Annotated in this window: 107 protein-coding genes, 2 tRNA genes, 2 other RNA genes and 1 pseudogene (2 of these 112 cut by a window edge); 76 read left to right on the forward strand and 36 right to left on the reverse strand. The window is 48.4% G+C overall.

Going from position 1 to position 115,343, the window contains the following annotated elements:
• Window positions 1–272, reverse strand: partial view of a FadR/GntR family transcriptional regulator gene (locus CAGA_RS00235; RefSeq protein ID WP_135656511.1) — the 5' portion only. It extends 415 nt beyond the left edge of the window; 272 of the gene's 687 nt are visible here — the first part of the coding sequence; it begins with the start codon at window positions 270–272; the stop codon falls past the left edge of the window.
• Window positions 273–558: 286 nt separating this feature from the next.
• Window positions 559–1,554 (reverse strand): asparaginase, encoded by a 996-nt coding sequence (locus CAGA_RS00240; protein ID WP_135656514.1) that lies wholly within the window; start codon window positions 1,552–1,554, stop codon window positions 559–561.
• Window positions 1,555–1,751: 197 nt separating this feature from the next.
• On the opposite strand from CAGA_RS00240, the gene CAGA_RS00245 reads away from it, so the two are divergent.
• From CAGA_RS00245 to CAGA_RS00300, 12 genes are all read left to right on the forward strand, one after another.
• Window positions 1,752–2,417, forward strand: a complete 666-nt coding sequence (locus CAGA_RS00245) for a response regulator transcription factor (protein ID WP_135656516.1) — start codon at window positions 1,752–1,754, stop codon at window positions 2,415–2,417.
• On the forward strand, window positions 2,414–3,418 hold the full coding sequence (locus CAGA_RS00250; RefSeq protein WP_135656518.1) for a sensor histidine kinase: 1,005 nt from the start codon (window positions 2,414–2,416) through the stop codon (window positions 3,416–3,418). The genes CAGA_RS00245 and CAGA_RS00250 overlap by 4 nt, the downstream gene beginning before the upstream one ends.
• 104 nt (window positions 3,419–3,522) lie before the next feature.
• On the forward strand, window positions 3,523–4,290 hold the full coding sequence (locus CAGA_RS00255) for an ABC transporter ATP-binding protein (RefSeq protein ID WP_135656520.1): 768 nt from the start codon (window positions 3,523–3,525) through the stop codon (window positions 4,288–4,290).
• A complete protein-coding gene (locus CAGA_RS00260) occupies window positions 4,280–6,283 on the forward strand; it encodes an ABC transporter permease (protein ID WP_135656522.1) in 2,004 nt (667 codons plus the stop codon). Before CAGA_RS00255 ends, CAGA_RS00260 begins: the two co-directional genes overlap by 11 nt.
• A gap of 90 nt (window positions 6,284–6,373) precedes the next feature.
• Window positions 6,374–7,081 carry a DNA alkylation repair protein gene (locus tag CAGA_RS00265; protein WP_135656524.1) on the forward strand — a complete coding sequence of 236 codons (708 nt, stop codon included), beginning with the start codon at window positions 6,374–6,376 and terminating at the stop codon, window positions 7,079–7,081.
• Between the two features lie 5 nt (window positions 7,082–7,086).
• Window positions 7,087–7,752: a M48 family metallopeptidase gene (locus CAGA_RS00270; RefSeq protein WP_135656527.1), complete on the forward strand. Its 666-nt coding sequence runs from the start codon at window positions 7,087–7,089 to the stop codon at window positions 7,750–7,752.
• 60 nt (window positions 7,753–7,812) lie between these two features.
• Window positions 7,813–9,051: an aminopeptidase gene (locus tag CAGA_RS00275; protein WP_135656529.1), complete on the forward strand. Its 1,239-nt coding sequence runs from the start codon at window positions 7,813–7,815 to the stop codon at window positions 9,049–9,051.
• A 36-nt stretch (window positions 9,052–9,087) separates the two neighbouring features.
• On the forward strand, window positions 9,088–10,032 hold the full coding sequence (locus CAGA_RS00280; RefSeq protein WP_135656531.1) for an L-lactate dehydrogenase: 945 nt from the start codon (window positions 9,088–9,090) through the stop codon (window positions 10,030–10,032).
• Window positions 10,033–10,283: 251 nt separating this feature from the next.
• Window positions 10,284–10,508, forward strand: a complete 225-nt coding sequence (locus CAGA_RS00285) for a FeoA family protein (protein WP_135656533.1) — start codon at window positions 10,284–10,286, stop codon at window positions 10,506–10,508.
• Window positions 10,509–10,512: 4 nt separating this feature from the next.
• Window positions 10,513–12,519 carry a ferrous iron transport protein B gene (feoB, locus tag CAGA_RS00290; protein ID WP_135656535.1) on the forward strand — a complete coding sequence of 669 codons (2,007 nt, stop codon included), beginning with the start codon at window positions 10,513–10,515 and terminating at the stop codon, window positions 12,517–12,519.
• Between the two features lie 251 nt (window positions 12,520–12,770).
• Window positions 12,771–14,117 (forward strand): APC family permease, encoded by a 1,347-nt coding sequence (locus CAGA_RS00295; RefSeq protein ID WP_243112886.1) that lies wholly within the window; start codon window positions 12,771–12,773, stop codon window positions 14,115–14,117.
• Window positions 14,118–14,367: 250 nt separating this feature from the next.
• Complete coding sequence (locus CAGA_RS00300; RefSeq protein ID WP_135656538.1) at window positions 14,368–14,709, forward strand: hypothetical protein; 342 nt, start codon at window positions 14,368–14,370, stop codon at window positions 14,707–14,709.
• 55 nt (window positions 14,710–14,764) lie between these two features.
• On the opposite strand, the gene CAGA_RS00305 is transcribed toward CAGA_RS00300, so the two are convergent.
• The 7 genes and pseudogenes from CAGA_RS00305 to CAGA_RS00335 form a co-directional block, all read right to left on the reverse strand.
• Window positions 14,765–15,058: a Dabb family protein gene (locus CAGA_RS00305; protein ID WP_135656540.1), complete on the reverse strand. Its 294-nt coding sequence runs from the start codon at window positions 15,056–15,058 to the stop codon at window positions 14,765–14,767.
• Between the two features lie 124 nt (window positions 15,059–15,182).
• The gene (locus CAGA_RS00310; protein ID WP_135656545.1) at window positions 15,183–15,602 is read right to left on the reverse strand and encodes a PPC domain-containing DNA-binding protein; all 420 of its coding nucleotides are present in this window, start codon (window positions 15,600–15,602) and stop codon (window positions 15,183–15,185) included.
• 20 nt (window positions 15,603–15,622) lie between these two features.
• Window positions 15,623–18,220, reverse strand: a complete 2,598-nt coding sequence (clpB, locus tag CAGA_RS00315) for an ATP-dependent chaperone ClpB (protein ID WP_135656550.1) — start codon at window positions 18,218–18,220, stop codon at window positions 15,623–15,625.
• A 28-nt stretch (window positions 18,221–18,248) separates the two neighbouring features.
• On the reverse strand, window positions 18,249–18,914 hold the full coding sequence (locus CAGA_RS00320; RefSeq protein ID WP_135656556.1) for a hypothetical protein: 666 nt from the start codon (window positions 18,912–18,914) through the stop codon (window positions 18,249–18,251).
• A gap of 206 nt (window positions 18,915–19,120) precedes the next feature.
• Window positions 19,121–19,384 (reverse strand): GIY-YIG nuclease family protein, encoded by a 264-nt coding sequence (locus tag CAGA_RS00325; RefSeq protein ID WP_135656561.1) that lies wholly within the window; start codon window positions 19,382–19,384, stop codon window positions 19,121–19,123.
• 1 nt (window position 19,385) lies between these two features.
• A pseudogene (locus CAGA_RS00330) lies at window positions 19,386–19,853 on the reverse strand (DUF6530 family protein); the annotation flags it as partial.
• A gap of 122 nt (window positions 19,854–19,975) precedes the next feature.
• Entirely contained in the window at window positions 19,976–20,821 is an 846-nt protein-coding gene (locus tag CAGA_RS00335; RefSeq protein ID WP_135656567.1) for a YitT family protein, read from the reverse strand.
• A 227-nt stretch (window positions 20,822–21,048) separates the two neighbouring features.
• On the opposite strand from CAGA_RS00335, the gene CAGA_RS00340 reads away from it, so the two are divergent.
• From CAGA_RS00340 to CAGA_RS00355, 4 genes are all read left to right on the forward strand, one after another.
• Window positions 21,049–21,387, forward strand: a complete 339-nt coding sequence (locus CAGA_RS00340; protein WP_243112914.1) for a Fur family transcriptional regulator — start codon at window positions 21,049–21,051, stop codon at window positions 21,385–21,387.
• Between the two features lie 31 nt (window positions 21,388–21,418).
• Window positions 21,419–21,961, forward strand: a complete 543-nt coding sequence (locus tag CAGA_RS00345) for an NADH peroxidase (protein ID WP_135656578.1) — start codon at window positions 21,419–21,421, stop codon at window positions 21,959–21,961.
• Between the two features lie 246 nt (window positions 21,962–22,207).
• The gene (locus tag CAGA_RS00350) at window positions 22,208–23,470 is read left to right on the forward strand and encodes a BaiN/RdsA family NAD(P)/FAD-dependent oxidoreductase (protein ID WP_135656580.1); all 1,263 of its coding nucleotides are present in this window, start codon (window positions 22,208–22,210) and stop codon (window positions 23,468–23,470) included.
• Entirely contained in the window at window positions 23,467–25,050 is a 1,584-nt protein-coding gene (locus CAGA_RS00355) for an NAD(P)/FAD-dependent oxidoreductase (RefSeq protein ID WP_135656582.1), read from the forward strand. Before CAGA_RS00350 ends, CAGA_RS00355 begins: the two co-directional genes overlap by 4 nt.
• Window positions 25,051–25,098: 48 nt before the next feature.
• Here CAGA_RS00355 and speE read toward each other — a convergent pair whose 3' ends face one another.
• The 5 genes from speE to CAGA_RS00380 form a co-directional block, all read right to left on the reverse strand.
• Window positions 25,099–25,953 (reverse strand): polyamine aminopropyltransferase, encoded by an 855-nt coding sequence (gene speE / locus CAGA_RS00360; protein WP_135656584.1) that lies wholly within the window; start codon window positions 25,951–25,953, stop codon window positions 25,099–25,101.
• A 4-nt stretch (window positions 25,954–25,957) separates the two neighbouring features.
• Entirely contained in the window at window positions 25,958–27,409 is a 1,452-nt protein-coding gene (locus tag CAGA_RS00365) for an aminotransferase class I/II-fold pyridoxal phosphate-dependent enzyme (RefSeq protein ID WP_135656586.1), read from the reverse strand.
• A gap of 14 nt (window positions 27,410–27,423) precedes the next feature.
• Window positions 27,424–28,242 carry an adenosylmethionine decarboxylase gene (gene speD, locus CAGA_RS00370; protein ID WP_207669524.1) on the reverse strand — a complete coding sequence of 273 codons (819 nt, stop codon included), beginning with the start codon at window positions 28,240–28,242 and terminating at the stop codon, window positions 27,424–27,426.
• Between the two features lie 250 nt (window positions 28,243–28,492).
• Window positions 28,493–29,488, reverse strand: a complete 996-nt coding sequence (locus CAGA_RS00375; RefSeq protein ID WP_243112887.1) for an ATP-binding protein — start codon at window positions 29,486–29,488, stop codon at window positions 28,493–28,495.
• Window positions 29,485–30,495, reverse strand: a complete 1,011-nt coding sequence (locus tag CAGA_RS00380; RefSeq protein WP_135656593.1) for a DnaD domain protein — start codon at window positions 30,493–30,495, stop codon at window positions 29,485–29,487. The genes CAGA_RS00375 and CAGA_RS00380 overlap by 4 nt, the downstream gene beginning before the upstream one ends.
• 151 nt (window positions 30,496–30,646) lie before the next feature.
• Between CAGA_RS00380 and CAGA_RS00385 the strand changes: the two genes are divergently transcribed.
• The 7 genes from CAGA_RS00385 (at window position 30,647) to CAGA_RS00415 (ending at window position 37,496) form a co-directional block, all read left to right on the forward strand.
• Window positions 30,647–30,722: transfer RNA gene (locus CAGA_RS00385), tRNA-Gly, on the forward strand.
• A gap of 377 nt (window positions 30,723–31,099) precedes the next feature.
• A complete protein-coding gene (gene typA, locus CAGA_RS00390) occupies window positions 31,100–32,920 on the forward strand; it encodes a translational GTPase TypA (protein ID WP_135656594.1) in 1,821 nt (606 codons plus the stop codon).
• Window position 32,921: 1 nt separating this feature from the next.
• Window positions 32,922–33,800 carry a 3'-5' exonuclease gene (locus tag CAGA_RS00395; protein ID WP_135656595.1) on the forward strand — a complete coding sequence of 293 codons (879 nt, stop codon included), beginning with the start codon at window positions 32,922–32,924 and terminating at the stop codon, window positions 33,798–33,800.
• A gap of 159 nt (window positions 33,801–33,959) precedes the next feature.
• Window positions 33,960–34,802, forward strand: a complete 843-nt coding sequence (gene pgeF / locus CAGA_RS00400) for a peptidoglycan editing factor PgeF (protein WP_135656596.1) — start codon at window positions 33,960–33,962, stop codon at window positions 34,800–34,802.
• Complete coding sequence (locus tag CAGA_RS00405) at window positions 34,799–35,692, forward strand: radical SAM protein (protein ID WP_135656597.1); 894 nt, start codon at window positions 34,799–34,801, stop codon at window positions 35,690–35,692. Before pgeF ends, CAGA_RS00405 begins: the two co-directional genes overlap by 4 nt.
• 77 nt (window positions 35,693–35,769) lie before the next feature.
• A complete protein-coding gene (gene trhA / locus CAGA_RS00410; protein WP_135656598.1) occupies window positions 35,770–36,465 on the forward strand; it encodes a PAQR family membrane homeostasis protein TrhA in 696 nt (231 codons plus the stop codon).
• An 86-nt stretch (window positions 36,466–36,551) separates the two neighbouring features.
• Window positions 36,552–37,496: an alpha/beta fold hydrolase gene (locus CAGA_RS00415; RefSeq protein WP_135656599.1), complete on the forward strand. Its 945-nt coding sequence runs from the start codon at window positions 36,552–36,554 to the stop codon at window positions 37,494–37,496.
• A gap of 115 nt (window positions 37,497–37,611) precedes the next feature.
• Here the strand turns inward: CAGA_RS00415 and CAGA_RS00420 are convergent, their stop codons facing one another.
• Window positions 37,612–39,948, reverse strand: a complete 2,337-nt coding sequence (locus CAGA_RS00420; RefSeq protein ID WP_135656600.1) for a cation-translocating P-type ATPase — start codon at window positions 39,946–39,948, stop codon at window positions 37,612–37,614.
• 276 nt (window positions 39,949–40,224) lie between these two features.
• On the opposite strand from CAGA_RS00420, the gene CAGA_RS00425 reads away from it, so the two are divergent.
• Together CAGA_RS00425 and mgtA are read left to right on the forward strand one after the other, a co-directional pair.
• Window positions 40,225–41,442, forward strand: a complete 1,218-nt coding sequence (locus tag CAGA_RS00425; RefSeq protein WP_167875113.1) for an O-antigen ligase family protein — start codon at window positions 40,225–40,227, stop codon at window positions 41,440–41,442.
• A 151-nt stretch (window positions 41,443–41,593) separates the two neighbouring features.
• Complete coding sequence (gene mgtA / locus CAGA_RS00430) at window positions 41,594–44,242, forward strand: magnesium-translocating P-type ATPase (protein ID WP_135656602.1); 2,649 nt, start codon at window positions 41,594–41,596, stop codon at window positions 44,240–44,242.
• A 39-nt stretch (window positions 44,243–44,281) separates the two neighbouring features.
• Here mgtA and CAGA_RS00435 read toward each other — a convergent pair whose 3' ends face one another.
• The 3 genes from CAGA_RS00435 to CAGA_RS00445 all read right to left on the reverse strand — a co-directional run bounded on the left by CAGA_RS00435 (window position 44,282) and on the right by CAGA_RS00445 (window position 46,365).
• On the reverse strand, window positions 44,282–45,562 hold the full coding sequence (locus tag CAGA_RS00435) for a LysM peptidoglycan-binding domain-containing protein (RefSeq protein ID WP_135656603.1): 1,281 nt from the start codon (window positions 45,560–45,562) through the stop codon (window positions 44,282–44,284).
• Window positions 45,563–45,708: 146 nt separating this feature from the next.
• The gene (locus CAGA_RS00440) at window positions 45,709–45,981 is read right to left on the reverse strand and encodes a DUF1294 domain-containing protein (RefSeq protein WP_135656604.1); all 273 of its coding nucleotides are present in this window, start codon (window positions 45,979–45,981) and stop codon (window positions 45,709–45,711) included.
• Between the two features lie 15 nt (window positions 45,982–45,996).
• Window positions 45,997–46,365 carry a zinc-ribbon domain-containing protein gene (locus tag CAGA_RS00445; protein ID WP_135656605.1) on the reverse strand — a complete coding sequence of 123 codons (369 nt, stop codon included), beginning with the start codon at window positions 46,363–46,365 and terminating at the stop codon, window positions 45,997–45,999.
• A gap of 123 nt (window positions 46,366–46,488) precedes the next feature.
• Between CAGA_RS00445 and CAGA_RS00450 the strand changes: the two genes are divergently transcribed.
• Window positions 46,489–47,817, forward strand: a complete 1,329-nt coding sequence (locus tag CAGA_RS00450; protein ID WP_243112888.1) for a glycoside hydrolase family 10 protein — start codon at window positions 46,489–46,491, stop codon at window positions 47,815–47,817.
• Here CAGA_RS00450 and mtaB read toward each other — a convergent pair.
• A complete protein-coding gene (gene mtaB / locus CAGA_RS00455; RefSeq protein WP_135656606.1) occupies window positions 47,814–49,100 on the reverse strand; it encodes a tRNA (N(6)-L-threonylcarbamoyladenosine(37)-C(2))-methylthiotransferase MtaB in 1,287 nt (428 codons plus the stop codon). The genes CAGA_RS00450 and mtaB overlap by 4 nt on opposite strands.
• 129 nt (window positions 49,101–49,229) lie before the next feature.
• On the opposite strand from mtaB, the gene CAGA_RS00460 reads away from it, so the two are divergent.
• Entirely contained in the window at window positions 49,230–49,469 is a 240-nt protein-coding gene (locus CAGA_RS00460) for an HPr family phosphocarrier protein (protein ID WP_135656608.1), read from the forward strand.
• Window positions 49,470–49,503: 34 nt separating this feature from the next.
• Here CAGA_RS00460 and CAGA_RS00465 read toward each other — a convergent pair whose 3' ends face one another.
• Both CAGA_RS00465 and CAGA_RS00470 read right to left on the reverse strand, forming a co-directional pair.
• The gene (locus CAGA_RS00465; protein WP_135656610.1) at window positions 49,504–51,402 is read right to left on the reverse strand and encodes an ABC-F family ATP-binding cassette domain-containing protein; all 1,899 of its coding nucleotides are present in this window, start codon (window positions 51,400–51,402) and stop codon (window positions 49,504–49,506) included.
• A 76-nt stretch (window positions 51,403–51,478) separates the two neighbouring features.
• Entirely contained in the window at window positions 51,479–51,934 is a 456-nt protein-coding gene (locus CAGA_RS00470) for a hypothetical protein (RefSeq protein WP_135656612.1), read from the reverse strand.
• Window positions 51,935–52,047: 113 nt separating this feature from the next.
• On the opposite strand from CAGA_RS00470, the gene CAGA_RS00475 reads away from it, so the two are divergent.
• Both CAGA_RS00475 and nrdR read left to right on the forward strand, forming a co-directional pair.
• On the forward strand, window positions 52,048–52,848 hold the full coding sequence (locus tag CAGA_RS00475; protein WP_243112889.1) for a sugar phosphate isomerase/epimerase family protein: 801 nt from the start codon (window positions 52,048–52,050) through the stop codon (window positions 52,846–52,848).
• Between the two features lie 132 nt (window positions 52,849–52,980).
• Complete coding sequence (gene nrdR, locus CAGA_RS00480) at window positions 52,981–53,439, forward strand: transcriptional regulator NrdR (protein WP_135656614.1); 459 nt, start codon at window positions 52,981–52,983, stop codon at window positions 53,437–53,439.
• Window positions 53,440–53,535: 96 nt separating this feature from the next.
• Here nrdR and asnB read toward each other — a convergent pair whose 3' ends face one another.
• The 3 genes from asnB to CAGA_RS00495 all read right to left on the reverse strand — a co-directional run bounded on the left by asnB (window position 53,536) and on the right by CAGA_RS00495 (window position 56,952).
• On the reverse strand, window positions 53,536–55,389 hold the full coding sequence (asnB, locus tag CAGA_RS00485; RefSeq protein WP_135656616.1) for an asparagine synthase (glutamine-hydrolyzing): 1,854 nt from the start codon (window positions 55,387–55,389) through the stop codon (window positions 53,536–53,538).
• Window positions 55,390–55,513: 124 nt separating this feature from the next.
• Window positions 55,514–56,098 (reverse strand): DUF1836 domain-containing protein, encoded by a 585-nt coding sequence (locus CAGA_RS00490; RefSeq protein WP_135656618.1) that lies wholly within the window; start codon window positions 56,096–56,098, stop codon window positions 55,514–55,516.
• Window positions 56,095–56,952: an AraC family transcriptional regulator gene (locus CAGA_RS00495; protein WP_135656620.1), complete on the reverse strand. Its 858-nt coding sequence runs from the start codon at window positions 56,950–56,952 to the stop codon at window positions 56,095–56,097. Before CAGA_RS00495 ends, CAGA_RS00490 begins: the two co-directional genes overlap by 4 nt.
• Before the next feature lie 164 nt (window positions 56,953–57,116).
• Here CAGA_RS00495 and CAGA_RS00500 point away from each other — a divergent pair, with 164 nt between their 5' ends.
• The 3 genes from CAGA_RS00500 to CAGA_RS00510 all read left to right on the forward strand — a co-directional run bounded on the left by CAGA_RS00500 (window position 57,117) and on the right by CAGA_RS00510 (window position 61,339).
• Window positions 57,117–57,482, forward strand: coding sequence for an OadG family protein (locus CAGA_RS00500; protein ID WP_135656622.1), 366 nt, complete (start codon window positions 57,117–57,119; stop codon window positions 57,480–57,482).
• Between the two features lie 45 nt (window positions 57,483–57,527).
• Window positions 57,528–58,769, forward strand: a complete 1,242-nt coding sequence (locus tag CAGA_RS00505) for a sodium ion-translocating decarboxylase subunit beta (RefSeq protein ID WP_135656624.1) — start codon at window positions 57,528–57,530, stop codon at window positions 58,767–58,769.
• 239 nt (window positions 58,770–59,008) lie between these two features.
• Complete coding sequence (locus tag CAGA_RS00510) at window positions 59,009–61,339, forward strand: ATP-dependent helicase (protein ID WP_135656626.1); 2,331 nt, start codon at window positions 59,009–59,011, stop codon at window positions 61,337–61,339.
• 63 nt (window positions 61,340–61,402) lie between these two features.
• Here CAGA_RS00510 and CAGA_RS00515 read toward each other — a convergent pair whose 3' ends face one another.
• The 3 genes from CAGA_RS00515 to CAGA_RS00525 all read right to left on the reverse strand — a co-directional run bounded on the left by CAGA_RS00515 (window position 61,403) and on the right by CAGA_RS00525 (window position 64,153).
• The gene (locus CAGA_RS00515; protein WP_243112890.1) at window positions 61,403–62,002 is read right to left on the reverse strand and encodes a hypothetical protein; all 600 of its coding nucleotides are present in this window, start codon (window positions 62,000–62,002) and stop codon (window positions 61,403–61,405) included.
• Between the two features lie 211 nt (window positions 62,003–62,213).
• Window positions 62,214–62,447 carry a hypothetical protein gene (locus CAGA_RS00520; protein ID WP_135656631.1) on the reverse strand — a complete coding sequence of 78 codons (234 nt, stop codon included), beginning with the start codon at window positions 62,445–62,447 and terminating at the stop codon, window positions 62,214–62,216.
• Between the two features lie 209 nt (window positions 62,448–62,656).
• Window positions 62,657–64,153 (reverse strand): recombinase family protein, encoded by a 1,497-nt coding sequence (locus CAGA_RS00525; protein WP_135656634.1) that lies wholly within the window; start codon window positions 64,151–64,153, stop codon window positions 62,657–62,659.
• A 113-nt stretch (window positions 64,154–64,266) separates the two neighbouring features.
• Between CAGA_RS00525 and CAGA_RS00530 the strand changes: the two genes are divergently transcribed.
• The 18 genes from CAGA_RS00530 to CAGA_RS00620 all read left to right on the forward strand — a co-directional run bounded on the left by CAGA_RS00530 (window position 64,267) and on the right by CAGA_RS00620 (window position 82,998).
• Window positions 64,267–64,512, forward strand: a complete 246-nt coding sequence (locus tag CAGA_RS00530) for a hypothetical protein (protein WP_135656637.1) — start codon at window positions 64,267–64,269, stop codon at window positions 64,510–64,512.
• Between the two features lie 779 nt (window positions 64,513–65,291).
• Window positions 65,292–66,293: an inorganic phosphate transporter gene (locus CAGA_RS00535; protein ID WP_135656639.1), complete on the forward strand. Its 1,002-nt coding sequence runs from the start codon at window positions 65,292–65,294 to the stop codon at window positions 66,291–66,293.
• Window positions 66,294–66,346: 53 nt separating this feature from the next.
• Window positions 66,347–66,979, forward strand: coding sequence for a DUF47 domain-containing protein (locus CAGA_RS00540; RefSeq protein ID WP_135656642.1), 633 nt, complete (start codon window positions 66,347–66,349; stop codon window positions 66,977–66,979).
• 141 nt (window positions 66,980–67,120) lie between these two features.
• A complete protein-coding gene (gene thyX, locus CAGA_RS00545) occupies window positions 67,121–67,891 on the forward strand; it encodes an FAD-dependent thymidylate synthase (RefSeq protein WP_135656645.1) in 771 nt (256 codons plus the stop codon).
• Window positions 67,891–68,559: a dTMP kinase gene (locus CAGA_RS00550; RefSeq protein WP_135656648.1), complete on the forward strand. Its 669-nt coding sequence runs from the start codon at window positions 67,891–67,893 to the stop codon at window positions 68,557–68,559. The genes thyX and CAGA_RS00550 overlap by 1 nt, the downstream gene beginning before the upstream one ends.
• Window positions 68,560–68,649: 90 nt before the next feature.
• Entirely contained in the window at window positions 68,650–69,531 is an 882-nt protein-coding gene (locus CAGA_RS00555) for a GNAT family N-acetyltransferase (protein ID WP_135656650.1), read from the forward strand.
• A 19-nt stretch (window positions 69,532–69,550) separates the two neighbouring features.
• Window positions 69,551–70,090, forward strand: a complete 540-nt coding sequence (locus CAGA_RS00560) for a DJ-1 family glyoxalase III (protein ID WP_135656652.1) — start codon at window positions 69,551–69,553, stop codon at window positions 70,088–70,090.
• Complete coding sequence (locus tag CAGA_RS00565; RefSeq protein ID WP_135656654.1) at window positions 70,081–70,683, forward strand: 5-formyltetrahydrofolate cyclo-ligase; 603 nt, start codon at window positions 70,081–70,083, stop codon at window positions 70,681–70,683. The genes CAGA_RS00560 and CAGA_RS00565 overlap by 10 nt, the downstream gene beginning before the upstream one ends.
• A gap of 25 nt (window positions 70,684–70,708) precedes the next feature.
• Window positions 70,709–72,022 carry an endolytic transglycosylase MltG gene (gene mltG / locus CAGA_RS00570; RefSeq protein WP_135656656.1) on the forward strand — a complete coding sequence of 438 codons (1,314 nt, stop codon included), beginning with the start codon at window positions 70,709–70,711 and terminating at the stop codon, window positions 72,020–72,022.
• 14 nt (window positions 72,023–72,036) lie between these two features.
• Window positions 72,037–73,260, forward strand: coding sequence for a peptidase U32 family protein (locus CAGA_RS00575; RefSeq protein ID WP_135656658.1), 1,224 nt, complete (start codon window positions 72,037–72,039; stop codon window positions 73,258–73,260).
• A gap of 52 nt (window positions 73,261–73,312) precedes the next feature.
• A complete protein-coding gene (locus CAGA_RS00580) occupies window positions 73,313–74,905 on the forward strand; it encodes a peptidoglycan D,D-transpeptidase FtsI family protein (RefSeq protein WP_135656661.1) in 1,593 nt (530 codons plus the stop codon).
• 384 nt (window positions 74,906–75,289) lie between these two features.
• The gene (alaS, locus tag CAGA_RS00590; RefSeq protein WP_135656665.1) at window positions 75,290–77,920 is read left to right on the forward strand and encodes an alanine--tRNA ligase; all 2,631 of its coding nucleotides are present in this window, start codon (window positions 75,290–75,292) and stop codon (window positions 77,918–77,920) included.
• A 44-nt stretch (window positions 77,921–77,964) separates the two neighbouring features.
• Entirely contained in the window at window positions 77,965–78,303 is a 339-nt protein-coding gene (locus CAGA_RS00595) for a histidine triad nucleotide-binding protein (RefSeq protein ID WP_135656667.1), read from the forward strand.
• Between the two features lie 37 nt (window positions 78,304–78,340).
• Window positions 78,341–78,889: a phosphoribosyltransferase family protein gene (locus tag CAGA_RS00600; RefSeq protein WP_135656669.1), complete on the forward strand. Its 549-nt coding sequence runs from the start codon at window positions 78,341–78,343 to the stop codon at window positions 78,887–78,889.
• A gap of 105 nt (window positions 78,890–78,994) precedes the next feature.
• Window positions 78,995–81,217: a ComEC/Rec2 family competence protein gene (locus tag CAGA_RS00605; protein WP_167875114.1), complete on the forward strand. Its 2,223-nt coding sequence runs from the start codon at window positions 78,995–78,997 to the stop codon at window positions 81,215–81,217.
• A 1-nt stretch (window position 81,218) separates the two neighbouring features.
• Window positions 81,219–82,268, forward strand: a complete 1,050-nt coding sequence (gene holA, locus CAGA_RS00610; protein ID WP_135656674.1) for a DNA polymerase III subunit delta — start codon at window positions 81,219–81,221, stop codon at window positions 82,266–82,268.
• Complete coding sequence (locus CAGA_RS00615; protein WP_135656676.1) at window positions 82,265–82,861, forward strand: toprim domain-containing protein; 597 nt, start codon at window positions 82,265–82,267, stop codon at window positions 82,859–82,861. Before holA ends, CAGA_RS00615 begins: the two co-directional genes overlap by 4 nt.
• A 52-nt stretch (window positions 82,862–82,913) precedes the next feature.
• Window positions 82,914–82,998 (forward strand) — tRNA-Leu (locus CAGA_RS00620).
• Between the two features lie 686 nt (window positions 82,999–83,684).
• On the opposite strand, the gene CAGA_RS00625 is transcribed toward CAGA_RS00620, so the two are convergent.
• Complete coding sequence (locus CAGA_RS00625) at window positions 83,685–84,065, reverse strand: putative ABC transporter permease (protein WP_135656678.1); 381 nt, start codon at window positions 84,063–84,065, stop codon at window positions 83,685–83,687.
• Window positions 84,066–84,240: 175 nt separating this feature from the next.
• Between CAGA_RS00625 and CAGA_RS00630 the strand changes: the two genes are divergently transcribed.
• From CAGA_RS00630 to CAGA_RS00640, 3 genes are all read left to right on the forward strand, one after another.
• Window positions 84,241–86,484 carry a bifunctional diguanylate cyclase/phosphodiesterase gene (locus CAGA_RS00630; RefSeq protein ID WP_135656680.1) on the forward strand — a complete coding sequence of 748 codons (2,244 nt, stop codon included), beginning with the start codon at window positions 84,241–84,243 and terminating at the stop codon, window positions 86,482–86,484.
• 139 nt (window positions 86,485–86,623) lie between these two features.
• Window positions 86,624–87,376: a glucosamine-6-phosphate deaminase gene (nagB, locus tag CAGA_RS00635; RefSeq protein WP_135656682.1), complete on the forward strand. Its 753-nt coding sequence runs from the start codon at window positions 86,624–86,626 to the stop codon at window positions 87,374–87,376.
• Between the two features lie 96 nt (window positions 87,377–87,472).
• The gene (locus CAGA_RS00640; protein ID WP_135656684.1) at window positions 87,473–88,849 is read left to right on the forward strand and encodes a Sapep family Mn(2+)-dependent dipeptidase; all 1,377 of its coding nucleotides are present in this window, start codon (window positions 87,473–87,475) and stop codon (window positions 88,847–88,849) included.
• 185 nt (window positions 88,850–89,034) lie between these two features.
• Here CAGA_RS00640 and CAGA_RS00645 read toward each other — a convergent pair whose 3' ends face one another.
• Window positions 89,035–89,454, reverse strand: coding sequence for an HD domain-containing protein (locus CAGA_RS00645; RefSeq protein ID WP_330566920.1), 420 nt, complete (start codon window positions 89,452–89,454; stop codon window positions 89,035–89,037).
• Between the two features lie 170 nt (window positions 89,455–89,624).
• The gene (locus CAGA_RS00650; RefSeq protein ID WP_135656686.1) at window positions 89,625–89,882 is read right to left on the reverse strand and encodes an AbrB/MazE/SpoVT family DNA-binding domain-containing protein; all 258 of its coding nucleotides are present in this window, start codon (window positions 89,880–89,882) and stop codon (window positions 89,625–89,627) included.
• Between the two features lie 156 nt (window positions 89,883–90,038).
• On the opposite strand from CAGA_RS00650, the gene CAGA_RS00655 reads away from it, so the two are divergent.
• The 4 genes from CAGA_RS00655 to CAGA_RS00670 all read left to right on the forward strand — a co-directional run bounded on the left by CAGA_RS00655 (window position 90,039) and on the right by CAGA_RS00670 (window position 93,936).
• Complete coding sequence (locus CAGA_RS00655; protein WP_243112891.1) at window positions 90,039–90,626, forward strand: nucleoside recognition domain-containing protein; 588 nt, start codon at window positions 90,039–90,041, stop codon at window positions 90,624–90,626.
• Entirely contained in the window at window positions 90,619–91,140 is a 522-nt protein-coding gene (locus tag CAGA_RS00660) for a spore maturation protein (protein ID WP_135656688.1), read from the forward strand. Before CAGA_RS00655 ends, CAGA_RS00660 begins: the two co-directional genes overlap by 8 nt.
• 12 nt (window positions 91,141–91,152) lie before the next feature.
• On the forward strand, window positions 91,153–92,997 hold the full coding sequence (feoB, locus tag CAGA_RS00665) for a ferrous iron transport protein B (protein WP_135656690.1): 1,845 nt from the start codon (window positions 91,153–91,155) through the stop codon (window positions 92,995–92,997).
• Between the two features lie 174 nt (window positions 92,998–93,171).
• A complete protein-coding gene (locus tag CAGA_RS00670) occupies window positions 93,172–93,936 on the forward strand; it encodes a type III pantothenate kinase (RefSeq protein WP_135656692.1) in 765 nt (254 codons plus the stop codon).
• Window positions 93,937–93,989: 53 nt separating this feature from the next.
• On the opposite strand, the gene CAGA_RS00675 is transcribed toward CAGA_RS00670, so the two are convergent.
• The gene (locus CAGA_RS00675; RefSeq protein WP_135656694.1) at window positions 93,990–95,168 is read right to left on the reverse strand and encodes a DegT/DnrJ/EryC1/StrS family aminotransferase; all 1,179 of its coding nucleotides are present in this window, start codon (window positions 95,166–95,168) and stop codon (window positions 93,990–93,992) included.
• Between the two features lie 317 nt (window positions 95,169–95,485).
• Here CAGA_RS00675 and CAGA_RS00680 point away from each other — a divergent pair, with 317 nt between their 5' ends.
• The 6 genes from CAGA_RS00680 to CAGA_RS00705 all read left to right on the forward strand — a co-directional run bounded on the left by CAGA_RS00680 (window position 95,486) and on the right by CAGA_RS00705 (window position 102,116).
• Entirely contained in the window at window positions 95,486–96,067 is a 582-nt protein-coding gene (locus CAGA_RS00680) for an acyltransferase (protein ID WP_135656696.1), read from the forward strand.
• Window positions 96,068–97,195 (forward strand): DegT/DnrJ/EryC1/StrS family aminotransferase, encoded by a 1,128-nt coding sequence (locus CAGA_RS00685; protein WP_135656698.1) that lies wholly within the window; start codon window positions 96,068–96,070, stop codon window positions 97,193–97,195. It begins immediately after the preceding gene.
• Between the two features lie 18 nt (window positions 97,196–97,213).
• Window positions 97,214–98,533, forward strand: coding sequence for a nucleotide sugar dehydrogenase (locus CAGA_RS00690; protein ID WP_135656700.1), 1,320 nt, complete (start codon window positions 97,214–97,216; stop codon window positions 98,531–98,533).
• A gap of 115 nt (window positions 98,534–98,648) precedes the next feature.
• On the forward strand, window positions 98,649–99,749 hold the full coding sequence (locus tag CAGA_RS00695; protein ID WP_135656702.1) for a Gfo/Idh/MocA family protein: 1,101 nt from the start codon (window positions 98,649–98,651) through the stop codon (window positions 99,747–99,749).
• 15 nt (window positions 99,750–99,764) lie between these two features.
• Window positions 99,765–100,841 carry a non-hydrolyzing UDP-N-acetylglucosamine 2-epimerase gene (gene wecB / locus CAGA_RS00700; RefSeq protein WP_135656704.1) on the forward strand — a complete coding sequence of 359 codons (1,077 nt, stop codon included), beginning with the start codon at window positions 99,765–99,767 and terminating at the stop codon, window positions 100,839–100,841.
• 36 nt (window positions 100,842–100,877) lie between these two features.
• Window positions 100,878–102,116: a glycosyltransferase family 4 protein gene (locus CAGA_RS00705; protein WP_135656706.1), complete on the forward strand. Its 1,239-nt coding sequence runs from the start codon at window positions 100,878–100,880 to the stop codon at window positions 102,114–102,116.
• A gap of 81 nt (window positions 102,117–102,197) precedes the next feature.
• Here the strand turns inward: CAGA_RS00705 and CAGA_RS00710 are convergent, their stop codons facing one another.
• Complete coding sequence (locus CAGA_RS00710; RefSeq protein WP_135656708.1) at window positions 102,198–102,761, reverse strand: uracil-DNA glycosylase; 564 nt, start codon at window positions 102,759–102,761, stop codon at window positions 102,198–102,200.
• 340 nt (window positions 102,762–103,101) lie between these two features.
• Here CAGA_RS00710 and ffs point away from each other — a divergent pair.
• The 6 genes from ffs to ssrA all read left to right on the forward strand — a co-directional run bounded on the left by ffs (window position 103,102) and on the right by ssrA (window position 106,826).
• Window positions 103,102–103,200: signal recognition particle sRNA small type (ffs, locus tag CAGA_RS00715), an RNA gene on the forward strand.
• Between the two features lie 74 nt (window positions 103,201–103,274).
• Entirely contained in the window at window positions 103,275–104,900 is a 1,626-nt protein-coding gene (dnaX, locus tag CAGA_RS00720) for a DNA polymerase III subunit gamma/tau (RefSeq protein WP_135656710.1), read from the forward strand.
• Window positions 104,901–104,926: 26 nt separating this feature from the next.
• Window positions 104,927–105,277, forward strand: a complete 351-nt coding sequence (locus tag CAGA_RS00725) for a YbaB/EbfC family nucleoid-associated protein (RefSeq protein ID WP_135656712.1) — start codon at window positions 104,927–104,929, stop codon at window positions 105,275–105,277.
• Window positions 105,278–105,282: 5 nt separating this feature from the next.
• Window positions 105,283–105,885, forward strand: a complete 603-nt coding sequence (recR, locus tag CAGA_RS00730; protein WP_135656714.1) for a recombination mediator RecR — start codon at window positions 105,283–105,285, stop codon at window positions 105,883–105,885.
• Between the two features lie 69 nt (window positions 105,886–105,954).
• Entirely contained in the window at window positions 105,955–106,422 is a 468-nt protein-coding gene (smpB, locus tag CAGA_RS00735; protein WP_135656716.1) for an SsrA-binding protein SmpB, read from the forward strand.
• 57 nt (window positions 106,423–106,479) lie between these two features.
• Window positions 106,480–106,826, forward strand: a transfer-messenger RNA (tmRNA) gene (gene ssrA / locus CAGA_RS00740).
• A 185-nt stretch (window positions 106,827–107,011) separates the two neighbouring features.
• Here the strand turns inward: ssrA and CAGA_RS12535 are convergent.
• Entirely contained in the window at window positions 107,012–107,167 is a 156-nt protein-coding gene (locus CAGA_RS12535; protein ID WP_167875115.1) for a hypothetical protein, read from the reverse strand.
• Window positions 107,168–107,331: 164 nt separating this feature from the next.
• On the opposite strand from CAGA_RS12535, the gene CAGA_RS12540 reads away from it, so the two are divergent.
• The 5 genes from CAGA_RS12540 to CAGA_RS00755 all read left to right on the forward strand — a co-directional run bounded on the left by CAGA_RS12540 (window position 107,332) and on the right by CAGA_RS00755 (window position 110,153).
• Window positions 107,332–107,472, forward strand: a complete 141-nt coding sequence (locus CAGA_RS12540; RefSeq protein ID WP_167875116.1) for a hypothetical protein — start codon at window positions 107,332–107,334, stop codon at window positions 107,470–107,472.
• Complete coding sequence (locus CAGA_RS12980; protein ID WP_135657387.1) at window positions 107,460–107,735, forward strand: Wadjet anti-phage system protein JetD domain-containing protein; 276 nt, start codon at window positions 107,460–107,462, stop codon at window positions 107,733–107,735. Before CAGA_RS12540 ends, CAGA_RS12980 begins: the two co-directional genes overlap by 13 nt.
• Before the next feature lie 671 nt (window positions 107,736–108,406).
• Window positions 108,407–108,541, forward strand: coding sequence for a hypothetical protein (locus CAGA_RS12985; protein WP_413814385.1), 135 nt, complete (start codon window positions 108,407–108,409; stop codon window positions 108,539–108,541).
• Between the two features lie 19 nt (window positions 108,542–108,560).
• Window positions 108,561–109,055 carry an ATP-binding cassette domain-containing protein gene (locus tag CAGA_RS00750; protein ID WP_413814387.1) on the forward strand — a complete coding sequence of 165 codons (495 nt, stop codon included), beginning with the start codon at window positions 108,561–108,563 and terminating at the stop codon, window positions 109,053–109,055.
• A 441-nt stretch (window positions 109,056–109,496) separates the two neighbouring features.
• Window positions 109,497–110,153, forward strand: a complete 657-nt coding sequence (locus CAGA_RS00755; RefSeq protein WP_135656717.1) for a VTT domain-containing protein — start codon at window positions 109,497–109,499, stop codon at window positions 110,151–110,153.
• Between the two features lie 263 nt (window positions 110,154–110,416).
• Here the strand turns inward: CAGA_RS00755 and CAGA_RS00760 are convergent, their stop codons facing one another.
• From CAGA_RS00760 to CAGA_RS00770, 3 genes are all read right to left on the reverse strand, one after another.
• A complete protein-coding gene (locus tag CAGA_RS00760) occupies window positions 110,417–110,770 on the reverse strand; it encodes a hypothetical protein (RefSeq protein WP_135656719.1) in 354 nt (117 codons plus the stop codon).
• A 23-nt stretch (window positions 110,771–110,793) separates the two neighbouring features.
• Window positions 110,794–112,212, reverse strand: a complete 1,419-nt coding sequence (locus CAGA_RS00765; RefSeq protein WP_135656721.1) for a 4Fe-4S dicluster domain-containing protein — start codon at window positions 112,210–112,212, stop codon at window positions 110,794–110,796.
• Window positions 112,213–112,274: 62 nt separating this feature from the next.
• The gene (locus CAGA_RS00770; RefSeq protein ID WP_135656723.1) at window positions 112,275–112,523 is read right to left on the reverse strand and encodes a hypothetical protein; all 249 of its coding nucleotides are present in this window, start codon (window positions 112,521–112,523) and stop codon (window positions 112,275–112,277) included.
• 579 nt (window positions 112,524–113,102) lie between these two features.
• Here CAGA_RS00770 and CAGA_RS00775 point away from each other — a divergent pair.
• Entirely contained in the window at window positions 113,103–114,830 is a 1,728-nt protein-coding gene (locus CAGA_RS00775) for a [Fe-Fe] hydrogenase large subunit C-terminal domain-containing protein (protein WP_135656724.1), read from the forward strand.
• Window positions 114,814–115,343, forward strand: the 5' portion of a protein-coding gene (locus tag CAGA_RS00780) for a hypothetical protein (RefSeq protein ID WP_135656726.1). 136 nt of this gene lie beyond the right edge of the window; the window shows 530 of its 666 coding nt (coding positions 1–530); the start codon lies at window positions 114,814–114,816; its stop codon lies off the right edge, out of view. Before CAGA_RS00775 ends, CAGA_RS00780 begins: the two co-directional genes overlap by 17 nt.

Consider the following 115,343-nt stretch of genomic DNA (forward strand, 5'->3'; position numbering starts at 1 on the left):
GGGAATCCGGAAAGTTCCTCCAGCTTCATCGAATCATTCAGGGACGGATTCCTTTTTACGAATGTTCCTTTTCCGCGCTGAATCTCCAACACATTGTGGGCAACCAAAATGCGGATGGCTTCCCTAAGCGTAGTGCGGCTCACCTTTAATTGGGAAGAAAGTACATTTTCATTTGGCAGCTTGTCGCCCAGAGAGAATTTTTTATCAATTGTGATCATTGCAAGAATATCATCGGCGATTTTTTCAGCAAGGCTTTCCCCTTTTTTCGTCATTGGTGAATCCCCTTAATTCTGTCTTTTGTTCATTATAAACGAAAAGACATCGTTTTTCAATATGGTTGTCCGATGTCTGATTTCATTTATCTATTCTTTTGCGCAAGCGGCATGTTACGAGGGCCGGCAGGAAGGTACGCAAAAGAGCGAAGGAAATGTCTCGCAAATGGATTGTCGGATTGAAAAACGCCCATCCCGCCGGTTGGAAGGATGAGCGCTTGCTATGTATCCGTAGTTCTAGATTGCTTTTATGTTTCCTGTTCAGAAAGTTTCTTCCGTCCGAAGCTTATGGAATGCTGATTTCCCCAACATAATTTGTTGTAAACATACGCTTGATTTCTTCCGGCTTGTCTGTTTTCCCAAGCGCCCACATCAGCTTTGTGACGGCGGCTTCGGTTGTCATGTCAAATCCCTGCACGACGCCGCTTCTTAAGGCTTTTTGCCCGGCCTGGTAAATCGTGAAGTCGCTGCGCTCATACAGGCATTGGCTGCAAACCACAACGGAGATGCCGCATTCCACGGCTTTTTGTAATTTCGTAATCAAATCGCGGCGGACAAAATTCAGGCCGCCCGCGCCGAAGGCTTCAATCACAATTCCCTTATAATTCATTTTTAACAGCATATCAAAAATTTCGGGGTTCAAACCCGGTGTGAGCTTAATCAGAAAGACGCGGTCGCTCAGGCGGTCATCCAGAGCGAAGTCCCCTTGGACCTGCGGCAGAACGGGATTGTTTAGCTGCAACCCGTTTGCGTCGATGGTTGCCGCGTACGGGCAATTGACGCTTTCAAATGCGTCGAATCCGGTGGTCCGCACTTTTACTGCCCGCGCGCCTAAAATCACCTTGCGATTGAAAGCAACGTACACGCCCGGCGCCCCTGTGCTGGCCATCGCAAAGGCACAGCGGAGATTTTCAACGCCATCCGTCAGCGGATGGAGGATGGGAAGCTGGGAACCGGTAATCACCACAGGAATAGGCAGATTTCGCAGCATAAACGACAGTACCGAAGCGGTGTAAGCCATTGTATCCGTACCATGTGTTAATACGACGCCGTCATACTTTGTGTATTCGCGGGCAATTGTGCGGGCAATGCACTGCCATTCCTCCGGCTGGATGTTCGAACTGTCTAGTTGGAACAGATCTTCTGTTGTTATGTCGTATTCGGTTGCCAGCCCGCCAAGAAATGCCGCCAATTTTCCGCTGGTAAGCGAAGGGGCAAGGCCCTCGTCCGTTGGTTCGGAGGCAATGGTGCCCCCGGTGGTGATAAACAGTATTTTTTTCATTTCTGTCCTCCTGATTTCACAGCGGTTTCGCCAAATTCCGCTTATAATCCTACCATGGCGGCGACGCAAAGTAAAGAAGTTCCTTTGGTTAGAAAGAAAACGGACGGGCGATTGATTGATTTGCAAGGATAAACTATAATATAGGACAAGATCTATCTGATTGGTGAAAAAGAAAAATAGAGAAGAGGCTGAGAAATATGCCTACTGTTTTTATTGTTGAAGATGATGTGAAAATCCGGAATGAATTGAAGCGCCTGCTTGAAAAATACGGATATACCTGTGTTTCGTCGGATGATTTTGCGCACATGCCGGAAATCATCATTCGCGAAAATCCGCAGCTTATTTTGCTGGATATTAATCTTCCAGTTTACGACGGCTACCATATTTGCCGGGAAATCCGCCGCCAAAGTGAAATTCCGATTATTATCGTAACCAGCCGGGACAGCGAAGTGGATGAACTGATGAGTATGAACCTTGGGGCGGATGATTTCATTACAAAGCCATACAATACCCAAATCCTGCTGGCGCGGATTTCTTCCGTTTTGAAGCGCGTTTATTATTCCGATCCGCCAAGCGTCCTTTCGCACCGGGGGGTAGAGCTTGATTTGTCCAAAGGCGTTGCCCGCTGCCAAAATAAAGAGGTGGAGCTTTCCAAAAATGAGCACCGTATTTTACTTCTGTTGATGCGGAATAAGGAGCATATCATTTCTCGGGAAGAACTGATGAATGACCTTTGGCAGTCGGAGGAATTTGTGGACGACAACACGCTTACGGTGAATATTAACCGCCTACGCCGGAAGCTTGAGGAAATCGGCGTGCACGATTACTTAATCACCAAACGGGGACAGGGGTACATGGTATGAATTTTGTGGACTTTTTAAAAGATAAGGCCTTTTCGGTCCTTTTCGTTGTGCTTTCATCCTTATTTGCGGTTGTCCTGATGAATATGCTCGGGGTTGGCGCTTACGCGGCCGGGTTTATCACCGGCCTTTTCCTGCTGGGGCAGGCCGCTGCGCTGGGAATGGAATATTTTCAGAAAAAAACCTTTTATAATGAACTGTTCCAGCATTTGGAGAAGCTGGATAAAAAGTACCTGCTGTCGGAGCTATTGGACGAGCCGTCCTTTTTGGAAGGAAAACTCCTATATGAGGTGGAAAAGACAACCAATAAGGCGATGAACGACGAAATCGCCCGCTACCGTCTTGCTTCCCGCGAATACCGGGAATACATCGAAACCTGGGTTCACGAAGTGAAAACGCCGATTTCCTCCAGCAAACTGATTATTGAAAACAACCGGAATAAAATAACGCTCAATTTAAATGAGGAACTGTCCAAAATCGAAAATTATGTGGAACAGGCGCTTTTCTATTCCCGCAGCAATTCGGTTGAGAAGGATTATGTCATCAAGCAGACGACGTTGAAAGAGCTGGTGAATTCTTCCTTGAAAAAATACTCTGCCCTTCTGATTGAGAGCAAAGTGCATGTGGAAACATCAGCGCTTGATAAAACGGTGTTTACCGACGTAAAATGGACGGACTTCATGATCGGGCAGATCCTGATGAATTCCATCAAATACCGGAAAGGGAATCCATTCCTGAAAATCTGCGGCTTGCAGAACGAAAACAGCGTGACGCTGATAATTGAAGACAACGGGATCGGTATTCCGAAAAAGGATTTGGGACGTGTTTTCGAAAAAGGGTTTACCGGCGAAAATGGGCGGAAGATAGCAAAGTCCACCGGGATCGGCCTGTACCTTTGCAAAAAGCTGTGCGATAAATTAAACCTCGGCATCTCAATTGCGTCCAATGAAGGCGCCGGCACAATGGTATCGCTGGTGTTCCCTAAAAGCAACATGTATCTGTAATGAAAAGCTTACAAATTTGTAAGGAAAACGTAAGGTGAATCGATGGTTCAAACCGCAAAATTGTATTATAATACTAATACAATCGAACAAAGGAGAGAGATGCAATGGAGAACGTTTTAACGGTTGAACATATCGAAAAATATTACGGGAACAAAGGAAACGTTACAAAAGCGGTTGACGATATCAGTTTTGGAGTAGCAAAAGGCGAATTCATCGGAATTATGGGCGCTTCCGGAAGCGGAAAAACTACCCTGCTGAACTGTATTTCCACCATTGATTCTGCAACAGCCGGCCATATCTTCATTAACGGAATGGATATTACAAGGCTGAATCAGAAAAAACTGTCCCGGTTCCGCCGCGAGCAGCTCGGTTTCATTTTCCAGGACTTTAACCTGCTGGATACGCTGACCGCCTATGAAAATATCGCGCTTGCGCTATCCATCATCAAAACCGCACCTGGTGAAATTGATGTCCGTGTCCGCCAGGTTGCAAAGCAGCTGGAAATTGAGGATGTTTTGCAAAAATACCCGTACCAGCTTTCCGGCGGGCAGAAACAGCGCGTTGCGTCCGCAAGGGCGATCGTAACAAATCCCTCTTTGATTCTGGCGGATGAACCGACCGGCGCGTTGGATTCCAAATCTTCGCGCATGCTGCTGGAAAGCTTTGAAACGCTGAACCGCAATCTGGACGCCACTATTTTAATGGTTACGCACGATGCGTTTACCGCAAGCTACTGCCACCGTATCCTGTTTATTAAGGATGGGAAAATTTTCAATGAGATCGTCCGCGGCGACAATACCCGCAAGCAGTTCTTTAATAGGATCATTGAGGTTGTAACTCTGCTCGGAGGTGACAATTCCAATGTTTTGTAAGCTTGCTTTAAAAAATGTAAGGAAGAGCATCCGCGACTATACGGTCTATTTCTTAACTATGGCCTTCGGCGTATGCCTGTTTTATATGTTTAATGCGATTGACTCCCAGACGGCCATGCTCCAACTTACCAAGTCGCAATATAACAGTATCAAAGCACTAGCGCAGGCAATCGCATACGTTTCTGTTTTTATTTCTGTGGTCCTTGGTTTTCTGATCGTCTATGCGAACCGGTTTTTAATCAAGCGGCGCAAAAAAGAGCTTGGGATTTATATGACGCTCGGAATGGAAAAGGGCAAAATTTCGAAGATGATCGTTTTTGAAACGCTTTTAATCGGTCTTTTTGCCCTTGTAACCGGACTGATCGTCGGTGTTTTTGCCTCGCAAGGGTTGAGCGTTGTTACCGCGAAACTGTTTGAGGCGAACCTGAAGGCGTTTGCATTTACTTTTTCGATTAATGCGTTCTATAAAACTTTGCTTTACTTCGGTATCATATTTTTGATTGTCATGATTTTTAATACGGTTTCGATTTCAAAGCTGAAATTGATCGACCTGCTTTTGGCAGGAAAAAAGAATGAGACTTTGAAGATCAAGAAACTGTCCGTTTCTGTGTTCGTGTTTTTCCTTTCCGTTATTTGTTTGGGAATTGCCTATTATCTGATTATTAAAAACGGCATGATGCAGTTTGACAGCATGTTTGCCGCTTCGATCATATTGGGCAGCCTCGGTACGCTTCTTTTTTTCTTCTCCCTTTCCGGTTTTTTACTCCGTGTGGTGCAGATGAATAAGGGCCTGTATTTTAAAAACTTAAATATGTTCATCCTGCGGCAGATCAATTCAAAGATCAACACCACCTTTCTTTCGATGTCGGTCATCTGCATCATGCTTTTAATCACAATCGGAACGCTTTCGACCGGCATGGGCCTCGCCAATGTCCTGACCAGAAACCTGAAAGACACAACCCCTTATGATATTTCTTTAATGTGCTTTTTGAATGAAGACAGGCCGGAATTCGTAAGCATTGCCGAAAATCTGAAGAAAGAAAAGGTTGACCTTAATCAATTTTTCAGGGGATATACGCAGGTAAACGAATATGTCTCCGATATCCAATACAAAGAAATCTATGACATGGATAAGATTCCGGAGTATTATAGGGATTCCCTGAGGTTTCGAGAGGTTCCGGTGACCATTCTATCGATTTCCGATTACAACAACGCGGCTGTTCTACAGGGAAAACCCGTTATCACCTTAAAGCCCGGCGAATTCGCGGTGAATTGTAATATAAGCCAGCTTGTTCCAGCGATTGAATCCTTTCTCAATAAAACAGGGAAAGTTAAGCTGAACGGTACGGAGCTGGCCTACGCGAAAAATGGGGTTCAGACGCTCTGTGTTTTCACGACCTCTTCGCCCCAGGATCCCGGTACGCTGATTGTTCCTGACAATCTGGTGAAAGGGCTGAAGGTGCAAAGGTTGGAGCTGAACGCGCAATATAAGAAAGGGATTAACGAGCAGGAATTCACACAGCTTCTAAAATCAAAATGTGAATCAGATACGGAATGGCCTTTTGACGAGATGTTTACGAAAACCGACATGTATGAAAATGCATCCGGGCTGAGGACAATCGTTTCCTATCTGGCTATTTATATCGGGCTGGTATTCCTGATTACCAGCGCGGCAGTTCTCGCCCTTCAGCAACTTTCCGAAGCGTCGGACAATACGGAGCGCTACGGGCTGCTTCGGAAATTAGGCGCGGAGGAGAAAATGATCAACCGTGCACTGCTGGGGCAAATCGGTATCTATTTCTTCATCCCGCTTTCGCTCGCGCTGATCCATTCCGTAGTGGGAATCCATGTGGCCAATAATGCGATCATGCTTCTCGGCCATTTGGATATTTTGGGGAACATTTTATTTACCGCCGCTGTCATTCTTCTGATTTACGGGGGCTATTTTCTCGCAACCTATTTCGGAAGCAAGAATATGATCAGGCAAAAATAAGGATAGCAATGGCCGCCGAAAGGCGGCTGTTGTATTTTACAGGGAAAGAATATATAATGGGATTGACAAAATTTGCAAGCAGGTGAACGGATGAAAGAAAATTTCCAATATACTGGTCCCGCCGCGCTGACGGAGCACTTGAAAACCTTAGCGGACGAGTCTTACCGGGATTTTCAGTATAAATTAATTCCAGGAGCGGAAAATATCATCGGCGTACGCGTGCCGAAACTTCGCGCGCTTGCAAAGCAGATTGCAAAGAGCGATTGGCAGGCTTTTTTGAACGACGCGCAGGATGCAAGCCTAGAGGAGATTATTTTACCGGGACTTGTGATCGGATATGTAAAAATGATGCCGGACGAAGCGCTTGAACGGATTGCGGCCTTTGTTCCGAAAATCAGCAACTGGGAAATTTGTGACATCTGCTGCTCCAGCTTTAAAACAGCGGCGAAGGACAAGGAAAAACTGTTTGCCTTTTTGCAGCCGTATCTGAAAAGCGAACGGGAATTTGACCTCCGGTTTGCGGTCATTATGCTGATGGATTATTTCATAACGGAGGAATATATCGACCGCGTTTTGAAAATATGCGATGAAATCCGGCATGACGGCTATTATGTAAAAATGGCGGTGGCGTGGGCGCTGTCTGTCTGCTTTGTGAAATTTCAGGACAAAACCATGCATTTCCTGAAGCAGAACAGCTTGGACGACTGGACTTACAACAAGGCCTTGCAAAAAATAATCGAATCCTACCGGGTGGACGACCGTATGAAAGCCGTAATCCGGGGCATGAAGCGCAGGTGATTTGATTGGAATATAAGCTCATCCGTTCCCGCCGGAAAACCATCGCAATTTGCATAAATAGGGAAGGCGAGGTTGTCGTACGCGCTCCTTTGCGTGCGGCGCAAAGGGAAATTGACCGTTTTGTCTGCGAAAAACAGGACTGGATTCGGGAAAAATCCGCGCAGGTCATGCAGGACGCGGCGGCGCGCCGCAACTTGCGCATCGGCGCCGGCTCTGTGCTGCCCCTGATGGGCTGTGCGTATCCGGTAAAGCTCGCCGACCACTACGGTTTTGACGGGATATGCTTTTCGGTTATGCCACAGGAGCAGGAACAAATGTTGTTGCAGATTAAGCACCTGTACCGGTTGATTGCCGAACGGTTCATTCAGGAACGGATTGCCCGCTTTTCGAAAGTTATGGGGGTGACCCCGCCGGGTGTCCGTATCGGCTCGGCGAATACGAGCTGGGGCTCCTGTTCGGCAAAAAACCGGCTCAATTTCACATGGAAGCTGATGATGGCCGCGCCGGAAGAAATTGATTATGTCGTTGTCCATGAGCTGGCACATATACGGGAACACAACCATTCCCCGCGGTTCTGGAAGCTGGTGGAAACCGTCTTTCCCGATTACCGCGAACGTCGGAAGCGGCTGGCAGAGACAGGGAAAAAGTTGCGAAGGCAGGGATGGGGCTAGCTTCATTTGTATAAATGCGTTCCAGTTTCGGAAGATTATTAAAAAAACGGAGGTTGTTTTATGGTTTCACAGGATATATTACGGAAATATGCAAGGCTTGCGGTCTGCGTTGGCGCAAACGTGCAGAAGGGGCAGATGCTGGTGATTTCTTCCTCTGTGGAGTGTGCATATTTTGCGCGCATGTGCGTGGAGGAAGCCTATAAGGCAGGCGCGGGGGAGGTGCTTGTGCTCTGGGATGACGAGAAGATCACGAAAATGGCTTTACAAAATGAAAGCACGGAAACGCTGGCGAATATCGCCCCGTGGCGCATCGAACAGAAAAAGAACTGCATTGACAAGAAATGCTGTTTCCTATACATTGAATCCGCAACGCCGGGTTTCATGGCGGATATTGACGGGCAGAAAATGCAGATTGTCCGCATTGCGAAGGAAACCGCGTTCGAGCCTTTTGAATATTACACCCTGGCGAATGTCGGTCAGTGGTCCATTGTCGCAATCCCTACTGTGGATTGGGCGAAGAAGGTGTTCCCGAAGCTCGGCGAAGAGGAGGCACTCGAATCCTTATGGGACGCGGTGCTGAAAAGTGTGCGTATTTCCGCAGAGAACGACCCCGTGGAAGAATGGAAACGGCATAATCAGAATCTGCTGCGCCACAATCAAATCCTGAACGACCTCCGTTTTCAATCGCTGCATTTTACCAACGGGGCCGGAACCGACCTGACGGTGGAACTGATTAAGGACCACATCTGGGCGGGCGGCTGCAGCCAGGCAAAGAACGGCGCGGTGTTTAACCCCAACATGCCAACCGAGGAATCGTTCACCATGCCGTATAAATTCGGCGTGCGGGGGCGCGTTTACGCAACGAAACCGCTCAGCTATCAGGGGAAAATGATCGAAGATTTTTACCTGGATTTCAAAGACGGGAAGGTAACGGATTTCCACGCGAAAAAAGAGCAGGAAACGCTGAAAAACCTGATCGAGTTTGACGAGGGAAGCTGTTACCTCGGAGAAGTCGCGCTCGTTCCCTACAATTCCCCGATTTCCCAGTCCGGAATCTTATTTTTGAACACCCTGTTTGACGAAAACGCCTCCTGCCATCTTGCGCTGGGCACTTCTTATCCCGACAACCTGAAAAACGGTACGGAAATGAAACGGGAGGAGATGGAAAAGCTCGGTTCCAATTATTCCAAAATCCATTGCGATTTCATGTTCGGCAGCGCCGATATGAGCATTGTTGGCACGACTTTTGACGGACGCAAAATCCAGGTTTTCAAAGACGGTGATTTTGTAATCGATTAGTCTTTTTATGCGATTCTAAAAAGGGAGGGAATGTAAATGGTAAATGTTCGGAAATGCGCGATGATCGGGTGCGGGCTTGTCGGTTCCAGCGCCGCGTTCAGCCTTGTGGAAAGCGGGCTTTTTTCCGAGCTGGTCTTGATCGACGCCAACCGCGACAAGGCAGAGGGAGAGGCGATGGATTTAAGCCATGGCATGCCCTTTGCGCGCCCGATGGAAATTTATGCCGGAAGTTATGACGATATCCGGGACTGCGGGTTGATTATCATTACCGCGGGGGCAAATCAAAAGCCCGATGAAACGCGCATGGATCTTGTGAAGAAAAATGTGGGGATTTTCAAGAGAATTATCCCGGAGATCAAAAAGCGCCAGTGCGAAGGAATTCTGCTGATTGTATCGAATCCGGTGGATATCCTGACCTATGCCGCCTTAAAGCTTTCCGGTTTCCCGCCCAATCGCGTTATCGGTTCCGGTACAGTATTGGATACGGCAAGGCTGAAATACCTTTTGGGGCAGCATTTGAGGGTGGACAGCCGCAGCGTCCACGCGTTTATTATCGGCGAGCACGGCGACAGCGAGCTGGCTGTCTGGAGCAGCGCAAATGTTTCCGGGGTTGAGCTGGATCATTTTTGCGAGCTGTGCGGGCATTTCAAGCATATGGAAACCATGCAGCGGCTTTATGAAGGCGTTCGGGACAGCGCGTATGAAATTATCCGCAAAAAAGGCGCAACCTATTATGGCATTGCCATGGCGGTCCGCCGGATAGCCGAATGCATTCTGCGCGACGAGCACTCCATCCTTCCGGTTTCCAGCCTAATCGAGGGGCATTACGGCATCAGCGGCGTCTGCATGGGCATCCCTGCGATTGTCGGTAGTAGTGGGATCGAAAAAGTCCTCGATATCCCTTTAAGCGAGGAGGAGCAGAAGAAACTGCAGGCTTCCGCGCAGGCGATTCAAGCGGTGCTGAATACGATAGAATTCTGATTTGCAAGGCGGTTCGTTCGGAACCGCCCTTTCTTTAACTTTATTTCCTGCTTTGCACAATGATTTTCCGACCGCATATTCTGTAAATAGCAGCAGGGGATTGTCGTGATCTTTCATAGAAGTTGGAACCAAAATAGGAGAATTTCGGAATATGTTAACAATTTTTATCTGGCGCTTGACAAACCCCTGCGGGGGGCATACAATATAAGTTAGCAATGGCTAACAATCAATCGGACACGGAGGCTTTTGTTATGACATTAGATGAACTGGGAATAGGCCGGAAATCAAAAATTCTTGCAGTAAATGGCGAGGGGGCACTTCGGCGCAGGCTGCTCGACATGGGGCTTACTCCTCATACAGAGGTTATGGTCCGCAAGGTGGCGCCGATGGGCGACCCTATTGAAATCCATCTTCGCGGTTATGAACTTACGATCCGGATTGACGATGCCAAAAAAATAGAAGTGGAGGAGAGATAAGCGGATGATTTTTGCGCTTGCGGGGAATCAAAACTGTGGCAAAACAACGCTTTTTAATCAGCTGACCGGCTCCAACCAGCATGTGGGGAATTTCCCGGGCGTTACGGTTGAACGCAAGGACGGGGTCATCCGGAACCATCGGGACGCGACGGTAGTCGATCTTCCGGGAATTTATTCGATGTCGCCCTATACCAATGAAGAAATCGTGACGCGCGATTTTTTACTGAAACATCACCCGGATGGGATTATCAATATTGTGGACGCGACCAATATCGAACGGAACCTCTATCTTACCCTGCAGTTGATTGAATTGAATCTGCCGACGGTGGTCGCTTTAAATATGATGGATGAGGTTCGCGCGAACGGCGGGACCATTAAGATACAAAAATTGCAGGAAGAGCTTGGCGTGCCGGTGGTTCCGATTTCGGCCAGCAAAAACGACGGGATTGACGAGCTGATCGAAACAGCGATTGCGACTGCGAGTGCAAAACAGATTCCGAAGCGGCAGGATTTCTGCTCCGGTGCGGTACATAGGGCGATTCACTCCGTTGCCCATCTTGTGGAGGATCACGCGGAACGGATCGGTGTGCCCGCGCGTTTCGCAGCGACCAAGCTGGTGGAAGGCGACGAACCGATGCTCAACGCGCTGGGACTTTCCGAGAATGAAAAGGATATGGTCGGGCACAGCGTTGCGGAAATGGAGCATGAGCTCGGAACCGACCGTGAAGCCGCGCTGGCAGATATGCGTTATAGTTTTATTGAAAAACTCTGTGCGGATACGGTTGTGAAAACGGGGGAATCGAAGGAACATTTGCGCAGCGTCGCAATGGATAATATTCTGACGCATAAGTATTTAGCCATCCCGATCTTTTTGCTGATCATGATGCTGGTTTTCTACCTTACCTTCGGCGTGATCGGAAGCGCGTTAAGCGCAGCTTTGTCCGCCGGAATTGATTTTGTAACCGGTCTTGCCGACGCAGGGCTTACCGCTTACGGGATCAATCCGGTTGTGCACTCCCTGATTATTGACGGCGTGTTCGCCGGAGTGGGGAGCGTGCTTTCGTTCCTGCCGACCATCGTCGTCCTGTTTTTCTTCCTTTCGATTTTGGAAGACAGCGGCTATATGGCAAGGGTCGCGTTCGTTATGGACAAGCTGCTGCGGAAAATCGGCCTTTCCGGGCGAAGTTTCGTCCCCATGCTGATTGGGTTTGGCTGTTCCGTACCCGCTATCATGGCGACGCGCACGCTGTCGAGCGAACGGGACCGCAAAATGACGATTTTTCTGACGCCGTTTATGAGCTGCAGCGCAAAGCTTCCGATTTATGCGGTGTTCACCATGGCTTTTTTTCCAAACCATCAGGCGCTTGTAATGACGTCCTTGTATATTATCGGGATACTGGTTGGCATTGTCACCGGTTTTATTCTAAAGAATACGGTGTTTCATGGCAATCCGGTTCCTTTTGTAATGGAACTTCCCAACTACCGTTTTCCAAGCGCGAAGAGTGTCGGGCTGCTGATATGGGATAAGGCGAAAGACTTTTTAGTCCGCGCGTTTACGGTTATTTTTGTGGCAGCCATTATCATCTGGTTCCTGCAAACCTTCGATACAAGAATCAATGTCGTATCAGACAGCGCAAACAGCATGCTTGCCGGTATTGGCCAGTTAATCGCTCCGTTGTTTGCGCCGCTTGGTTTTAATGACTGGCGTGCGTCCACGGCTTTAATTACCGGCTTTACCGCAAAAGAAGCGGTTGTCAGCACGCTGGCTGTTTTAACGGGAACCAGCGTTTCCAACTTATCCGCGGCGCTGTCGTCCCTCTTTACGCCGCTGAGCGCATGGTCGTATTTGATTTTCACCCTGCTGTATACCCCGTGTGTCGCTGCAATCAACGCGGTCCGGTACGAAATGGACAGCAGGAGGAGTGCGGTTGCCGTTGTACTGTATCAAACGGGGATTGCCTGGATTGTCGCGTTCCTGGTTTATCATATTGGACTGATTTTTTACCGTTGATGGCGAATAGGAGGAATTATGCAGATAGCGGATTACATCCTGATTACAATTATTGCCGTGATTTTTCTGTTAGCGGTGCGCTATTCCATAAAACACAGGCATAGCTGCTGCGGGGACTGTTCGAAATGTTCCTGTTGCCAAGCCTGTAATCGCAAGGAGAAAAAATAGTATTTTGTTTCATTCTGCTTTTCAATGCGGTTCGTGTATGATAGAATAATCATACTGAGATTTGAAGAAGGAAGAATGAAAATTTGGATAGAATCAAACGGAATTACGGTCTTTTCACAACCATTGCGATGATCATTGGGATCTGCATCGGTTCCGGCATCTTCTTTAAGAGTGATAATATCCTCGCCGCTACCGGCGGAAGCGTTCCGCTTGGTGTAGCCGTCTTTTTGCTGGGTGCCACCAGTATCATATTCGGCGGACTCTGCATCAGCGAGCTTGCCTCTCGTACCGACCGCCCGGGGGGCGTTATCACTTATGTTGAAGAATTTGTAGGTGAAAAGTATGCCTGTGGCATGGGCTGGTTTCAGATATTTGTTTATTTCCCGACTATTACGGCGGTTGTTTCTTGGGTTGTGGGAATTTATATCTGCCTTTTGTTTAGCTGGGACGGTACGCTGGAAAATCAGATGCTGGTCGGGTTCCTCTTTTACACTTTCTGTTTTTTGATGAATTCGCTTTCTGCAAGGCTCGGCGGTGGATTTCAAAACCTTTCCACTATGGTGAAAATGATCCCTCTTGTTGTAATTGCCGTGTTCGGCCTCTTTTTTGGCAATCCTTCCGCAGGATTCCAGAGCTTTCCGGTGCAAAAGCTGGAAGGTGCCGAGTGGCTTTCGGCCATTGGCCCGGTGGCTTTTTCCTTTGACGGATGGACAATCTCCACTTCTATTGCTTCCGAAATCCGCGACTCGAAAAAGAACCTGCCGAAGGCGCTGGTTATAGGGCCGCTAGTCATTCTGGCAACCTATGTCGCTTATTTTATCGGCGTTTCCAGCTTGCTCCCTCCGCAAAAAATCATCGAAATGCAGGATGCGCACGTTTATGCGGTTGCAAATAAGCTGTTCGGCAGTCTTGGTGCAAAATTAATCCTGATCTTTGTCATTATTGCGGTAATGGGAACGGTTAACGGCATTATCCTTGGATACATTCGGATGCCGTACTCCATGGCGTTGCGCGGCGAAAAGGTGTTTCCGTTTTCGAAGTTCCTGGGAAAGCGCTCCGAAAAGCTGGACATGCCGGTGAATTCGGCTGCTTTTTGTTACGGTGTGACCCTGTTCTGGATGGTAGTGCATTTCTTTACCGTAAAGTTTTCTGTGCTTCCCAATTCCGATATTTCGGAAATCTCTATTGCAATGAGCTACCTGTTCTATATTGTGCTTTATTACAAGGTGTTTTCGCTGTATCGGAAGGGGGATATTCAAAGCGCTTTCCGCGGTGTGGCCGTACCGCTTTTTGCAACGCTTGGCTCCGGGTTTGTCCTTTCCGGCGGGCTGCAAAGCAAGTTGTTTTTGCTTTACGCGGGAATCTGCATTTTAACGGTGATGATCTCTTTCCTTTACTACAATTTTCATCAGATGCAAAAACAGGCCTGAAACATTTTGATTCAGGCCTTATTCTTATTTACTGGTAATATTTTATTGCATATTTATGTTATATTAAAAGTTAGGGTGTAACTTCAGGTAGAAGAAAAGAAAATGTATACGATGGATAAGGAAGCTTAAAAGCGGTGTAAACTACCCATTTTATGAATAATAAAAAGCAAATTAAGCATTAGTCTAACACCTTGAGTCATTCGCCGCCGTTTCCGCATAATCCAGTATATGGCTTATTGGAGGAAATGGAATGCAATATTATGTGGTGCTGCAATTAAATATACAAAACGGACAGTGGATTCGTGCAGGAGAAATCCATGTTATTCCATGGGCTTTCCGTGACTTGATTGCTGCGTCCAGCGGATGGGTTATTTTGAACGAGGAAAATTTTGGCCCGGCGAACGATTTTATTTCCCGTCTCCAAAAGGGAGTTTATGAGCTGTCGCAGTCCCCGGATTCCTATCGGCGCTTCGAAGTGGAGCATGGGTTTGGGACGATTCAGGAAACCCTTCAGTTTTACGAAGGCCTTCTCAATGACTGTAAAGATCATCCCTCGTTTGATCTATATGGATATATCGGTGGGAAAAAATAATGCTGCTTTAAAAAATGTACCCTCTGTGAAAAGCAGAGGGTACATTTTTATGTGGTCAGATTTCGTAGTCGGCGCATTCCCTGCCGCAGGTAAGCGAATGTACAATTTCCTTTATCGCTACATGCGCGGGATGCATTTGGTACTTTTCCTGCGCTTCTTTTGAATCAAATACGCAAAGTAGTACCAAATCGTATTTTCCCCCGTTGTAATTGCGTCCGACCTCAATTGCTTTCAGTCCGTCCACAACACCCAGCAGCGACTTGAACCGATTTTGCAGGTCGGCTGTGATTTTCTCGCTGTCCTTTTTAGCGTCTTCATTCAATGCCCACATGACGATATGCTTGACCATAAATCTCACCTTTATCTTTTTTTCTATTATACCATATCTTGTAAGAAAATGGAGATAAAATATTCTATCGAAAGCGGCTCCGGAAGTGTACGCTTCCAGAGCCGCTTGTTCTTAAAAAATTCAATTATAGGGAGAACACATTCAGACCGGTTTCATCATCCGGCTTGCGCCCGACATTCCCCGGCAGGGTACGGATGAACATTTCGCATGTGCCGCTGATTACTGCTTCGTTCAGATGCCCGCCGACAACATGCCCGTCAGCTCCCGCAAAGTTCGCGTGAAGATGCAGGTATACCTGACCTTCCTGTTCGGTAACATTGCCGGTAAGGGAGGTCATTTCCATTTCCCCGTCAAACGTGTTTTTATAATATTTTTTCTCTTCCACCCGATAAAGTCCGATGACCGCGTGGTCAACCGCGCCGATTGCGGAAACGCTTGCGAGCCGGATGTTCTCCTTCTCGCAAATGGTTTTCAGGTTTTGCAGGATTTCTTCCCCGCGGTCGATACGGGCGACAAGGGTGTCTCCGATTCTTTTGTACTCCATAATTTGCTCCTTTATCGTTCTTAGCGCAGCATTAGTTTGCCGTCGGCGTAATCAACGGTCAACTCGGTTCTCGGTTTTAAATCCCGGGCAATAATTGCTTTTGCAATCAGCGTTTCCACCTTGCTTTGGATAAAACGCTTTAAGGGGCGTGCGCCGTAAACTGGGTCGTAACCCTGGTCGACAATATAGTTCTTCGCCACCGGCGTCAGTTTTACCGTCAGTTGCTTTTCTTCCAGCCGGCGCCGCAGGTCTGCGATCAACAGTTCGACGATCTTGTCAATTTCCCTGCGGGTAAGCGGCTTGTAGAAGACGATTTCATCCAGACGGTTCAGAAATTCCGGCCGGAACTGCTGTTTCAGCAAGGCGTTTACCTGTGCTTTTGTATCCTCGCTGATTCGGCCGTTCGAATCTATTCCGTCAAGAATGCAGCTGGAGCCTAAGTTTGAAGTCAGAATGATGATCGTATTTTTAAAGTCTACCGTGCGGCCCTGTGAATCGGTGATGCGGCCGTCGTCGAGCACCTGAAGCAAAATGTTGAATACATCGGGATGCGCTTTTTCTACCTCGTCGAAAAGGACGACGGAATACGGATGCCTGCGAACCGCTTCGGTGAGCTGGCCGCCTTCCTCGTAACCAACATAGCCTGGAGGCGCCCCGATTAAGCGGGATACGGAGTATTTCTCCATATATTCCGTCATATCGATTCGCACCATATTGCGCTCGTCGTCAAACAGCGCCTGCGCCAGTGCCTTGGCAAGCTCGGTTTTGCCCACGCCGGTGGGCCCGAGGAACAGGAACGAGCCGATCGGGCGGTTCGGGTCTTGGATGCCCGCGCGGGAGCGCATGATCGCTTCGGTTACCTTTTCCACGGCTTCGTCCTGCCCGACAACGCGCTGATGCAGGATGTCGTCCAGCTTGAGCAGCTTTTCACGCTCACCTTCCATCAGCTTGGCAACTGGGATGCCCGTCCAGCGGGCGATGATTCTTGCAATTTCTTCGTCGGTTACCCGGTCACGCAGCAGGGAACCGGTTGCCTGTGTTTTCTCCGCAATCTGTTCTTCCGCTTCCAGCTGCTTAGTCAATTCGGGCAGCTTGCCGTATTTGTATTCCGCCGCTTTGTCAAGGTCATAATTGCGCTCCGCTTTTTCGATTTCCGCGTTGACCCTCTCGATTTCCTCACGCAGCTTTTGAACCTTGGAAATCGCCTGCTTTTCGTTTTCCCATTTTGCCTTCATTTCCTTGAACTTTTCGCGCAGATCGGCCAGCTCTTTTTGAATTTCTTTCAAATGTTCTATTGAAAGCGAGTCGGTTTCCTTTTTCAAAGCCGCTTCTTCAATTTCATGCTGCATGATTTTGCGCGAAATTTCATCGAGCTCAGTCGGCATGGAGTCGATTTCGGTGCGGACCATGGCGCATGCTTCATCCACGAGGTCAATTGCCTTATCTGGCAGGAATCGGTCGGAGATATACCGGTTCGACAGTACCGCCGCGGCGATTAGTGCCTGATCCTGTATCTTTACGCCGTGGAAAACCTCGTACCGTTCCTTTAGGCCCCTTAAAATCGATATGGTATCCTCCACGCTCGGTTCTTCCACCATAACCGGCTGGAAACGCCGTTCGAGCGCAGCGTCCTTTTCAATATACTGATGATATTCGTTCAAGGTGGTAGCTCCGATACAATGCAGCTCCCCGCGTGCGAGCATGGGCTTCAGAAGATTGCCCGCGTCCATGGAACCTTCGGTCTTTCCTGCGCCGACGATGGTGTGCAGCTCGTCGATAAACAGGATAATCCGTCCTTCGCTTTTTTTGACTTCATTGAGGACGGCTTTCAGCCTTTCTTCAAATTCGCCGCGGAACTTTGCGCCCGCAATCAGCGCGCCCATATCGAGCGAAAACAGCTTTCTCTCTTTCAAGTTGTCCGGAACATCCCCCCGCACAATCCGAAGGGCAAGCCCCTCGACAATGGCGGTTTTGCCAACGCCCGGTTCGCCGATCAGCACGGGGTTGTTTTTGGATTTACGGGAAAGGATGCGGATAACATTGCGGATTTCTGAATCCCTTCCGATTACGGGGTCGATTTTATGATTTTTTGCAAGCATTACCAAATCCTGCCCGTATTTTGAAAGCGCGTCGTAGGTTTCTTCCGGTGTATCGCTGGTTACCCGGGTGTTTCCGCGGACGGTAGAAAGCGCGGAGAGAAATTGATCCCGGGTGATGCCGAAAGAATCAAAAACCGCGCGCACAGCGGAATTCGGCTTATTTAAAATGGAAAGCATGATATGCTCAACGGAAACGTATTCGTCCTTCATGCGCTCGGACTCTTTTTCCGCTTCGACCAGAACGGCGTCAACGTCTGCGGAAACGTAAATTTTTCCCGGTTCGCGCCCCGGACCGGTTACGCCCGGAAGCTTTGCGACCTGTCGCTTTACGCTGTCCAGCACCGCTTCCGTGGGAATGCCCATTTTTTTGAAAAGCTGGGGGATCAGGCCGTTTTCCTGGGATAACAGCGCCTGAAGCAAATGCTCTTCCTCAATTTGCATGTTGTTATTCTGAATCGCGATATTCTGCGCTTCCTGAATGGCTTCTAGTGATTTCTGCGTGAATTTTTGAGCGTTCATAAAATCCTACCTCCTTATTTACAATTGTTCAAATCACTTCACTAATTTTTACATAACGGGAATAATTTTCTTCGATTGTTTCCTCTGCCGCTTCCAAATCATCCAACCCGGAAAAATAGAGCTTCAGGTTCTTATCAAAAGAGCGGATATAATCGGATATGGCAGCCGCAAGATTTTCATTGGTTCGCTGGGATTCGTCGCGCGGCAGAAGGAACTGCCGTGTGTACCGGCCTGTTTCCACCTCGCACAATACCTTTCCTTCCGGGAAATAGGACGCGATATACTTGTTTTCCAGCGCGGACCAAAAAACAAAGAAATCCGTTAGAATCGAAAGAAGGGACTGGCTCTGCGTGCGCGCAGAAACCCGCAGCTCGCCGAGGGTCGGGCCGCAGAGGCGGTATAGTTCCAGCGTATAGCGGATGGTCGGCTTGTACCGATACCGAAGCGCGCTGCGTATCGAGATCATGGTATCGCTCGGCTGGAATTGGATCTGAAAACTGCCCAGTCCCGTCATCAGTCTGTCCACGCTTTCAAAAATATCCCGCATTCGCATTTCCGGCGTTGGGCAGGAAAGATATTCTGCAAGAATCTGGTTAATCAGATTGCTGCGACTGGTATTTTTCTCATACGCCATTTTATCGACTGCATCCACTACCTCATCAATCAGCACAAGACTATATACATTTCGATCCATCCTGCTCATCCCAATCAAATTTTTTTGCTAACAATAATATTATATTAAAATTATATAACTTGTCAATACAATTATATAATTTTAAAAGCGAAATTGAGATGGCGCTCCGAATAAAAATTCGTAAACTTAGTACAAATCCTTCCCATGAAGTTTTTCAGCCCATAACTCCCGAAGGGTTTCCACACGTCTGAAAATTCCTTGTTTGTCTAGGTTACTTTTTTCGAAAGTTCTTCCAGTACTGTAAAGTCAAAAGCGGCATTTCCGTATTTGCGCCAGTCTTCCGTTAATTTCAGGTTTATACAGGAGCCGGTTTCTTTCGCAAATGCAAAGCGGTTCCTGCTCCCCTGCAGATCGCAGGTGGAAAGCAGAAGCATTTTCCCGTTCTGCCTGTTCACAATGGCGTAAATTCCGCCGACAACTTTTCGTCCCCTATAGGCAGCCGTCAGCTCCTTTTTATTTTGCTTATCCACTTTAATACCCCATCTCTTTCAGAATGTGTGAAAGTGTTTTTAAACGTTCACTAATGAACTCGTCATTGTCGCTGAGCACCTGTGTGAAGAGTTTAATATCCTCATCAATCATGGGGTTATCCGTGCAGACAGACACCGTCATTGCGTCCCCTTGAAGGCCGATGCGGTCGATTGTAGTATGCTCCGGATCGTACAGCTTTTCAAAACGGTAGGAATCTGCGCAGAATTGTTTTGCCCTGCAAACCAGGATGGCAAGATCAATTACGCGGTGAAGCGGCAGTTCCTCGGATTGGCGGGACCATTTTTCCCCTGTGTAACGCCATACTTTCGCGGAAATATCCACTTTGCCGCGGTCGTTCCACTATGCAAGACCTAAAGACAGTCCCTTTGCGTCGGACTGGTACGCCGCTCTGCCATCAATATTTTCATAGTTTTCCGAAACAATGACCGGTTTATGTTTTAAAGTTGTTGAAAAGCACCTCGAATACTAAATTAGTAGATAATAATATGCTTAAATGAATTCGTTGTCAAGGCAGTTTTTAGGATAAAAGAAGAGGGTGAAGCGGAATTTCCGCTTCACCCTCTTCTTTCTCATTCGTGAAAGCCTTTGCCGATGATTTCGCTTGTATTGGATATCAAAATAAACGCTTCCGGTTCGACCCTCTTGATGTAACGCCGGAGCTGTACCGCCTGCGGACGGCGCAACGCGGTTAAGACTACATAATTATGTTTGTGTGAATATGCGCCCTTTGCATCCAAAACGGTAGCGCTTCGATGGAGTTCATTCACAATATAATCGCAGATGGTATTCGGATTTGAACAGACCACGTTAAAATACTTCGCGAGATTGATGCTTTCGATAACGTTGTCGATCGCAAGTGATTTGGATAAAAGTCCGAGTGTTGAAAACAGCGCGGTTTTAATATCGAACACAAAAAACGCCGAAAGAGTGATCAGCACGTCGCTAAAAAATAATGCCCTGCCGATGTCGCAGGTCGAATATTTTTTCAGAATTAAAGCGACGATGTCGGTACCGCCGCTGGAAGCGTCAATATTAAATAGGAGCGCGGAACCAAACGCCGGCAGCGCCACGGCAAATACCAGATCCAGCATCGGCTGGTCGGTTAACGGCTGGCGCAGGGGGTAAATTTTTTCTAGTGCGGAGAGGCACCCCGAAAGCAGCATACTGGAGTATACGGTTTTTAAAGTAAAGCCCTTCCCGATAAAGATGAAACCAAGAATCAGCAGAAGGACATTCAGAATCAGGTTTACTGTACCGGGGGTAAACGGAGTAATCCTTCCGATTACAACGGAAATGCCGGTAACTCCTCCAAAAGTAAAGTTATTGGGGAATTTAAAAAAGTAAACACCCACAACAATAAAAAGAGTGCTAAACGTAATTAGCGCATATTCTTTGGCAATCTTCTTGATTTTCATAAATTCCCCTTATTTACTGTTTATTTTTATCCTTACCTATTTTAGCAAAAAAATAAAAGAAATCAATCCATAAAAAAATAAAAAAAGCCCTTTACAAATTAGGGAAGACGTGCTAATATATAAAACAAGAACAGTAATTATTATTATTTTGAGGAAGCGAATATGAAAGAAAACAAAATTATAGCAGAAAACGCGAAGCCATTTTAAAAGCGATACGGAGTACGACCATCCATCCGACAGCGGAATGGGTTTACCAGAATGTGAAACCGGAATATCCGGATTTAAGCCTGGGAACGGTTTACCGTAATATCGCGCAGTTTAAGAAAGATGGTACCATCCTCAGTGTCGGTATCGTAAACGGGCAGGAACGGTACGACGGAAACGTTAATCCACACACGCATTTTGTCTGTTCCTGCTGTGGAGCTGTGATTGATATTCCCGGCAGTTTTATCTCATCAAGCACAAACTCTGAAATTGCCGAGAAATTCCATGTTCGCGTAGATTCTAGCGAGGTACTGTTCCGCGGAATCTGTTCCAATTGTTTACAAAGGCAAAGGCCTTTCTAAAATACTAAATTGATAATGGAGGATAAGAAAGATGAAAAAATTTGTATGCTCAGTATGTGGTTATGTTTATGAAGGAGAAGAAGCTCCCGCTGCTTGCCCGCAGTGTAAGGCGCCAAAAGAGAAATTTGTGGAGCAGACGGAAAATGCTCCCTTTGCCTGTGAACATCAGGTTGGCATAGCAAAAGGAATTGATAAAGAAGTTTACGACGGTTTGGTAGCGAATTTCAACGGCGAATGCTGTGAAGTCGGTATGTATATTGCCATGGCGCGTCAGGCTGACCGCGAGGGCTACCCGGAAATTGCCGCAGCGTTCAAGGAGTATGCGTATCAGGAAGCGGATCATGCCGCCCGTTTTGCGGAAATGCTTGGTGAAGTCCTTACCGACAGCACGAAGAAGAATCTTGAGATGCGTGCGGAAGCCGAAGCTGGAGCCTGCTCAGGGAAACTCGAACTTGCGAAGAGAGCCAAGGAGCTCAACTACGATGCGATTCACGATTCCGTACATGAAATGGCAAGGGACGAAGCACGCCACGGCGCAGGTTTCAAAGGTTTGCTGAAGAGATATTTTAATTGATTATAAGACTCCCCTTTACATGTGCGTCTGAAAACCGGTGCGGTACGGCCGTGCCGGTTTTCTTTTTCAGTTTCGGGGCAGGATAGAAATGGGAAAAGTACTCGCCGAAAGGCTTGCCATTTTAAAAGGGAATGGGCTATACTAAGATTATGATGTTGCAGAATATGAAGTGGTTGAATCAGCAAGAACAGTCTGCTTGCTGCTGTATGTTTCTCAGTAAGCTTTGGTGACCGCTTTGGAGGATCTATGGAATATTATGATATTGGAATTATTGGTGGCGGCGCGGCCGGGCTGATGGCTGCGGTCTGCGCGGCGCAGGAATGCAGAAAAAACCGGATACCAGCAAGGATTGCCGTACTGGAAGCGAATCCGCGCGTCGGCAAAAAGCTGCTTGCAACCGGCAATGGGCGCTGTAACCTGACAAACCGCAATCTTTCCGCCGAGCATTACCACGGGGACACAGACCTTGCAATGCCGCTTTTCAAGAAGTATACGACGCAGAGAATTATCGATCAGTTTTCCTCGCTCGGCCTGCTGTGCAGGGAACGGGAGGAAGGGCGTATTTATCCGAATAATTTACAGGCTTCCGCCGTATTGGATATCCTGCGCTTTCAGCTTGAAATCCTTGGCGTGAAAAGCCTTACGGATTTTCACGCCGCTACTGTGAAAAAATCGGGAGCGACTTTTACGGTTCATTCCCAGTCCGGTGCCGTTTCTGCAAAGCGCCTGATTTTTGCCTGCGGGGGAAAGGCGTATCCGCAGTTTGGCTCCAACGGAAGCGGTTATCCAATCCTGAAATCATTGGGACACAGCCTAACCGAGTTGTTCCCCGCCTTGGTACAGGTAAAAACTGATCCCGCCCGCGCAAAGCCCTTAAAGGGCGCAAGGAGCGCGGTTTGCGCAACGCTCCTCGCCGGGGGAAAGCCCGTAAAAACCGTTTGCGGAGAAGTGCAGTTTACGGAAAACGGGCTTTCCGGCATTTGCATTTTTGAACTGTCCCGTTTGGTGGGAGAACTGAAAGCGGCAAAAAAACTTGAAATCGCCCTGGATCTTCTTCCGGATTATACAGAGGAAGAGGTATTCGCAATGCTGAAAGCGCTGCGGGAAACCCTCGGTCTGATGCCGGCTGAGGAACTTCTGGGCGGCTGTGTGAACAAGCTTGTCGGCCGTGGGGTGATTCGGGCGGCTTTGCGTCGTATCCCCCGTCAGGCGAATGAATATTGCACAGACGACTTAAAAGCGATTGCAAAAACCGTGAAAGACTTCCGGTTTGAAGTGACCGGAACGCTTTCGTGGAAGGACGCGCAGGTAACCGCTGGCGGGGTGCCGCTAAAGGAAGTGGACGAAAACCTTCAGTCCAGGTTCTGCCCCGGTCTTTATCTTGCGGGCGAGCTGTTAAATATTGACGGCGACTGCGGCGGCTTTAACCTGCATTGGGCTTGGAGCACCGGCATGGCGGCGGGAACCGCCTGCGCTTTATCATTACGGAAAAATAAGGGTGGGACATGATTCGAATATCGGAAATTCATTTAAAACTGGATGGCAGCGAGGAAGATTTAAAAAAGCAGGCGGCGGCCCGTTTGAAGGTTGCCCCCGAAAAGATCAAATCCTTAAAGTTGTATAAAAAATCAATCGACGCGCGTAGGAAAGACGACGTTCATTTTATCTGTACGGTTGAGGTGGACTGCGATTTGAAGTTTCTGCCGAAGGACCCCAAAATAACGAAGGTCGAGCCGTATCGTTATCAGCTTCCTGCGGGGAAGCCGCGCACCTTGCGGCCCGTGGTTGTCGGTTTCGGCCCTGCAGGCCTTTTTGCCGCGTTGATTTTGGCACAGGCAGGGTGGCGCCCGATCGTTTTTGAGCGCGGGAGCGCAGTTGAAAAGCGAAAGGAAGAAGTTGAACACTTTTGGAAAACGGGAAAACTGAATCCCGGCTGTAACGTCCAGTTCGGCGAAGGTGGGGCGGGCACTTTTTCAGATGGGAAACTGAATACCGGCACAAAGGATCCCCGTTCCCGCAAGGTTCTGGAGGAATTCGCCGCAGCCGGCGCGCCGCCGGAAATTTTGTATATGGCAAAGCCCCATATCGGGACGGACCGGCTGCCGGCTGCGGTAAAGGCAATCCGCGAAAAGATTCTTTCCCTTGGCGGGGAAGTCCACTTTGATACCGTCTTAAAAAAGATCATTCTGAAAAAAGGAAAAGTGACAGGCGTGGAGGTGCAGCCGCAGGACGGCTCGTCCTTCACCTTGGATGCCGACCGGCTGATTCTCGCGGTGGGGCACAGCGCGCGGGACACCTTTGAAATGCTGTATTCCCTCGGCATACCGATGGAGCAGAAACCGTTTTCCGTCGGCGCCCGGATCGAGCATCCGCAAAGATTGATCGACCATGCGCAGTACGGAAAATTTGCCGGCCGCCCGAACCTCGGCGCGGCTGACTACAAGCTGGCGGTGCATTTGGAAAACGGCAGGGGTGTTTATACCTTTTGCATGTGCCCGGGCGGCAGCGTTGTCGCCGCGGCAAGTGAACCGGGGCGCCTTGTTACGAATGGAATGAGCATTTTTGCGCGCGATGGAGAAAACGCGAACGCGGCGTTGCTGGTCGGTGTTGGCCCGCAGGATTTCGGCGATGACCACCCGCTCGCCGGTATGACGTTCCAGCGCAGGCTGGAAGCGGCAGCTTTCCGTCTCGGTGGAGAAAATTATCATGCTCCGGCGCAGCGTGTGGAGGATTTTTTAAAGAGGGTTCCTACCAAAGCTCTGGGGGATGTAAAGCCAACCTATCGCCCCGGCGTTACGTTGTGCAGCTTGGACGACTGCCTGCCGGATTTTATCACTAATTCCATGCGGCAGGGGATTCTACAGATGAACCGGAAGCTGAAGGGTTTTTCTTTTCCGGACGCATTGTTAACCGCCGTTGAAACCCGAAGCTCCTCTCCGGTGCGCATGCTGCGCACAGAGAAGTTCCAATCGCCATTGGCGGAGGGGCTTTTTCCATGCGGCGAAGGCGCGGGTTACGCGGGCGGCATTATTTCCGCCGCGGTGGATGGAATCAAATGCGCAGAGCAGGTTATTCTGGGGGTTCAATAGAAAACGGGTGTCCCGCAGCTTGCGGGGCACCCGTTTTTTAAATTCTCGCTACTCTGTGGCATCGGTTAGCATATCCCGGATGTAATTCGGAATTGCAAAGCTGCCGACATGAACGTCTGTGTTGTAGTACCGGGTTTTTAGCCCAAGCGCTTTCCATTTTGTGGACTGTAAATCGGAAACCGGATCCAGCCCCTTGGAGGCAAAGCCGAACACCCAGTTCCCGGATGGATAAGAAGGAATCTGTGCCTGATAAATCCGGCAGACCGGAAAAATTTCCCGCATGCGTTGATACGCCCGTTTCATGAATTTGGAATAATCCGCGTAATACGCGCATTCCTGCTGATTTACCAGAATGCCGTTCTCCTTCAGCGCGTTGCAGCAGCTTCCGTAAAATTCTTTGGTAAACAGCCCTTCGCCCGGGCCGGACGGATCAGTAGAATCCACTAGAATCAGGTCGTATTCCTTTTCCTTTTCGCGGATAAACTTTAACCCGTCTTCAAAAGAAAAGGAAACGCGGGGGTCGGAAAGGTTTTGGGATATCCGGGGGAAATACTTGCGGCTGACCTCCAGAACGCGCTCGTCCAATTCCGCCAGATCAATCCTTTCAATCGAACGGTACTGGGTCAGCTCCCGGACGGTACCGCCGTCGCCGCCGCCGATCACCAAAACGTTTTTTATGTTGGGATTTACCGCCATCGGCACGTGCACGATCATTTCGTGGTAAATAAATTCGTCCTTTTCCGTCAGCATGATTTGGCCGTCAAGAGTTAGAAGACGCCCGAATTCATCCGATTCAAACACGTCGATGCGCTGATATCTGCTTTGCTCGGAATGAATCTGTTTTTCCACCCGGATGGAAAAACGGACGTCCTTTGTATGTTCTTCCGTAAACCATAAGTCCATATCTTTACACATCCACTACTTTTAGATTTTCAATCGTGATGTCTTCCGTTCCCGACAGAAAGCATCCCTTCGCTTTTGCATAGAGAATATAATCGATGATTTCTTCCGTTATCCGCTCGCCCGGCGCCAGAATCGGGATTCCCGGAGGATAGCACATGACAAATTCGGCGCAGAGGCAGCCCGCCCCTGCTCGGATGGAAACCATCTTTTTCTCCGCATAGAACGCGTTCTGCGGGGTCATTTCCACCTGAGGGCTGATGTATTCGTGGTCGAACATTCCGGATGGGTCCTTTGCATACCGGCGCTTGATTTCCGCCAGCGCGGCGACCAGCCGTTCAATCGTAAATTCGCTGTCGCCGGGGGAAATAATCGCAAGGATATTGCCTATGTCGCCGAATTCAATCTGAATGCCGTATTCATCGCGAAGGATATCGTACACTTCAATGCCGGCAAGGCCGATATCCCTTGTAAAAACGGAAAGCTTTGTGGTGTCGAAGTCATAAACCGCTTTGCCGTCGCAGAGTTCGGTGGAAAACGCATAGTATCCCCCGATTTTGTTAATTTCTTCCCGCGCGTACTGCGCAAGGGAAACGACCTTTCGGAACATGGCTTTCCCGTCCAAAGCAAGATTGCTGCGTGCAATATCCAATGAGGTCAGCAGAAGGTAGGATCCGCTTGTTGTCTGCGTCAGATTGATCGTCTGGCGGACACAGCCGGGATTCATCCTCTTCCCCGTTAACAGAAGGGAGCTCTGTGTAAGCGAGCCGCCGGTTTTATGCATGCTGACAGCCGCCATGTCCGCGCCGCAGGACATGGCGGAAGGGGGAAGACCTTCGCCGAAATAGAAATGGGTTCCGTGCGCTTCGTCCGCAAGCACTAGCATATTGTGCGAATGCGCCAGCTCCGTAATGGATTTTAAATCGGAGCAGATCCCGTAATAGGTCGGATTATTTACCAGAACCGCTTTGGCGTCCGGATTTTGTGAGGCCGCTGCTTTTACATCCTCGAGTGTCATTCCAAGAGGAATGCCGAGCCGGGCGTTTACGCCCGGATTCACATAGACGGGCTGTGCACCGCATAAAATCAGCGCGTGGATTGCGCTAATGTGCACGTTGCGGGGAAGGATGATTTTGTCGCCCCGTTTGCAGGTCGCCAGAATCATCGACTGTACGGCCGCCGTTGTTCCGTTTACGATGAAAAAGGCGTTTGCGGCGCGGAATGCATCTGCCGCCAGTTCTTCCGCTTCCTTAATAACGGAAACCGGATGGCAGAGATTGTCCAGCGGCTTCATGGAATTTACGTCCACCGAAAGGCATTGTTCCCCTAAAAACTGGGTCAGCCGGGGGTTGCCGCGCCCCTGCTTATGGCCCGGCACGTCAAACGGGACAATACGATCCATACGGTATTTATTGAGGGCCGTCAAAATCGGCGTTTTTTGCTGAGACAGATGATTCATTTTTCCTCACCCTCTCAGTAAACATTGGTGCCGCTGAAAATTTCAATCATTTCGCGCCGCAGGCTGTCGGTTATGGTCAGCCGCTGCATGGGCGGCAGCTCATAGGAATCGGTATTGAATAAATAATTCTGTAGAACGATTTCCTTAATCAGCATTTTTGTATGGAAAATATTCGCCTGATAGACGTTGATGTCGGTTGCGTCATATTTCTTTAAAGTTTCTTTATTTATATAATCCTGTATCGAGGTAATATCATGGTCAATAAATAATTTCTTGCCGTTCACATCCCGAGTGAAGCCACGCACGCGGTAATCAATGGTAATAATATCGGAATCAAAGCTGCCGATTAAATAGTCGAGCGCGTTTAAAGGTGATATTTTCCCACAGGTTGATACGTCAATATCCACGCGAAAAGTTGCAATCGAGTTGTCGGGATGGTATTCCGGATAGGTATGCACGGTAACATGGCTCTTGTCCAGATGAGCGACTACCGTTTCGCGGCTGTCCTGCAAATCACAGAGGCTGTGGCTGCAGGATTTGTCGATCATGTGCCTTGGAATGGCTTCTTCCGAAATTAGAAGTGTAACGGAAGCGCCCTGCGGGTCATAATCCTGTTTGGAAATGTTTAGGACATGCGCACCTATGATATCGGTCACATCGCATAAGATTTTCGTTAATCTTTCCGAATTGTATTGCTCGTCAATATAAGCAATATAGTCCTTTTGCTCTCTCTCACTTTTTGCATAGCACACATCGTAGATGTTGAAGCTAAGTGTTTTTGTGAGGTTGTTAAAGCCGTATAAAGCCAGCTTTTTTTCCAACCCTAACACCACAACCTTTCCTATTGAAATTTTTTCAAAGAAAAGCCAAACGATCTTCCTGCGATGTAAGATTGGCGGAAGCTGTTCGGCTGAAACGGAATTTTACACAGTATAGCATATCCTCTTTCATATATCAATAATTCTTATAAATATAATAATAGGTAATTTTTAACAAATAAATACAGTAGTAAAAAAAGCCGCATGAACACAGGACTCATGCGGCTTTCCATGTATTTGGATATGGGTTAATAAGTGGCGTTGCTTATGTTTGGTTTCTTAGGCGTTTCTGGAGCCGGTTGTCTTTCCCGCAGAACAGCACGCGGACGTAATCGCCCATAATCCGGGAGGCGAAACGTTCTGTGTACCGTTCCTGAAGCTCCTGCAGGGATAGATTGGTACTGATAATGGTTGGTTTCTGCGTCATTAATCTTGTGTTTACGATATTATAAATTTCTGCGCAGGAAAACGCGCTGCGGAATTCCGTCCCCAGATCGTCCAGAATCAGCAGGTCGCATTCCAGAAGGAGCCTGTCGGTATCCCCCTGTGCATCGCGGCCGAAATGTTCGTGTTCCAGCTGGGTGATGATGTTGTTAACGGAACAGTATACAACGCCGAAGCCTTTTTTGATCGCTGTATTGGCAATTGCTAGCGACATATGGGTCTTGCCGAGCCCCGTACCACCCTGCATAATCAGGCTGGGGGAGGAGAGCGAAAAATTGCGGGCGTAATTCTGGCAGTTGTAAAAAACCTTTTCCATAATTCTGCGCGGGGACTCCCTGCCGTTTTCCGCAATGTCGGGGTAATAATCGAGCGAAAAGCTCTCAAAAGTGGAAAGGGAAAGCGGCGTCAGCTTGTTCAGATTTTCGTAAGCCTGCGCCCGAAGAAGCTTTTTCATGCAGGAACACATCCTGCCGTCAATATAGCCGGTGTCGCTGCACTTTTTGCAAACATAGGGCGGCTCCAGATAATCCGAGTTGTGCCCGGCGGATGCGAGCAGTTCGTTCATCTGGTTTTGCAGCATCTGATTTTCCTGCTTCAGCTTCGTTAATTGCTCCTTTGCGTTGCCGCCGCCGAAAATGGCGCGCGCCGCGGCAATGGCGGTTTTAGACAGTGCGGATTCGATTTTTTTTGCTTCCGGGTAACAACTGTAAAATATGGATTTGCGCTCGGCCGCGGCGTTTTCGGCCGTTTTACGGCGTTCTGCAAGAATCCTTTCCGCGCTTTCATAAATTTCCCTGCTGTAACCCAATGCAATCACTTCCTGTCAAAATTATCAAAAACGCCGGAGCGTTCGTATTCCTCAATATCATAGGTTGTTATCGGCTTCCTGCCGCCTTTGCGGGCCGCCGCACGCTCTTCCTTATCCTTCTGCGCCTGTTCCAGCGTGGAAATTCCTTCCTTGTGCCAGCGCTCCAGGATTTTATTCATATAGCTGGGACTGAATTTGCCGGTGTTGTCCACGCTGCGCTCATACGCCTCGTGGATCAGCGCGGTGTTGAATTTCCATTCGTTAATCCAGACAGAGGCGAAAGCCTGCTCCTTCGAGGAAGGCGCGCGGTGCATAATCCCGATTGCCTGCTCCACCGCATGCCATGCTTTTTTGCTTTCATCCAGGCGGCGCAGCTTTTCCTCCGCTTTTTCATGGGTAAAGATTTCTTCGTCGGCCCAGTTCATGGCCACTTTTTCTATGTACCTAGAATTGGCCTTGCCGATGCTGACAGCGTATTGCAGCAGCATGATAATCACGTCGCAGGGAAGGCCATAATGGTCGTGCAGCATTAACAGCATGGCGGAGTCGCCGTTGGAAATCAACCGTCCGAGAATCTGTTCGGCTTCCTGCATCAGGCAGGCAATTTCTTTGGACTCCGCGATTCGCTTTGCAACGAACGCGTTGTCGGGCTTCTGTGGGCGGGAAAGAATCCTTTTAGGCTTCTCCGGTGCCTGTGTCGGTTTCGCAGCCGGGGCCTCTTCTGCCGTTTTTGTGGTTTCCGCTTCTGAGGTTCCCCCGGCAGGAACGAATTCCCCGTCTTTTTCAGCGAACAGCCCGGTTTGCTGCCAGTAGAGCATCGCGTCGCTCACATCGGCCCGGTCAATGCCCAGCGCCTTTGCAATATCTGCGGCATCAAAGCGTTCCCCCGCATGCCGGAGTTCCCACAAAAGGACTTTCAACTGGACGGAACCCGCTAATTTAATATGTTTATCAACAACGGAGCAGGGAACGGCAAAGATAGAGTTCCACTCTCCAAGATTAATAGAACAGCTCATACAGGTCACCTTTCAAAACGAGTAAATTCACTTTGTTATTATAACATAAGCTTGTCAAATAAGGAATTGCTAAAAAAACACATTTGAATTAAAAAAAGAGGCTTGACAAAAGATCGTCTTTTGTCGTATAATAACTCTCGCACCAAGCAATGCGAACGTAGCTCATCTGGTAGAGCGCCACCTTGCCAAGGTGGAGGTAGCGAGTTCGAGCCTCGTCGTTCGCTCCAGTTAAGGACATACCTTCCAGTTAGGTATGTCCTTTTTTCATGCTTTGCTTGATGGATAAGACACGAAAATTCATTTTTCGGAATTTGCAACCTTATAGATGTTTTCATTTTGAAACGCCATCTGTATCCAAGCCGGGACGCGCATGATTTGCAGTGGGTATCGTTGGCGAAAAGTTGGGCTATCAATTGAACCATCCATATAAAAAGTAACAAATCTTTCCTTAAAATGCAAAGCGCCGGTGTTTTACCGGCGTTTTTTCGAACAATTTTTTCTATTTAGCTTGTCTTATTCACAAACAGGATGTTTTATGCTATAATAAAAAAGTTTTGTGAAATTATTGTGAATGAATATAATTATTAAAGAGGTAATATCAATTATGGACTCTAGAATCGACATTCGGAATGTGGCGATCATTGCGCACGTCGACCACGGGAAAACAACGCTGGTTGACCAGCTTTTAAAGCAAAGCGGTATATTTCGGGCCAACGAAAATGTTGTGGAGCGCGTGATGGATTCGAATGATCTGGAACGTGAACGCGGCATCACAATCCTCTCCAAGAATACAGCCGTTATGTATAACGGCGTTAAAATTAATATTGTCGACACGCCCGGCCACGCCGATTTCGGCGGCGAGGTGGAACGGATCCTGATGATGGTTGACGGCGTTCTGCTGTTGGTCGACGCGTTTGAGGGATGCATGCCGCAGACGCGGTTCGTATTGAAAAAAGCGCTTGGCCTTGGCAAAAGCCCTCTGGTTGTCGTAAACAAAATTGACCGCCCGGGTGCTAGGCCGGCTGAGGTGGTTGATGAAGTCCTCGATTTGTTTATTGAGCTTGGCGCAAATGACGATCAGCTTGAATTCCCAGTAATCTATGCTTCCGGGCGCGACGGTTACGCTACAACGGATCCCGAAGTTCCGGGTACCGATATGAAACCGCTTTTTGACGCGATTCTGGAGCACATCCCCGCGCCGAAGGGCGACCTCAACGGTCCGACGCAGATTCTGTTTTCCAATATCGATTACGATGATTATGTCGGAAGAATCGGTATCGGCCGCGTGGAACGCGGAGAGGTTCACAACGGGGATAACGTGGTTCTCTGCTGCCGGGACGGCGAGCAGAAAAATGCGAAGATTACGAAGCTGTATCAGTTTGAAGGCTTGAAGCGTGTGGAAGTGCAGGAGGCAAAATTAGGCGATCTGGTCGCTGTTTCCGGAATTCCGGGGCTGAATATCGGCGAAACCGCCTGTTCGCCCGATTGTGTCGATCCCCTTCCGTTTGTTAAGATTGATGAGCCGACTGTTTCCATGCTGTTTATGGTAAACAACAGCCCGTTTGCGGGGCGGGAAGGAAAATATGTGACATCCCGCAATTTGCGCGACCGTTTGTTTAAAGAAGTGGAAACCAACGTGGCAATGCGCGTGGAGGAAACCGATTCCCCCGATACCTTCAAGGTGTCCGGAAGAGGGGAACTGCACCTCTCCATCCTGATTGAGCAGATGCGCCGCCAGAACTATGAATTTCAGGTATCCGCCCCACAGGTTATCTATAAAACCATTGACGGGAAAAAATGTGAACCGATTGAGCTTCTTATGATAGAGGTTCCGGATAATTACGTGGGCGTGGTTATGGAAAAGCTTGGCACGCGCAGGGCGGAAATTGTGAATATGGGCACCCGCGATACCGGGATGAGCCATCTGGAATTCAAGATTCCGGCGCGCGGGCTTATGGGTTACCGGCAGGAATTCCTGACGGACACCAACGGCAACGGCATCATGAACAGCGTTTTCGATGGTTACGAACCCTATAAAGGCGACATCCAGACGCGTCCGCAGGGCGCGCTGATTGCGCATGAGACCGGCGAATCCACCGGATACGGCCTGTTCTATGCACAGGATCGCGGCCGCATGTTTATTGGGCCGGGCGTTGAGGTTTATGAAGGCATGATCGTGGGCGTAAGCCCGAAATCCGACGATATTGTTGTAAATGTCTGTAAGAAGAAGCATGTTACCAATACCCGGGCCGCCGGTTCGGATGAGGCGCTGAAGCTGACGCCTCATACCGTTTTAAGCCTGGAGCAATGTCTGGAATTTATTCGCGACGATGAGCTGGTTGAAGTGACGCCGAAAAGTATCCGCATGCGCAAGAAGATTCTGAGCAAAGAGCTGCGCATGAAGCAAGCCAGCAAGAAAAAATAAAATGTATATTATACTTGATTTGGAATGGAATGGTACCTACAGCCGGAAATTGAAAGGCTTTATCAACGAAATCATCGAATTCGGCGCCGTGAAGGTTGATGAAAACCTACAGATTGTAGATACCTTTGAATCCTTGGTGCGGCCTCAGGTTGGGAAGAAACTGAGCGGTAAAATAAAGACGCTGACCAGCATAACCAATGAAGAATTGCAGGACGGCCTTCAATTCATGCAGGTTACCAGCCGCTTTAAAAAATGGGCGGGTGACGCGATTTTTATGACATGGGGCACCTCCGATATCCTCGCCTTGATTGAAAACTGCCGCTATTTCTGCGGAAATGAGCGCATACCTTTTCTAAAGCGGTATGTTAATTTACAGGAATACTGTGAAAAATTGCTGAATTACGACAAGACCAAGCAGATGGGCTTGAGTACCGCAGCGCAGCTTTTAAACATTAACGAAGAAGGCTATGACCACCACCGCGCTTTGGGGGACAGCCTTTTGTCCCTCCAGTGCTTACGAAAGCTGTATGACCCCGAAACAATTAAACCGCTGATTCAGGACGCGACTGCGCAGGAGTTTTACGACAAGCTGCTGTTTAAAACGGTGATCATCTGCGACTTAAACCATCCGCTGATCCGGCGGAACGACCTGCGCTTTACCTGCGATTTCTGCGGGCGGCGTGCGCACCGCACGGGCGACTGGCAGCTTAAAAATAAAAGCTACCGCGCGGAGTTTGTCTGCTGGCACTGCCATCACCGGTTTTACGGCCGGGTTCAGTTTAAACTGAAATATGAGGGCATGGTTGTAAAAAAAGGGATCCTTCCGGTTCCATCCGACAAGGATCAAAGAGAGGAGCAAAATCCTCAAGAGGAGAGCTGACGGCTCTCCTTTTTTTGTGCCCTGGCGCTTGCTTCCGCTCGCGGCCTTCCTGCAGTATTATATATAAGTATAGCGGGGGAGGAAAGGGGAGCCGCTGCCCGTTTGCATTCCGGATTTCCCTATGCTACAATCAAAAAATCATCAATTGTTGGAGGCATTATGAATTACGACAGTAAAAATATGAAATTCTATGAAAAAGGGGGCGTTGCCTATCTTACGTTCCTGGAATTTGAAAAATACGGCTTTGTAAGGCATGCCTTTTCTACCCGGATCGGCGGGGTCAGCAAAAAGGAATTTGCCTCGATGAATTTAAATTTCGGGCGGGGCGACTCTGACGAGGATGTAACGGAGAATTTCCATCGCTTCTGTTCCGCTGCGGGATTTGATTATACCACGCTGGTAGCTTCCGCGCAGGATCACGGAACCTTTATTCGCAGGGTGGGTGCCCGGAACCGGGGAACGGGTATCTGGAAACCCAAGGATATCCAAAGTGTGGACGGCTTGATCACGGATGAAGCAGATGTCACGCTGGTGACTTTCTATGCGGACTGCGTCCCGCTGTTTTTCCTTGACCCCGCAAGGCGTGCGATCGGATTGGCCCATGCGGGCTGGCGTGGTACGGTCGCCGGAATCGGTGCGAAAATGGTTAAAGCTATGGGGAGGGAATTTGGGAGCAGCCCCCGTGACCTTGTTGCCGCGGTCGGACCGTCCATCGGCCCCGAATGCTTTGAAGTGGACACGCCGGTTTATGAAGAATTTTCCAAACTAACAGAACTGAACCCGCAGGAATTTATCGTAAACAACGGGGGAGGAAAATATCATATCGATTTATGGGAGGCAAATCGGCGCATACTAATGCACGCCGGTATTCCTCAGGAGCAGATTTCGGTTGCGGGACTGTGTACGCGCTGCAACGCCCAATGGCTTTGGTCGCACCGCGCAACCGGCGGAAAACGCGGCGGGCTTGCCGCAATGATGTGCCTGACGGAGGGGAGAGCATGACGATTCAGCACTGCACCCTTTGTCCGCGTGGCTGCGGTGCGCTTCGAACGGAAAACCAAGGCGCCGGCTTCTGCGGGATGGGCGCAAATCCGGTTGTCGCGCGCGCAGCGCTTCATTTTTGGGAAGAACCTTGTATCAGCGGGAAGCGCGGCTCCGGCACGGTTTTCTTTACCGGCTGCTGTCTGAAGTGCGTTTTCTGCCAGAATTATCGGATCAGTACGGAAAAAGAAGTGGGGAAAATTATCAGCGCGCAGGAATTGGCGGACATATTTGACCGTCTTGCGGAACAGGGGGCGCACAATATTAATCTGGTGAATCCAACGCATTTTGTTCCGGCGATTTTAAAGGCACTTGCACTCCGGAAAACAAAGCTGCCGGTCGTTTATAATTCCGGCGGGTATGAAAATCCGGAAACGCTGAAAATGCTCGACGGGTGGATTGACATTTACCTGCCTGATTTTAAATATGCGGACAACCTGCTTGCGCAAAAATATTCCGGCGCGCCGAATTATGTAGAAAACGCGAAGGCCTCCGTGCTTGAAATGGCGCGCCAGACCGGTCCGGCCGCGTTTGACGCGGAAGGCATGATGACGCGTGGCACCATTGTGAGGCATCTCATTTTACCGGGGAATACGCGCAATTCCATCGCCGTCCTAGACTGGCTGGGGGAAAGCCTGCCCGCCGGCGTTCTGGTCAGCTTGATGGCGCAATATATTCCCTGCGGTAAAGCGGAGGATTTTCCCGAAATCAACCGCCGGATTACGGCACGGGAATACCATAAGGTACAGGAGCATCTGTTCCGACTGAATTTGGACGGTTTCGTTCAGGAAAGAAAATCGGCAAGCCGGGATTTTATCCCGCCGTTTAATTTAGAGGGAGTTTCCCCTTGACAAATCCATTGTACCGCGATACACTATTACCTAGTATTAAATACTACATAATATAATATTTAAAAGATGGTGATATCATGGTAGACAACAGTATAAACAAAATAAATAAAACGGCGTGGAGGGCGGTCCGGAGAAGCGAACTGGAACTGCCGGATTATACGGTGCTGGAGGAAATCCTCAATGCCGCAACGCACGGCGTGGGCGTGGGGCTTGCCATTGCCGGTTTGGTGGCGCTGCTGATGTACGGGCGGCATGATGCGCTGACGACAACGGCGGTGTCGATCTTCGGAGCGACCATGATTCTGTTGTATGCGGTTTCCACCCTGTATCATGCGCTCGGTATCTGCAACGGCAAAAAAATCTGCCGGATTCTCGACCATTGTACCATTTTCCTGTTGATTGCGGGTACCTATACGCCGATTTCCCTGTTGTGCTTCGGCGGGGCGACCGGATGGCTGATGTTTACCATTGTATGGACGGTGGCAATCATAGGGGTTGTTCTGAACGCGATCAATTTGAACCGTTTTAAAACATTTTCCATGGTTTGCTACATCGCGCTCGGCTGGTTTGTGATATTTTTCTTTCAGCCGCTGATGCAGAAGCTTGACTCCCGTTCCATTCTGTATTTGCTTCTGGGGGGCGTGCTTTATACGGTCGGTGCGGTCATATACGGCTTAGGCAAGAAGATGAAATATATGCATAGTGTGTGGCACCTTTTTGTCCTTGGCGGGTCGGTTTTTCATTATTTTGTCATTTATAATATTGCCGTCTAGAATTGTTTACAATTCATACGATCTTTTTTCTCCTCTTTGCGATATAATATGGTATAGGATGAAAGCAGCGTGAAGAGGTGGGAAAGTTGGATATCAAGAAAAGAGAACTGTCTTTTGATTCCTGTGTGGAGGATGAACGGATTTTTGTAAGGATTTTGGAGCCGGCGGAAAAGGCAAACGTCAAGGGCGTTTTGCAAATCGCGCACGGCATGTCGGAACACAGCCTGCTTTACGTTGAATTTGCAAAATATATGGCATCCAAGGGCTTTGCGGTTGCGGTAAACGACCATTTGGGGCACGGGAAATCTGTTTCTGCAGGAGGCTCCTACGGTTATTTCGGAAAAGGCGGCTTCCAGAATCTGGTCCAGGATATGCACAAGCTTTATACGCTCATCCACAGGGATTATCCCGAAGCGCCCTATATTCTCATGGGCCACAGCCTTGGCTCCCTTTTGGTCAGATCCTACTGTGCGCAGCACGGCAGCGAACTGGCCGGCGCGGTAATTATGGGGACGTGCGGGAGTGTGCCGAAATCCGCTATAAAAGTGCAGAAGATGATTTGCAATACCGCCGTGAAAAAGAAGGGCGAAAAGGGACACGACGAGATATTCAAAAAGATGGCTTCGGTCAATAGCACCAGGAATTTTGCCCTGCTTTCCATTCCGGCGGACTGGATTTCGCGTGATGCGGACGAGGTGGAAAAATATATAAAGGATCCGCTCTGCGGTTTTGATTTTACCGTGTCCGGTTACCGGGATATTCTTCTTTTACAGGAGCGGGTAGCTTCCCCGAGCTGGTTTAAAAAGATGCCGCAAATCCCTATTTTGCTGATTTCCGGGGACAGCGACCCGGTGGGCGGGTTCGGAAAGGGCGTGCGTCAGGTTGCGCGGAAGCTGAAAAAGACCGGCCATGATGTGCGGCTGATTTTGTACCCCGGCGCAAAGCATTCAATCTTATGTGAAATAAACCGGCAGGAAGTTTTTACGGATATTGAGAATTTTCTGGATGACATCCTTGCGGGGAATGCATAGAAAAAGGACAGCGCGAAGTTTCTTCGGCGCTGTCCTTTTGTAATATCTTTCCGTTTGGTTCTATCGATTAAAACCGGATTATCTGGGTTATGTTAGGAACATTAACTTGAAAGGTCTACTTTGCTTTTTTCATAATTACTTTTTCAATCATATGGTAATACAGAGCCATTAAACTGGTGGCTGCAAGCAGCAACGGAACGAGAATTAGCAGCATGGGTAAGGTTAAATTCACAAGGGAGAAAAACGGTTTAAAGAAGAGCATGGCAACCACAAAAATGCCCGTCATCAGCCAAAACAGAACGGCATGCTTGATATTAAACGGGATGCAGACCTTAAATAGGGTAAGCAGCCCGGTATAACCGGTGACGATTACTGCCATTGTGGAAATTTGCTCGTGGGAAAATTTCAAGCTGCACGCGATTAATACGAGGAAGAGTATATTTGTCGACATGGTTAGCGCGCCCGGCAGCGATTTCCGCATGACGTTGATCATAAAGCTTCCCTGTATGCGTTCCCGGTTCGGTTCCAAAGCAAGGATAAAGGATGGAATCCCAATGGTCACCGCATTGATCAGCGTGAATTGAATCGGTTGGAATGGATAACCGCAGTTTACAAAGATAAAAAGTACGGCAATGATTGCGGAAAAAATCGCCTTGACAAGGAACAGGGAAGCGGAACGCTGTAAATTATTAATCGAACGCCTTCCTTCGTTTACAATCCGTGGCATGCTTGCAAAATCCGAATCCAACAGGACGACTTGCGACACCGTTTTCGAAGCGTCGCTTCCGGAGGCCATGGCGATACTGCAATCGCTTTCCTTTAAAGCGAGCACGTCGTTCACACCGTCGCCCGTCATGGCAACCGTATGCCCCTGTTCCTTCAAAACTTTGACAAGGTCCAGTTTTTGCTGGGGGGTTACGCGTCCGAACACAGTATATTTTTCCGCCGCGTCTTTTAAATCGTCCTTGGTCAATAGCAGGGAAGCGTCGATGACCTTGTCTGCGTTTTTCAATCCCGCCTTTTTTGCGATATTTGCAACGGTTACCGGGTTATCGCCGGAAATCACCTTAATGTCGACACCCTGGTCGGCAAAAAACGACAGGGTTCTTTTTGCGTTTTTCCGAATTTTATCGCTTAATAAAATCAGGGCAACAGGCTCGATGGTTGCCGGAAGCTCGCTGCCTTGGATCGGGTCTGGGGAATGGGCCAGAAGAAGGACGCGCTGCCCTAGAGCAGAATGCTCCTTTACAAGAGCGCTGATTTTCGAAAAATCGTCTTTTAGAATAAATTCCCCCGCGCCTAACAGATAGCTGCCCTCGCTGCGGAACGTGGCCCCGCTCCATTTGCGGGCGGATGAAAACGCAACTTTGTGCGTGTATTCCCAATCCGGCGTGGCAAGGCCGAGCCCCCTGATTGCGTTGGCTGTTGGGTTTTCATCGTTTAACGTGTTGATTAAGGCGGCGATGGCGTTTTCGATATCTACTTTTGTTCGATCGGAAAGCGAAAGGATTGCGTCCACCTGCATGATCCCTTCCGTGATCGTGCCTGTTTTGTCAAGGCAGAGCGTATCCACGCGCGCAAGCGTTTCAATCGAATATAACTCCTGCACCAGCGCCTTATGATACGCCAGGCGCATGACGCTGACGGCCAGCACGACACTAGTCAAAAGGACAAGCCCCTCCGGAATCATGCCGATCAAAGCGGCAACGGTGCCGACAACGGCGCGCTGAAAAGGTTCCCCGGACAGAAAATACTGCTTGTAAAATAGAAGGGTACCGATCGGGATGATGGAAAAACCAATATATTTTATGATTTTATTAATCCAGTTCATAATTTCGGAGTTCGGCTTTTTTAAATATTTGGCGTTTTTCGTGATTTTTGACGCATAATTTTCCGCACCGATGTGTTCAACCCTTGCACAGCAGCTTCCGCTTGCAATGAAGCTTCCGCTTAAAAGGTGATCCCCGGCTTTTTTTAAGATAGGATCCTGCTCGCCGGTAATTAACGATTCGTTGACTTCGCATTCGCCGTCAACGACCACGCAGTCCGCGCAAACCTGATTTCCGCTTGTCAGAATCAGGATGTCGTCCAATACCAGGTCCTCAACGGGGAGCTCCTGCTTTACCCCGCCCCGCATGACGCCGGCTTTCGGCGCCGCGATCAGCTTCAGCCGGTCGATTGTTTTTTTTGCCCGGATTTCCTGTATTGTTCCAATAAGGGTGTTGCAGATGATAACACCCATAAACAACAGATTCTTGAAGGACCCTACCATAACGATTAAAGCGGCAAGCGCTACATTTAAAATATTAAATGGCGTAACAAGGTTATTTAATATAATCTGTCCGATCGATTTGGTTTTTATTTCATCTGTTCCGTTTACAAGACCCCGCTGTTGGCGGGATTCCACCTCCTCCTGCGTTAATCCTTTGGAGCAGCTTTCATCAAGTGTCATGTATTTTGTCCCCTATTCATGTATGTTTCGCATTGAAATTCATTATACTATATACGACAAAGCAAAACGTAATTTGCAAAAAACTTTAAAGATTGATAACAATTTTCGTCAAAACACATAAATTATGAATCGTTAAAGTCGCATATTCAATCATAATTTATCTTGTTTCCAAAAAACGTTATGGTATAATAAAAAAATGTGAAATGCTGAGTGGATTAAATTTCACAGATCGTAAAATGAGAAAAGGGGGTCTGAATCTTATCGAATATGTTGAATATGATAAAATTTGACTTTCGAAAATTAAAACTTCCGATCCAGGATATTGACAGCATGCTCGTTTTATTGTTGGCGGCTTCCGTATTTGTACCCTTTTACTTCAGCGTTGTTGTAACCTGCGGAATCGCCATTATGACGATGATTAACTGTAAAGTAAGGACAAAAGCATTTTCTTCTCCTTATTCAAAGTTTCTTCTTGGTTTTCTGATTATTCCGTTTTTTATATCCGCAATCTATAATAATTACTGGGGAATGGTGTACGCAATCGTTATTCTCGCTGCAGCTACCTGTGCGTTCTATGTTCGAAGCGTAATGAACCGTTCTCTTTTTAACAAAGTAATGGATCTTACGTGTATCGCGAGCCTCTGGTGCGTTGCGATCGCCGTTTACCAGAAAGTAACCGCTTACGGTCTGGCGCCGCGATACCGCCCGGTTTCCGTATTCCATAACGCGAACTGTTATGGAATGATGATTGAATTTATAATCATTATTGCCATATATCGCATATTTACCAACAAACAAAAAAAGAACTTTTATCTTGCCGTTATTGAACTCAACTTGATTGGACTTTATCTGTCGGCTAGCTGTTCCGCCTTCATAGCTACCGCATGCGCCGTCATGACGATGCTGGTGTTGAAGAACCGCTATGCCCTTGCGGTTGGGTTGGTTTGTGTTGCAGCGGCCTTTGTTACGGTTGGGGCTATTTTTCCCTCGATTTTTCCGCGGGGCCTTGAAGCAATCGACAGCACCTGCGGCCAAAGGCTCTCAATTTGGACGACTGCGCTCCGCGGCATTACAAGGCATCCTTTCTTTGGAACAGGCGCGCTTTCCTATCAGATGATCTGTGAACAGCTTGGAGGCTACAAAACCTATCATTGCCATAATTTATTGCTGGACACCCTGTTGAATTTTGGCTTTGTCGGTTTTGGAGCAATCGGAATTTACTGTCTTGCTCAGCTAAAGCTTTTGTTGCTTCGTTTCAAAAATAATATTGGGATGAATATGAATATTCTTTTTACAGCGGCATTGGTTGCTACCGCTGTGCACGGTATGACCGATGTGACGATTCTTTGGATTCAGACCGGCTTATTGTTTATTTTTATGTATTCAGCGATGGGCATCGGTTCGGAGTGCCTGGAAAGCCAGCTTCGCCTGCCTTCGCTTGTGCCGGACTACGCGGAGAAAGCACCCGTCCAGCCTGTGTACCTGAAAAACTGATTTCTCTAATTCGGTTGCCTTGTCCCGAAAGCAGGGCGGTAGTCTGCTGAACTCAATATTAATTGTATGTGATTGCACAACAGAATCTTTCGTCCCTTGCCCAATCAGGCAGGGGACTTTTTTCCTTAAAAACCCCGCAGGAGGTGTTAAAATGAAGAAAACACAAATGACAGATATCAGCGCGCAGGCCATTGCAAAGAAACTCAAAGAATATTCGAACATGGAAAAATATATTCTGCTTTCTACCCTTAAGACAAGGGAAAAAGGGTTGGATATTGTTGACGTTGAAATGTTCTCCGAACAGTACGGAAGCAATGAAATATCCCATGAGAAGCCAAAGCCATGGTATATACAATTAATAAAGGCGTTCGAGAATCCGTTTACCTTTGTGTTGCTTGTAATTGCCGCAATCTCCTTTATTACCGAAGTCGAGCTTGCAAAACCGGAAGAAAGGAGTCCGGCTGCGGTTATCGTGATTCTGACCCTTGTGCTGATCAGCGGCGGCCTGCGCTTCTTTCAGGAATTCCGTTCCGGAAAAGAAGCGGAAAGCCTGAAATCTATGGTAAAAACAACAGCAACGGTTATTCGCCGTGAAAACGGACGCGAAGAAATACCGATGGCCGACCTACTGCCGGGCGATATCGTTGTTCTTGCGGGCGGCGACATGATCCCCGCCGATTTGCGGATCTTAAAGGCAAAGGACTTATTTATCAGCCAGTCGGCGCTGACGGGTGAATCCGAACCAATTGAAAAATTCTCCGATCCGGACCGAACGAAAAAGGAAGACAACCTGTTTGATCTTCGGAATATCTGCTTTATGGGTACCAATGTCGTGAGCGGTTCCGCTCTTGCCGTTGTGCTTGCCACCGGGGATAACACGTATTTCGGCAACATGGCCAGGGCACTTTCCGGCGAACGTGCACCCACCAGTTTTGATAAGGGTGTGAATTCCGTAAGCTTTCTGATGATTCGTTTTATGCTGGTTATGGTTCCGGTTGTATTCCTGCTGAACGGTCTTACGAAGCACAACTGGATTCAAGCGCTTTTATTTGCCATTTCCGTTGCCATTGGTTTAACACCGGAAATGCTGCCGACGATCGTAACGACGAATCTGGCCAAGGGAGCCGTCAGCATGTCCCGCCAGAAGACCGTGGTAAAGCATTTGAATTCGATTCAGAATTTCGGTGCGATGGACATTCTCTGTACCGACAAGACCGGTACGCTGACAAGGGACGAAATCGTTATTGAGCGCCACTTAAACGTACAGGGCATAGAAGACCAAAGAGTTTTGAAGTATGCTTATCTGAATAGTTATTTTCAGACAGGGCTGAAAAACCTGATCGATCTGGCGGTTATTGATAAAGCCAATGAAGAAAGCATAACTTATTTAAATAACGAATATATCAAAGTAGATGAAATTCCTTTTGATTTTGCGCGCCGCCGCATGAGCGTCGTGCTGAAAAACCGTGAGGGAAAAACACAGGTTATTACAAAGGGCGCGGTAGAAGAAATCCTCCAGATTTGCTCCTGCTGCGAATATCAGGGTGAAGTCCTGCCGCTGACCGAAGAGCTGCGCAGGCAGGTTGTCAATATGGCGCAAGAATTGAATTCCCAGGGGATGAGGGTAATTGCCGTTGCCCAGAAAAGAGACCCGTCCGTTGAGGGCGTCTTCGGAGTAAAAGACGAGAGCGATATGACACTGATGGGCTATCTCGGCCTTTTGGACCCGCCGAAGAAATCTGCCGCCGCCGCTATAAGCGCGCTGGGAGAATACGGCGTTCAGGTAAAGGTGCTTACAGGCGATAACGAAGGAGTAACGCGGAAAATCTGCGGTGACGTCGGGCTGTCGGTCGATAAAATCCTTCTCGGCTCTGAAATAGAGGAAATGAGCGAGGAAGAACTGATGCGGCAGGCAGGGGACACCACTGTTTTCGCCAAGCTTTCTCCGATGCAGAAGGCTCGCGTTGTCAATGCGCTGCAGGAAATCGGTCATACGGTTGGGTTTATGGGTGACGGCATCAACGATGCACAGGCGCTCAGCAAAGCCGATGTAGGTATCTCTGTCGATACGGCGGTGGACATTGCCAAGGAGAGCGCGGATATTATCCTTTTGGAAAAGGATTTGATGGTGCTGGAGCATGGCGTTATTGAAGGACGCAAAATCTTTGGAAATATCATTAAATATATCAAGATGACCTCAAGCTCCAATTTTGGGAATATGCTGTCTATGCTGGTCGCGAGTGCGTTTCTGCCATTCCTGCCCATGATGCCGGTTCAGATTCTTGTTCTGGATTTACTGTATAACATTTCCCAGATTTCCATTCCGTGGGACAACATGGATGTGGAATATCTTTGCGTACCGAGGAAATGGGATGCTACGAGCATCGGCAAGTTTATGCTTTGTATCGGGCCGGTAAGCTCTGTTTTTGATATTGCGACCTATCTTTTGATGTGGTTCGTATTTGGCTGCAACACAGCGACGAACCCCGCTCTAATCGCGCTGTTTAACGCCGGATGGTTTGTTGAAAGTCTGCTCTCCCAGACTTTGATCATCCACCTGATCCGTACGCCGAAACTTCCGTTCGTGCAAAGCCGCGCAGCAACTCCTGTGGTGCTCCTGACGTCCGTTATCATGGCGATCGGTATTCTTATTCCATTTACACCGCTCGGCGCTTATGTGGGGCTTGCAAGCCTTCCTATGGCATACTTTGGCTGGCTTGCGGTGATTATTCTGGGATATATTACATTTGCGCAGATTGTGAAGATGATTTATATTAAAATCAACCGTTCGTGGCTGTAAATAAAAAGGACTTGAGCCAACCGGCCAAGTCCTTTTTTGCTATAAAACTTTTTTGATGGTAAACATATTGTCCTGTACCACCCAGTTTTGAGGGAAGAAGCTGTTAATCGTCCAGTAGCTTACCCCGCCAAGGTTGTATTTGGCAACCACTTTCATTTTCGCTTCAATGCTTCTGGCGTCTTCAAACCAAACAATGTGCTGCTTTCCGCTCCTGTCGTAATAATTAAAAAATGGGGACTGCGCGGTTTGGTCAAATTGAATGTTCGCGCTGACCTGTGAGGCAAGGTTTACTGCGCCCACATTGGTCATCGGACGCGCCGCGGTGCCCTGAATATAGGGGAGGGTCCAGTCGTAGCCGTAGTTCGGGATTCCCATGAAAATCTTTCTGCTCGGCATAACCGATACCGCATACTGTATTACATCTTCCACAAGGTTAACCGGGGCGACCGCACGGGGCGGCCCCATCAGATAGCCCCATTCGTAGGTCATCAGGATAACATGGTCAACCAGAAGTCCGTGGGTCGCATAGTCGTGCGCTTCATACAGAAGCCCCGCTTGGCTCCCGCTTGTCTTGGGCGCAAGGGCTGTTGTTACGATATAGCCCAGAGAATGCAGGCGATCCACCGTTTTTTTCAGAAAATTATTGTAGTTTTCCCGGTCGCGCGGGAAGATATATTCAAAATCGACATCCAGCCCGAAATAGTTTTTTTCCTGCATAATGCCTATGACATTGTCAAGAAGGGTGTCCTGAAGCGTCTCGTTGGTCAGGATCGTATTCGCAAGCTCGCTTCCGAAGCCGCCGCCCTCTTTTATGTTGGTAATAACCATCATCGGAGCTACGCTCTGCCGTCGGGCCACCTCGATAAGCGGGCCATCCTGAATGGCGGTCAGGCTTCCGTCCGGTTTGACCTGATAGCTGAAAATGCTAAGGTAGGTTAAGTGCGGAAGGGTGCGTTCTAGTGTGGTGTTTTCGATATCCGTTTGCGCATAGCCGTTTACTTCAATCGTTCCTGATTTTTCAGTTGCAAACGGGATGATAATAATCTGACCTACGCTGATGGAGGAAGGGTCGGTAATCCCTTCGTTTGCGCTCAATATACGAAAGACCGTCGTATCATACATCCGCGCGATGGAATATAGTGATTCGCCGGGTAATACGGTGTGGCGCACGCTGTCTACGTCAATTACAATTGCTTGGCCGATGACAAGATGGTTGATGTTTTCCAGACCGTTATCAGCTATTATCTTTTGAACGGTCGTACCATACTTTCTTGATAAAGAATAGATGGTATCTCCCTGCCGGACAGTATGTATTACCAAACCCATCACACCTTTTCATTCATAATTTGTTAGCGGGTACCGTTTTCTAACAGTATATGAAATCCGGAGACGGGGTATGCCTGCCCTGTTGGGACGCTGTGTGGATTTTCTGGGATTGATATGAAATATCAAACTGTTCTATTTGTTTAACGGAAAAATAGATAATAAGCGGTGACGATTTGCAGCGTAATAATCACCGGAATGCCAAACATAAATTTTTTGTGATGCGTTTTGTGGCGAATTGCATACATCGTAAGCAGCATGCCAACGGAGCCGCCGAATGCGGCAAGAAAAAGCAGAGCATCCTCCGGAACGCGCCGGCGATGCTTTTTCGCGTTATGCTTGTCTACGATTGTCACAACGATTGCTATGAAATTAATAATAATCAGATAAGAACACCAGTATATATAAGCAGGCATGTCTTTTCCTCTCTTTTATCGCAGGTTTGCGCCGCAGTTTGGGCAGTAATTGCAGTTTGGGTCAACAGGGCAGTTACAGTTTGGGCAGGTTCTTCGGTAAGCGCCTTGGATGATATACATCTTCCTTGGATCTATTTCAACTGTATAATCCTTTTCAACGCGCTTTCCCTCATCGGCCGAAAGCTCGTAAACCGCGCCGCAGTTTGGACAGGTGACAAAATAGCGCTTGCTGAAACGGAACAGGGGAAGGAAGAAAAAAGTAAACTGCTGGAAGGTGCAGGTGACCAGAGCCATCGCCCCATTTGCGGAACAGCAGGGAAAAAATCCACATTTTCTGACTCCCAGATCGTGTGCGCCGTTGGTGATCCCCACGATAAAGAACATGGATATGCCCCCTTACGAAATGTATTAAATGGTATCCTACACGATGGAAACGCTTCTGTCAATATCTCTATTCCGCGGAAACAGAAGGCGGAACGGACAGTAAAAATGAAAGGACGGGTTTCTATGGTAATCAAGCTTTTCGACCGGCATAGCATTTTCGTCTGCATATGCCTGCTTGCGGCGGCGGTCGCTGTTTCCATGGCGTTGAATATGGAAAACAAAAAGGGCGGAGGGATTCCTGCCGTTTCCGCACAACAGGCTTCTGCCTTTCAGCCGAATGCTGCAACCGGTCTGCAGCAAAGCATTCCGGAGCCGGACACAGCACCCGTGGTTGCGTCCGCGCCGGCTGAACAGGTGAAAGCACCGGTCGATGAAATGCGCGCGGTGTGGGTGCCGTATATGAGCTTGGATATGAGTAAAAGCAACGATAAAAGCGAGGCGGCCTTTCAAAAGAAATTTGACGCCATTGTGTCCGGGGCGAAAAATTGTGGAATGAACACGCTGATTGTGCAGGTGCGTCCGTTTGGCGACGCTTTGTACAAGTCTGCGTATTTTCCATGGAGCCATGTAGTCGGCGGCACACAGGGCGTTGATCCGGGCTACGACCCACTCGCGCTGATGGTCGCGTCAGCACATAAGGCAGGCATGAAGCTTCAAGCGTGGATCAATCCCTTGCGCATTCAGACGTCGGCATCGCCGTCCATTCTGGCGCAGGGAAATAACTATAATCTATGGAAAAAGGATTCGGCGAAAGCCGGATGGACAGTAGACTGTGCAAACGGGAAATATTATAATCCCGCCTACGCACAGGTCCGCAAGCTCATTGCGGACGGCGCCCAAGAGATCGCGAAAAATTATGACGTGGACGGGATCCAGTTCGACGATTATTTTTATCCCACACAGGACGCATCCTTCGATAAAAGCGCCTACGACAGCTATTGCGCGGCCGCTTCCCAAAGCGGTACGCCGGTCAGCCTTCTGGAATGGCGGCAGGGAAATATCAACGCGCTGGTGTCGCTTGTTTATAGTGAAATCAAGGAAGTAAAGCCGAATCTGCCGTTCGGAATTGCGCCCCAGGGCAACATTGAGAACGATAAGAAAATGGGGGCTGATGTTGCATCTTGGTGCAGCGTCCGGGGCTATGTCGATTATATCTGCCCGCAGCTCTATGTGAATTTTGAAAATCCGGTGCTCCCGTTCGGCACGGCCGCGCAGAACTGGCGAAAGCTGGTCGTAAATAAAGATGTAAAGCTGTACCTCGGCCTTGCCGTTTACAAAAGCGGCTCCGACGCAGACAGCGGCACTTGGAAAAAATCCAATAACATTCTGGCCCGTCAGGTTGAAACGGGAAGGAAGGCTTCCTGCGACGGCTTTATGTTCTATTCATGGGATTATCTGAATGCCGATCAGACAAAGGAAGAGGTTCAGAATGTTATGAAAGTGCTCCGTTAAATCTCTCCAATGCAGAAATCGTGCTGGGCCTGCGTGAGCTTTACCGGAACAATACGCCCGGCAAGCGATTCATCGCTATGTGTTTTTACCGGGGTGTAGTTTTCGGTGTAGCCTTCGTAAACGCCCTTTTCACATTCACGTTCAAAAAGAACCGGTTCGGTTAAACCGACCTGACGGCGGAAAAAGTCCTCTTTCGTTTTTTGCGTTATTTCAATCATCCGCTGGCTGCGCTGTTCTTTAACCGCCTGCGTAACCTGATCGGGTGCGTCGTTCGCCTTGGTGCCGGGGCGGCGGGAATAAGCGAAGACATGAACCTTTGCAAAGCAGATTTCCTTTGCAAAGTCCAGTGATTTTTGAAACTCTTCCTCGGTCTCCCCGGGAAAGCCAACCATAATATCCGTTGTAATGGCGGCGTTTGGAAATGCCGCGCGAAGGTTTTTCACGATGGTGCGGTATTCATTCGTATTGTAATGCCGGTTCATGCGCCGTAGTGTTTCATCACAGCCGCTTTGAAGCGAGAGGTGAAACTGTGCGCAGAGTTTCTTTTGGCGGCTCAAACGGGCGATCACGTCCTCGCTGAGCTGTTCGGGCTCCAGGGAACCAAGGCGTATCCGCGCGATGCTTTCGGGCGCGCAGGCAGCTTCCACAGCGTCACAGAGATGCAGTCCGATATCCTGTCCGTAAGCGGAAAGGTTGATCCCGGTCAATACAATCTCGCGGTAGCCGTTTGCGGCGATTTCGTTTATTTCCTTTTTCAGCTCATCCATGGGTTTGGAGCGCACCCTTCCGCGCGCGTAAGGAATAATGCAGTACGAGCAGAAGCGGTTGCAGCCGTCTTCAATTTTCACAAAAGCGCGCGTTCGTTCATAAAATTGATTAACCTTCATCGATTCAAATCCGGATGCCTCTTCATGGGGGACAATATCCACGATGCGCTGGCGTGAGGAGAGGTAATTCAGAATGTCCGGAAGAAGTGAGGAGCGGTTGGAATTGCCGAGAACGATATCCGCGTCCTGCAGCTTCGCCGCGGCTTCGGGAAAAGCCTGCGGCATGCAGCCCGTAAGAACGATGACGGCGTCCGGGTTTTTGCGCCTTGCGCGGTGGAGCGCCTGGCGCACCTTGTGGTCGCTCATTGCCGTTACGGTGCAGGAATTAATTAACACAACGTCGCTTTCCTCATCCGCGCCGCAGGCGCTGAAGCCCGCGGTGGTAAGCTGGGACAGCATCGCCTGCGATTCGTACTGGTTTACTTTGCATCCGAGCGTAATAACAGAAACTTTCATGTTTTCCCCTTTTAAAAATTTGAATATTTAATTTTGCTATTTGTCAAAAAGTCTGGTCATAATTGATATTGACCAAAATGCCGTAGTGCTATATCATGGGATATGAATTTTGTATATGGAGGGACTCTGATGTACACAACTTCTATCGTATTGTCAAGCATTGAGGCTGTAAAGAAATTTGTTACATTGACAAACAGCTATTCCTTTCCGATAAACCTTACTACAGATAAATATAAGATCGATGCCAAATCCATTATGGGCGTTTTCAGCATGGATCTTTCCAAACCGGTGACCATCGAGGTCCCGAGCGAAGAAGGAAAAGAATTTATTGCCCAACTTGAGCAGTTCAAACCTGTAGCAAAAAAATGAATCCCCAAGCCCGGCGAACACGCCGGGCCCTTTTTTATTCTTCATACTTTTGCGCGAGAATGCTCCATTGCTTATAGAATTCATCGTTTTCTTGCGTTAATGCGCTGATCTTTTCCGTAATTTCCATCGCGGCCTGATAATCGCTCGCAATTTCTGGCTTTAACAATTCCTGTTCCAGTTCGCTGATTTCCTTCTCGATTTCGCCAATCCGCGCTTCATAGCGCCGCATTTCCGCCTTTTCCTTACGAATAACCGCGTTGCGTTCCTTTTGTAGCTTGTATTCGTTCGGTTTAACATCGGGGCTTTCCGCTTCTTCGATTGTTTTTTGCCGGCTTGCCTTCAGGTATTCGTCATAGTTGCCGATAAATTCCTGCGTCCCGTTTTCGTCCAGATAATAGATGCGGTCCGCGATTTTATTGATGAGATACCGGTCGTGGGACACAATCAAAAGCGTGCCCTCGTAGCTTTGCAGCGCGGCTTCCAGCGCTTCGCAGGATCCGATATCTAGGTGGTTTGTCGGTTCGTCGAGCAGCAGGAAATTGTTGCGGGAGAGCATCAGCCGCAGCAGCAGCACCCTGGCCCGCTCGCCGCCGCTTAAGGCGGAAACCGGCTTGAACACGTCGTCGCCTTTAAATAAGAATACGGCGAGCGCGTTCCGGATTTCCGTCTGCGTCATGCGGGGGTAGGAATCCCAGATTTCATCGATTACGGTTTTCTCCGGATGAAGGCCCGCCTGAATCTGGTCGTAATAGCCTATGTCGATTCCTGCGCCGAAACGGAACTCTCCCGCTTCGGGGGGATAAATCCCTAGAATGGTTTTTAACAGGGAGGTTTTCCCGCAGCCGTTCGGGCCGATCAGGAATACCCTTTCGCGTCGGCGAATATGAAGGTTTACATCTTTAAATAAGTGTTTGCCGTCAAAGCTTAACGCAAGGTTTTCCACGGTCAGAACATCGTTTCCGCCGCGTTGGCTGATGTCGAAATCAAAATGGATGCTTTCCGGATTGTCGTCGGGCTTTTCTAGCGTTTTCCCCAGCCGTTCGATCATTTTCAGCTTGTTCTCGGCTGTTTTAATGTTCTTTTCCTTATTCCACTGGCGCTGCTGCGCGACAATTCCCTCAATCCGTTTGATTTCCTTCTGTGTATTGTCGTATTTCCGCTGCGCCGCTAAATGATTCTCTTCTTTCTGCGCAAGATAAGCAGTGTAGTTTCCCTTATAAACGGTAAGCCTTCGTTTTTCCATTTCAAATGTACGGTTGGTGATTTTATCCAGAAAATAACGGTCGTGGGAAATCACAAGATAGGCTCCGGAGTAGGAGCGAAGAAAGTCTTCCAGCCATTCTACGGATGAGATATCCAGATGGTTGGTAGGTTCGTCCAACAGCAGAAGGTTCGCGCCGCACAGGAGCATTTTTGCAAGCTGCAGCTTTGCTTTTTGCCCGCCGCTTAATACGCCAATCGGCATGCCCATCTGCTCGTCGTCAAACCCCAGCCCCAGTAATGCCGAGCGTGCCCTGCTGCGGCAGGTAAGGCCGCCCATGGCGACAAAGCGGTCGTTTAGCATGGCTTGCCTTTCAATAAGCTGGTCAAGGTCTTTCGGCTTTGTCTGCAGGCGGAGGTTTATTTCTTCAAGCTCTTTTTCCATTTGAAGCAAATCGGAAAAGACGGTTAAAACTTCATTGTAGGCGCTGCGGTCAAGGTCGCGGCAGACGTGCTGCTCCATATAGCCGAGCACGGTCGAATTCGCCTTGAAAATGTCCCCCGCGTCCGGCTGCAGCTCGCCGGTGAGCAGTTTCAGCAGGGTTGTTTTCCCCGAACCGTTTATGCCCACAAGCCCGATCCGGTCGTTTTCCTGTACTTCAAAGGAAATGCCGCTGAAAATCACGTTGGTGCCAAAGGATTTATTTAAATTGCTTGCGTTTAGCAAACCCATAATTTTACCTCTTTATATGTAAAGTGCGGAGCATACGGGCCCCGCTCACATATTATAATGAAATAACCCGATGAAATCAAGCATGCCACGTATGCAGCCTTAGCGCGTCAATGTTTTTTTGCTCGCTTAGGATATATTCTTCCGCCAGTTTTTTTGTTGGAATTTCAGCGCCGTCGAAAAGGTTCAGGTTCTTTGTCATATCGGAAATCCCGGCTTCGGTGGCGGTGATCATTACTTTTGCAATATGCGCCGGCTTTTTATTTGCGAACGTATTCATCCGCAGGGAACCGAGCGAAACCGCTTTTTTCAGTAATCGTCCCGAATCGGGTATCCTTCCGCTGTCACGCAGCATTTGCTTTGTTTTTTCGGCGATGAAAAGGTAGTCTTCCTTCTGATGTTCCGCCTGGCGGCGAAGCGGCGGCTCGTCCCGGACCTGGGGAAGAAGCATCTGAACCGCATCCAGCCTCAGCTGCGCCGTATGATAGATATGGTTGAGCAAGGAAGCGTTTTCATCCGTCTTTTTCCTTTGCATATTGTTCTCCCCCATCGTGTTTTAGCGTCTGCTGTTATCGTTTCCCGCCGCCGCGTGTTTAAACTGGACTTTTCCTTTTCCTCGGGATATAATTCATTTGAGGTGATTTTTCTATGCGTTCCGGCATTTCCACAGCCTGTCTTTACCCCATGCACTTGGAACAGGCCCTTTCGACGCTAATTGAGTTTGAATTCCACATCTTTGAGGTGTTTATAAATACCAGCAGCGAATTAAAGCCGGATTATCTCCGAACACTAAAACAGATGACGGAAGAAAGCGGTAGCTGTGTGAAATCCATCCATCCGTTTACCTCCGGATTCGAAAGCTTTTTATTGTTTTCAGACTATGAGCGCCGCTTTTGTGACGGTCTTGAGTTTTATAAACACTATTTTCATGCTGCGAACCTTTTGGAAGCAAGTATTCTCGTTCTTCATGGTCAGCGCAATGATAAGCGAAGCCGGATTACTGAAAATGAATATTTTGAGCACTACGCCAGGCTGTTTGAATTGGGAAAATCCTTCGGCGTAACGGTGGCACAGGAAAATGTGAACCTTTTCCGAAGCGACGATCCGGATTTTATTCGAAGAATGCGGAACTATCTCGGGGATGAATGTGCGTTTGTCCTTGATGTAAAACAGGCGGTGCGGGGAGGGGAAGACCCATATGAAATGTGCGCCGCGATGGGCGAAAGGCTGGTCCATGTTCACATCAATGACAATAAGCCGGGACATGACTGCCTGTTGCCGGGGAGCGGCACCATGGATTTTGATGCGCTGAAACGCATCATGTTGGAGCATGGTTACTCGGGGGATTTGATTATTGAGGTTTACCGGCGCGATTTTGACAAATTGCAGGAGCTTGTCCATGCGAAAAGGGTTGTGGAATCCCTGATCGGCTATGACAATTGCATATAGAAATTAGAAGGAAAAACGAATGGCTTCCGCAGTTTTTGGGAATTCCGATAATGTTTCATTAAATGCTTGAAACCGAATTATAAAATATGGTATAATTACACAAAATACAAGATTGTTAGAGGTGATCCTACAATGCGGTGCCCTTACTGCGGACATGACGAGTCAAAGGTTATTGACTCGCGCCCGACCGATGAAGGGGAGAGAATCCGTCGGCGAAGAGAATGCTTAAAATGTTCCAAACGCTTTACTACCTATGAAGTTATTGAAACGGTACCCATTGTGGTGATCAAAAAAGATAAATCGCGGGAAACTTTTGACCGCAACAAACTTCTAAACGGTTTGCTGCGCGCGTGCGAAAAAAGGCCGGTTTCCATTGATATGCTGGAACGCATTGTCGATGAAATTGAGAATATGCTTCAAAATTCGCTGGATCGGGAGGTTCCTTCTAGTTTAATCGGGAAATATGCGATGGAGAAATTGAAGGACATCGACGAAGTGGCATATGTCCGTTTTGCTTCCGTTTACCGCGAATTTAAGGATATCAATACCTTTATGGAAGAGTTAAACAGAATGATAAAAAATAAATCCTGATAAAACATACCCTCGGCTTGCCGGGGGTATGTTTTCGTCTTTATCAAAATGATCTGTTCGCCGGAAAAGCCGGGCGGCTGCGCGGGGAATAAATCCTTATAGTTTAATCACAATTTCATACTTTTTCAGCCAGAAATTGATTTGCAGTAAATATGCCATCAATTGCGGACCGGCCATCAGCTGTCCGAACCACGGCTTTCCGTAATCAGATTTTTGCCCAAGCAGCTGTGCGGCGGCCGTCTTATCAATCAACTGATGGATCGGTTCGCCCTCGTCGGAAAGCACAGCGGCCAGCCTTTGTTTTACAAGCAGCTCGTAAGCAGGGTTGTGTGTTTTCGGGTAAGGGCTTTTCCTGCGCGCCAGAACATCTTCGGGTAGCCAGTCTTTTGCCGCGTCGCGCAGTAAGCTTTTCACGACGCCGTTGTGGTTTTTATATTCCCATGGCGTGTTGAACACATACTGGACAATTCGATGGTCGGCATAGGGGACACGAACCTCCAGTCCGCTTGCCATGCTGGCGCGATCCTTTCGGTCCAGAAGCGTAGACATGAACCAGCGAATGTTTAAATAGGAGATTTCCCTGCGGCGTCTTTCGAGGGCGCTTTCCCCTTCCAGCTTTGGAACGGCTGCAATGGATTCCTCGTACCGCATATTGACATAATCGTCCATATGCAGGGCGTCCGCGATTTCCGGCAGCAGCAGGCCGGAGCGGAGCGATAAATCGGGGGACCATGGGAAGTAGTGCCCCTCGAACGCCTCTTCCTTATGGAACCAGGGGTATCCCCCGAAGATTTCATCCGCGCACTCGCCGCTTAGGCCGACGACATGCTTCTTTTTTACCAGGCTGCAGAAATACAGAAGGGAAGAGTCCACATCCGCCATTCCGGGCAGATCCTTCGCAATGACCGAATCGTACAGTTTATCGGCAAGCGTAACGTTATTGCACTCCAAAAAATGGTGGTTGGTTTGGAAGGTTTCCACCATTTTTTCCACCCACGGACGGTCGGCGCCCGGCTGGAACGCGGTCGGTTTGAAGTATTTTTCATTGCCGGTAAAATCAAAGGAATAAGTAGAAAGCACCTTTCCCAAGGCCTGGTAATTCCGTGCAGCAATGGCGGTAATGATGCTGGAATCCAGCCCTCCGGATAAAAATGTACAAAGCGGAACATCGGATATCAATTGTCTTGTTACGGCGTCTTCCACCAGATATTTTACTTTCTTGACGCTGTCCTCGTAGCTGTCGGGATGTTCATAGCTTTTCAGTTCAAAGTAAGGAACCGTTTCCAGCCCGAATTTATCATATACGGCGCAGTAACCGGGCTTGATTTCCATGACATTCCGGAAAACTCCGACGCCCGCGGTCCTGGCGGGCCCCAGACCGAAAATTTCGCAAAGCCCCTGCCGGTCAATTACGGGATTGATGCCAGGGTATTCAAACAGCGCCTTGATTTCCGAGGCAAATACCAGCCGATCGTTTTCGATTGCGTAGAACAGCGGTTTCACCCCGAAACGGTCCCGGCATAAATAGCAGCATTGCCGCCGTTCGTCGTCAACCGCGAAAGCAAAGATCCCGTTTAGTTTTTCCGCACAGGTAAATCCGAATTGGATATAGCATTTCAGCAAGATTTCCGTGTCGCTTTTGGTTTCAAATGTGTGCCCAAGGGCGGTCAGTTCATCGCGCAGTTCCTTGCTGTTATACAGTTCCCCGTTGTAAACAATGGTATAGCGGAAGCCGTCCGAAACGGCAGTCATCGGCTGTTTTCCGCCCAGTATATCGACAACGGCAAGTCGTGTGTGGGCAAATGCCGCGTGCGCCGACACGTGGATTCCGCTGTCATCCGGACCGCGGTGTTTCAGGCGGTTTCCCATCCGCTTTGCAAGGGAGCCCCAGAAATAAGATTCTTCACTCAGGTCATCATTGTAGTCGCAGAATCCTGCAATTCCACACATAGCAATCCCTCTCTTTCGTTTGCTTCTTTATAATATGCGGAATTGCCATTATGGTTCATAAGGGAAATTTGATTATAGATAAACAGGACCGCCCTCTTGCCGGGCGGCCTGTAAATACCTTATTTTATTTTTCTTTTTTTCCGCCTTTTTCCTTTTCTTCCCGTTCCTTTCTTGCCTTTTCCTCGGCAGTCGAAAGCTCGCTTAGAATCCTTTCGGACACGGTGCGGCGAGCGGTCGCTTCAATGGACAGTTCAATGGCGAGCTTCGTCAGCTCGGCGTCCCCCTGCCCGGCGGTTTGCGCAACGCGTTCGCAGACTTCCTTCAATGCTGCGGAGTGCGCGTTGCAGAATTGTCCGTACATTTCCTTTTTACCTGTGTTTTCCAGAAGTGTTTTCAGAAGGAAAGAAATATCCTGGATTGAAAGAACCTGTTTCAGCATACAGATGACTAACAGTAGTGCCAGATGCTCGCGGGAATATTTCTTTTGCTCGGGGCGGGGAAGGATGCCGTCCTTTACATAATTGTTGATCATGCTGGAAGTCAGGAGGCTTGTGTTTTCACTGCGCTCAAACACGCCGATCTGTTTATTCATGTAGGTAAGGACCTGATCCATATACAGATATATTTCGGGGAGCCTGTCCCATTCCACCGCGCTGTATTTTTCTATTTGCTCAGCCCATTTTGCAATACGGTCGACAGCTTCGCTCATTTTCTATTCTCCTTTACTTTTTCTGCCCGCTCATACCCGGTGTAACGGCTTGGCGGAGTGTTCATATATTTTTTAAATACCCGTGAAAAGTACAATTGATCGGAAAATCCTGCCGAATAAGCCACTTCGCCAACGGACAGGCTGCTGGTTTCCAACAGCTCACATGCCTTATTGATACGGTAACGCATAAGGTATTCGTTCGGCGGCATGGAGATATGCTGCATAAACAGCCGGTACAGATGGCTGCGGCTGATTCCGACGCTGGCGGCGATGTCGGTGATTCCAATATCGCTGGAATAGTTGTACTCGATGAATTTTATTGCTTTCTGCACGTACTCAAAGCCGCTCGGATGCTGCTGTGTCGGCGTTCCGAACTGATCCATCAGCGCGGCCAGAAAGATCAACAGGCCGGACTCCATGCGCGCTTCATCGCTTGGCTTCGGACCGGAGGCGTTGCAGACCTTTGTCAGCAGATCCTCAAAAAGCGAATCATTGTCATAGTGAAACACCGGGCTGCGCTCCAGCAGGCCGGTTTGCCCCATCAGCCTTTTCGCGTCGCTTCCGTTGAAGCCGACCCAGCAGTATTCCCACGGGTCTTCGCGGTCCGCGGCGTAATATACGACCTTTGAAGGAACCACCAGAAAGCCGTCGCCAGCGGTAAGGTGGTATTCGGTGCCGCCGCAGCAAAATGTTCCCTTTCCTGAAACGACGTAGTGGATCAGGTAATGGTCGCGCACGGCGGGTCCCCACGAATGGCAGGCGCCGCAGCGTTGAACGCCGCAACTGTATACGGCCAAACCCAGACTGTTGTGAAACGGAACGCGAAAAGAGCGCCTGAATTCGTCATTTGTCATCCTTTAGAAGCCTCCTGCCTGAATATATATAATTTCATTATAATTCGCATCAAAAGCTTATGCAATAAAAAGAGCGCCAAAAAGAATTGAAATAAATTTTTCCATCATGTATAATGATTGTAAAATGAAAAAAATTATCTGATTATGAGAATGGAGGAATACACTTGAGTTTGGATCAAAAAGTACAGCTTTCGATGATTGTTTTACTAACCGGCCTGGTTATCGTTTTTGTTATGCTGATATTCCTTACGTATATTATTAAAGGATATAGTGCGGTTATTAAGAACATTCAGCCGAATGCAAAGACAGATCCGGTTCCGAAATCCGTACCAACCGTTCAAAGGGCTTCTGCACCGGTTCCGTCTGTTGAAGCCGGTATCCCGGAAGAAACGGCCGCGGCGATTGCCGCTGCCGTATATGCGGTGTACGGTTCGTCCGCCGGAAAAATAAAGAGTATCCGCCGCGCGGCGCAGCCGGGACGTTCGTTGTGGAGAATAGCCGGGCTATTGGAGAATACCCGTCCGTTTTAATACCTGCCCGGCGGCAGGAAAGACTTGGAAGGAGCTGGTTTCGATATGGTTATTTGGGATGAATTTATACATTCGATTGAAGGAATTTTCAGGACTTCCGGTTTCGCTACAAATGATTGGCGAAATTATGTTATGATTGTGATTTCCGGAATCCTGATTTATCTGGCTATTAAAAAACAATTTGAGCCCCTTTTACTACTTCCTATTGCGTTTGGTATGTTGCTTGTTAATCTTTACCCCGCAATTATGGCTGCACCGCAGACCACGCTGCAACTCGTCAGCGATTATCAGGCTGCCCATGGCGGTGCAACGGCAAATTATGCGATTGTAACGATGGGGAATCAGCAATACTATCAGATTCCTCAGGTGGGCGGGCTGTTTTATTATTTATATCAGGGCGTTAAGCTTGGAATCTATCCGCCGTTGATCTTTCTTGGAATTGGCGCAATGACCGACTTCGGTCCGCTGATTGCAAACCCGAAGAGCTTTTTGCTTGGCGCGGCAGCGCAGCTTGGTATCTTTACTACCTTTATCGGCGCTGTATTTCTCGGTTTTACCGGCAAACAGGCCGGCGCGATTGGCATTATCGGCGGAGCGGACGGTCCGACCGCGATTTTTGTAACCTCAAAGCTTGCGCCGGAACTGTTGGGGCCCATCGCTGTCGCGGCGTATTCTTACATGGCATTGGTGCCAATTATCCAGCCGCCGATCATGAAAGCTTTGACGACCAAGAAAGAGCGAAGCATCGTAATGGAACAGCTTCGCCCGGTTTCCAAGCTGGAACGGATTCTGTTCCCAATTATTGTAACAGTAATTGTTTCACTCATTCTGCCGGACGCCTGTCCGCTGGTCGGGATGCTGATGTTGGGAAATCTCTTCCGTGAAAGCGGTGTTGTGGGGCGTATTTCCAACACGGCGCAGAATGAACTGATGAATATTATTACCATATTCCTTGGCGTTACCGTCGGCGCTACGGCGACCGGTTCCGTATTCCTGTCTTTGAAGACAATCCAAATTATCATCCTAGGTCTTCTGGCGTTTTCTTTCGGCACCGCCGGAGGTGTCCTTTTCGGCAAACTGATGTGTTGGGCTTCCCATGGAAAGGTGAATCCGCTGATTGGCTCGGCAGGTGTTTCAGCCGTTCCAATGGCGGCGCGTGTCTCGCAAAAGGTGGGCCAGGAGGAAAATCCCGGCAACTTCCTTTTGATGCATGCGATGGGGCCGAATGTATCCGGAGTAATCGGGTCTGCAGTAGCCGCCGGTGTTTTAATCAGCATATTGGGATAAGGAAAATAATTAATTTGGAGAAATACCCGCACGTTTCGTGCGGGTATTCTTTGTTTCATCGGCCGCTGGCTTTCATTTCATTTGCTATTGCATTGAAAATATTGTACAATGATAAGCATATCATACGAATAACGGATGGTTGACTGTCCGAAAGAATTTCAGGTGTACACATGAGCAATCTATCTACGAGCCAAATCTTTGAACTGCGGCAACAAGTTCTGAATAAAGAATTTTGCAAAATGAACGACAGGCAACGTGAAGCGGTGCTTCATGTAAACGGTCCGCTGCTGATTTTGGCCGGCGCCGGAAGCGGAAAAACGACGGTGCTGGTAAACCGTATCGCCAATATTATAAAATACGGAAATGCATTCAGCAGCCAGACGGTTCCAGGCGATTTGTCCGACGAGGAACAAAATTCCATCAAGGAATACCTTGACCATGACATTCCCCTGCCGCAGCAGTTGGTAGACAGGCTGTCGGTAGGCGCCTGCCGTCCATGGCAGATTTTGGCGATTACCTTTACCAATAAAGCGGCGGGAGAACTGAAAAACCGGCTGGTTAATATGCTTGGCGAGGATGGGAATGATATCTGGGCGTCCACCTTCCATTCCACCTGTGCACGCATGCTTCGCCGGGACGGAGACAGGCTGGGGTATTCCAGCCATTTCACCATCTACGATACGGACGATTCGCGCCGCATGATGAAGGAGTGCCAGAAGGCGCTGGGGATCGACGACAAGCTCCTTTCCTGCAAATCCATTCTGTCCGCCATATCGCATGCGAAGGACAACATGGTTCTGCCGGAGGAATTTATGAAGCAGGCCGGCAATGACAACCGGTTGGTTTTGATCGCTAAGGCGTACAAGCTTTATCAGGCAAGGCTCCGTGAAGCCGACGCGATGGATTTTGACGACCTGATCTGCAACGCGGTGCTTCTGCTGCAGAATAACCCGGATGTTCTGGATTATTATCAGAATAAATTCCGCTATATCATGGTCGATGAATATCAGGATACCAACCATGCGCAGTATTTGTTTGTAAAACTGCTGGCACAAAAAAGCGGGAACCTTTGTGTGGTCGGCGACGATGACCAGAGCATTTATAAATTCCGGGGCGCAACCATTGAAAATATCCTGAGCTTTGAAAGTACTTTTCCGAACACAAAGGTCATCCGCTTGGAACAGAATTACCGTTCCACAAAAAATATCCTAAACGCCGCCAATGCGGTAATCGAAAACAACTTTCAGCGCAAGGGGAAAACCTTGTGGACTAATAACAAAACAGGCGAAAAAATTAGTGTACATACCGCTTACAGCGAACAAGACGAGGCCGATTTTCTGGCCAGAACGATTTTGTCCGGCGTGGCGGACGGCCGGAAATATTCCGACTTCGCGATTTTATACCGCATGAATTCCCAGTCCAACATCCTTGAAAAAATCTTTGTGAAATCCGGAATTCCCTATCGGATTATCGGCGGGCAGCGCTTCTACGAGCGCAAAGAAATCAGGGACATGATCGCCTATTTAAGCGTGATTAACAATCCGAATGATGAGATCCGTTTGCGCCGGATTATCAATCAGCCGAAACGTTCCATCGGGGATAAAACGGTGGCGCAGGCAACGGAAATCGCCGCTGCAAGGGGGGAAAGCCTTTTTGACGTTATCCGGCACGCGGACCAGTACGAACCTTTGAAGCGATCAGCACCGAAGCTGCTCCAGTTTGCATCGATCATACAGGAGCTGATCGATGCTTTAAACGATGAAAATACCAGCCTGAATGAACTGTATCGTTTGATTCTTGATAAAACAGATTATATCGCAAGCCTCTACACATCGGAAAACGGCGATGTGCAGGATCGTATCGACAATATTAACGAGCTTGCTTCCAACCTGATCAAATATGAAGAAGAAAACGGGGAGGAAGCTTCCTTGGAGGGCTTCCTGGAAGAGGTATCCCTCATTACCGATATTGACAATTTCGACGAAAGCTCCGACAGCGTGGTTATGATGACGGTTCATTCCGCAAAAGGCCTGGAGTTCCCGGTTGTGTTTCTGCCGGGCTTTGAAGACGGCATCTTCCCCGGAATGCAGGCCATTTACAATCCGGTGGAGATTGAAGAGGAACGCCGCCTTGCTTATGTGGCGATTACCCGTGCCAAGGAAGAACTTTTCCTGGTTAACGCCGAAAGCCGTATGATTTTCGGGAGCACTTCCCGGAATAAACCTTCCCGTTTCATAGAGGAAATTCCGGAGGAACTGCTTAATCGCACCCGTACAAGGGAATGGAAAAAGCCGCAGCCGGGGACCCGGCTGCCGACCTCCGCGTTTGAGGCGAGGGCGATTACAACCGAAGCTGCGCGCAATTTCGGCCCTTCCGGTTTCTTTCACAGCGCCCCCCCTGCTGTTCAGTTTAAAGCGGGGGACTGCGTTTTCCATAAGACTTTCGGGAAAGGAATGGTACTGTCCGCTACGCCGATGGGGAACGACACCCTTTTGGAAATTGCCTTTGACAAAGTGGGAACAAAGAAGCTTATGGCGAATTTTGCCCGCCTGCAAAGAGAGCAGCCATAAAAATGTGAAGCCCGTCTGAATTCAGACGGGCTTCATTTGTTTTCTGTGCACGTTTGCTTCTTTTTATCTGCGGGGGCGATCACTATTGCAGCCGCAATCGCTGACCTTGGGCGGGAAAAATTCCTCGGTCGGAAATTCGATGCGGCGGAACATATCGCACGGATCGTCCGATGAAGTGACACATTCTTTTTCCGGGATGCAGAAGTCATAAGCTGGGATTAACATTTGAACATTTCTGACAATTTGAACGATTGTGAAAATACCGATTGTTACGTAAACGGAACGATTTGATGAAAAATCAAGCTGGCCGCCGAACTGCCTGCAGATGCAATCTGGAATTTGGCAACAGGCTTCGTTGCAATGTGACTGGCAGTCGCAGATGCGGGCCGAAAGGCAAATCGGTTCCGCAACCTGGCAGGTTGCTTTTGGAAGTACATCTCCGCACCTGGAGTTTTGTACGATTAAGTCCTCTTGTGTGCAATCGGAGCTGAACATCTTTACGTTGCCCTCGCTGCCGTACAGAATGACCCTTTTGCTGAATATGGACACACCATTTACAATGCAGGGACTTGTGGCCAGCGGACAAAATACGTCCACACAAATGTTGAAGAAAAAGGTCATATCTACCGAATAAAAGCCCCTGTTAAATGGTACCGGCTCCAAGTCGAGGAACACCGTAATGACTTCAGCGCTTCTCAGCCGGACATTGGTCGCGTGTTCAATCAGATCGTGCTTATCCGGTGGGAAATAAACCCTTAAATCTTCAAGGCAGTCTTTATCAGAAGGGGGAACGGGATGGAAGCTTTCCTGTATTTCAAAAATATAGATTTATCTTACCCGGTGTGGGTTTATGTATCAGATAAGAAGCCCTGTTCTAAGCCGGCATACTGACGTTCAAGTGCTGTGCGAGCGGGAGCTCATCAATGCTTTCATAGTCCTTGTATTCCCCTTTTGTCGAGATACCGGTAAAATGGAGGAATGCAGGGTTCGTGTATTTGCCGTCTGTCTGTTCCGCTATGATGCAAAGCTCGATCAGCCCCATACCATCCTTTTGAATTTCCCTTACTCTCTCCAATAAGGAATTCGCATTAATGTGAATCTTCTGCATTTTTAAAACATCCTTTCAAATTTTTTTTACACAACAGTTTGTATTTTACGAGATATCCTGTAAAATTGCAATAGCGAAAAAAGTCGTAATTTATGTGATTTTCGGTTATGTGGAAAAATAGGATATATAAACAAATAATAAAAACGATTTGAACAAAATTTTATGTATATTTAGAAAATAATGAAGTGAATCAGAAGAAAATATCAAATTTAGAAAGCGTTTGGAAACGATTCGAAAGGCCGCAGATACAGGTCCAGAGTAAATTGGAAGGGTTTGGCCCCTTTTTCCTTTTTATAAACGATCCGGTCGATAAAAGCTTTTAACAGCATGTTTTTGCCCTGCGGTGTGGCCGAATCGTACAACTCCCAAATGGAAGCTTCCGATTTTGCGATTTTTTCCTCGTTTTCATGAGAATCGCCAAGAAGCGCGCGCAAGGTTTCTGCAAGCTTCTTCTTTTTCTCTTCCAAAAGGAAAAGCCGGGAGTAATAGGTGTTTTCATCATAGATCCCCCGCTCCAGCAAATCGTGCAGCCGCCCAATCTGGTATTCCGTCGTGCGGATTTCCGATTCGCATGCTTTTTGGGAAATCCGGCTCTTTCCGGCGGGCTGCGGCGCCTTTTCCAATGTCACCATTACTTGTTGATAGGTTTCTTTCAGCGTGCGCACAATCGCATCCTCAACGGGCAGGAGAGCGGAAGACGGCATACAGCCGGGTTTTTGGCAAAGCAGATAGGGGCGGCCGCGGACTACCTGTCGCTGCATGACGGTCCCGCAATTCGCACAGTAAACCAAGCCGGCAAGGGAATTTTGGATGATGCCCGTATTGGAAGGCGGATGGTTCCGCCCGGCGGAAAGCTTCTGCGCCTGTTCGAACAGCTCCTTGTCGATAATAGGGGGATGGATCCCTTTTACGACCGTCCACTTTTCCTTTGGATTGTAAATCGTGATTTGCTTTGCATTGCCCCTTGCCCCTTTCCGGATCTGCGTCTTCCTGTTCCAGGCAATCAGCCCGATATAGACCGGGTTATGGATGATTTTCATAATGGAGGTCCGCCCGAAGCGGTCTGACCGTCGCGGCTTTGCACCCATCAGGCAAATCGTATCCGCAATTTTTTGGCATCCCCAGCCTTTTTGTACATACATTTCGAAAATCAGCCGTACGAACCGAGCCTCCTCTTCCTTTATGGCAAGGGTGGGGCGCTTATTGACCGTCGTTTTGCTGTAACCGTACGGGGCGTTCGCAATGTAGCACCCGTCTTCAATCGATTTTTGGATTCCACGCTGCAGGCGCCGTTTGATGGCTTTCAGCTCCTGACGGGCCATAAAGGTTTCAAATTCGGAGAAGGTTTCGTCTGTTTCAATATTTAAGTCATAGGTTTTGTTGGGCGTAATGATTTTGGTGTTTGCATTTTTTAATGTTTCCAGAATGATACCCTGATCGCTCATCGTGCCGCGGCTCAGGCGGTCAATATCCATGCAAAGGATGCCGTCATAGCTTCCTTTTTCTACATCGGACAGCAGTTTCAGCATTTGGGGACGCGCGTAAAGCGATTCGCCGGATACCACCTCCTCGTAAATCCTTTTTATATTTAGATGGTTTTTTTTGGAAAATTCCAAAAGCGTTTCCTTGTGCCTTTGCAGCGTTTCGCCAATGGAATTATTGAGTTCTTCCGCGCGGCTTTTGCGCAGATAAATAGCTATATCCATCCTAATCACCCGCTTTGTTCATTTGCAGATTTCGATTGGAATATTCCCTTAAAAGAAAATAAATGAAGCATACGGCAAATAGGGCGATCATATTCTATAGAGAGGTGGTCATCGTGCGTGACGCAGGAAATCCGGACATTACGATTCATTTACGCCCGGGAACGGCGGCGGAAGTAAAGCAGAATCTGGAGGATTTGCGATGCGCTGCCAAATGGATTTGCGGAGAAGCGACCGGCTGCCAAATAAAAACAACGATTGACTGGAACAGCTTACATACAGCTGGGGTAGACGAAGCATCCGCCGGTGCTGTTCCGGAAGGGGGAGAAGAAAATGATCGACATGCCGTGCAAAAAGTGTAAGAGCGGTTTCCAGAACCGGATCTGCCGGAAATTCTGTTCGGCATATAAGCGCGCTTTCAATCGCAATGTTGAGCGGCAGCTTGATGAATACCTATTCCGGCGGCTGGCACGGTTCACAAAATAATAAGCAGGAAATCCCTTGAGGGCACTATAAAATGTATTGTGCGATGCGCAGAAAAATGACTGTATGGACTGTGGCGTATGCTGCGGACAGACAGAAAAAAGGACGAAGCCGTTTACGGTTTCGTCCTTTTTATATTTCGCCCCGCTATGCAGGAAGTTCAAAATGCTTTCGCGCTCTTTCGGCTGTTTCCATCTTGATCAATGCAGTTCGCTGCATGAATCATAAACCCGTAACCCGTCTATGCATACAGCTTCATTGAAAGTTCCGTTGTTTTGCACATTTGCATTGCTTTCCGAGCAGTTTCCATCCATAGAATATCCTCCTTTATTACAGTTGTTGAAGCTTGATTCTCTATACCATTTTATGGTAGGTGTTTCATTGTGTTACAGAAATATTTTCGGTTTGAAAGTATATTTTTGGAAATAGGCGAATGCTTAGAATATTTTATATAATCATTAATATAGAGTATTATTAATCAGCAAATCATATCATAAATCCTATTAAAATGATCAATAAGTACAAAATACAAATCTATTTTGCGGATTAATTCGTCTTTTTACAAATTTTTTTCTGTTTCTATTTTGTAAAGATTCTGTTATAATTATGTTAAACTTAAGGACAATCTATACGACATGTAACGAAATGAGGTTATTAAATGTCGCTTGCACTTTTTGTGGCACTTATACTCGTTTGCGCTTCGATTTTTGTCAATGGCTGGACGGATGCGCCGAATGCAATCGCTACGGTTGTTTCAACCAGGGTTCTTTCTCCGAGGGTGGCCGTGATTATGGCAACGTTTTTCAACCTGGTCGGTATCATGTGCTTTGGCTCGGCCGTGGCCAGTACCATCGCAAACCTTGTCGATGTGGGCACCGGTTCCAATCCGCTGATCGCGATTTGTGCGGCGCAGCTTTCCATCGTTATTTGGTCTCTAACTGCTTGGCGGTTCGGCATTCCGACCAGCGAAAGCCATGCGCTGATTGCCGGCTTAATGGGGGCCGGAATTGCCTATAACGGCCTTTCTGCTTTTAAGCTGGCTGAATTTGAAAAAGTGCTTTGGGGCATATTTATCTCAACGGTTGTCGGTTTTACCGCGGCCTACTTTGTTACAAAGCTGGTTGGTTACCTTTTCCGCCGCGTGAAACGCGTAAAAGCAAACCGCTTTTTTTCGATCGGCCAGATGGCTTCCGCCGCTTTAATGGCGACCAGCCATGGCGCGCAGGACGGCCAGAAATTCATGGGCGTGTTTGTGCTGGTGATCTTGCTGGCAAACAATCAGCCGGTTCCTTCAACGGTTCACATTGATCTTTGGATCATGCTTCTGTGTTCGCTTGTTATGGCAATCGGAACTTCCATCGGAGGCTACCGTATTATAAAGACAATGGGAATCGATATGGTAAAACTGGAAAAATATCAGGGCTTTTCCGCTGAAATCGTCGCTTCCCTGTGCATGCTCATTACAACGGTGCATTCCGGTATACCGCTTTCCACAACCAATACAAAAGGAACGGCTATGATGGGCGCGGGCGCCGCAAGGCGGTTTTCCGATGTTAACTGGGGGATCGCCAAGGAAATGGTTATGGCGTGGGTGCTTACTTTCCCGGCCTGTATGCTTCTTGGTTACATTATGACCAAATTGTTTATACTCATTTTTTGATATATTATGTAGAGAATAAATAATCTGTTATTATTGAAGGGTAAGGGAATTCTATGAGTAGTTTTTTTGCTAAAGGGCCGGACTATTTTGAACTGTTTAAGAAAGGGATCAATATTTCGTGCAAGGCTGCAAAAGTGCTTCAGACCTCGTTTACGGACGGTCATATTGACAGGAATGAAATTGCCCAGCTGAAAGAGATTGAGCATGAGGGCGACCGGCATGTCCACTATTGTTCCAACCTAATTGCCGATTCCTTTATTACGCCGCTGGATCGTTCCGACATGATGGCGATGGTTCGTGCAATCGAGGCAATCACCGACAGCATCGACGATATCGGCAATCAGATTTATATGATGCACATTACCAAAGCAAGCGATTTTACGGTAAAAATGGTGGATTTGATCGTGAATTGCTGCGAAGGCCTGCAGGATCTGATGAATGAGTTTGAGCAGTATAAAAAGAATTATAAATCCATTAAGGAAAAAACTGTTTATGTTAACCATCTTGAAGAAGAGGGTGACGCGATTTTCAGCGAGGCTATGCGGGCGCTCTTTGACCCCGAGAACAAGATGGAAATGATTGACGTGATCCGGTTGCAGAATCTTTACAACACCTTGGAAGATGCGCTGGATTACTGCGAAGACGTTGCAGACATTGTGGAACAGATTATTATTTCAAACACCTGAAATTGAATTCTCTGAAGCTCACCTTTTGTTTGGGTGGGCTTTTCTTGCGCTTTGGGTCCTTTTATTTTGTGTTGAACACGTTACAATAGTTTGTTATAATACTAATATTACCGACTAAAAATGTAAAAAAGGGGCTATTTTATGGCAAAGGTAACATTGATTACATATACTCCAAATCCGGAAAAAACGGTTGCGCAGGCGGCAAAGCTCTGTTATTCTTCCGCTTCAATCGATACGATATCCGAAGGGCTGACACAGGAAAAGACCGCCTCCTTTGTTGACATGCTTTCTGACATTGGGCATGAAAGTCCCTTTGAACATGCATCCTTTACCTTTGGAATCGAAGGGGTTTCCCGCTCCTTTTTGGCACAGATTACCCGCCACCGCATTGCTTCCTATAGTGTGCAAAGCCAGCGTTATGTTACGGAATCCCATTTTGAATATGTAATTCCTCCCGAAATTGAAGCAATTCCGGAAGCGAAGGCGGAGTTCCTTGCCGCCATGGAGGAGGACCAGCGCCACTACGAAAATCTGACCGCGCTGTTGAAGGAAAAGCATAAGAAAGAGCTGTTGGCGTCCGGTATGGATGAAAAGTTGGCCGATCGCGCCGCGCAGAAAAAATCCATTGAAGACGCGCGTTTTGTGCTCCCGAATGCGTGCAATACAAAAATGATCTGCACCTTTAACGTACGTTCGCTCCAGCATTTCTTTTCCCTGCGTTGCTGCAATCGCGCCCAGTGGGAAATTCGCAGTGTGGCTGTGGAGATGCTGCGTCTGGTACGCGGCGTGGCACCGCATCTGTTTAAGAACAGCGGCCCGGCATGTTTGACCGGACCTTGCCCGGAAGGGAAAATGTCTTGCGGAAAAATCAACGAGATACGAGAGTTTTTTAAGGGAATAGGGGAAAACTGATGAATGGAAGATTAATCGCAATGGAAGGGCTGGACGGCAGCGGCAAGGCGACCCAGACCGCTCTGCTTTGCAAAGCCCTTGCGGAGCGGGGCATAGAGCTGCGCCGCATTTCCTTTCCGGATTACGACGAACCTTCGTCCGCTTTGGCGAAAATGTATCTGAACGGCGAATTCGGCTCGAATCCCAATGATGTTAACGCCTATGCCGCTTCTTCTTTTTACGCGGTTGACCGGTTTGCCAGCTATCGGCGTTTCTGGAAACAGGACTATCAGAACGGCGCTTTGATCATTGCCGACCGTTACACCACTTCCAATATCGTTTTCCAGCTTTCCAAATTGCCCAAAGAACGGTGGGATGATTTTATTGACTGGTTGCAAGATTTTGAATACAATAAGCTGGAGCTTCCCCGTCCGGATCTGACAATTTATCTGAGTATGCCGCTGAAGGTGTCCCAACGGCTGTTAACCGGCCGCTACCACGGGAACGAAGAGAAAAAGGATATCCATGAGAGCAATGAGTCCTATCTTGCAGCATGCCATGAAAGCGCGGTTTATGCCGCGCAGCATTTGAATTGGAAGATTATCCGCTGCGCAGAAGGGGAAAAACCAAGGGCAGTAGAGGCAATTCATAAAGAGATTTTGCAAAAGGTCATGGAAGGATCGCAATAAAGAATTTTCGGGACAGATGGCAAAGATGCTCCTGGTTCCCAGAAAGGTGCGGTTACAAGCTGTCATTTGTGCTGTCTGGAGTGTTATGGTATGATTTGTTTTGCCGATTGGGGGATGCGCCGGGAGCTTGCCCAAATATGGGAAACCTGCTTTCAGGAACCCTCGCGCCCGGCAAAGTACTTTTTAAATAATTGTTTTCGGCCCTGGGAATGCCTTGTTTATCTTACAACCAAGGGGATCGCGTCCGCACTTTACATGCTTCCCATTCAAATTACTACGGATGGAAAGCCGGTTCAGGCGCATTATATCTATGCGGCGGCCACACTTCCCGCCTACCGCGGCCGCGGCTATATGGCGGCTCTTTTGGCTGCCGCCGCGCTGGTCGGCGTAAAGCGGGGGGATCAGTATTCGTCCGTGCTGCCGGCAACGCCGGATCTTTACCGCTTGTATGAAAAGTCCGACTATACTTCCTTTTTTAAAGTCAGCCATTATACTGTGTTACAGGAAACCATGCGAAAGCTTGCCGGTTCTGCCAGCCCGTCAAAGAATATTTTTGATTTTAAAGAATTAAATCTGCTTCGGAATAAAACCCTGCTTTCGCGGGCCGGAAATGTTTTATGGAGCGACGAAGCCTTTGCTTTCGCGCAGGGAATGGGAAGGGTTTACGGTGACCGGATGATTTGCGCCCGAACCGGGAAAGAAGCAGCCTACGCTTTTTGCCGCCGAATGGAGGACGGTTCCTGCTTGATTTTGGAGCTGATGGCAAGCGGGAAGACAATGCGTAATTTGGCCGCCTGCATTCTTCATGAGATGCCGGCGCAGAAATATATCCTTCGCCTTCCGGCATTCAGTCCGCTGGGGCAGAAGGGAAGCGTTACGGATTTTGGCATGATTAAGCCAATCGGGGGCACAACGGTCCGTCAGATTGGGGCGGATACGGACATGCCCTACCTTGGACTTCCGCTTGATTAATCTTTGGGAGGGTTCTGTTATGATTTATCTTTTTCTTGCAAATGGATTTGAAGAAATCGAGGCGTTGGCAACCGTTGATGTATTGCGCCGCGCAAGCTTGGATGTGGTTACTGTCGGCGTAGGCGGGAAAAGAATCACCGGTTCGCATAAAATCGAAGTGACCGTCGATGTGGAAGAAAAGGATGTTTCTTTCGACGGCCTGGATATGGTGATTTTACCGGGTGGCGTTCCGGGTACACCGAATCTGGAAAAATCAAAGGTTGTCCGGGAAGTGTTACGGCATTGCGAAGAACATAAGAAATATATTGCGGCGATCTGCGCGGCGCCTTCTATCCTTGGGCATATGGGTCTGTTGAAGGGGCATGCCGCGTGCTGTTTCCCGGGGTACGAAACGGAGCTGGACGCGCAAACTGTTTCCATGGATCCGGTTTGTGTCAGCGGAAAAATCATTACAGCGCGGGGCGCGGGCGTAGCGGTGGAGTTTGCCCTGGCTATCGTCGGGGAGCTGTTGGGCTCTGAAAAATCAAAGTCTCTTAGGAAGTCGATGCAATGTATATAAAGAACATCAAAGAAATAAAAATAAGTCTGCGCGCGCGTTACCGGAAGTTTCGCAGCAGGCTGGGCGAAGACCAGAAAGCCGGGATGGATTCCAAAATCCAAAACCGGCTTCTTGCGCTACGGGAGTATACGGGCGCGGAGACCGTGTTTACTTATGTCAGCAAGCCGATCGAGGTTGATACAATCGCGTTGATCAAGACCGCGCTTGCCAGCGGGAAAAGGGTTGCGGCGCCAAGGTGCGTTCCGGATACATATGATATGGAATTTTTCTATATAACTTCCCTTGATGATCTGGAAAAAGGCAGCTTCGGCGTTTTGGAACCGTCTCCCTCCAAATGTCGAAAAGTGACGAATTTTTCAAAGGGGCTTTGTATCGTACCGGGTCTCAGCTTTGACTCTCAGGGGTATCGCCTTGGATACGGAAAGGGCTATTACGACCGTTTTCTTGCCGGGTTTGGCGGAACAACGGTCGGTATCTGCTATTCCGGCTGCGTGCAGTGGAATTTGCCCCACGGCTATTATGACAAACCCGTGGATATATTAATTACGGAGAAGTATATTCGGAGGATGGTAAATCAAAGGGCAGGCGGCTGAAATGCATTTGTAGGAGGTTGTATCCATGAGTGATGAGAGGGATCCCAACGGTTACCATCAGAAAAGGGTACAGAATTTTAAACTGAATATAAAGGACGAGGACTTTTACGCAACGCCGGGAGAAGATTATCCTTCCGCACCTGTGGGCAGAAGGGCGGACTCTCGGAATCGCGATGTGCTGCATAGTTACAGCGATCCCCGGGCGGCGCACCGGGCAAAGCTTTCGCAAAGTGAAGCCGCGATCCGCGCCGAACATGCGCACCAGGTTCGCAATTTGGAAAAGGGAAGGAAGAATAAGAATTTCTTCCGCTTTTTCTGGGTTATTATGGTACTTTTCACCTCCGTGCTGCTTGCGCAGTATATGATTACCGGAATTAACGACATGCTGGCAATCGGAAAGGAGAAGGTAAGCGTAACCGTCGAAATTCCCAAGAAAGCAACTTCCGAGCAGGTTGCCGGTATTTTAAAGAATGCCGGAGTGATCCGGGATGCGAATTTCTTCATGCTGTATTCCAAGCTGACCAAAGCGGATGGAAGCTATCGGAACGGCAGTTATAAAATTGACACGAATTTGGATTATCAGGCGATTATTACGGCGCTGCAGTCTAATCTGAACCGCATCGACACAATTAAAGTCACCATTAAAGAAGGTATGAATGTCCTCGAAATGGCGGGACTGCTGGAAAAGCAGAATGTTTGCAGCGCAAAGGAGTTTCTTGCCATTGCCAATTCCGATCAGTTTGACAGCGGCTATGAAATCATTCAGGCGATCAGAAACGGAAAAGAACGGTATTACAAGCTGGAGGGCTACCTGTTCCCGGACACCTATGATTTTTATAGGGAAGAAGACCCGAAGAATGTGGTGAAAAAGCTCCTGAATAACTGTAGCAAAAAACTGACCAAGCAAATTCAGGATAAGGCGGCGGCGCAAAATATGTCGCTCGATCAGGTAGTGACGCTGGCTTCCATGATTCAGGCCGAGGCGGCGGATAAAGAGGATATGTACAAGGTATCTTCGGTTTTCCACAACCGGCTTGCGAAGAAAGAGGGCGACCTTCAGCGCCTGCGTTCCGACCCAACTACCTATTATCCTTACCGTACAAAGGATGCGGTTCCGTCCGATCTGCGTTCCACTTATAAGAGCCGTTACGATACCTATACCATAAAGGGACTGCCGCCGGGTCCGATCTGCAATCCGGGAATGGATGCGATTGACGCAGCACTGAATCCGGCCAATACCAACTACCTCTATTTCTGCCACGATAAGAACGGCAAGGCGTATTACGCCACAACGAATGCGAAGCATGAGGCGAATTTAAGGAAAGCAGGATTGAAATAATTGGAGGGGGAAATTTGAAAGAAGAAAGCAATCGCGTTGAGCTGCTGTCGCCGGCCGGCGATACGGAACGGCTGGGCGCGGCCTTGGAATTTGGAGCGGACGCGGTTTATCTTGCCGGACAGGAGTTCGGTATGCGCACCGCCCCCTCCAATTTCAACCGGGAAGAGCTGCAGAAGGCTGTTCACTTAGCGCATGAGAAGAACGTTAAGGTATATCTTACCTGCAATACCGTACCCCATAACGAAGAACTTGCCCGCCTCCCGGACTTTCTGCGCTTTGCGCAGTCCGTCGGGGTGGACGCGCTGATTATTGCGGATTTCGGCGTGCTGGCAATGGCAAAAACCTATGCGCCGGATGTGGTGGTTCATATGTCCACGCAGACGGGAGTTGCGAATTACGCCAGCGCGAACGAGCTGTACAATCTGGGCGCTTCGCGGGTTGTCCTTGCGCGGGAGCTGAATTTGGAAGAGATCGCGGAAATCCGCGCGAAAACGCCGAAGCAGCTGGAAATCGAGGCGTTTGTCCACGGCGCAATGTGCGTTTCCTTTTCCGGGCGCTGTCTTTTGTCCAGCTATCTGACCGGGCGCGACGCGAACCGCGGGGACTGCGCACAGCCCTGCCGCTGGGAGTATGCGCTGGTGGAATCCAAGCGGCCCGGGCAATATATGCCGGTTTTTGAAGACAAGAACGGCACCTATATTCTGAATTCGAAGGATATGTGCATGATTGAGCATATTCCGGAGATGATTCAGGCCGGCGTAACCAGCTTGAAAATTGAAGGCAGGGCAAAATCCGCCTACTATGTGTCGGTCGTCACGAACGCATACCGGAATGCCATTGACGAATATTACCGCAATCCGAAGCAAAAACTCTCTCCGTGGATTGCGGAAGAACTGAATAAAATCAGCCACCGCGAATACAGCACCGGCTTCTATTTTGGGCACGAACCGGGCCAGGTTTATGAAAACGGTGGCTATGTGCGGGAGTATGACGTCATCGCGGTATGTGAGAAATACGAAGACGGCGTTGCGACGCTGTCCCAGCGGAACCGGTTTTTCAAAGGGGATACCGCCGACATTTTGGAAAAAGGGAAGAAACCCTATCTTCTTACGCTGGATGAGCTGTTTGACGAATACTGGAACCCGATCGGATCCGCCCCGCACGCGATGATGACCGTATATTTCAAAACGGATCATCCGATCGCAAAGGGCGCGATCCTGCGTAAAAAGCGCGTATAATTGCATAAAAATCCTCCATATTGGGAATCCTACCCAATATGGGGGCTTTTTTATGGAAAAAAGAACGGCAGTTTTTTTCGCTGCTATGATGATGTGTATGTTTCTGAGTATATTGAACATCTTTTCGATCTCCAGCGGCTCGCGGCTGGCGGCGACCGCCGACAACCAGAGCAGCTACAAATTGGTCCTCGCAAAAACGAGAGGTACGATTTATGACTGCCATAAAGTACCTTTCACAAGGTCGGGAAGCGAGTATGTGGCCGCGGTTTCGCCAAGCGTGGAAGGTGCCGCGGCGCTCAGCAAAACGCTGTCCGCCAAGGAAATGCAGGAAGTGTATCCGTCCCTGACTGCGGGCAAACCGTTTGCGCTGAAGCTTCTGAAAAACATTACCGCGCCCGGAATCGATGTGTTTCGCGTTAATAGCCGATACCATGAAAAGCAGCCGGCCGTGCATATTATCGGTTACCTGGACGGTACCGGAGCCGGCGCAACGGGGATCGAAAAGGCATTTAACGAGCAGCTTACAAAAAATCAGGGGGAAATATCCGTTACCTATCGGGTGGACGCCCTGAATCGGGTGCTGCAGGGGGAAAACAAAAAAATTAACGATACTTCCTATCTGGAAAACAGAGGGGTCGTCTTGACGCTTGATAGGAATATCCAGGACATAGCGGAGAAAGCGGCTGAAAAGTACCTTACCAAGGGAGCGGTTGTCATTGCGGAGGTACCGTCCTGTAAAATCCGCGCCATGGTGAGCCTTCCGGCTTTTTCGCCGAGCCATCTTGCGGAAGCGCTGAAATCCAAGGATTCCCCGCTTATGAACCGCTGCCTTTCCGCTTACAACGTCGGTTCTGTTTTTAAGCTCGTTTCCGCCGCGGCCGCGCTGGAGTACGGCATATCGCCGGATACGCCCTACACCTGCACCGGCTCGATCAATGTGTACGGCGATTTGTGCCATTGCTTTAACGGGGAAAGCCATGGCGCCGAAACCATGAAGGAGGCGATGGCGCAGTCCTGTAATACCTACTTTATCAATATTATGCAAAAGGTGCCGCAGGCGCAGTTCCTTTTGATGGCACAGAACCTGGGCTTTGGGCACGCGTTCGAAATCGCGCCGGGAATAGCTTCTTCCGAAGGGAATCTGCCGACGCTGGAAAGCCTGAACATCCCGCGCGCTCTTGCGAATTTTTCCTTCGGACAGGGCGATCTTACCGCAACGCCCATGCAGATTACCGCGATGATCAATACCATTGCGAGCGGCGGGAAGTTTACGCCGCCGAGCGTGTATGAGGGCTTTGTGGACGAAAATCTGAAATATACGTCGAAAGCCTCGGAACAGAAAAGTGCGCCGATTCTTTCCGACAGAACCGTGGAATTGCTCCGCGATTTTATGAAGGAATCCGTTGAAACAGGAACCAGTAAAAAAGGCAAGCCGGAAAAAGGGGGGGCGGGTGCGAAGACTTCTACCGCACAGACCGGGAAATACGTAAAAAATGTGGAGGCGGTGGAATCCTGGTACGCGGGATTTTATCCTTATGACAACCCGAAATACGTGATTACCGTTTTCGCAGAAAGCGGCACTGGCGGCGGCGCAACCTGCGGCCCTGTATTTAAACAGATTGCCGACGAACTTGCTGAAAAATAAGTCGCTATCTGCCAAATTTCATTGACAAGAGAAAGAATACAGTTTATAATCAAAATGAAATTCAATGTGCATTTTGGGTTGTTTTTAAGACGGCAGCCGGAATGTAATGGCGTTAAAGGGTACGAATGTGTCGGTTACTGCGAAAGAGAGGGGGTCCCTGGCTGAAAGATTCCTGCATTCCCCGGCGCTGGAGCCAACCCCAGCCCTGCGGCGACGAGCCGCGGCGTTCCCCGCGTTAAGGGATTCAAGCGGCGCGGCAGCGCAATTTGGGTGGTACCACGGATTTCTCCGTCCCATTGTGGATGGTGAAGTCTATTTTTTTTGCGGCGCACCGAACAAAGATATCTATTATTTTGGCCTGAGAGGCGGAATGGAGTTATTGCAATGAAATGGACTGGTTTGAACGAACTGCGTGAAAAATATCTGTCTTTTTTCGAATCGAAGGGGCATCTGCGCCTGCCAAGCTTTTCTTTGGTGCCGAAGGACGACAACAGCCTTTTGCTGATCAATTCCGGCATGGCACCGATGAAAAAATATTTTACCGGAGAGGTGACTCCGCCCCGCAAAAGGGTGACTACCTGCCAAAAATGCATCCGTACGCCGGATATTGAGCGCGTAGGCATTACCGCGCGCCACGGCACGTTCTTTGAAATGCTCGGCAATTTTTCATTCGGCGATTATTTTAAGCATGAGGCGACCGCGTGGGCGTGGGAATTCTGCACGAAGGTTCTGGAAATGCCCGTTGACCGCCTTTGGGTCACCATTTATACCGATGACGACGAAGCGTACGAAATCTGGACAAAGGAAGTCGGCGTTGCCCCCGCCCACATTGTCCGTATGGGGAAAGAGGACAACTTCTGGGAGCATGGCTCCGGCCCCTGCGGCCCCTGTTCGGAAATCTATTTTGACCGCGGCGAACAGTACGGCTGCGGTTCCCCAACCTGCGGCGTCGGCTGCGACTGCGACCGCTTTGTTGAGTTCTGGAACGTTGTGTTCTCCCAGTTTAACAGCGACGGCAAGGGAAATTACCCGCCGATGGAGCACCCGAATATCGACACCGGCATGGGCTTGGAGCGCCTGGCCTGCATTATGCAGAATGTGGACAATCTGTTCCTTGTCGATACCGTCCAGAATATTATGAAGCATATCTGCCGGATTGCGGATGTAAAATACGGTGACGACCCGAAAAAGGATATTTCCCTGCGCGTCATCACCGACCATATCCGCAGCACCACGTTCATGATTGGCGACGGCGTTATGCCTTCAAACGAGGGCAGGGGCTACGTCCTGCGCCGCCTGCTGCGCCGCGCCGCGCGCCATGGGCGTCTGCTCGGAATTCGCCGCACCTTCCTTTCCGAGGTTGCGAATACCGTCATTGATGAGAATAAGAACGCGTATCCGGAGCTGGATGAAAAACGCGCGATGATCTTAAAGCTTATCAACGTGGAAGAGGAAAGCTTTGCGAAAACCATTGACCAGGGCCTTCAGCTCTTAAACACATATATTGAAAACGCCAAGTCCAAGGTGTTTTCCGGTGCGGACGCATTTCGCCTGAGCGATACCTACGGCTTCCCGATCGACCTGACGAAAGAGATCGTCGCGGAGCGCGGTATGACGGTTGACGAGGAAGAATTTAAGCGCCTGATGCTAGAACAGCGCGAACGCGCCCGCGCGGCAAGAAAGAACGCCGGTGCGGATGCATGGGAGGGCGAAAACGACATTCTGGAAGGTGTTCCGGAAACAGAATTCCTTGGGTACGGCCAGTTTGAAACAACAGCAAAGGTGACTGCCATTGTCCGCGATGGTGAACGCGTGGAATCCGCGACGGCCGGCGATGAAATTGTGCTGGTGCTCGATAAAACAACGTTCTACGCGGAAAGCGGCGGGCAGATCGGCGATACCGGCACGATCGAGTCCGGCGACGCGATTCTGGAAATAAAGGACACAACCAAAAACCATGCGAAAAATTATCTCCATCACGCGGTGGTGTCCGCAGGGGAAGTCCGCGTTGGGGAAGAAGTTAAAGTATCCGTAAATAAGGAAAAGCGCCTTGCAATTATGCGGAACCATACGGCCGCGCACCTGCTTCAGGCGTCCCTGCGCAAGGCTCTGGGAGACCATGTGGAACAGGCCGGCCAGCTTGTCAATGAGAAGCATGTCCGTTTTGACTTTACCCATTTTTCCGCTTTGACAAAAGAAGAATTGCTGAAAGTGGAAGCGCTTGTCAATCAGGCGATTTTAAGCGGCATACCCGTGGAATGCCGCGAAATGGAGATTGAAGAGGCGAAAAAATTAGGCGCGATGGCGCTGTTCGGAGAAAAATACGGAAAGATTGTCCGCGTAGTTTCCGCCGGCGATTTTTCGAAGGAATTCTGCGGAGGCACGCATATCGATAATACCGCGAAAATCGGCCTGTTCAAGATTGTATCGGAAAGCTCCGTTGCGGCCGGCGTACGCCGTATTGAGGGTGTTACGGGAACGGGCGTGCTTTCGCTTCTGAATTCAACCTTACAGGAGATTCATGAAGCAGCGGCGGCGCTGAAATTGAACAATCCCTCTGAACTTGTGCAGAGGGCAGGCCAGCTTACCGCCGAGCTGAAGGAAAAGGATAAAACGATCGAAGCCCTGAACGCGAAGCTGGCCGCAATCCGGATGGACAGCCTGCTGGCGGGCGCAAAGGACGTAAACGGCGTGAAGCTGGTTACGGCGGTCATTCCCGGTGCACAGCCAGACGCCCTGCGCGCGATGTGCGACAAAGCGCGCGACTTTTCACCCAATATGGTAGCCGTACTGGCGGGAACGCACGACGGAAAGGCGAATATCGCCGCCTGCGTTGCAAAAGAAGCGCTGGCAAAGGGCGCGAACGCTGGGCAGATTGTGCGGCAGGTGGCACAGCTTGCGGGTGGAAACGGCGGCGGAAGGCCCGACAGCGCGATGGCTGGCGCAAAGGATCTTGCAAAATTGGACGAAGCGCTTGCCCAGGCAGAAAAAATAGTTGCCAATATGATTCATTAAGACTATAATGGTTTTTGTTGTATTGTTACAAAAGGAGGTATCATATGGACTGCGTATTTTGCAAAATAGCGAATGGGGAAATACCGAGCAATAAAGCGTACGAAGACGACAAAGTGCTTGCGTTCTACGATCTTGACCCACAGGCTCCGGTGCATATATTGATTATCCCAAAGGAGCATATCCAGTCTGTGGAAGAAATAACCCCGCAGAACAGCGCGGTTGTCGCCCGTATCTTTGAAGTCGCGGCAAAGCTGGCGAAGGAAAAGAACCTGACGGACGGATTCCGTGTAGTCAGCAATGTTGGAAAAGACGGCGGCCAGAGTGTTCCTCATCTGCATTTCCACCTGCTGGGCGGTCGCTCGATGAAGTGGCCTCCGGGCTGATTCTTCGATGATTTTATTTCTGAAAGGTCGATAAACAATGGGTGAATATTATAAGATGACGATTGCGGGCTGTGAACGGAGCCTTCCGATCTGTCCGATCAGCGACACGCTTGACATCGCGGGCTTTGTTATGCTCGGCGATGTAGAGATTACTGAGAAGGCTGCCGCGGCGCTCCTTGCAAAATGCCCCGAGCATGATGTGGTGGTTACCGCAGAAACAAAAGGAATCCCGCTTTGTTATGAAATGGCGCGCCAGGGCTGTCGGCGCTATATCGTAGCGCGCAAGAGCGTTAAGGCGTATATGCGCAATCCGATTCATGTTGAGGTGAAATCGATCACAACCGACCATGTGCAGAAGCTGTATCTTGCCGAGGATGACTATAAAGGCTTGAACGGCAAACGTGTGCTGATTGTGGACGACGTAATCAGCACGGGGGAATCCCTTGCCGCCATGGAAGACCTCGTCCGGCAGTTCGGCGGTAAGATTGTAGGCCGCGCCTGTGTACTGGCCGAGGGCGACGCGAAGGACAGGGACGATATTATTTATCTGGAACCCCTGCCTCTCTTCTTTAAAGACAAGAAGTAATCTTTGCATGCCGTCTGCTGTTTGGAATCTTGACGGCAAAGCTCCTGATCGGAATGGTTGCTTTTGGAGACGGAAACGGACTATTTCAAATTCGGAGGAATGTATATGAAGCGGCCGCTTGTGTTGGTGGGTTTTTGTTATCTGCTGACGCTGGCGGCCGCCGTCTATTTTGGCGCGAACATATCGATACTTCTGGCGTGCGTTGCAATTCTGGGTTTCATCGTGGCAATGTTTGAGCCGAAACTGCGCGCAACGGGTATCTTTCCCATCGCGTTTCTGACCATATCGGTTGCGTTCGGAAGCTTTTACGGCTTCCATAAAACCGTTATGGAACCGGTGCAGGCGCTTGCTGGAAAAGACGTGGTCGTTGAGGGAACCGTTTGCGAGCTGCCGGCAAAAGCGTACGGACGTTTTTATTATGTGACGGAAGTAAACAGCATTTCCGGAAAGAAAGTGGAACACCCGTTTAAAATCCGGTTTTCCGCGCACAATGCGTTGAATGTGGAACCCTACTCGAATGTAGAGGGGAAGGTGCATTTGTTTCTGCCGAATGGCGGGGAAGGCTATTCCTCCCGTTCCTACTATGCTTCAAAGGGAATCCCCCTGTTTGCTTTCCTGTATGAATACGAAGGGGTGAAGGTAAGCCCGCCCACGCGAAAACCGCCGTATTATTATGCCCTCCGGCTGCGGTCGGCACTTCTGAAATCGGTTCGCTCCATCCTACCGCCGGATGAAGCCGGACTTATAAACGGCGTTTTGTTCGGCGATACGGCCGGATTGCCCCAGCAGGTTACCGATGATTTCCGAACCATTGGAATTTCCCATATCCTGTCTGTTTCGGGCTTGCATATGACGACAATGGCACAGCTTATTTTGATGCTTTTGCTGTTCTTGAAAGTTCCGAAGCGGGTTGCCTCTGTAATCGCCTGCGCGGGGGTCGTCTGTTTTATGGCGGTTACCTGTTTTGTCCCTTCCGTTACCCGCAGCGGGATTATGTGCCTTCTCTATCTGGGGGGGATGGTGGTTTCCCGCCGCCCGGATTCGCTGAATTCCCTGGGAATCGCGGTTTTGCTGATTAGTCTTGGAAATCCGTATGCGGCTGCGGATGTGGGGCTTCTGCTCTCCTTTGCCGCTACACTTGGGCTTGTTTTATACTCCGGGAAAACAGCAGCTTTTCTGAATGTAAAGCTTGACCGTATCCCGAAAATTTCACCGCTGGTCCGAGGGGTCAACGGGATTCTTGCCACTACCGTATGGGCGGTGCTGTTCACTCTCCCGATTATCATTTTTGCCTTCGGAAGAGTTTCCCTCGCAGCGCCTGCCGCAAATTTACTGGAACTGGTTCCTTCCACATTGATGATGAATTTTTCCGCCATCGCTGCCGTTATGAATTTGCTCAGCCCTAAGTCGTTTCTGGCAATGCCGTTTGCGCTGGCGGCGGGGCTTTTGGCAAAATTCATGCTTTCCTGCGCATATTGGCTTGCACAGCTTCCGTTTGCGAGCGTTTCCGCGTCCGGGGGCTTTATCCTGCTTTGGCTTGCTGGGACCATCCTGCTTCTTGCGTCCGCTATGCTGATGAAACAAAGCAGGCGCCTTTACCGCAATGTCGCCCTGCTTTCGGCAATTCTGCTTTTCACCGGGGTTTTGTCCCATCAGGTTTTCCTTCGCGATGTGACACGCCTTGCGGTGCTGGATGTTGGCAGTACGGAATCGGTTGTCTTAACACGCAACGGGCGTGCGGCGGTTTTCGGCTGCGGCGGATTTTCTTCCGGCCCGATCAAAAGCTATTTGCAAAGCGAAGGGGTTACCCGGCTGGACTGCCTTCAGCCGCTAACGCTGTCGGACGAGGAATCGAAAAACGCGGCGGAGCTGATCCGAGCATTTTTCCCGCGCAGGGTGCTGATCCAAAGTGATGGGCTGATTGACGGCTTTTTGCAAAAAGAATTGCCGAATGCCGCGGAAGTTTCCACATTTCACTTGACCGCCCGCTTGCATTTGTGGGACAATACAGAAGTGGACGCACAATGGAGCGGAAAAGCCTGTACGGCGCGTATTTCGACAGGCGGGGTGTCCGTCCTTATTTGTCCGGGGGACAACCTTTCCGAACTGCCGCCACAATGGCTTGATGCTGATGTTGTGGTTACAAATTCCATGCTGCTGCAAATGGAGCTATTGAATCCGGTTTGCTGTGTGCTTTCTATGGATCAGGAAGACCTGTCCAAAGCGGGTAAAAGTCTGAACGGTAAAAATACCGTAATTACCGGCGGTGCGGGAAATATTGTTTTTGAAATACAGGAAAATCGAACCGTTAAACTGAGGAGGGAGTAACTTGCCGGAAATCACCGAAGCAGAACTGAAAAAACAAATAGAAAAGTCCAATTTTTCCAGGTTGTATTTTTTGCATGGCCAAGAGAAATATCTGCTTGCCCTTTATGCGAAGAAATTAATAGCCAAGGCAGGCGGAACCGCTTTTCCGGATTTTAACCTTCAGCGGTTCGGCGATACCGCTTCCATCGATGAAATCGCCTCCGCTGTGGAGGCTCTCCCGTTCATGGCGGATCGTAAATGCGTTGCCGTGTCCGACTTGAACGTGGAAGGCCTGCGGGCGCAGGAAAGCGCAAAGCTGGAAGAACTGGTGAAAAGCATACCGGATTCCACGGTGCTGGTCTTTTATCTGCCTTCTGTTGAAATCGATTATAAGGCCAATAAAAAATGGAAGAAGTTTATTGCGCTTGCTAATGAAGCGGGTGTTACGGTTCATATTGGCAAGCGTTCCACCTCGGAGCTTGAAAAGGCGTTGTGTTCCGCGGCTGCAAAACGCGGCTGTGAACTCTCGCGGCAGAATGCAGGGCGGATCATCCGCTCCTGCGGAAATTCTATGCAGACGCTTTTTAACGAGCTGGACAAGCTGTGCGCCTACGTGCAGGAAGGGGAAATAACCACTCAGACAATTGATCGGATCGTCGTAAAAAACCTGGAAGCGAGGGTCTATGATTTATCAAAAGCGATTGTTTCGGCCGATTACGACAGGGCCTATAAGGTGCTGGATCTTTTGTTTCAGCAGAATGAGGAGCCGGTGTCCGTTCTAGCGGTCCTATCCTCCGCATATGTCGATATGTACCGTGTCCGGATGTCCGTTCAAGGGGGCTTTGGCGTAACAGAACCAGCAAAGCATTTCGATTACGCTCGCAAGGAATTCCGGCTTACCAATGCGGAACGCGATGCCGCGCGGCTGACGACCTCCATACTTCGGCAGAGCCTGCAGGCGCTTCTGAACGCCGATACCGCGTTGAAAAGCGCGCGCGGCGACCGGCGGATCGTTATGGAAAAACTGATTGCGGAGTTATTGTTAATCGCAGAAAAGGAGCGGGTGGGTTGATTAAAATCAAGGAAGCGGTTATTGTTGAGGGAAAGTATGATAAAATCAAGCTGTCGTCGATTATAGACGGCCTGATTATTGAAACGAACGGCTTTCAGATTTTTAAAAATAAAAAACAGCTTGATATGATCCGCCGTCTTGCGGATGCGCGCGGCCTTTTGGTTTTGACCGACAGCGACTCCGCAGGTTTTCTAATACGCAATTACCTTTCCGGAGCAGTCAGCCCGGAGAAGATCAAGCATGCTTATATTCCCGATATCCTTGGCAAGGAAAAGCGGAAGGAAAAGCCCTCCCAGGAGGGAAAGCTCGGGGTAGAGGGCGTACCCGCCCAAGTGCTTGTCGACGCTTTGCGGCGCGCCGGGGTCACCTGCGATTCGGATGAAAAACCGGCGGGACGTAAAATTACAAAGATAGATCTTTATCTTGCGGGACTTTCCGGCGGGGAAAATAGTGCGCAGAGGAGAGCCGTTTTGCTCAAAGAGCTGAACTTGCCCGAACATCTGGCACCCAATTCCATGCCGGACGTATTGAACAGTATTCTCACGTATGATGCGTTTTGCTGCCTGATCGACAAACTTTTTAAAAAATTATAAAATAGGGTTGACATGATCATATGGATGATGATATAATACTCCTTGCTGAGTCGCGCGAGTGCTGGAATTGGCAGACAGGCACGTTTGAGGGGCGTGTGTTGCATGACGTATGGGTTCAAGTCCCATCTCGCGCACCAAACAAAAAAGCCGCATGGATACTGAGAAAATCAGTTGTTCATGTGGCTTCCTTTATTTTTTGTCTTCGCCTGAATTTACAGGTGTATGTCCACCGTTTTGAACATAAAAAAGGTTGAGAGGGTTTTAAAAACCCACTCAACGCTGTTTTGTGACTTCTTTATGATGGTAGCTGATTGTAAGTGGACAGAAGCTAAAAGGGCAAAGGGATCAAAACCGGCTTATACTTACACGAACCGACTGTGTGCAGGGGAAGAGCATCTATACTTTCATAATCCTTTCGAAATCCGTTTTTAGACAAACCATCGAAATGCAGAAAGGCAGGATGTATGTACGTATTGTCTACTTGCCTTGGAACAATGTTAAACTCAATATACTCCATATTATCTTTTTCAATTTCCGATAACTTTCTTTTCACAGAGTCAAGGCTTACCAATATCTTTTGCATTTACAACACTTCCTTTCTATTAAACGATCGATTATACAATCATCTACCACGATTAAATTATAGTGGATGCCCAGTATTTTTTCAATAGCGAAGAAAATCGAAAAAAAGGATGTTTTGCAAAATAAGGCTGCTTGAGAAAATATTTTTCAAATTTTATTCGGAACCGTTTCAATCGCATTGGAGTATATTGCTATATAGGAAATCCGCCCCAAGTGATTGAGGGGCGGATTTTTACGGGTCTTACTCTGCTATGTGCTTTTCGCATAATGCGCAGATTCCCATTGCCGGAATGGTAAGCAGGCACCAAAGCATGGAGAAAGGAACGCAGATTTGTCCCATTATATTGAGAGGCATGGAGGAATAATCCCACACGTCCATTTTTAATGCGACGTTTACAATCATACCGATGACGAATTCTACCGCTGTGATAATCGCTGAGCCTACAAAACATTTTACCGACATAGGTTTCGCTTTCATGTCATGGTTGCATACGCGGTTGATTAAGCACAGGCAGATTCCTCCGGCAGCGGCCATAGAGATATCCGTTTTGCCTCTGCAAAGGATTTCCAATGCGGGATAAATCGTTCCTCCCGTAAAAAAAAGCAATGCATTTTTTTTCATCCTATATCACCCCGTTTGGTTTTCTAATCGAATTGTTTGCAGGGTGGATGAATTTATGCATTTTTGCTTAAATTTTAAGGCGGCAGGCCGATAATATTTATAATACGATATTTGATAAATAATTATGGATGTAAATAGTCGAAAGAATTGATTATAAATAGAAGTGGGTGATTGCATGTCAAAAAAAAATAAAATGATGGTTGCAGTCACTATACTTATTCTATTGCTGCTTTTGTCAGGCGCAGGGCTTGTTTACAAAGTTCAAAGCCTTCTCACATCCGATGCCCTGTCGATGATTCAGGAAATTTCCGCGCAAGGGGCAAACGCGGTACATGTATCGATTACGGAAAATTTGGATTTTCTGAGAACTCTTTCCGATCAGGAGGAGTTTTTAAAATCGAATGATACCTTAGAGCAAATCCGCGCGCTTTCCAAAGGAGCAGAACGAAGAAATTTTACAAGGATTTATTTTGCGGATAAAACCGGCCGGGTGGTTACCAATGATGGAAAAACCGTAAGATTGGACAAACAAAAATATTTTCAGCAGGCCATGAAAGGAAATGCGAATGTTTCCTTCGGCCAGACCGATCTTTTTGATGTTGACCGTAAGGTGATTACGTATGCCGTTCCGGTTATCCGGTCTCATGCCGTTTACGGGGTTATCGCCGCAACGGCTGATAACGGAAATCTTGGAATACTGGACGGCATTGCCACCGGGCCGGATCGTTCCTTTTTTCTTTTATCCTCGGACGGTTCCGTGATTTCCAGAAGTGCCGGCGAAGACAGTTTCCAAAATTTTTTTCAATATTTCAGAAAACAATCGAATCCGAAAGAACTGGAAAGGATTCAGAGGGATTTCCAGCAGGATCGGCCTGGAAACGGCCTGTTAACTGTGGATGGTACGGCTAATTTGATGGGGTATAGTGCGATTCAGGGTACCGACGGCTGGATTCTTGCTGTCACAGCGGAAGAGAATACGTTTCAGTCGCAGGCGGGTAAAGTCCTGTTCATGAGTGAAATACTCGTCGCTTTTTTAATTTTGATATGTATTGCTTGTGCAATTAGTTTTTTAAAATTTAAAAAGAATACTTATGAAGCAAAGCTGCACCAGGAAGAAGAAATCAATCATTTTATTTATAGTGATGCGTTAACCGATCTGCCGAACCGAAAAGGGGTGAAAAAAAATATAAGGGAATGGTTTGAGTGCACCAAGTGCAAAACAGGCGGAGCTTTTTTTCTTGATGTGGATAATTTCCGTTCCGTAAACAATACGTTTGGGAATGATGTGGGGGACGAATTCCTTGCTGCCGCCGCTTCACGCTTGGCGATGCTTACCGGGAAGAATAACATTATCGGAAGAATCGGCGGCGATGAATATGCCTTGTTTATCTCGAATATCAGTACAAACGCCCAGTTGGAGGATTTCGCGAAAAAGATCGTCGAACTCTTTAAAAAGCCTTTTCTGGTTCGGAAAAATGTTATCCAGTTAACCTGCAGCATTGGCGCTGTCCTCTTTAATTACAGCGAGGTTGTCAAGGAAAATAAGTTTGACGATATCATTAACCGCGGGGAGTTTGTGCTGCAGGAGGCAAAAAAGAACTCAAAGGGAAGCTATGAAATCTACAACGACCAGTATGGGATGTCCATTGAGCGACGCTTCCAAATGCTTTCAGAGCTGAAATTGTCCATCTACAATAAGGAATTGGTCTGCTATTATCAGCCGCAGTACGACTATGATAAAAAAGCCGTCGTCGGCTTTGAATCTTTGGCCCGCTGGAACAGCAAGAAATTTGGAATGGTTCCTCCGCTTCAGTTTATCGAGCTGGCCGAGGAAACCGGATTCATTAAGCAGTTGGGGCGTTTCATGATCAACCAAGCCTTTGCTTTTGCAAAAAGCATAAGTGACCCCGGCATTTGTGTATCCTTTAATGCTTCGCCGATTGAGTTAATGCAGGCGGATTTTACGGATTATGTAATCGAGCGTTTCTGCTATTACGAGCTGGAGCCGGAGAGCGTGGCGATTGAAATTACAGAGTCCTGCTTGATTGAATCGTTTGATGATGTGGTAAAAAAACTGAAAATCCTCACGGATTGCGGCATCAGCATCTATCTGGATGATTTCGGAACCGGCTTTTCTTCGCTTTCTTACTTAAAGGAACTGCCGATCCATGCGGTGAAAATCGATAAAAGCTTTATTGACAACATCGTTTCCGATAGGGTAAGGAGAGACATTGTTGATATGATCATCCGGCTGGCGCATCGCCTGAATCTGAAGGTGATTGCCGAGGGAGTGGAAACAAAGGAGCAGGCGCAGTGTATTTCCGAATGCGGATGCAACCTAATTCAGGGGTACTACATCAGCAAGCCTGTCCCGGGCGAAGAGGCCATTGCTTTCCTTGATGAGCTGAAAACCGGATAAAAGATTAAACTGCAGAGCAGCTTTGTGTATTTTGCTCTGTAGTTTTTTTTTATTTTGTGTTATAATCTGTTGTAGAAATGATTTTTAATACAGTTTATAAAAATAAATTATTTTTTTATTTAAGGAAAGGGAGATTGAAATGAAAATCATCAGCGCACCGGATTACCAAAGCATGAGCAGAAAAGCGGCGAATATCATATCTGCTCAAGTGATTCTGTTCCCCCATTCGGTTTTGGGCCTTGCAACCGGTTCCACGCCGCTGGGTGTTTACAGCCAGCTTGCGGAATGGTACAAAAAGGGAGATATCGATTTTTCCAAAGTTCACACGGTTAATTTGGATGAATACTGCGGTTTGGCTCCCGACCATGAGCAGAGCTACCGCTACTATATGAATACGAACTTTTTCCAACATGTAAACATCCCATTAGAAAACACAAACGTTCCCAACGGGTTGGCAAAGGATATTGAAGCGGAATGCAAACGTTATGACCATGTAATCAACAGCCTTGGCGGAATCGATTTACAGCTTTTGGGAATCGGCCATACCGGCCACATCGGTTTTAATGAGCCGGATTCCGATTTTGACAAAACCACACACAGCGTCAGACTCACACAAAAGACCATTGATGCGAATTCCCGTTTTTTTGAAAAGCCCGAGGATGTCCCTCACTATGCGATCACAATGGGCATTAAAGCGATTATGCAGGCAAAAAAGATATTGCTGATAGCAAACGGGGAAAGTAAAGCGGATATTTTGTACCGTTCCCTTTTCGGGCCGATAACGCCGGAAGTTCCCGCTTCTATTCTTCAGCTTCACAATGATTTAACGGTGGTTGCCGACGAAGCAGCGTTGAAGATGATCCGGGAGAAAAATCCTTCCGCGATCGGCTGATCAGCCAGAAGTTTTACAGAGCGAACTCCGGTTCGCTCTTAATTTTTGGAATAATTTATGGTATAATAAATTAACATGAAGAAGGGAAGATGAACATTGAGCTTTGGAAATAAAATATTAAATTACCGTGAGGATATACTGAAAGATTTGGCGGAGCTGGTTGCTATTCCCTCTGTCCAATCAAAGCCGGAGGAGGGAATGCCGTTCGGCAGGGAAGTGGCAAGGGTCATGGACGCGTTTGCAAATATGGCGGATCGGATGGGCTTTGTAACGAAAAATGTCGGAGGGTATGCCGGCCACGCAGAATACGGCGAAGGAGACGAGGTTGCGGCTGTTGTTGCGCATCTCGATATTGTTCCGGAAGGGGAAGGTTGGGACACCGACCCGTTTACGCTTACAAAAAAAGGAAACCTGTATTTCGGGCGCGGCACCGCGGACGACAAGGGCGCGGCAATTGTCGCTCTTTACTGTTTAAAAGTCCTGAAAGATGAAAATATTAAGGGAAAACGCCGTCTTCGCGTCATTTTCGGCGGCGGGGAAGAAACAAGCAGCAATGATCTGGAAATGTATCTGAAATCGGAACAGATGCCGGTTATGGCCTTTACGCCGGATTCCGATTACGGTATCTGCAACCGCGAAAAGGGAATCATGCGCCTGACGATTTCCACAAAAAGCGACAGCTCCGTTATAAAGAAATTTACTGCCGGAACGGTCGTCAATGCCGTACCGTCCAAAGCGGCGGCGGAGATTCTCTGCACGGAAGATGTCTTCCGGAAATTGCAGGAGGCTGCGAAAACAACGCCCGGCGATTTCCATGTGGAGCGGACGGCGGACGGTGCGAAAATCACCTCCGCCGGAAAAGCGTCGCATGCCATGCAACCGCAGGAAGGATTTAATGCCGCAACCCATTTAATGAAGCTTCTCGGCGTCGTTTTTAAAGCAGAGGAGCTGGGTACGCTCGTTCGGTTTGTTAATACAAAGATCAGTACGGAGCTTTACGGCGAATCCCTTGGCATTTCGCAGCGGGATAAAGAATCCGGTCCGCTTACTTTCAATGTTGGTCTCGTAAATATAGGGGAGGGCGAGGATTCGATCGGAATTGATATTCGCTATCCTGTTACCGGAGATGGAGAGGGGATATTTGCAAAGATCGCAAAAAATGCCGCAGGTTTTGGCTTGAAATGCGAATGGCAAACACATTCTAAGCCTCTTTTCCTTCCGGAGGACAATCCGTTCATTTCCCTTTTGAAGGATTCGTATGCCGAGATCACCGGGAATCCGGCGGATCTATACGCTACCGGGGGCGGCACGTATGCGCGTGCATTTGAAGGCCGCGCCGTGGCGTTCGGTCCTTTCTTCCCGGACGAAGCAGATCGCCGGCTGCACAATACGAACGAAAACATTGACATTGACCGCTTTATGGTGCATGCGCAGATTTGCCTGGAGGCAATGTATCGCATGTTTACAAAATAAGCTGGTGGATTATAGGAGAATACGATAACCGAATTCTGTAAAAAGGGGCGTTCTTTTCCTCTCTCCTGGGTAAAAATGTGTGTATCGTATGTGAAAAGGGCTGACAACGTCTTTCAGACGGCGTCAGCCTGTTTTTTCCATAATATGTAAGAAAAAAGAGCCGCCAAAAAACTTGGCGGTTCTTTTTAATAGGACTCGGTTACAGAAGAAATTCGTAAAATTTCAGCGATGGAGCAAAATTTGTCCGAAAAGCTGACGATGTAAGCTTCCTTATATTTTGGAAATTTCACCGTCAACGGCCACATGTGCTTTACAATAATATCTTTTTCCAACTCATTCAGCAGGAAATGTTTTTCCGCGTTTGCAAGGGCGGTAAGCGGATGCTTAAAGCCGTGCAACCCTATTGGATTTTTTGTATTATGCCAGTCATATAGAAAAAAGTCATGCAGAAGCGCGCCCCGAATGATGCTTCGGTAATCAACTTGCAGATTTAGCTTACGGCAAATCCAGAAGCTGAGGTAGGCCACGGAAATGCTGTGTTTTAAACAGGAAACATCCGCATGCTGTATGAAAGTATCCATCAACTGCACATCGTCGGAATTCAATAATTCCTCTGCACAGCTTTTAAAAAACTGTTTTTCCTCTGCCGTTAGTTTCAGATTGCTCATCTCCGATTTTGTACTAGTATAATCATAAATCATTTTTGCGCATATAGCAAGGGGGGGATAACAAACTTTCCATAAATATGCCGTTATTGTCAGGGAGAGGGTTGCAATTAATTATCCTCCAATTTGCTTGACAGTTTCTCCATACAATCGCGGCAAATATTGCGGCCTTTAAACGATATAACGTCGTTCATACTGTTACAAAAAACACATGCAGGCTCGTATTTTTGAAGAATAATCCTGCCGTCGTCATCGACAAAAATTTGAAGCGGATCTTTTTCTTTTATATTAAGAGTCATTCTGAGTTCTTTCGGCGACACAATTCGACCTAATTCGTCAACTTTACGAATAATACCTGTCGATTTCATCCTTTATCATCACCTTTCTTTTCAGCTTCCTCATCTATGACAAAATTATAGTATATTTTTCCAATTATGTCAATTATTTGCATACCGAAAAAATTAATTTTATGTGCTAACCCGAAATTCTTTCGAATAGATATAAAAGAGACTAAATAGGGAAGGGTGAGTGCGCTGCTGAACTACATATGGGCGGGACTCATTATTATCAGCATTATCTGCGCCGTAGTAACCGGAAGAGTCCCCCAACTTTCCGCCGCAGTTATGAGCGGCGCGTCTGGAGCGGTTGAGCTGATCATCGCGATGACGGGAATGATGTGCGCATGGACCGGTTTGATGAAAATTGCGGATGAGGGCGGGATTACTCGAATTTTGTCCAAGCTTCTGCGTCCGGTTATGCGGCGGCTTTTCCCGGATTGCGAAGAGGAAAGCCCGGCAATAAAAGCGATTTGCATGAATATAACGGCGAACTTTCTCGGGCTTGGAAACGCGGCCACGCCGATGGGCATTGCCGCCATGAAGGAACTGGCGAAACGGAACCCGACCCAAACCGCGGACAATTCCATGGCGATGTTTGTGGTGATTAACGCCGCGTCCATCCAACTGATTCCAACCTTTATGGGGACTCTGCGGGCAAAGTACGGCTCCCCTGCTCCGTTTGATATTTTGCCGGCAGTATGGCTTACTTCTGTCTGCGCGCTGGTTGTGGGGATTACTGTGGCAAAGCTTTTGGAGGGAAGGTCAAGTGGATAAGTTAGGTGCTTACGCTATACCCGCCACGGTCTTCCTGATTGTGCTTTTTGGGCTGATGCGCGGCGTGCCGCTGTTCGACACCTTTGTTGCAGGGGCGAAAGAAGGCTTGTCGTCGACAATTTCCATCCTGCCGTCCCTCATCGGGTTGATGATGGCGGTCGCTATGCTAAACGCCTCCGGCGCGCTGGATATCCTTTCCTCGATGTTTTCCCCGGTCGCGAAATTTTTGGGGCTTCCGCCCCAGGTGATGCCGCTTGTGCTGATCAAACCGATTTCGGGAAGCGGTTCCACCGCTGTTTTGGCACAAATTTTCCAGGATTGCGGGACGGAAAGCTTTGCGGGCCGTGTTGCTTCGGTCATGTCTGGCTCTACGGAAACGACTTTTTACGCAATTGCGGTCTACTTCGGCGCAGTCGGTATTAAGAAAACCCGCCACACCATTCCCGCCGCGGTAACGGCGGATTTTACGGCCTTCGTCGTATCGGCCTTGTCGGTACGCTTATTTTTTCAATAAAAAGGATGCACTATGAATCGTCAGTCATTTCATTATGTTGTCGCGCTCGTCGGAAATCCAAACTGCGGAAAAACGACGCTATTTAATGCCTTAACCGGCTCGACGGCTACGGTTGGAAATTGGCCCGGCGTAACCGTTGAGAGAAAAAGCGGTACGGTGTGCTATCACAATGATACGCTGGAAATTGTGGATCTTCCGGGGATTTATTCGCTGGTTCCCTATTCGCCGGAGGAGGCGATTGCCGGGAATTTTCTGAATAATAAACCGGATTTAATTATCAATATTGTGGACGCCTCCAATCTTGAACGTAATCTTTACCTGACCACGCAGTTAATGGAACTGCATATCCCCATGGTAATTGCATTGAACATGATGGATGTGGTGAAAAGGCGGGGGGATTTCATTGACTGCGCTATTCTTTCCAAGCTATTAAACGTAGAAACCATCCCGGTTGCCGCCTCAAAAGGAGAGGGGCTGTCCGAATTGCTCAGGGCGGCGGCCAGCGCGGTAAAAAAAACGGCGGTTTATCCTACGGTAAAAAAGCCGGTCGGCAGTCGCGACCCAGAAACGGCGCTTGCAGACGCCCGTTATCGGTACATAGGAGAACTTACGCAGAAAGCGGTGAAAAAGCACAGCGCCTCGAAAAAAAGCGTGTCGGAAAAGATTGATGCTGTGGCAACCAACCGCTATTTGGCTATTCCGGTGTTTCTTCTGCTGATTCTGGCGATTTTTTATATTACATTCGGCCCGGTAGGGTCTTTTTTGGTGCGCTGTGTGGATGCTTTTCTTACGGGCTGGCTTTCGCCGCTTACCGATTCCGCTTTAACGGCAATCGGTGCCTCCGTAGGGGTGCGAAGCTTGATTCTGGATGGTATTCTGGCCGGCGTTGGCGCCGTGCTGAAGTTCCTGCCGCAGATTCTCCTCCTGTTCCTGCTTCTGTCCCTTTTGGAGGACAGCGGCTATATGGCGCGCGCCGCTTTTATTATGGACGCGCCCATGCGGAAAATCGGGCTTTCCGGCCGGGCGTTTGTGCCGCTGCTGATGGGCTTTGGCTGTACTGTGCCGGCGGTAATGGGTACGCGCATTCTGGAAAACGAGAAAGACAGGCGCTTAACGATTCTGATTCTGCCGTTCATGTCCTGCAGCGCCAAGATGCCGGTTTACTCCCTGTTTATTTCTTCGTTTTTCGCCGACTGTCGGCCAATTGCCATGCTTTTGATTTATTTTTCAGGCATGGTGATGGGGTTGTTATCTGCGCTGCTGTTTAAAAACAGTATCCTGAAAGGGGAACCCGCGCCGTTTGTAATGGAATTGCCGGACTACCGGTTCCCGACTGCACAAACGGTTTGGCTGCAGGTAGAGCGGCGTATCCGGGATTTTTTGCAAAAAGCGGGAACAACTATATTTGTCGCGACGGTGGTTATCTGGCTGTTGCAGAGGTTCACCGTCGGTTTGAGGATGACCTCGGACAGTTCATGCAGCATCCTTGCGGAAGTGGGCAGGAGGATTGCTCCGCTGTTTGCGCTTTGCGGTTTTGGCGATTGGAAATCCGCCGTATCCCTTCTCGCCGGACTCATTTCCAAGGAATCGGTGATCAGCACGATGAGCGTGCTTTACTCGGGGAAGCTGGAGATCGCCCTTCAATCGAATTTTACGCCGCTGAGCGCGTGCTCTTTTCTGATTTTTGTCCTCTTTTACACACCGTGCGTTACTGCTCTGGCAGCTGTTCGCCGGGAAAGCGGCAGTTTACGATGGATGGCCCTTTCGGCCGCCTATCAGTTTGCCGCTGCCTGGTACCTTTCTGCCATGTTCTACCAGTGTGCGCTCCTTATTCAGCATTTACAGAATTGCATATAAGAACCCCGGTACAACCCGGGGCTTTTTTTACGTAAAATACGCGTACATGACGATAATTATAGCGTAAAATATTTCCAAGCTCAACAATTGTTAAGTTTTTGTCAAGCAAATATTGCATATTGCATTGCAAATTGCTATAATTGCAAAAGAAAAAGTAAAAAGCGGGGAATAATTATGATTTTAGCTCTGGATATCGGCAATACAAACATTACGATTGGCGTTTACGATGAGAAAAAGCTTCTTTTTGTGTCTCGAATGGCAACCGATTGCTCCCGCATGGAGGATCAGTATGCGATCGAGCTTCGCGATATCTTGGATATTTACGGAATATCGCTGAGGGACATTGCCGGGGCTGTAATCAGTTCCGTGGTGCCCCCGCTTACCAATTACATCATCAGGGCCGTCCAGCGACTGACGCATGTGAACCCCATCTGCGTGGGGCCGCATACGAAAACAAATTTGAGAACCGATATCCAAAACCCGGAAAGTACGGGAGCGGATTTGATTGCCGGATGCGTTGCTGCGGCGGAGATGTTTGATGGTCCCTGCATTATTCTCGACATGGGTACTGCCACGACGTTCGTTGTTCTGAGCAGGGAGAAAACCATGCTGGGTGGCGCGATCGTCCCCGGCGTGGGGATCTCAATGGATGCCTTGACGCGGCGTACCGCGCAGCTTCCGAGCATCAGCCTGGAAGCGCCGGAAAATGTGATCGGGAAGAACACAATCGAATGTATGCAGTCGGGAATTATCCTGGGTACCGCCTGCATGATTGACGGCATGATTGAACGGATGGAGGAGGAGCTCGGAGAAAAATGCGAGGTTGTCGCCACAGGCGGCTTGTCCCGGGAAATTATTCCGCATTGCAGACGAAGCATCCGTTTCTGTGACACGCTTCTTCTTGAGGGCCTTCGGATTATTTATGAGATGAACAGATAGTGAAAAACAGCGCCGTGCGTTTACACAGCGCTGTTCCTGTACTTTTTTGTCTGTTATTTGTGATATTTTTCTACAATGTCTTTTACCGCGTCGATCACATACTGTACTTCTTCGTCGCTCATGGTTGGGTAGAGCGGCAGAGAAATCAGACGTTCAAAATGCTTTTCCGCGTTCGGGAAATCACCCTTCTTGAACCCGTAGCGGCTAGTGTAGGCGCTCATATAGGTTACCGGGATAAAGTGTACGCTGGTTCCGACGTTGCGCTCGTTCAGCTCCGTAATGAACCGGTCGCGGTCAATGGTAAGCAATTCGGGAACAATACGGATGACGTACAGATGCCAGCAGTGCGTGGTGTAGTCGGGAACAAACGGCGGGTCAATCGCGTCGATTTTATCGAATTCCCTCTGATAGACTTCCGCGATTTTCAAACGGGCGGCCTGCATTTCGTCCATGCGGGCGAGCTGCTTCAAGCCAAGCGCGGCCTGAATGTCAAACATATTGTATTTGAAGCCCGCCTCACAGATATCGTATTGCCATGTGCCGCCCTTCGCGTAACGGTTCCATGCATTTTTGCTCATACCCTGTCCGGAGAAAATCCTTGCCTTGTCTGCGATTTCCTCGTTGTCGGTAACGAGCATGCCGCCGTCGCCGGTGGTAAGGTTTTTCGTGGCGTAAAAGCTGTAGGAAGCCGCGCCTTGCAGCCCGTTGCCGATCATTCTGCCCTTGTAACGGCTGCACAGCGCGTGTGCAGCGTCCTCGGAAACGAACAAGCCGTGTTTGTCTGCAATTTCATAAATCCGGTCAAGGTCGCAGACCTGTCCGCTGTAATGTACTGGCACAATGGCTTTTGTTTTCGGCGTAATTTTCTTTTCGATTTCATCCGGGTCAATGCAGGCTGTTTTATAGTCTACATCGGCGAAGACCGGCGTTGCCCCCGTATGGATGATTGTGTTTGCGGTGGAGGCAAAGGTCATTGGGGTGGTGATTACTTCATCGCCCGGGCCGATGCCCTTTGCAAGCAGCGCCACATGCAGCGCCGCGGTGCAGGAGTTCATGGCGACGGCGTACTTGGCGCCGACGAATTGTGCAAACTGCTTTTCAAATTCGTTTGTGCGCGGCCCTTTGGCAATCCATCCGGATTTTAAAGTATCAACCATCTCGTTGATTTCAAGGTCGGTAATATTGGGTAGATTGTATGGAATAAATTTTTCTCTTTTTATGAAACTTCCCATGATTTAACCTCTTTTTCGATTTTCGATTCTCAGGTTGTGCTTGTACAATAAAAATCATGCTCTGTGATCGGTATTTTTAAATTTCCCATCCCATTCACCTTGCGGATTTTTCCGTAAGCGACACGATTATTATAATACAAACAAGGCCCTGCTTAATCAGATTAGACAATAAATCAAACTAAATCATAATACGATTGATATTTAAAGTCAACTATATTGGTGCGTAAAATATTGACTAAAAGACGTGTTGGTTATATAATGTACAAGTTATAACAGGATAATTTTTTTGATAAGTTTAGGTAAAGAATGGTGTTCAAATGAGTGAAACAAAGGGCTTTTTTGCGCATCCGAGCGCTTGCGTGGATGATGGCGCGGAAATCGGGTCCGGTACGAAAATCTGGCATTTCTGCCATATCAGCAGCGGTTGCAAAATTGGCGAAAACTGTACTGTGGGGCAAAATGTATTTGTTGCACCAGGTACAAAAATCGGAAATAACTGTAAAATACAAAATAATGTATCCATCTACGAAGGCGTTGAATTAGGCGATTTTGTCTTTTGCGGTCCTTCCATGGTGTTTACCAATGTTCAGCGCCCGCGGTGCAAATATCCACAGCGCGGCGCGGCTTTTTATGCACATACGCCTATTGGAGAGGGTGCGAGCATCGGGGCGAATGCAACCATTGTCTGCGGCCACCGCATCGGGAAAAATGCGTTTATTGCAGCCGGCAGCGTGGTAACCAAGGACGTGCCCGATTATGCCATTATGATGGGGGTTCCCGCCCGTCAGAATGGCTGGGCCTGCGAATGCGGGGAAAAGCTTGGCGAGGACTTAGTCTGCCCGAAATGCGGAAGAAAATATCGGAAGACGGAAAACGGTCTTCAGGAGGAAACAAAATAAATGAAAAAGATAGAATTTAATGACCTTGGCGCACAATACCGCCATTTAAAGGATGATATCGATAAGGGGATTGCCGAAGTGCTCAGCGACTGCCACTTCATTTCCGGCCCGCAGACGGTGGAACTTGAACAAGAGCTTTGCAAATATACTGGCCGGAAATACTGCATCAGCACCAGCAACGGAACGGACTCTCTGCTTATGCCGCTGATGGCAAAGGGAATCGGCCCTGGGGACGCAGTTTTCGTACCGCCCTTTACCTTTTTCGCCACCGCAGAGGTAGCGAGCCTTTTAGGCGCGACACCCGTATTCTGCGACGTGGAAGAGGATACCTTCAATATGGACCCGAAATGCCTTGAAAAAGAGGTGGAAAGGGTTGTAAAAGAGGGTAAACTAAAACCGAAGGCAGTCATTGCGGTCGACCTGTTTGGCCAGCCTGCGGCTTTTCCAGAAATTGAACCGATCTGTAAGAAATACGGCCTGACGCTGATTGAGGATGCCGCGCAGGGATTCGGCGGCCGGATTCAAGACAAGAAGGCGTGCAGCTTCGGCGATTTCTCCGCCACAAGCTTTTTCCCGGCAAAAGCGCTGGGCTGCTATGGCGACGGCGGAGCCGTTTTTACGGACGATGAAGAACAGGCGGCTCTGCTGAAGTCCATCCGCGTTCACGGCAAAGGCTCTTTTAAATATGAAAACGTGCGCATTGGCTTAAATGCAAGGCTGGATACCCTTCAGGCGGCGATCCTTCTCCCGAAGCTGCGTGCGTTTGATGCGGAAACAGAGCACCGCAACTGGGCGGCACAGCGCTATTCCAGCCAGTTAAAGGATAAATTTCAGGTTCCGGTTGTACGGGACGGATATTTTTCCAGCTTTGGATATTATACTCTTAAAGCGGAAAGCGAGGAACAGCGCACCAAAATCATGGCGGCGCTGGAGGCGGCGGGAATTCCATCCATCATTTACTATCCGAAGCCGCTGCATCTGCAAAAGGTTTATGAGCCCCTCGGTTATAAAGAAGGGGACATGCCTGTAAGCGAAAAGCTTTGCAAGACAGTATTCAGTCTTCCTATGCATGGTTATATAACAGAGGATGTTATCGATTATATCTGCAAAACCCTGCGAAATATCTGAAGATGAGGAGAAATACAAATGTCCAGTATGAAAGAAGAATTAATGAATAAAATTCAGAACAAAACCGCGGTTGTCGGAATCGTTGGCCTTGGCTACGTTGGGCTTCCGTTGGCGGTCGAGTTCGCAAAGGCCGGCTACAAGACCATCGGCTTCGACGTGCAGTCCAAAAAGGTCGACGCCGTCAATGCCGGGCACAACTATATCGGCGATATTGTCGGCGATACCTTGAAAGAAGTCGTTGAGAGCGGCGCCCTTTCCGCAACCAGCGATTTTGCCTTTATTAAAGATGTTGACGCGGTGGCAATTGCCGTACCAACCCCGCTGGACAAATACCAGCAGCCGGACATAAGCTATGTAAAGGGCTCTACGGAATCTGTTGCGAAATATCTGCACAAGGGCATGGTCGTTGTGCTGGAGTCCACAACCTATCCCGGCACAACCGAGGAACTGTTAAAGCCGATTCTTGAAACAAGCGGGCTGAAATGCGGCGAGGATTTCTACCTTGCGTTCTCGCCGGAGCGTGTTGACCCAGGCAACAAGCAGTATAAGACAAAGAATACGCCGAAGGTGGTCGGCGGCGTTGGCAAGGACGGCACGGAAATAGCGGCCGCTTTATACCGCAATGTGCTTGAAGGTGGCGTTTTCGAGGTTTCTTCCCCGGCGGTTGCCGAAATGGAGAAGCTTCTGGAAAACACATACCGCAATATCAATATCGGATTGGCGAATGAAATGGCCATCATCTGCCACCGCATGGGCATTAACGTTTGGGAGGTAATCGATGCCGCCAAGACAAAGCCGTACGGCTTCCAGGCATTCTATCCGGGACCGGGGCTCGGCGGCCATTGCATTCCGCTCGACCCGTTCTATCTTTCCTGGAAGGCCCGCGAGTTTGATTATCACACCCGCCTGATTGAAACCTCCGGCGAAATCAACACCAGCATGCCGGAATATGTCGTTGACCGTTGCATGAAAGTGCTCAACCGCAAGAAAATAGCGATGAACGGTGCGAAGGCGCTGGTTCTCGGCGTTGCATACAAAGCAGATATCGATGATTACCGCGAAAGCCCGGCGTTAAATGTAATTGATCATTTAATTCAGGAAGGCGCCGAAACCAAGTTTTATGATCCGTATATTCCGGAATACAAGCATAAAGGCGTTGTTCACACCGGTGAAAAGGAATTGACGGATGAGCTGCTGAAAGAGGCGGATATCGTCATCATCTGCACAGCGCATGCCTGCTTCGATTACAACCGGATTCAGAAGCTTTCCAAAGCAGTATTCGACACCAGGAACGCGATGAAGGATGTACAGGATCGTTCCAATATTGAGCTTTTATAAACCCATTTACCCCCGTTTCTTGTAAGTGACGGGGGCATTTTGTGTTGTGTCCGCCCGGTTTGTAATGGCGAAAGAACGATATGCATTAAGATTGATAAAGAAAAGGAGACCCGATATGGAAAAACTTCGTTTTGCCCTGATAGGATGCGGAAGAATTTCAAAGAACCACATAGCCGCAGCAGTTGCAAATTCAGATACGATGGAATTGGCGGTCGTCTGCGACCCGGTATTGGAGAATGCGGAGAAGAAGGCAAAGGATTATCAGGAAGCCGCCGGTACAAAGCCGGCAGTCTATGCCGATTATAAAAAAGCTTTGGAGGAGCAGAAAATCGATTGCTGTGCCATTGCGACCGAAAGCGGATACCATGCAGAAATCGCGCTTTACTGCATTCGCCACGGCAAGAACATACTGGTTGAAAAGCCCATGGCTTTAAGCACCGCCGATGCGGAACAGATGATCCGCGAAGCAAAGGAGCATGGCGTTACTCTCGGCGTCTGCCATCAGAACCGCTTTAACGAGCCGGTTCAGGAGCTGCATAAAGCCATTGAAGACGGCCGCTTCGGCAAGCTGGTAAACGGTACCGCGCGCATTCTTTGGAACCGCGGCATGCCGTATTATGAGCAGGCCCCTTGGCGCGGAACCTGGGCGCAGGATGGCGGCACGCTGATGAACCAGTGCATTCATGACATCGATCTGCTCCAATGGTGCCTTGGCGGCGAACCGGAAACAATTATGGCCATGACAGGGAACTACCTGCGCGATATTCAGGCGGAGGATTTCGGAAGCATTCTGATCCGCTTTAAGAACGGCACAATTGGGATTGTAGAAGGCACCGCCTGCGTATATCCGAAAAATCTGGAGGAAACTCTCTCCATTTTCGGCGCAACCGGCACCGTGGTCATCGGCGGCATTGCCGTGAACCGTATCGAGACTTGGAATTTTGAAACACCTGCCGAGCAGGATGAGCATATCTCCGCCCTTTCCGGCAAAGACCCGAAGGATGTTTACGGCAGCGGGCACAATATGCTGTACGCCGATTATATTCGCGCTGTTCATACGCACACCGATCCGCTGGTCAGCGGAACCGAAGCCATCAAGGCCATGAAGATCATTCTTGCGGCTTATAAGTCGCAGAAAACCGGTCAGCCGGTTGCGTTCGACGGACTCAGCTTTTCCACGCTGGACATGGACAATTCCGACGTCCGTTATCATTGATACGGGGGAATTGGAATGAAAATCGTTACCGTTGTCGGCGCAAGGCCGCAGTTTATCAAGGCTTCGGTAGTTTCCGCGGCGCTTCAAAAGAATTGTACGGAGGTATTGGTTCATACCGGTCAGCATTATGACCATAATATGTCCGACGTGTTTTTCGAGGAGCTTGGTATTCCGAAGCCGGCCTATAATCTGGGCGTGGGTTCCGGTTCGCACGGCCGCCAGACCGGCGAAATGCTGATGAGAATCGAGGATGTCCTGCTGAAAGAAAAACCGGATGTCCTGCTGGTTTACGGCGATACCAATTCGACGCTCGCGGGCGCGCTTGCGGCTTCCAAGCTGCACATTCCGGTTGCCCATGTGGAAGCCGGGCTGCGTTCCTACAATATGCGCATGCCCGAGGAGCAGAACCGCGTGTTAACCGACCATATATCCACGTGGCTTTTCTGCCCGACGCAGACCGCGGCGGAGAATCTGAAAAAAGAGGGAATCACAAAGGGCGTAAGCATCAGCGGAGACGTGATGCTGGATTCCGTTCTCCACTTTTTAAAGGTGGCGCAGAATAACCCGGAGAAAACCGCTATTTTCGACCGGCTTCAAATACAGCCGAAAAAATACCGCCTTGCCACGCTGCACCGGGCGGAAACAACTGACGGCGGGCTGGACGCCATCATCCGTATTTTCAACGCGTTTGAAAAACTCCCCCAGCTTGTCGTTCTGCCGATTCATCCAAGGACAAGGCCGCTCGCGGAAGAAGCAATTGCAAAGTGCGGCTTCCGGAACATTAAGCTGATCGATCCGGTAGGCTACCTTGAAATGCTTCTTCTCACCTCAAACGCCTGCCAGGTTATGACCGATTCCGGAGGGCTCCAAAAGGAAGCATGGTTCATGGAAGTGCCGTGTATCACGCTCCGGCAGGAAACCGAATGGGTGGAAACGCTCAACGGGAACTGGAATGTACTGGCAAAGCTTACGACCGAGGACATTTACGAGAAAGCGATGCATACTGTTCCGGAACCGGCCGCCCGCGGTCAGATGCCGTTCGGCGACGGAAAAGCGTCTGAAAAAATTGCGGCTGCATTGCTGAACGGCTAGTTTCGAATCCTTTTTTCTGAATGCAAGGGGTTATGTATGAATATTATTTATATCAATCATTATGCTGGCTCCACTCAGCACGGCATGGAATTCCGACCGTATTTTATGGCGAAGCGATGGGCCGCGGCGGGGCATAACGTTACAATCGTTGCCAGCTCCTATTCTCACCTGCGTACGAAGAATCCGGATATGCAGGGGAACGACACCATGGAGCAAATGCTGGACGGCGTGCGTTATTTTTGGATAGCCGGCCCGGAATACCACGGGAACGGCGTAGGACGCATTAAAAATATGCTTTCGTTTTTGCACGGGCTTTACAAATACGGTGATGAAATTGCGGCGCAGGGGAAGCCGGATGCGGTAATTGCGTCTTCCACCTATCCGCTGGACATTTATCCCGCGCATAAGCTCGCGAAAAAATACGGCGCTATGCTGATTTACGAGGTGCACGACCTTTGGCCGCTCAGCCCGATTGAGCTTGGCGGCATGAGCCCGTACCATCCCTATATTATGGTAATGCAGGCGGCGGAAAATTACTGCTATAAGCACAGCGATTATGTGGTTTCGCTGCTCCCGAACGCCAAAGGGCATATGGTGGAGCATGGCCTGAAGCCTGAAAAATTCATCTGTATTCCAAACGGGATTATTAAAGCGGACTGGGAAAAGCCGATGGCGAACCCGCCGGTGTATTACGATAAGCTGAAAAAGTATCATGACGAGGGCTATTTCCTCATCGGCTATACCGGCGCGCACGGAATTGCCAATGCACTGGACAGCTTTGTCGAAGCGGGGGAAATGCTTCGGGAAGAGAAGATCAAGCTACTCCTGATCGGCCCCGGCCCCGAACGGGAACGGCTGATTCAAAAGGTGAAAGACAGAGATCTGGGCGAAACAGTAGAACTGCTGGAGCCGGTAAAACGCGGCCAGATTCCGGAGCTTTTACACCAGATGGACGCGCTTTATGTTGGCCTGCAAAGACAGCCCCTGTTCCGTTTCGGTGTAAGCCCGAATAAGCTCATGGACTACATGATGGCGGCGAAGCCGGTTATCTTTGCTATTGAAGCGGGCAACGATATGGTTGCGGATGCAAACTGCGGTATTTCCATCCCGCCGGAGGACAGCGAAGCGATTGCCGAAGCCGCGCGCAAGCTCGCGTCCTTATCCAAGGAGGAGCTTAGCGCCATGGGCGAGCGGGGGAAAAGGTATATCCTCGAGAACAACGAATACGACGTTCTTTCGCAGAAATTCCTGGATGTCTTTTCCATGCCGTATTAAATGATAGCTTTTCAACTATGCGTATTTGATTTCCTATACGATTGCAGCGAAAAAGGGCGGCCGGACGGCTGCCCTTTTTTCTTATATTCCCAGTTCGGTCATTTTGTCGCGCAGCTTGATGAAGTCATCAAAAGCGGCAGGTTTGTTGCCTGGGTTTCGTAAAAGCGCGGCGGGATGAAGGGTCGCCATCATCCAAACGCTGTTTTTCTCAAAAAACATACCATGCTCCTTGGTGATTTTTATATCCGGCTTTATCAGCCTCATCGCGGCGATTCGTCCAAGACAGACAATGATCTTCGGACGTATCAGCGCCACTTGGTTACGCAGCCACTTAATGCAGACGTCCTGTTCTTCCGGCAGCGGATCCCGATTTTGCGGCGGCCTGCATTTCACAATATTCGCTATGTAAATATTGGAATGCCGGTCAAGATCGATCGCCGCAAGCATTTTATCAAGCAGCTGGCCGCTTCTGCCGACAAACGGCTCCCCTTGTAAGTCTTCATTTTCGCCGGGTCCTTCTCCAACAAAAAGGACTTTTGCCTGCTCGTTTCCAATACCGAATACCAGGTTGGTTCTTTTTTCGCACAGCCCGCATTCGTGGCATTGTAAACACGCGGATTTCAATTCTTCCCAGTTATCGTACAAAATGTATTGCCACCCTTCGTTTTTATAGATTTATTATAACATTTAAATCGGAAATGAAACAGCAGAAAATCTTTGCTGTTAAAAATATGGATTTTCTAATTTTTATTTTAATGAAAGCTTTTTGAATAGCAATAATTGTGAAAGTATCAAGAACTATTGGCTGTGATTCTATTTTTTGTAAATATAGCTTTTACAAATTATAGAAACGGCCCAAGGCCGGGATTTTTCACTTGAACCGTTCGATCGAAAATAAAAAAGGGTTGTCTTTTTTGCAGGGATCGTTTATAATATATTGGCTGGTATAAAAGCAAGGCAGATGCGTGCAATAGGATATGCAGGCGGGCGGGCTCTGTACGGCAGGGTACCGTGAACCATGTCAGGCGGGGAACCGAGCAGCATTAAGCGGATTTCCCTGTGCGATACAGGCGGTCTGGTCGTCTGCATATCCTAGTGCATGATATACCGTTTTCAACGGTCTGTCTTGCTTTCAATTTGTTTAAAGGCGGTGTTCGCTTGTATCAGGTTCTGTACAGAAAATGGAGGCCCAAGGTGTTTGCCGACGTTGTCGGCCAGCTGCAGGTAACCGTTACGCTGAAAAATGAACTGATGGCCGGACGTATCGCGCACGCCTATCTGTTTACCGGTTCAAGGGGAACGGGGAAAACCACCTGCGCCAAAATTTTGGCAAAAGCGGTAAACTGCCTGCACCCTGTGAACGGGGATCCCTGCGGGGAGTGCGAGATATGCCGCGGAGTGGAAAGCGGTTCCGTCATGGATATTGTGGAAATAGACGCCGCCAGCAACAACGGTGTGGACAATATCCGTTCACTCCGTGAAGAAGCAAATTTTACTCCTGCCGCCGCAAAATACAGGGTATATATCATTGACGAGGTGCATATGCTTTCCGCCGGTGCATTTAACGCGTTGCTGAAAATACTGGAGGAACCGCCCGTCCACGTCATCTTTATCCTTGCGACGACGGAGGTGCATAAGCTGCCGGCTACGATCCTTTCGCGCTGCCAGCGCTTTGATTTCCATCGTATTCCGCCAGAGGACAGCGCGGATCGTCTTATTTACGTTACGCAGCAGGAGGGCGCGGAGCTTGACCGGCAGGCCGCTCTTTTGATTGCCCGGCTTGCGGACGGCGCTATGCGCGACGCGCTTTCGCTCTTGGATCAATGCCTTGGCCGGAGCAAGCAGATTACCGTTGAAGTCGTAAATGAAACCGCCGGACTCGTCGGTAGGGAGCACCTTTTTGAATTGACCGATGCGATCAAAACAAAGGATTCCGGCCGCGCGCTGGAAATCATTGATCAGCTTCACAATGCATCCAAGGATATGGCAAGGCTGTGCGAGGAGATGTCTTCCCATCTCCGCAATTTGATGCTCATAAAGACCACAAAGGATGCGCGCGGGATGATCGTTGTGTCCGATGCGGAATACGAAAGCCTGACAAAACAGGCGCTTTCCATGCCGCTTTCGGCTATCCTGCACGGGTTGGACACTATGCAGTCCGCGCTGGAAAAAATGTACCGCGGCGGCGACCGGCGCATTGAGTTCGAAATGGCGATGATACGCCTTTGCGCGCCGGAGCTGGACACCTCGCCGGAGGCGCTGATACGGCGCATAGAGGCTTTGGAAAGCGGTGTGGTAAGATCCGCAAGGATCGGTTTACCACAGAAGCCGAATGAAAAAAAGGCAGCTCCAAACGGTGTGCCTGCGGATTTGCAGGAGAAATCCATACCGGCAGAGAAGGCGGAAGAAAACGAAAAAACTGCTTCCCTGCTTCTGCAGAAGTCTGTGCAGGAGCTTCAGGAAAACGCGCAACCTTTGGCGGAATGGCCGGAAGTGCTGCAGATATTAAAGAATTACTCCCATGTTACCGCAACCGCTTTTAATGGTTCAACCGCGTACATCAGCGGATCCTATGTGCTGATTGATGCCCCGAATGAAATCGCGTTCCGGCTTCTTCGGGAACAGACCCAGCGTGACCATATGCGCCGCGCGATTCAGCAGGTGACGGGGAAGGTGTATAATTTAGGACCATATAAAGGCCGGAAAGCGGAAAAGACAACGGATCCGCTCGCGGAGCTTGCCGGATTAGCGGAAAGCGAAGGAATTCCGGTCATTAAGAAATAAAGAAGACAAGCAGGAGGAGTTTTGATATGAAAGCAAGATTGCCACAAGGTTACGGTGGGGGCGGAGCTGCCAATTTACAGCAGTTAGCGCGTCAGGCCCAAAAGATTCAGGAAGATATGGATCGGATAACGGCGGAGCTGGAAGTGAAGGAATATTCCGCGACAGCCGGCGGCGACGCTGTGAAAGCAACCGTAACCGGTAAGATGGAAGTAAAATCCATCGATATTAAACCCGAGGTTGTTGACCCGGAAGACGTTGAAATGCTTTCCGATCTGGTGATCGCCTCTGTAAACGAGGCGCTTCGTGCGGCTGCAGCGGACAAGGCGCGGAGTATGGAGAAAATTTCAGGCGGCATTAATATGCCGGGGATGTTCTAAGTCCTATGCCGACGTATAATGTAGCGCCGCTTTCACGCTTAATTGAGCAGTTCGAGCGCTTGCCCGGAATCGGGCACAAGAGCGCACAGCGGTTGGCGTATTATGTCCTGGGGCTTTCCAAAGAGGAAGCGCAGAGTTTCTCCGATGCCATTATGGACGCGCATGAAAAAATTCATTACTGTAAGGAATGCTGTAACCTGACCGATCAGGAGCTTTGCCCCATTTGCCGCAATGAGACGCGGGATCAGTCTATTATTTGTGTGGTGGAAGACCCGCGGGATGTGATTGCGCTGGAACGCACGAATGAGTTTAACGCCACCTATCATGTTTTGCACGGAACGATTTCGCCGCTGAACGGGATTGGCCCCGATCAGCTGTGCATTAAGGAGCTCTTGGCAAGAGTCAATGACGGTAAGGTAAAGGAAGTCATAATGGCCACGAATCCTACGGTAGAGGGCGAGGCAACAGCAATGTACATTTCCCGCCTTTTAAAGCCACTTGGTGTAAAGGTTACACGGCTTGCTTACGGGATTCCCGTGGGCGGGGATCTGGAATATGCCGATGAAGTCACGCTTTCCCGCGCAATAGAAGGGCGGAGCGAAATCTAGTTTACATAATACTTGACTTTTTTTCGTGCCTGTGTTATGCTCATATTCCGGTAAGAATGGAGGCTTTTTATGCCCAAAGAAAATTTAAAAACATTAGCGCAAAATAAAAAAGCCTTTCATGATTATTTTGTTGAAGAAAGTATGGAGGCTGGTATTGAGCTGCGCGGTACGGAAGTGAAGTCGCTCCGTAAAGGGCAGGTTAATTTGAAAGATGCATGGTGCTCGATTGTAAAGGGTGAGCTTTTAGTAAACGGAATGCATATCAGCCCATATGAGCAGGGAAATATTTTTAATCAGGATCCGATGCGCGTTCGCCGGTTGCTGATGCACAAGCGGGAGATTATGCGTCTGTTTGGTTTGGTAAAGCAGGACGGGTATTCTTTGATTCCGCTGTCGGTTTATTTGAAAGGCTCCATTGTGAAGGTACAGGTGGGGCTTTGTAAGGGCAAAAAACTGTACGATAAGCGTGCCGTTATGGCGGCAAAGGCGGCGAAGCGCGATATTGACCGTGCGCTCAAAGAGAAAAACAGAGGATAAGGCGTATTTTTCGTTGCATTTACGTAGAATAGAATCAAAATCGATTCTGTTTATAATGGGGATGTAAAGGTTTCGACGGGGATTGTGAGCCTTAGTAAGCGAGTAGCGGTGCGGGACCGCTATAAAATCCGCAATTTAAAAAATAAACGACAACAATACAGTTGCGTACGCAGCCTAATTAGGCTGCCGTCTTTACCGGGAATACCGCGGCCCGGATAAAGGCGTCGATTAGCGGTGAACGTGACCGAAGAACGCCTTTACTTTGGTCTTGATTGAAAGGCTACTGAACCGCAGAGCCTGCCTTTGGGCGCTGCGCGGAGGGAATGTAAAATCAAAGGCTACACTCGTAGAAAGCTTTGGTAAGCGATTTTCGGACACGAGTTCGACTCTCGTCATCTCCACCAAATCAAAAACCCGCATGAGTGCTGAAAAATCCAGTATTCATGCGGGTTTTGCTATATATTACATCGGAATAGTTCAGAATAAAAAAGTGCCATAACGAACATTTTAAGTAAGCGTTTTGATAGGCGTTGTAGGCGAAAAAATAAGAGCGTCAAGTTTCAATTTGGTGTTCTTAACCATTTTGAGTTTAAGGCTCATATGTACCAATTTTCATTTCCATTACTTTTTCTTTATAAACGCCTGCAACTTCTTTGAAAAGAGGCCCAGCCTGTAGCTTTTCTGCTTCAATCGCTGCGTTGGCAATGGCTTCGTCTTTTTTCTTCCATACTTTACCTGGATCCATTGATGAAAACCATCGCATTTTTCCATTGATTTTTTCTTTGCACAGCTTGATTGCTCAAAGGAGTTCCGACTTCCCAATTTTGGGGCGTCCACCTTACATTAATGAGCAAGGTAAAAAGCAGCCATGCATTGCAATGACCCGTGATGGATTCATGTTTCTAGTAATTGGGCTACAGAGGAAAGAAAGCGGCGGCAATCAAGGAAGCCTACATAAAACAGTTTAACGAAATGGAAGCCTTTATTCGAACGCTTGTTACAACCCGTAAGGAGTTTCCACTTCTTACGGATATGGTATCGATGTTTTAAGAAAAACAGAATGGCTTAAGACAAAAGAAGTCTATTATTGGGAAGGTATTGATACACATGGATTTGCTATTTTAGATGAAGCACGCAGTTTTCTCCCACAAATTAAATCAATACTGATGGATGAGACAACGTTGCTTTCTCATCGCAATTTATGGTGTGTAGAGGAAAAACCGTTCCATGGACAGCTAAATCGACTGACAGATGATGAATACCGACTTTTTTTATGCTTCAGGGTAATGTATGGCGATATGGCGTCCGATTAGAGCTAGAAAGAATTTCTTTTTCTTATGTGGAAAAAGTAGTGAAACGAATCATTATTAGCACTCGGCAATTTAGGCCGTTTGCCATTGCTGTAGTAAAAAACGAAACATTCGCGGAATGCGGGTGCGAACCTAATCTTACCGAAAATACCCTGTATCTCTTTATCAGAGATGCAGGGTATTTGATACATAACACAACATAAAAGCTATGATTTGTGTTTTCCAACCATCGGTGGAATTATAGGTAAATTATAGAATTTTGTAGTAAGGTGTCGTTGAATTAATTGGAATATAATACTATAATGGAAAAATATTGAAGGAGAGAAATGGGCCTGCGCCGCATGGCTTGGGCTCTTAATATATTTCTTCAATACCGTGACGCGAAAAATGGTCGGAACATTCCTAGCTGTTGCGTTTGTATTGTTGGACATTATGATTTCCAACGAATGGACGCCGGGGGCCTATGCCTTTTCGCCCATAACTCTTGCTCAGCTTTCGTCTTTATCGGGTATGAACCAACGGTATGGAATTACGCTGACCTATGCGTCTAAATTTTTTGTCATATCTCTTTGTGTGCTCATTGCACTCTGCACAAGCAGCGGACATTTTGAAAAATTGTATCAACGCCTTAGACGAAAGTTTGCAAAGAGTAATTTTGTACGGAGAAAGGAGATATGACGATGGATGATAGTATTATTTCAGTTAGAAATATTAGTAAAAAATTCGAAGAACAATATGTTTTAAAGAACATTAATGTAGAATTCCATAAAGGGAATATTTATGGCTTGATGCCGGAACGGTTCCAGTAAAACCGTTCTGCTGAAGACAATCTGCGGTTTTGTTCCCCCCACCGAGGGAGATGTATTTGTCTGGAACAAGCATGTGGGACGGGATGTGGATTTTCCCGATAGCTTAGGTTTTGTTATTGAATCGCCGGGATTTTTGCCAATGGATTCCGGATTAAAAAACTTGAAATATCTTGCTTCAATCAAGCAAGGAATAGGGGCGGATCGTATTTGGGAGTGTATGGAGCTTGTCGGCCTTGACCCGAACAGCCGCAAGCCTGTCGGCAAATATTCTCTTGGAATGCGTCAGCGTTTGGGTATTGCACAGGCGATTATGGAAAATCCAGAAATTTTAATTTTGGATGAACCGATGAACGGCTTGGATAATCATGGCGTGGAAGACATACGATCTTTACTGCTTGGTTTGAAAAAGGAGGGAAAAACCATTATAATTGCGAGCCATAGCGCCGAGGACATTGACATCCTATGCGACGCCGTTTATGAGATGGATGCCGGAATGATTCGTCTCGTAAGATGATTTTTTGCACCTTCCATTCTATTTTATGTACATCGAAAGAAGCGCGAGCCTCCCGTCATCTCCACCTTCTTCCTTTGGTAATGTTTGATTGATGAAATTCCTTTACTTCAGAGAAAATAGCGGTATAATAGGTTGGTAATACATCGTTTGAGAGAAATAAGTGTTGGAAAAGAAATTGCGATTCTGAAAAACTTTTTTTCGATAGTAACCATCTTTTACGTATTATATCAATATCCTTTTCTGCGGATTATATGTGTATATTTTAAAAAAAGGAAATATAGACTGGATGCATTTGAATTATAATGGAAAAAGCGGATATCAAGAGGATATCCGCTTTTCAATCTATTTACTTGTTGTTCGTTTTTTATTCATTACTCCGAGATATAATAGGAATAATCGTTTGAAATGCAAGGCTGAAAATTTGAAATAGGAGAATTAAAATTGGATTTTAGTACAATTGTGGATCTTTTTCTTCATCTGGACCAGCACTTGTCCATATTGATTAACCAGTATAATACATGGGCTTATGTCTTTCTATTTATTACCATATTTATTGAAACCGGTCTAGTCATCACGCCCTTTCTTCCAGGGGATTCGCTTTTGTTTGCCGCGGGTGCAATTGCGGCTACGGGCGGGCCGATCAACATTCCGCTCATTATTCTGTTGCTCTATATTGCCGCGATTTCAGGGGATACCTTAAATTACCATATCGGCCATATGCTGCGGAAAAAAGTTCAGAAGCGTGAAAAAATCCCCTTGGTGAGCACAGAGAATATTGATAAGGCGCAGAATTTTTTCATTAAGCATGGTGGAAAAACGATCACAATTGCACGGTTTGTCCCGATTATCCGTACCTTTGCTCCGTTTGTTGCGGGGGCAAGTAAAATGCCTTACCGAAAATTCCTGATGTATAATGTAATCGGCGGCATCACATGGGTATCCCTGCTCTTTGGTTTCGGCTATTTTTTTGGAAACATCGGCTATGTAAAAGAGCATTTCAGCCTTGTGATCGTTGCAATTATCGGAATTTCCGTTGTCCCTGTACTTGCAGTATATATCAATAATAAATTGAAAATGAAAAGGGGAAGCATGGATTAATCCCTTTTTTGCCGTCTGCAGAATGTCCGCGGGATAGCAACAGATACGGCAAACAAATACGGGCCAGACGCCATAAACCGCCGGCCCGTATTTGTTTCATTTAAAGGGAGGTGCGCACTATCCGTAAAAAACGGATGGTGCGCACATGTGGTAATTATGGATTAAAGGTGTAATCCAATTTATTACAAAGCCTGGAAATTCCTATCACAAATGTGATTATGACTGTGTGTGCAATCATATGAATTCCCGCTTTATAAGCAGGTTTATTCTGTGTGCGCTTCGCAGCGCACTTCATGGTTTTTTTGCTCCAAGTGGTTTTTAAAGCATTTTTCAATGATTCCCTCCGGGAATTTCAGCATGGATACCCCGCAATCCTGCAGCTCGCGGAACAGCTCCGGATTCACGAAGCTCGCGACGGAGAAAGGGGTAATGCAAGCCATGGATTTTTTTCGAAGATAATCGTTATAGCTGATCTTCCGGCAAGGATACTCAATGTTCAGATTCTCTACATCTTCAATAAACAGCGTGTCGGAAAAATCACAAATGCCAAGATTGAGACCGGGGAAACTCTTCCCGGAAACCGCATGGTAGTAATTGCATAATTTACAGTCCAGCATAGGAAATATCCCTCCTTTATGTACTATCTCACTTTGACGGATTCTTTTACCCCGCGGGTGGCCTGTTTTGCGAAGCTTTCAATTCGCATCCTGTTTTTCGCGGGTTGATTCAGGCTGATACAGGCGGCCCCGCCGACACAGCCTCCAACACAGGCCATCCCTTCGATAAAGTTTTCCACCAACTTCCCTTTGGAAGCTTTCAGAAGGGCGGCGCGGCACTCTTCCAACCCGTCGCAGACCGCCGGGTTTACCTGAAAATCAATATTTTTTTCTTCCAGGGCATGAAAAACAGCCTCTGTTACGCCTCCGTTTCTTGCAAATATTCTGCCGAAGTAGGAAGCGTCGTTTAGCTCGCTTTCCTCCAGTTCTTCCAGATGGATGTCCAAACCACCGAACATGGCCTGAAGTTCTTCAAAAGTGATTACACAGTCAACCACGCCTTGCAGTTCTTCTTTTTGAAATTCCATCTTTTTGGCGATGCATGGGCCGATGAATACCACTTTTGCGGTTTGATCCCGCTGTTTGATCAGCCTCGCGATTTGCACCATGGGAGAAGGATTGCTCGATATATGCTCCTTCAAGTCGGGAAAATTGGATTGAATAAACTGAACGAACGCGGGGCAGCAGGAAGTCGTGAGGAATCCTTTTTCAGCGAGTTCCTCTGCTTCTTTATCTGCGACAATGTCCGCGCCGAGTGCGGCTTCCACTACCTTGTCAAAACCGATTTTTTTCAGACCGGTTACAATCTGCCCGATGCTCGCATAGGAAAACTGGCTTGCAATGGCAGGCGCAATAGCGGCGTAAACCCGGTAATTTTTTCCGTGATCGGAATCCCGTATCATCTTCATGGCATTCAAAACATAGGATTTATCCGCAATTGCGCCAAACGGGCATTGGCGGACGCACGCGCCGCAGCGCACACATTTGTTTATATCGATTTTCGCTTTGTTTTGCTCATCCATAGAGATGGCATTCGCCTTGCAGGCGCTGATGCAGGGGCGTTCTTGTTCCGTAATGGCGTGATAAGGACATGAACGCATACATTGACCGCATCCCTTGCATTTTTCATGGTCGATAACCGCTTTATGGTTTACAAAGGTAATTGCGCCTGCGGGGCACACGTTTTGGCAGCGGTGAGCAATGCACCCCTGGCAGGTATCCGTAACGGTAAAGCGTTTTGTTGGGCATTCCTCGCAGGCGACATCAAGTACTTCCACAATATTTTTGTTATTTGGATTGCCGCCCATGGCCAGCTTTACCCGTTCTTCTATGATGGCCCGTTCCCGGTAAATGCAGCAACGCATGGTTGCTTTCGGTCCCGGGATGATTTTGCGGGGTATCTCATATAAATTTGCGTTAAGCTCGTCTTTTGCCGCGAGCCGGATAACTTCTTTCAGAACCCTGTACTTCAGTTTCTGTACATTGGAATTAAATTGCAACATATCACATTCCCTTCCATAAACCCGGTGGCGCCGATTGTTTAGTAATTATAAATTCTGACGTCTCAAAGGTTGATCGGCTGCAAAATATAGGTTCCGAACACATTTTCCAAGTTGTCTTTTGAAACATATCCCGTCAAGTATTCACCGATTTTTACCGGTACGCCAGAGTTTGTAAAATCTCCCGTGCAAAGCGAAGCGCTTAGGGAAACCTTGTTTTCAAGGTGATGTTTCTGGATCAGCCGCCGAAATCCTTTCAAGATATCCAATGATTTTAGTTGGGATGATTTTTCGATGTAAACCTCAATGTTCATAAAAACACTCCACTTCCTAAGTCCCAAGTTCAAAAGCTCTGACAATCTTGTAACAAAACATAGCATGTCGGAAACAGACCGTCAACGAAATTTGCTTTAATTTTGCTAATTTGAAATTTTAAAAGCCGAAAGTATGCCGCCAAATCGTCATTCGTGCCCGATGAACAGTAGATTTTTTGCTGTTTTTCTTTTTGTTTTTTTTGTAAAAAACGTCTAAAAATAAAAACCATATTTATTATAGTAACACTTTGTACTTGCATAAAGATTATTGTTTTTTATTTTGCTTCGCTGTGACAAAACGTTATAATAATTTGATACCCAAAAATTCATACAGGGAAGAATAAATATGTTCTTCATATTTGCACAAAAGATTGTAAAGATTCACAAAAATAGAATAGGACATATAGATGTTTTCACAATTTATATCGTTGTTTTTCGGAATAGTTTGTGATATGATAGAAAAAACGAGACAAAGGTTCGCCTCCGATCAAATGAATATGCTTTTTGCCCGCGCAACGTTGTGGGACGAAATCCATCGCTTGCATCGGAACGGCTGCCTGCCCTGTGGAGCGTTATTTCATGGAAGGAATCATTGGTTTAAATAAATCGGATTGTAAAAATTGTTATAAATGCATTCGCAATTGCCCGGTAAAATCGATAGCCTATCGGGATGAGCAGATACAGATTCTCGGGGATGAGTGCATCTATTGCGGGAATTGTTTGCTGGTTTGCCCGCAAAATGCGAAATATATCAATAGTGATCTTCCGAAAGTGAAAAAAGCGATTGAAGCAGGGGAGAAGCTGTATGTATCTCTGGCTCCGTCCTATATTGCCGCATTTCCCCAGACGGGGATTCTGAAAATGTCGGCGGCGTTAAAGCAATTGGGATTTACCCATGTGGAGGAAACAGCGATCGGCGCCGAACAGGTGACACGCGAATATGAAAAATTGATCCGAAAGCATAAAATGCAGAATATTATAACTTCGGCCTGTCCCTCGATCAATCTGCTTATCGAAAAAAATTATCCCTTACTTACTTCCCAGCTTGCGCCGGTTGTAACGCCGGTGATAGCGCATGCGCGTATGATCAAACAGATTTACGGCGTTCGGGCGAAAGTTGTGTTTATCGGTCCCTGTATATCGAAAAAATATGAATGCCTTGACCCCGTCAACGGCAATCTGCTGTTTTCCGCTCTGACATTCGACGAGCTGCAAAATTGGTTCCAGGAGGAAAATGTGGATTTTTCGCAGGAGGACCAAAACAGCCGGGCGATGGCAAATACCCTGCCCCGCTATTATCCGGCGCCGGGGGGCATTATAAAAAATCTTAACCGGAAGGAACGCGCGGCGTATGAGTGTCTGAGCGTTGACGGGGTGGACCGCTGTATTGAGGTGCTGGATTCCATTCAGCGGGACAAACTTTCCGGCTATTTCCTAGAGCTGAATGCCTGCGCGGGCGGCTGTTTGGGCGGCCCGATTTTAAGATCCATGAATATCAGCTTCCTGCTTTCAAAAAATGTGCTGGTTCGCAATGTGAAGCGTGTGAATGAAGCGCCTCCGGCCCTTACGGAGGGCGTTTCCTTGCAGTTTATGAGAAAGCATCGAAGCCGCACCGTAAAGCGGAAATCGATTGATGAAAAGAAAATTCGGGAAATATTGGCGTCTACGGGAAAAACTTCTCCCGAAAAGGAACTGAACTGTGGCTGCTGCGGATATAATACCTGCCGCGAAAAAGCGATTGCCGTGCTTCAGGGAAAAGCAAATATTAACATGTGTATCCCCTATATGCGCGATCTGGCGGAAAGTATGTCCAACACGGTTGTGGAAAATACCCCGACCGGTATTTTGATGATTAACAGCCAATTGAATATTGAACAATACAATCCGGCCGCAGCGAAATTACTAAACCTCAGCGAAGAAGCCGTCGGCCGCCCGGTCAGCAGCGTCCTCTCAAGTAAAGATTTTGAGAAGGTTCTGAACAGCGGGAAAAATATTCTCAATCATAAACAGGCTTACCATTCGCTCGGCTTGGTTTTAGAGCAGACAGTAGTTCTTGTGCGTAATGCGCAGACGTTGTTTGTGCTTTTGAAGGACATTACGCAGGAAGAAAAAATGCTGGAAAAGCACCGGAAGGTTACGGAAGAAACGGCGGCATTCGCAAAAGAGGTAGTGAATAAACAAATGCGCATCGTGCAGGAGATTACAAATCTTCTTGGGGAAACTACGTGCGAAACGAAAGTGGCCTTATTGCAGCTTACCAAAAATATCGTTTCGGAAAAGGACGCTGAAAATGTACATAAAGATTGACGCTTACGGCGAATGCATTCAAAAGTACGGCGAGGAGCTTTGCGGAGATCAGGTGAAAATTATCCGGAATCCATCCGGCGTCACCGCCATCCTTGCCGACGGACTCGGCGGCGGGACGAAAGCAAGCCTGCTGACCTCATTTACCGCGAAAATAATGGAAACCATGTGCAAAAGCGGGGTGCCCATCGGCCAGGCCGCCGATATGATCGTTGAATTCCAGCCGGAAACCGGGGAACAGGACAGCGCTCACAAGGTACCTTTTACGCTGATACAAATTCCTTTCAATGGAATGATGCATGTGGAGCAGTTTGAAACACCGGATGTCATTCTGCTGCGCCGCGGCAAGCCGGTTCCAATGCACGTAAGCTGCAGGGGCTTGCGGGGAAAGACCCTCCGCAGCGGGGTAATGTCCATAAAGCAGGCGGATACGGTGATTGCGGTTGGCAGCGGCATGCTGAGCGTCGGCGCGAAAAGGAATCTGAAAAACGGCTGGCGACTGGAAACCCTTTCGGC

Origin of the sequence: Caproiciproducens galactitolivorans (assembly GCF_004768785.1) — a bacterium.
Taxonomy (GTDB): domain Bacteria; phylum Bacillota; class Clostridia; order Oscillospirales; family Acutalibacteraceae; genus Caproiciproducens; species Caproiciproducens galactitolivorans.

Bases quoted from the DNA above. Each gene is read 5' to 3' on its own strand.
- CAGA_RS00670 (WP_135656692.1), top strand. From the start codon at position 93,172: ATGATTTTAGCTCTGGATATCGGCAATACAAACATTACGATTGGCGTT.
- CAGA_RS00510 (WP_135656626.1), top strand. From the start codon at position 59,009: ATGAACGACAGGCAACGTGAAGCGGTGCTTCATGTAAACGGTCCGCTG.
- CAGA_RS00450 (WP_243112888.1), top strand. From the start codon at position 46,489: ATGGTAATCAAGCTTTTCGACCGGCATAGCATTTTCGTCTGCATATGC.
- CAGA_RS00275 (WP_135656529.1), top strand. From the start codon at position 7,813: ATGGTTTCACAGGATATATTACGGAAATATGCAAGGCTTGCGGTCTGC.
- wecB (WP_135656704.1), top strand. From the start codon at position 99,765: ATGAAAATCGTTACCGTTGTCGGCGCAAGGCCGCAGTTTATCAAGGCT.
- CAGA_RS12985 (WP_413814385.1), top strand. From the start codon at position 108,407: ATGACGATGGATGATAGTATTATTTCAGTTAGAAATATTAGTAAAAAA.
- smpB (WP_135656716.1), top strand. From the start codon at position 105,955: ATGCCCAAAGAAAATTTAAAAACATTAGCGCAAAATAAAAAAGCCTTT.
- CAGA_RS00475 (WP_243112889.1), top strand. From the start codon at position 52,048: ATGCGTTCCGGCATTTCCACAGCCTGTCTTTACCCCATGCACTTGGAA.
- CAGA_RS00465 (WP_135656610.1), bottom strand. From the start codon at position 51,402: ATGGGTTTGCTAAACGCAAGCAATTTAAATAAATCCTTTGGCACCAAC.
- trhA (WP_135656598.1), top strand. From the start codon at position 35,770: ATGGTAGACAACAGTATAAACAAAATAAATAAAACGGCGTGGAGGGCG.
- CAGA_RS00320 (WP_135656556.1), bottom strand. From the start codon at position 18,914: ATGGATCGAAATGTATATAGTCTTGTGCTGATTGATGAGGTAGTGGAT.
- mgtA (WP_135656602.1), top strand. From the start codon at position 41,594: ATGAAGAAAACACAAATGACAGATATCAGCGCGCAGGCCATTGCAAAG.
- CAGA_RS00345 (WP_135656578.1), top strand. From the start codon at position 21,419: ATGAAAAAATTTGTATGCTCAGTATGTGGTTATGTTTATGAAGGAGAA.
- CAGA_RS00350 (WP_135656580.1), top strand. From the start codon at position 22,208: ATGGAATATTATGATATTGGAATTATTGGTGGCGGCGCGGCCGGGCTG.
- CAGA_RS00245 (WP_135656516.1), top strand. From the start codon at position 1,752: ATGCCTACTGTTTTTATTGTTGAAGATGATGTGAAAATCCGGAATGAA.
- CAGA_RS00335 (WP_135656567.1), bottom strand. From the start codon at position 20,821: ATGAAAATCAAGAAGATTGCCAAAGAATATGCGCTAATTACGTTTAGC.
- CAGA_RS00550 (WP_135656648.1), top strand. From the start codon at position 67,891: ATGAATGGAAGATTAATCGCAATGGAAGGGCTGGACGGCAGCGGCAAG.
- CAGA_RS00765 (WP_135656721.1), bottom strand. From the start codon at position 112,212: ATGTTGCAATTTAATTCCAATGTACAGAAACTGAAGTACAGGGTTCTG.
- mltG (WP_135656656.1), top strand. From the start codon at position 70,709: ATGAGTGATGAGAGGGATCCCAACGGTTACCATCAGAAAAGGGTACAG.
- feoB (WP_135656535.1), top strand. From the start codon at position 10,513: ATGATTTTTGCGCTTGCGGGGAATCAAAACTGTGGCAAAACAACGCTT.
- CAGA_RS00565 (WP_135656654.1), top strand. From the start codon at position 70,081: ATGTATATAAAGAACATCAAAGAAATAAAAATAAGTCTGCGCGCGCGT.
- alaS (WP_135656665.1), top strand. From the start codon at position 75,290: ATGAAATGGACTGGTTTGAACGAACTGCGTGAAAAATATCTGTCTTTT.
- CAGA_RS00505 (WP_135656624.1), top strand. From the start codon at position 57,528: ATGGTTATTTGGGATGAATTTATACATTCGATTGAAGGAATTTTCAGG.
- CAGA_RS00705 (WP_135656706.1), top strand. From the start codon at position 100,878: ATGAATATTATTTATATCAATCATTATGCTGGCTCCACTCAGCACGGC.
- CAGA_RS00280 (WP_135656531.1), top strand. From the start codon at position 9,088: ATGGTAAATGTTCGGAAATGCGCGATGATCGGGTGCGGGCTTGTCGGT.
- CAGA_RS00540 (WP_135656642.1), top strand. From the start codon at position 66,347: ATGAGTAGTTTTTTTGCTAAAGGGCCGGACTATTTTGAACTGTTTAAG.
- CAGA_RS00445 (WP_135656605.1), bottom strand. From the start codon at position 46,365: ATGTTCTTTATCGTGGGGATCACCAACGGCGCACACGATCTGGGAGTC.
- recR (WP_135656714.1), top strand. From the start codon at position 105,283: ATGCCGACGTATAATGTAGCGCCGCTTTCACGCTTAATTGAGCAGTTC.
- CAGA_RS00260 (WP_135656522.1), top strand. From the start codon at position 4,280: ATGTTTTGTAAGCTTGCTTTAAAAAATGTAAGGAAGAGCATCCGCGAC.
- CAGA_RS00600 (WP_135656669.1), top strand. From the start codon at position 78,341: ATGGGTGAATATTATAAGATGACGATTGCGGGCTGTGAACGGAGCCTT.
- clpB (WP_135656550.1), bottom strand. From the start codon at position 18,220: ATGAACGCTCAAAAATTCACGCAGAAATCACTAGAAGCCATTCAGGAA.
- CAGA_RS00625 (WP_135656678.1), bottom strand. From the start codon at position 84,065: ATGAAAAAAAATGCATTGCTTTTTTTTACGGGAGGAACGATTTATCCC.
- nagB (WP_135656682.1), top strand. From the start codon at position 86,624: ATGAAAATCATCAGCGCACCGGATTACCAAAGCATGAGCAGAAAAGCG.
- CAGA_RS00525 (WP_135656634.1), bottom strand. From the start codon at position 64,153: ATGGATATAGCTATTTATCTGCGCAAAAGCCGCGCGGAAGAACTCAAT.
- CAGA_RS00405 (WP_135656597.1), top strand. From the start codon at position 34,799: ATGACGATTCAGCACTGCACCCTTTGTCCGCGTGGCTGCGGTGCGCTT.
- CAGA_RS12535 (WP_167875115.1), bottom strand. From the start codon at position 107,167: ATGGATCCAGGTAAAGTATGGAAGAAAAAAGACGAAGCCATTGCCAAC.
- CAGA_RS00300 (WP_135656538.1), top strand. From the start codon at position 14,368: ATGCAATATTATGTGGTGCTGCAATTAAATATACAAAACGGACAGTGG.
- CAGA_RS00760 (WP_135656719.1), bottom strand. From the start codon at position 110,770: ATGCTGGACTGTAAATTATGCAATTACTACCATGCGGTTTCCGGGAAG.
- CAGA_RS00675 (WP_135656694.1), bottom strand. From the start codon at position 95,168: ATGGGAAGTTTCATAAAAAGAGAAAAATTTATTCCATACAATCTACCC.
- CAGA_RS00775 (WP_135656724.1), top strand. From the start codon at position 113,103: ATGGAAGGAATCATTGGTTTAAATAAATCGGATTGTAAAAATTGTTAT.
- CAGA_RS00380 (WP_135656593.1), bottom strand. From the start codon at position 30,495: ATGAGCTGTTCTATTAATCTTGGAGAGTGGAACTCTATCTTTGCCGTT.
- CAGA_RS00555 (WP_135656650.1), top strand. From the start codon at position 68,650: ATGATTTGTTTTGCCGATTGGGGGATGCGCCGGGAGCTTGCCCAAATA.
- CAGA_RS00460 (WP_135656608.1), top strand. From the start codon at position 49,230: ATGTACACAACTTCTATCGTATTGTCAAGCATTGAGGCTGTAAAGAAA.
- CAGA_RS00310 (WP_135656545.1), bottom strand. From the start codon at position 15,602: ATGGAGTACAAAAGAATCGGAGACACCCTTGTCGCCCGTATCGACCGC.
- CAGA_RS00255 (WP_135656520.1), top strand. From the start codon at position 3,523: ATGGAGAACGTTTTAACGGTTGAACATATCGAAAAATATTACGGGAAC.
- CAGA_RS00365 (WP_135656586.1), bottom strand. From the start codon at position 27,409: ATGAATCATCTGTCTCAGCAAAAAACGCCGATTTTGACGGCCCTCAAT.
- CAGA_RS00240 (WP_135656514.1), bottom strand. From the start codon at position 1,554: ATGAAAAAAATACTGTTTATCACCACCGGGGGCACCATTGCCTCCGAA.
- CAGA_RS00470 (WP_135656612.1), bottom strand. From the start codon at position 51,934: ATGCAAAGGAAAAAGACGGATGAAAACGCTTCCTTGCTCAACCATATC.
- CAGA_RS00440 (WP_135656604.1), bottom strand. From the start codon at position 45,981: ATGCCTGCTTATATATACTGGTGTTCTTATCTGATTATTATTAATTTC.
- CAGA_RS00425 (WP_167875113.1), top strand. From the start codon at position 40,225: ATGATAAAATTTGACTTTCGAAAATTAAAACTTCCGATCCAGGATATT.
- CAGA_RS00395 (WP_135656595.1), top strand. From the start codon at position 32,922: ATGTATATTATACTTGATTTGGAATGGAATGGTACCTACAGCCGGAAA.
- typA (WP_135656594.1), top strand. From the start codon at position 31,100: ATGGACTCTAGAATCGACATTCGGAATGTGGCGATCATTGCGCACGTC.
- CAGA_RS00250 (WP_135656518.1), top strand. From the start codon at position 2,414: ATGAATTTTGTGGACTTTTTAAAAGATAAGGCCTTTTCGGTCCTTTTC.
- CAGA_RS00520 (WP_135656631.1), bottom strand. From the start codon at position 62,447: ATGCAGAAGATTCACATTAATGCGAATTCCTTATTGGAGAGAGTAAGG.
- CAGA_RS00725 (WP_135656712.1), top strand. From the start codon at position 104,927: ATGAAAGCAAGATTGCCACAAGGTTACGGTGGGGGCGGAGCTGCCAAT.
- CAGA_RS00535 (WP_135656639.1), top strand. From the start codon at position 65,292: ATGTCGCTTGCACTTTTTGTGGCACTTATACTCGTTTGCGCTTCGATT.
- CAGA_RS00630 (WP_135656680.1), top strand. From the start codon at position 84,241: ATGTCAAAAAAAAATAAAATGATGGTTGCAGTCACTATACTTATTCTA.
- CAGA_RS00355 (WP_135656582.1), top strand. From the start codon at position 23,467: ATGATTCGAATATCGGAAATTCATTTAAAACTGGATGGCAGCGAGGAA.
- CAGA_RS00680 (WP_135656696.1), top strand. From the start codon at position 95,486: ATGAGTGAAACAAAGGGCTTTTTTGCGCATCCGAGCGCTTGCGTGGAT.
- CAGA_RS00560 (WP_135656652.1), top strand. From the start codon at position 69,551: ATGATTTATCTTTTTCTTGCAAATGGATTTGAAGAAATCGAGGCGTTG.
- pgeF (WP_135656596.1), top strand. From the start codon at position 33,960: ATGAATTACGACAGTAAAAATATGAAATTCTATGAAAAAGGGGGCGTT.
- CAGA_RS00265 (WP_135656524.1), top strand. From the start codon at position 6,374: ATGAAAGAAAATTTCCAATATACTGGTCCCGCCGCGCTGACGGAGCAC.
- mtaB (WP_135656606.1), bottom strand. From the start codon at position 49,100: ATGAAAGTTTCTGTTATTACGCTCGGATGCAAAGTAAACCAGTACGAA.
- CAGA_RS00695 (WP_135656702.1), top strand. From the start codon at position 98,649: ATGGAAAAACTTCGTTTTGCCCTGATAGGATGCGGAAGAATTTCAAAG.
- feoB (WP_135656690.1), top strand. From the start codon at position 91,153: ATGAATCGTCAGTCATTTCATTATGTTGTCGCGCTCGTCGGAAATCCA.
- asnB (WP_135656616.1), bottom strand. From the start codon at position 55,389: ATGTGTGGAATTGCAGGATTCTGCGACTACAATGATGACCTGAGTGAA.
- CAGA_RS00605 (WP_167875114.1), top strand. From the start codon at position 78,995: ATGAAGCGGCCGCTTGTGTTGGTGGGTTTTTGTTATCTGCTGACGCTG.
- thyX (WP_135656645.1), top strand. From the start codon at position 67,121: ATGGCAAAGGTAACATTGATTACATATACTCCAAATCCGGAAAAAACG.
- CAGA_RS00770 (WP_135656723.1), bottom strand. From the start codon at position 112,523: ATGAACATTGAGGTTTACATCGAAAAATCATCCCAACTAAAATCATTG.
- nrdR (WP_135656614.1), top strand. From the start codon at position 52,981: ATGCGGTGCCCTTACTGCGGACATGACGAGTCAAAGGTTATTGACTCG.
- CAGA_RS00490 (WP_135656618.1), bottom strand. From the start codon at position 56,098: ATGAGCGAAGCTGTCGACCGTATTGCAAAATGGGCTGAGCAAATAGAA.
- CAGA_RS00285 (WP_135656533.1), top strand. From the start codon at position 10,284: ATGACATTAGATGAACTGGGAATAGGCCGGAAATCAAAAATTCTTGCA.
- CAGA_RS00650 (WP_135656686.1), bottom strand. From the start codon at position 89,882: ATGAAATCGACAGGTATTATTCGTAAAGTTGACGAATTAGGTCGAATT.
- CAGA_RS00495 (WP_135656620.1), bottom strand. From the start codon at position 56,952: ATGACAAATGACGAATTCAGGCGCTCTTTTCGCGTTCCGTTTCACAAC.
- speE (WP_135656584.1), bottom strand. From the start codon at position 25,953: ATGGACTTATGGTTTACGGAAGAACATACAAAGGACGTCCGTTTTTCC.
- CAGA_RS00580 (WP_135656661.1), top strand. From the start codon at position 73,313: ATGGAAAAAAGAACGGCAGTTTTTTTCGCTGCTATGATGATGTGTATG.
- CAGA_RS00690 (WP_135656700.1), top strand. From the start codon at position 97,214: ATGTCCAGTATGAAAGAAGAATTAATGAATAAAATTCAGAACAAAACC.
- CAGA_RS00685 (WP_135656698.1), top strand. From the start codon at position 96,068: ATGAAAAAGATAGAATTTAATGACCTTGGCGCACAATACCGCCATTTA.
- CAGA_RS00305 (WP_135656540.1), bottom strand. From the start codon at position 15,058: ATGGTCAAGCATATCGTCATGTGGGCATTGAATGAAGACGCTAAAAAG.
- CAGA_RS00420 (WP_135656600.1), bottom strand. From the start codon at position 39,948: ATGACACTTGATGAAAGCTGCTCCAAAGGATTAACGCAGGAGGAGGTG.
- CAGA_RS00595 (WP_135656667.1), top strand. From the start codon at position 77,965: ATGGACTGCGTATTTTGCAAAATAGCGAATGGGGAAATACCGAGCAAT.